We start from the raw sequence: 108,457 nt of genomic DNA, 5'->3' as shown, positions 1-108,457 counted from the left end.
CCCGCCTGTCGATAGCTCACCCGCCGCAAACCGCACGCGCTTACTACCGTCTTGGATTTCGTACTGCCACATCCTATGCAACTGCTTTGGGTAGGAAGGATGAGGAAGCTCGACTGCCTCCTCCGCAAGCCTAGACCACTTGTGCTTCCAGACATTGAGGCCACCAAGCCTAAGGGGTTGGCCGTCCATTGTGATGCCCGCAGATTTCCAATGGCTCATGATGCCTAACGCGTGAGTTGAGCGGCGGAGCCGTCCGCCTTGAAGGAGGCGTTAGGCAGCGACCAACGGCTGCCACCAGAACCACAGTTGAAGATTGCCACGGCTTGGTTTGCCAATAGAATAGTCTCCCTCACCGCGCGGAATGCCCGAAATGACTCGCTGCAGCTCAGGTAGCCAGTCGGAACCAAACGTAAGTGCCGCTGGCTCCAACGATTCGGGGAAGCTCCACTCCGAAGGAATTGCCGAGAGGGATAGACGAAGTTTGGAAGGCGACAACCAAGCAGATGAGCGGTTGTTTGGCACAGAGAGGATTGCCGGTGTTGGTGCTTTGACCGTGAGCGTCCGAGAACTGTTGCCACCGTCAGAAGCAAGTGCATCAAGTAGCGTAAGTAGAGAGGCAGAGCCGACAGCATCTGTAGTGACGTGCCAGCCAGGGAAATTGCTCCGATGCTCCTTGTAGCGCCAAAGCGCAACTGAGCCTGCCTGGTTCCATGTGTGAGATTTAAGCATCACAAGCTGCCTAACGCTGGAGTTAAGCGGCGGCGAAGCCGTCCGCCTCGAACGAATTGTTAGCTGCCTGCCTTGAGGTTTGGAGACTGGTGAGAAAAATACTGGCCGTAAGCGCCGCGAGACACGAACTCAGATGGCGTCAAACCCTGCGGCGCAATCGCCTCAGCGCGCAGGGTGAGTCTTTGACCTACATGACGCCAGTGTGTTTGATTTTTTGCACAGATGGCCCAAGGGAACATTTTTGCCATAAGACCTAACGTATAGCAGACCTCGGGATCACTGGAGAGCTCGCCACCAAGAGCAGCCAAGGCATTTGCAAAAATTTCTGAGGTGAGTTCTTGGTCGTTCGGAAGCCCGGTATAGCCGTTTGGCTCTGCGCACGAATACCATGAAAGAAACGCCAGCCGTAAACAAGTTTCTCGATCTCGGGCACCGGAAGCCCAGCGAGCTTGAAGCATAATGAATGCTTCGCCAAGCGAAGGCTGGCCTTGTGGGCCAGAATACAGATCCTCAACTTTCGTAATGGCTTCAAGTGAGTGCATGAGCTGCTTGTAGAAGCTAGCGCTGGAGTTAAGCGGCGGCGAAGCCGTCCGCCTCGAACGAATTGTTAGCCGAGCTTTTCCAGTTACGAATTGTCCGCTCTAGCTGGGACTCATTGTGAAAGGAAATGGCAGTGGATGACCACTCAAGGAATGCTGCGACAACCTGTTGCTGATATGGGGAGCAGAGATAGCGAAAATTTAGGTAAGCATTATCGCGGCTCTTACAGCGCCCATATTCTGCCAAAGCACCTAGCGTGTAAGTCGTTGCCAACCCCACGTCTTGAGAATTTTTAGCGCACCAGAGCATGTACACCGGAACAACCTCGAACAAGTCAGTTGGGCCAGATAGCTCCATCACGTTCGGGTTAGCCAAAATAAAGGCGTCATCTATGGATCCGACCAAGGATGCTTGTGGGAAGGCACTAACCAGCTGTTCGATGATGTTCATGGTTTACGGCTAACGCTTATTAGACCCCACATCGGGGCATATGCAGCGGATGTTCAGCGGTCGCCGGCTCTCCGTCAAGCGAGCGATTCCTGCCTGGTTACAGGGAGTTGCCGGATTGCGGCGCGGCATGCCGGGTGGCAGCAAGGCCCTTGCATATCGTGCTGCATGAGGCGCTATGTCTTATGCCCGCGAAAGCGGGGAAATAAACCGTATGGAAGTCAGTCGACGGCGCGGGAAAGATGGCAGGTGGGCGCGGTATCCCACGGCCAGCCCACGCTCACGACTTTCGATCTTTCCCTTCTCTCCGCCGATGCTCGCCTTCGGCGAGCACTTTGTAACGGTTCAGCGATTGCAGCCACAGCGCGTTGTGGCTGGCGTCGCCTTCGGCGGTGGCTTCGTTTTCGCTCTTGGCATCGGGCACGCGGTTGAACGGGATGCGCATGGGCGCGGCGTCGTGTTCGAGGGCGAGTTGCATGCTGCCGAAGTAGACCTTGTTGTAGCCGAACTTGCTGTTGATGTGATCGACGAGCGCGTCGACGCGGCGCGTGTCTTGCACGGGTGCAAACAGCGAGCCGCTGCTTTGCACGCGTGGCACGAGTCGCATCAGGGTGACGCTGACGGAGAGCGGCATCGCGCCGATCGGTCCGGGGAGGGCGCGCTGGTGGTGCGCGCTTTCGAGCATGCCATTGAGCAGGCGCAGCAGTTCGCGGCTGTCGTCGGTGGGGTCGAACGTGAGGTCGCGCTCCCAGCGCTGATCGTGGCCGATGAAGCGGATGCGTACGGCCAGCGCGCCGCCGAGCATTTCCTCGCGACGCATGCGCATCGCCGCTTTGACCAGCAGTTTTTTCAGCACGGCGCGTGCACCGACGGCAGTACGCAATTCCGGGCCAAGCACGTGCGAGTGGCCGATCGATCCGCGTTCGGTCGGCGCGGTCGGCAGCCACGCGCCGCGCAGCAATCCCCACATGCGTTCGCCTTCGATGCCGCCCCAGACGTGTCGCAGCCGATGCTTGTCGACGGCGGTGAGTTGCGCGACGGTGGTGATGCCGGCGTCGTGCAGCCGCGCTTCCATCGAGCGCCCGATGCCGCAGAGATCGCGCAACGCAAGCGCGTGCAACATGTGCGGCAGATCGGTTTGCTCGATCACGGTGAGGCCGTCGGGCTTGCGCATGTCCGACGCGGTTTTGGCAAGGAAGTCGTTGGGCGCGATGCCGATCGAGCAACGGATCGCGCCGCCGGGTGCGGCGATTGCGACTTCGCGTTTCACCTGCGCGGCGATGTCTTCGGCGACGTGGCGTTGGCGTTGCCGGCCGACGAGTTCGCAGGCCACTTCATCGATGGAACCGACGCGCGCGATGGGAATCGCATGGTCGATCGCTTCGATCAGCTTGTGATGCCAGTACACGTAGCGCTCCGGTCGCGCGACGCGAATCTGGATGTCCGGACACATGCGTCGTGCGTCGCGTACTTGCGTACCGGTGCCGACACCGAAGGCTTTTGCTTCATAGCTGGCGGCGATCAGGCTGGTGGTTTCGGCGGCGACAGGCACCACGCCGACCGGCCGTCCGCGCAGCGTTTCGTCCTCGTGTTGTTCGACCGAGGCGAAGTAACTGTTGAAGTCGACGAAGAGGCTGCGCAGGCTCATGCGATATCTCAAGCGAGCGGGTGTTGTAGCTTGCCCGCGTCTCGCAAAAGGAGACAGTGCCGTGGCGCCGGTGAATGCGGAATGAGCTAGGCTGGCGTACCCGCCGGCACGCGATCTGGGGAGCGCGGCGGATCTTCTGACTACGTTTGGGGGTTCTATGAATACGTTGGGACTTTTGGCCGGCATGGGCCTGTTCGCCATGCTGATCATGTTCGTGGTGAGCATCCTGGTCGGCGGCCTGGTGTTGTGTCTGGCGTTTCGCATGGTGGTCGGCTTCATGCCGTCGTATCTGCGCGCGCTGGGCGCGGTGCTGCTGACGCTCGTGATCGGCTTCGTCGTTTCGTTCGTGTTGCGCATGGTGTTGCCGATGGGCTTGAGCGGTTTCCTGTCGCTGGTGGTGAACCTGCTGGTGGGCGGTGCCGTCATCAACTACCTGCTGCCCGCGCAGGATGGCCAGCAGATCGGTTACGGCAAGGCCGTGCTGGTGCAGCTGATCAACCTGGTGATCTTCATCCTGCTCGCGGTGATCATCGGCGTGCTGTTTGCCATCTTCTTCGGCAGCATGCTCGCCGCATCGCACTGATATTTTTCTGCGATGAAGTAAAGAAAAAAGGACGGAGCGATCCGTCCTTTTTTCATGCAGATTTTTCTCCGCTGCGCCGGTGCACCACGGTTGGCCAGCGCGGCGGGCATTGCCTATAGTCTGAAGCTCTGGCTATCGGTTACGGAAATCGCTCATGCGCTCGCTGCCTCCGCTCAATCCACTGCTGGCTTTCGAAGCAGCGTCGCGCCATCTGAATTTCACCAGGGCAGCGCGCGAGCTCAATGTGACGCAGGGCGCAGTGAGTCATCAGATCGCGGTGCTCGAGGAATACTTCAGCACGCGCTTGTTCGAGCGTCGCAGCAACCAGCTCGAACTCACGCCGAGTGCCGCTGCCTACGCCGATGCGCTGCATGGTGCGTTCGAGGACATGCGTCGCGCCACGGCAAGTTTTTCTTCTGCGGCCTCGCTGCGCACCACGCTCACCATCAAGGGATATCCGCTGTTGCTGAGCCGTTGGCTGACGCCGCGGCTGCCGGCGTTCAGCCGTCTGTTTCCCGATATCGATGTGCGGCTGGTATCGGTGTCCGGCGCGAGCCTGGTGGATTTCGAGAATCAGGATATCGACGTCGGCATCCGTTACGGCCGCGGACACTGGCGCGGTCTCACCAGCCACCTGCTGTTTCGCGACGAACTCGTGCCGGTGTGCACGAAGGCATTCGCCAGGCAATTTCATCTGCGCAAGCCGCAGGACCTCGTCGGCAAGACGCTCCTGCAGACGCACGCGCGTGCCGACGACTGGCCGGACTGGTTCGACAACGCCGGCGTGGCCGACGCCGATGCGCTGAGCAAGGTCATGTCGTTCGAAGATCTTGGCCTGGTGCATCGTTTCGCACTCGAAGGCAGCGGCGTCGCCATCGTGCAGAAAGCCTATGTCGACGACGACATCCGCGAGGGCCGGCTGATGATTCCTTGCCCGCAAATCCTGCATCGCGAGCTGGGCTACTACCTGGTGAATCCGGTGAGCAGCGGTAAGGAGCCGAAAATCCGCGCGTTCTGCGACTGGATACGCAGCGGCGATTGAACGGTCCGCTGCGTCGGGTCGCTTGTCAGGCGAGATGCTCGTGGAAAAACTCCACCGTGCGTGATTGCGCCAGTTCGTACGATGCCGGATCGAACGTGGGCCGCTCCTCGCAGCCGAAACCGTGTGCGGCGCCTTTGTACACGAAGATTTCCACGCCGGGCTGCGCGGTGCGAATGGCTTCGACGTCATCCATCGAAATAGAGTGATCGATTTCGCCGAAGTGCATCTGCACCGGACAGCGCGGTAGTTCGTTGCGATCCGCAGCGATGCCGCCGCCGTACCACGCCACCGATGCGGCAAATGCATCGCTGCGCGTTGCACCCCACCAGGCCACGCGACCGCCCCAGCAGTAACCGATGATGCCGACCTTGCGGGCGCCGAACACCGCGCGGGTGGCTTCGATGTCCATCACCGTGGCGGATTCCGGCACGCGCGCGCGCAGCGCGAAGCCGTGCTGCAAGTCTTCGGCGCTGTAACCCAGTTCCAGTTTGCGTTCGGCACGATCGAGCAGGGCCGGCGCGATCACCGCGAAGCCCGCAGCGGCAAGTTGCGCGCAGGCATAACGCATGTGGGGGTTGACGCCGAAAATCTCCTGCGCGACGACCAGACAATATGCCGCGTCGTCGGGGCCGTCGCGATAGGCGTCGAATGCGTGGCCGTCTGCGGCCGTGATGGTGATCCAGTGAGCCACGGAAACCTCCTACATTTTTTAGGTGTGCTTGAACGCACCGAGCGATTCGGCGCGCGGAAAGCGATGATCGTCGAACGTCAGAACTTGAACGCCAGTTCGCCGCCGATCACCTTGGCGTTGGGGTAACGCGCGCCAGTGAAAACGCCGGGGTGAATCAGGTACTGGAAATCCGGTGTGAGGAACAGCCACGGCGTCAGCTGGATCTTGTACGACAGGTCGATGTAACGCTCCGCACCGATGTAACCGAAGGTCGGCCGCTTCTGGATTTCCGACGCCAGCTTGCGATGGTTCAAGTTCGATTTTGCAAAACCCAGGCTGAGCACGTCATCAGGCCGGCTCGCGAGCGGGCCGAGGAAAACGAAGCCGGCCGAGTCGTAGCTCTGGATCTGCGAGTTATCGCGATTGGCCTGCGTGAGGTTGCCGAACACGTACAGGCCGCGAGTCGTATCGTCACCGAGATTGAACAGCATCTGGTCGACCGACAGCCATGCGCTCTTGCGTCCGTTGTGCATGATTTTCGGGTTGACCACGTCGGGCGCGGCGCTGGTGTCGTAGTACGTGCCGATCTTGTAGTGGCCGGGCAGGTTGTCCGGACCGAGGCTCGCGTTCCAGCCCAGTTCGCTCAGGTAGATCGTGCCGGTGTCGCCATGCCGGTCCAGCCGGAAGCCTTCGTCGGGGTTGGTGAAGCGCGTGGGATTGACGTCGAACACGCCGACCTTGATGTACAGGTCCGGCAACACGAATCCGGTGACGCGTGCACCGAGTTGCGCGCCGGGCGGATTCTGGAATCCACTGGAATCCGCCGCCAGCGAATTGGGATGCCCGCAGAAACCCTGGTTGAGAAAGCTGCACAGCAGCGGGTTGTAATCGAACTCCGCGGCGGCTGGAAAGTAACCGAGCTGATAACTCAGCCGGCCTTTCAGCAGGCTCTGCTTGAAGCTCATGTTGGCGAGCCGGAAATTTTCGCCTTCACCGTAGTTGCTGTTGATGGTGACGCGCACGCCGGCGATGGTGGAGGCGTTGGCGCCGTAGCGATCCGACACCGCCAGCGTGAATGCGCCGCCGGGAATATCCATCAATTTGCTCAGGTCGAAATTGGCGCCGAGGATCACCTGATTGTTCGTCTCGGTACCTTTGCGCACGCCACCCTTGATGATGTCGGCGGTCTGCACCTGATAGCTGGAAAAAATGTCGATGCCTTCGTGCGACAGCTTCGTGCGTTCGCCGCCCCAGTCGCCCGTCATGCCCGGCTGGTGCAGCCAGTCCTTGCTCGGATTCGCCACTTGCCCCTGGATGTCGTCGATCGGTGGCGGCGCGTCTGCGGCGTGAACGCGGGCCGCGTGACTCATCGCGGTTAGCGTCAGGCATGCAGTAAGCGCGAGTTTCAGCGCGGTGTGGCGAAACGGCGGATCGTTGTTCTTGCGCATTGGTTTCTCTCCCGTGATTTGATGTCGGCGTCGCTGGCTTCACCCCGTGTCCCGATATCGAATTCCGCGACTTCATGTCACGCCAGTGGGAGGTAGCCAATCGCATTTTTTTGCACGCACGTTCCCCGACGGCCCACATGGCCGCCGCTTTCTCTGAAGCTTCGTTGCCGGCGTCAGGCCGACCGTTGCGAGAGCGGTGTCGCGTCTAGTTCGTCATCCGTGGCACCTGATTGGCGAGCTCCTGCTCCGCCTTACGCTGGTAGTAATTCCACAACAGCCGGAGCAGTCGCGGGTTGAACGTGCCGCGCGCGCAATCCGCGGCTTCCTCGGGCCGCAACGGCAGCGCGCCACCGAGGATTTCCGCTTCCACCTGCTTGCGCGCGTTCTCCTCCAGGAATGTGCTGCGGAAGAAGGCGATCTCCGCCGTTTCGCCCACCACCACGCTGCCGTGTCCACGCTGTTGTATGGCGACGTGGTCGCCCAGCGCGGCCGACAGCGATGCCGCCTGCGCGTCGTTGACGACCAGTCGCGGGTCATCCCAGGTCGGCACGCCGGTGTGCAGAAACGCGCCGTGCAAAAACACCGGCACGATCTCGCGACCGGCAATGCCCAGCAGCGTGGAGTGCTGCGCATGCAGGTGCGTGATGCTCATGATCTCGGGGCGGTCGCGGTGGATTTGCGTGTGGATGCGCCACTCCAGCGGAACTTCGCCGCCGGGATGTTCGAGGATGTCGCCGTTGAGGTGGAACACGAACACCTGCTCCGGCGTGACTGCACCTTTCTCCGAACCCGCGCCCGGGCTGAGCAGAATCCGCTCGGTGCCGGGCACGCGGATCGACACGTGACCGAACATGCCGACCGAACCTTGCAGGTTCAGCATCATGCACATCGTCGCGACCTTCTGGCGCAGTTCGCTTTCGGTCTCGACGTGTTCGAGGTCGGCGTTCGTTTCGTGCATGGATCAGTTCCTCGAAGTGATGGGTTGGGCAGCGTTCGACGCGAGCGGGTCGCCCGCGGCCGTCTCGCTGAGGCGCCAGCTGCGGAAGCGGCGGAAGCACAGATACAGCAGCGCAAACGCGCCGATCGATCCGGCCACCAGCGGCACCAGCGGCGCCAGGAAAAGTTTCGGCAGCGGCGTGTGTTTCGCGATGAGCCAGCCACCGGCGATCGGCCCGGCCGTGGATACCGCACGACCGATCGCGCTGGCCCAGCCCGCGCCCTTCGAACGGATGCTGGTCGGGTAGATCATGCCGGTCACCGCGTTCATGCCCAGCTGGCTGCCGAGCACGCACGCGCCGGTGAGAAACACCACACCCATCAACGCGACATGCGACAGGCCAGGCGTGCCGATCGACGCCACCACCGGACAACCGATGACAAAGAACGCGGCGATCGCGGCGATGCCCCAGCGGTCGATCAAGCGGCTGATGATCAGGCCGCCGACGATGCCGCCGACGTAGTAGCACGCCTGCGTGATGGCCGTCTGATCGCTCGACAAACCGCTCGCGCGAAATAGCGTCGGCATCCAGCTGTTGACGAAAAAGTTGACCACCAGCGCGGCGGAAAAAAGCAGCCACACCAGCAGCGTGATCCACGCCAGGCCGTTCGAAAAAAGCAGCGCCGGCGAAAAACTGTCGGTGCCCTTGCGCGCCGTGGCGATCAATACGCGTGTCTGTTCGGTGATCCGCAGATCGGGGCGCAGCTTCGTCGCCAGTCGCGTGGCGTGTGCCTGATCACCTTCGCGGTTGCGATTGACCAGAAACTTGATCGACTCCGGCAGCATCGCGAACAGCACGATGGAAAGCAGCAGTGGCGCGATGCCGCCGACGATGAAGAACGCATGCCAGCCGAAGCGCGCCTGCAACGTGGTGGCCACCACCGACGGAAGAATGCCGCCGACCGCCAGCCCCATGAACATCACGATGATCAGCGTGGCGCGCAATCGTTTGGGCGCGAACTCCGCATTCAGCGCGACCGTGTTCGGCAGCAAGCCGCCGAGCCCCACGCCGGAAATGAAACGCAGGATCAGCATCGTGTGCAGATCGTGCGAGGTCACGATCAGCAGGCTGAAAAGACCATAGATGATCGTGGAAAGCAGTATGGCGATGCGCCGGCCGAAGCGGTCGCCCACGTATCCAAGCAAAGGACCGCCGAGTGCCATGCCGACGATGCCGGCGCTGAACACCGGCCCGAGCGACGCCGCCGGAAAATGCCACGAGCGGATCAGTTCCGGCGCGGCGTACGACATCGCCGCAAGATCGAAGCCGTCCGCGCATTGCACCAGCAGCGAAAGGATCACCACGCGGATCACCAGTCGACCGATCTTCTGTCCGTCAACGAGACGATCGATGTCGATCGACGGCAGCGGCATGGCGGTAGCGCCGAAGTCGTCGGGTCGATCGGGGTTGCGCATGGGAATGCTCATGACGTGATCACCTTCCGTCGCTCATGAATTTCCAGACGTTCTCTTCGAGGATCGCGCGTGTCACGTCGTCCGGGAGATTCGCGGCCTGCACGCCCGCGACCGGATCGGAATCGCCGAGCAGGAACGGATAATCGCTGCCCATCAGCACGCGATCGGCGCCGTGCTTTTCGACCACCAGCCGCAGGCTCGATGGATCGAACGTCATCGCATCGACGTAGATCATGCGGGCGTAATCGCTGGGCGGTCGCTCGATGTGTTCGTGCATTTCGCTGCGCACCGCGAAGCCCTTGTCCACGCGGCCGAGCACATGCGAAAACGCGCCGCCGCCATGTGCGAAACAGATGCGCAGATCGGGCAGGCGTTCCATCACGCCGCCAACGATGAAGCGCGTCATCGCCAGCGCGGTCTCCAGCGGATTGCCCACGATGTTCGGCAGGTAATAGGAGTCCAGGCGCTCGCCGCCGATCAGCGGCTGCATCGGATGCACGAACACCGACATGTCCATGTCGCGACACGCTTCGAAAAACGGAAACAGAAACGGATCGTCGAGGTCGCGATTCGCCGGACACGTGCCGATCTGCACGGCATGAATTTTCAGCGTGTCCTTGAGCAAGCGCAGCTCGGCGATGGCGAGATCGGCGTCATGCAATGGCACGGTGCCCATGCCGGTGAAACGCGCGGGATGTCCCGCAACCACTTCGGCGATGTATTCGTTGAGATGGCGCGCGACTGCCTGCCCACCGGCGGGCGGCGCCCAGTAGCAACTCAGCATCGGGATCGGCGAGAGCACCTGCATGTCCACGCCGAGTCGATCCATGTCGACCAGCCGACGCTCGGGCGACCAGAAGCGGTCATCGAGTTTCATCACCGACGCCTGACCCATCATCAGCATCGCCGAGGTGTCGTCCTGCGGAACCAGCTTGGGCCAGCGGTTCGGTCCGAACGTGGCGGCCCAGTCGGGAATCCGCGACGGTGGCGGCATGATGTGGGTATGGAAATCGACGCGCATGTGGACGGCCTTTGCTGCGTGGGAATCGATCAGCGTCGTGCGTGCTGAGTCAGGTATGCCAGTGACCGTTCCCTGGCCAGCGCCGCGGCCTTCGGTTCGTAGAATTTCCGGTCGTTGCAGCTGAAGCCGTGCTCGGTGCCGGGATACATGTGAATCTCGATGTCGGGATGCGCGTGGCGTATGCGTTCGACATCCGAAAGCGGAATGTATTCGTCGTGTTCGGCGAAGTGCAGCAACACCGGCGCGCGCAATGTTTCATCCGCATGGCCGGCGATCTGCGCGCCGTAGTAACCGACCGCGCACACCACGTGGTTCAAGCGCGCCGCCGCGAGATAGGCGAGCGAACCGCCCCAGCAATAGCCGAGCGCCGCGACCGCGCCGAACGATGCAACGGCGTCGATCGCCGCCTGCACGTCGAGCATGGTTTCGTCGAGGTCGAGTTTCGCGCGCAACTCGCGACCCTTCTGCATGCCTGCAGGGTCGTAGCCGAGTTCGACGCTGCGCTCCACCCGGTCGAAGATCGCCGGCGCGATGGTGTGAAAACCATCTTTTGCGTATTGATCGGCCATCTCGCGGATGTGCGCATTCACGCCGAAGAATTCCTGCAGCATCACCAGCGCGCCGATGGCGCGACCTTCCGGTTCGGCCACATACGCAGACAGCGCGTGGCCGTCACTCGCGATGATGTCGATGGTCTTGCTCATGCCTGTCGTTTCCGATGCGTCATGACTGTGATGCCTCACGAAAAGGACAAGCCGGAGATGCCGGACTTCTCGTCGAAGTTGCCCGTCACGCGCTTGCCGATCAGGTCGCGCAGCGTTTCGGATGTGCCGCCGCCCAACGTGCCGTAACGCGCGCCGCGATACAGCCGCGAGACCACGCTGTCGTCGGTGAAGCCGTAGCCGCCGTGAATCTGCAAAGCCTCGCTGGTGACTTCCAGCGACATTTCGTTGCAGCGAATTTTTGCCGTCGCGGCCAGCAGCGGATCGGGAAACGGATTGCCGGAGAGACACGCGCGATAGAGCAGTCCGCGCGCTGCCTCGATGGCGATATACATGTCGGCCAGTTTCCAGCGAATGCCCTGGAAGTCGCCGATCGATCGGCCGAATGCCTGGCGCTTGCCGGCGTAGGACACCGCTTCATCGAACGCGCCTTCGGCGAGACCAAGCGAGATGCTCGGGTTGAGGCAGCGTTGCGTGTTGAACGCCGACAGCAGGGACTTCAGGCCCGATTGCCGCACCACCAGCTGGTCGATCGGAATCACGCAATCGGTGAACGTGACTTCGTGCAGATTCTCGCCGCCGAGCGTGTGGACCTTGGACGTGATGGCGAGTCCGGGCGTATCTTTTTCCACCAGCGCGCAGCCGATGCCGTCGAGGCCGCTTTGCCCGTCGATGCGCGTGAACACCACGAACAACCCGGCTTCCTCGGCGCGGCTGATCAGTGACTTGGTACCGTTGAGCACGACCTTGTCGCCGCGGATTTCCGCGTTGGTCGTGTAGCTCGCCATGTCGGTGCCGGCGTGCGGCTCGGTCAGGCAGATCGACAGCACGCAATCGCAACTGCACACCTCGGGCAGCACCTTGCGCTTGATGTGTTCGGGCGCGAAGGCGGAGATCACGCGCGTCTGCGTGCCGACTTCGCCGAGCACGGCCATCGCGGTGATGTAGCAACCCTTGGCGATTTCCTCCAGCACCAGCGCGGTATCGAACACGCCGAGTTCGGAACCGCCGTATTGCCTGGCCACGGCCATGCCGAGCACGCCGATATCGGCCAGCTTGCGCATGTTTTCCCATGGAAAAGAGCCGTCAAGCAGGTCCTTTCCGCGGCCCTTGAATTCGCCTTGCACGAGTTCGCGCACGAGGCCGATGCGGTGGCGTTGCTCCTTGCTGAGCACAATGCCGTGCGGCGAGGTCGTCTGACGCTGGGTCGTGATGCTAGACATCGCTGCGGGTCACTCCGTCCACAAGACTTTCAATGCTGGTGAAGACCGCCGCGCCTGCTTCGCGCAGGGCGGACATCTTGGAATGGATGCTTCCGCGGCCGCCCTGTACCAGCGCGCCGGCGTGTCCCATGGTCACGCCCTCCGGTGCTGAGGCGCCGGCGAGCAGGACGAACACGGGTTTGGAAAAAGACAGCCGGATCATTTCGGCGGCGAGTTCTTCTTCCTCGCTGCCGCCGATTTCGCCGAGCACCAGAACCGCGCGCGTCGCTGCATCCTGCTGGAAATACGGCAGCAACTCGGCGAAGCGCAGACCCTTGACCGGATCGCCGCCGACGCCGATCCACGTCGACTGTCCGACGCCGCGTCGCGCAAGACGGAAACACACCTCGTAGGAAAGCGTGCCGCTCTTGGACATCACGCCGAGCGGTCCGGGCGACAGCGAAACATCGGGAATGAAACCGAGCTTCATCCGGTTCGGAATCGCGAGGCCCGGTGTCGATGGACCGACCCAGATCGCGCCGTGCTCCTTGACACGCGCGTAGGCGATCAGCGCGTCGCGCACGGGCATGCCCTCGGATGGTGACACGATGCAGCGGATGCCGGCGTCGAGCGCTTCGGTCACGGCAGCGAGCACATCCATCGGCGGCACCAGCGTGATCGACACCGTTGCGTCGGTTGCGGCGACGGCGTCGGCGCAGTGATCGAACAAGGTGACGTCCGAATCTTCGCGACGCGCACTGGCACCAGCGATGCCGCCGACGATGCGCGTGCCGTACTGCTTCATCAATTCGCTGTGGCGACGACCCATGCGCCCGGTGGCGCCCTGCACGATCACCTTCGCCTGCGCGTCAAGCTGGAAGGCCGTCATGCGACGACTCCCGCGCGATCGATGGCCAGCTTCAGTGCCTTGTCCAGATCCATCTCCACGGTGATCGGTCGACCGCTTTGTGCGATCAATGTTTTTGCTGCATCGACGTTGTTGCCGATCAGACGCGCGACCACCGGCACCGTGATTTCCGGCACTGCATCGAGCGCCTGCAGCAGCAACTGCGCGAATTCGCCGAGATCGGTGATGCCGGCGAAGATGTTCACCAGCACGACCGATATCTCCGGGCCGTTCTTGAATTGCTTGAGCACTTCGATCAATCGCGTGGGGCTGCCGCGCAGCAGCCCGGTTCGCACATCGCAGAAGTTGAAGGGGCGACGATTCGCCTGCAGCATTTCGTCGATCAGCATCATGCTCAGGCCGGCGCCGGTGGTGAGCAGGCCGACCTGGCCGCGACGGTCGATCTCCACGTAATCGAAATCGTGATCGAGCTTGAAGTTGGCTTCGCGATAGACGTCCGGACGGGCGCGCACCACGCGTTCGAGTTCGGGCTGGCGCGGAAAGGCGTTTTCGTCGGGCGCGAGTTTCATGTCGCCGGCGATCCACGAACCGTCGGCGAGCACGAACAAGGGATTCACTTCTAGCAGCGTCGCATCGAACGCCACGAAGGCGGACGCGAGTGCGGCAATCGCTGGCGCCAGCGGCCCATGAAACGACGACGGCAATTGGGCGAGCAGTTGCGAAGCCGCTGCGATCAGCGAGGCCTCGTCCGGCGCGGCAATCGCCGTGAGCATGGCGTCGTGCTGCTGCGCGTTCTCCTCGACATCCACGCCGCCCTGAGCGCACAACAACACGCGAACACCGCGACGCTCAGCGTCGACCATGAAACCGAGATACACCTCATGCACGAAAAACACTTTGCGTTCGACGCGAAAGCCGGCGATCCGCTGGCCCTTGATCGACGCATCGGCATGCGTGCGGACGAAGTCGACGACTTCCCGCGTGGAGTTCGCAAAGCCCACGCCGCCCGCCTTGCCACGGCCGCCAACACCGACCTGCGCCTTCACCACCCAGGCGACGTCGTTTTCCAGCTGCATGCTTTCGACGGATTGCGAATCGACGAAGATGCCTGCCGGAACCGGGATTCCCCGTTGGCGGGCGAGTTCTTTTGCGTCGTGCTCAAGCAGAAGCAAGGTTGGACCTTCCTGATGTTTCGATGCTGCGTGGATAGCGCTTCATGCTTCGGGTTGCTGCCCGAATCGTTCGGCGCATGACGCGGTTGGCGGTGAAACTTAGACAAAGGTCCGTGCCTTGCACACGGACGATTTGGCATCGAATCATTAGCAAATCTCATCGATACGGTGGGTTGCCACAGGGCGATGAAAGCTGCAAGAGCGAGCGCACCAAACGCATCGGAATGCGGCTCGCGCACCGGATCGACGCCATGCCTGGGCGCAGGCAAGTATGGGCGCGTTCGCCCCCGTCGAAATCAGCTGTCGCTGGTGCGATGCAATGCGCGGTGCGAGTGACATGCATGCGGAAAAGTGAATCGGTTCCGCCGGATTTATTTTGGCGAATTCGGATCAAGCCAGACTGGTGGCGATGCCGAAGGCGATCGCCATGATCGCGGCCACCGCCATGCAGGCGCTGCCGGGACGGATGCGATGCGCATCGATGCGCGGCGTGAGCCGCCAGAGCAGGAGGCTGCCGACGATCATGTCCAGCACCAGTGCGAGTCGCAGCAGTCCGGAAGTCATCAGCGCCGCATAGGGCGGATGCAGATGACCTTCATACACAGCGACGAGCACCACCAGCAAGATGCCGACCAGGTTCCACAACAGGCAAGCGAGATACAAACGGTTGAACACGACTGGCGTGCGTTCGGTCCAGCGCAGCACCGACCAGCCGATCAAGGCGAAGAACAGCGCGCCGATGCTGCTGTAAAGCACCCACCAGAGCAGGCTGCTGATGAGCGTGAGCAAGGTCGTCATACGGCGTGTTTGAATCCCATCCTGCGAAGAAGCTTGGCCATCAACCATGCCGGGCCGATCAGCAGATACGCCAGGTCGGTGAGGAAGCTCGGCTTGCGACCTTCGAACTTGTGGCCGATGAACTGGCCGATCCACGCCACGACGAAAACGCCCAGCGCGAGCCAGCGCAGATTCGCCGGGCCCAACGTGTAGAACAGCATGTTGGTGATGACGCCAAGTACGGCGAAGGCGATGAGCAGCGCAATCGCCAGTCGATGCGAGTGTTTCCAGTACCAGTAGAACGCCAGCACCATCACCAGCACCGACCATGCGCCGGGGCGCAGGAAACTCGCCGGCACCGGGATCGTCCACAGCAACGCGATCACCGACCACACGATCGGCGGCACGCACAGCCAGTGCATCGTCTGGTTGGTCGGGTTGCGATGATCGCCGCTGTAGCTGTCGAGCCAGTCCTGCATGCTGCGCATGGCGTTGCTCCTCTCAATCAGTCGATGCGGATGCCGGCGAGCCGTTGTAGTGCTTCGGCGTACTTGCTGGCGGTGCGGGCGATGACATCATCCGGAATCGCCGGGCCGGGTGCGGTCTTGTTCCAGTCCAGCGTTTCGAGATAGTCGCGCACGAACTGCTTGTCGTAACTGGGCGGACTGATGCCGACGCGATATTCGTCGGCCGGCCAGAAACGCGAGGAATCCGGCGTCAGCATTTCGTCCATCACGTAGAGCGTGCCGTTCGCGTCGGTGCCGAACTCGAACTTGGTGTCGGCGATGACGATGCCGCGTTCCGCTGCATAGGCGGCCGCCCAGTTGTAGATCGCGAGCGTGGCATCGCGCACCTGGCCGGCAAGTTCCGCGCCGACTTGATCGACGACCACGTCGTAGCTCACGTTCTGATCATGATCGCCCACCGCGGCCTTGGTCGATGGCGTGAAGATCGGTGCGGGCAACTGTTGCGCCTGCTGCAAGCCTGTCGGCAACGCAATGCCGCATAGCGAACCGCTGGCCTTGTAATCCTTCCAGCCCGAGCCGATCAGGTAACCGCGCGCGATCGCTTCCACCGGCACCGGCTTGAGCCGGCGGGTTACCACCGCGCGCTTTTCGTACAACGCCAGATCGGTGCCCGGGGGCAACACGTCGGCGAGCGGCGCATCGAGCAAGTGGTTGGGAATCAGGTGCGCGGTCTTGTCGAACCAGAAGTTGGAAATCTGCGTGAGCATCTCGCCCTTGCCGGGAATCGGACTGGGCAGCACCACATCGAACGCGGACAACCGATCGGTCGCGACCATCAGCAGGCGATCGTCGGACAGCGCGTAGACATCGCGCACCTTGCCGCGATGGATCAGTTCGAGGCCGGGCAGGTTCGATTGCGACAGGGTGGTGGGCACGACGGTGCATTCCGCGAAAAGGTCCGCCTATTCTAGCGGCCCGGGGCGATTCCGGGCCGGCTGCTAGAATTGGCGACCTTCAGCCCCATCTCTCGCCGATGCGCATCCTATCCACCGCAGCGTCATGCCTCGCCGTTCTCGCGTCCGCTCTTGTGCCGGCCCAGACCACGTCGCCATCACGGCCCGTGCGGCTCGGCTTGTGCGCTGCCTGCCATGGCGAAACCGGTCACGCGACGTTGCCGGGTGCGCCCAATCTAGCGGGGCAATCGCTGGAATATCTGCGCAGCGCGCTCGCTCAGTATCGCGACGGCCATCGCGATGCGCCGGTGATGCGCGCGGCGATCGGGCCGCTCAGCGAAGCCGATCTCGATGCGCTGGCCCATTGGTATAGCGCGCAATCACCGCAGGCCGCGCCATGAGTTTTTCGTACACGCTGTGGTTTGCATTCTTCGGCCTCATTCTCGGACGCGGGCCGGGCGCCGTCACCGGCGCGATCATCGGTTTCATCCTCGACAACCTGCGCCATAGCCAGCGCAAAAACGCCACGCCGGAAGCCGGCGGATATGTCGGCCCGCTGTTCACGCTGCTTGGCGCGGTGGCGAAATCGGATGGCCGCGTTTCCGAAGCGGAAATTGCCGTGGCCGAGCGACTGATGACGCGCATCGGGCTGGACGCCGAGCAGCGCAAGCAGGCCGCGGTGAGTTTCAACGTCGGCAAGCAGCCGGAGTTCGACGTCACGCAGACGATCAACGCCTTGCGTCACTGGGTCGGTATGCGTCGCGACCATGCGTTTCCCGTGCTCGACGTGGTCATAGAAACCGTGCTGGCCGAAGGTAATCCGCCGCCGGAAAAAATGGCTATCCTGCGGCAGCTCGCGTTCGCATTGCGCATCAGTGAAATGGAATTGATGGCGCTGATGGCGATGAAGGGCTACGCATGGAATGGCGGTGGTGGAGGTCAGCGCGGTTATCAGTACGGACAAGGCCGCGGCCCCGCCGGCGGCAGTTACATACCACCGCAACGCACGCCGCAAGGTCCCGATCCGTACGCGGTGCTGGGCATCGATCGCAGCGCCGACGAACGCGCGGTGAAACGCGCCTACCGCAAGCTGATTTCCGAACACCATCCGGATCGCCTCGGCGATCTTCCCGAAGACATGCGCAAGCGCGCCGAATCCCGCGCAAGCGACATCAACGCCGCGTACGACAGGATCAAGGAAGCGCGCGGGTTCAAGTAGGAGCGCACCCTGTGCGCGAAAAGCCAACCAGGCGCTGACGCCGTAAACTCCATCGCGCACAAGGTGCGCTCCTACCAAGAGTCGAAGGTCATGACCAAGCAAACCGCCATCATCGCTCCGTCCATTCTTGCCGCCGATTTTGCGCGACTGGGCGAGGACACCGCCGCTGCGCTCGACGCGGGTGCCGACTGGGTGCATTTCGATGTGATGGACAACCATTACGTGCCGAATCTCACCATCGGCCCGATGGTGCTGCAGTCGTTGCGCGGTTACGGCATCACGGCGCCGATCGACGTGCATCTGATGATCAAGCCGGTGGATCGCATCGTGCCCGATTTCGCCAAGGCCGGCGCAACGCTGATCAGTTTTCATCCGGAAGCCAGCGAACACGTCGACCGCACGATCGGCCTCATCAAGGAATCGGGTTGTCAGGCGGGGCTGGTGTTCAATCCGGCCACGCCGCTGGATTATCTCGACTACGTGATGGACAAGCTCGACCTGATCCTGATCATGTCGGTGAACCCCGGATTCGGCGGACAGAAATTCATTCCAGGCACGTTGGAAAAACTGCGTCAGGCACGTCGTCGCATTGAAGAGAGCGGCCGCGCGATCCGGCTGGAAGTGGATGGCGGCGTCACCGCCGACAACATGGGCGCCATTGCCGCAGCCGGTGCCGATACGTTCGTGGCCGGCTCGGCGATTTTCCACGCGAAGGATTACCGCGCCGAAATCGCGGCGATGCGCAAGGCCATCGGCTGAACATCAACCAGGTTCGATGCCGCGCATAAAAATCCCGGCGCGACTTGCATTGCGCCGGGATAAAACGTCGTCGGACGTGAGAGGAAACACCATGACTGGCTGTGCCGATGCGGCGGCGTCGGAGGGAGAGCCTGCCGTCGCATCGACACGTTCCACGGCAATGGAACTTTGCCAATCACAGATTCTGACCGGGCGTTGCCGATTTGGTTCCCGGCGAATTGCCGCGCTGCCTGAGCCCTTGCCCAGCAACGCTCCAGCCAAAAAAATCCCTTCACGCGGAAGGGATAACAACCACCATGTCGGACGGAACGGGTTGTCGGTGAGCCACTAAAGCGGCAGCCAGTCGGGATCGGTTTTCTCGAGCCTCGCATCCGACGCGATTCCGTTCGCGCCGAATGCACGCATGCCTTCCACGGGAAAAAAATTCGGATTGCGCATGGTCGTCATTTCAGTGAAAGCCAAGAATCACGCCAAGCAGCAGTGCGCCCAGCGCGAGCGTCACGCGCAGCGGTTCAAAGCTGCGCAATTCGGCATTCGGATCGGTATCGGCTGCTGGCTTGTTCGGCATGACTGGATCACTCACGGTGCGTTGGATCACATGACACATCTGCGGGCGGCGCGAGCGCGGACGCAATCGGGCCGGCTTGCCGCTGGCTTGTGGCAAAACGCGGGCGCCTGCATCAGGCGCCTTGCGCCGCGACGGCGCGCATAGCACGCTGCGCGCATCTCAAAGGGAGCGCGCCATGGGCCGCAGCATTGCCATTGTCGAAGACGAACCGCTGATCCGTGCCAACTACGTCGAGGCGTTGAATCGGTTCGGCTACGACGCGCGCGGCTACGGCTCGCGACAGGAGGCATCCAGTGCGTTTGCAATGCGCCTGCCCGAACTGGTGATTATCGACATCGGCCTTGGTGACGAGCCCGAGGGCGGCTTCGACCTGTGCCGCGAATTGCGCGCAAAGTCTTCGACGTTGCCACTGATTTTTCTTACCGCGCGCGATTCGGATTTCGACGTGATCTCCGGTTTGCGCCTGGGCGCGGATGACTACCTCAGCAAGGACACCAGCCTGCATCAGCTCGCCGCGCGCATCGCGGCATTGTTCCGTCGCATCGAATCGCTGAAGGCGCCGGCATTGAGTGAAACGGTGATCGAACACGGTCCGCTGAAAATGGAAGCGGAACGCATGCGCATCACCTGGAAAGGCGAAGAAGTGCCGCTCACCGTGACGGAATTCTGGATGGTGCACACGCTGATCCGATTCCCCGGCCACGTGAAGAATCGCGATCAATTGATGCGCGAGGCAGAGCTCGTGGTTGATGACGCCACCATCACTTCGCACATCAAGCGCATCCGCAAGAAGTTCATTGCGGTGGCGCCGGATTTCGACGCGATCGAAACCGTGCACGGCGTGGGCTATCGCTGGAAACCCGCATGATTCTTGCTCGCGGGGCGACCATTTTGCTCGCGACGCTGCTGGCGTTTTCCGCGATGGCCGCAACGCCAGGAAAACCGGCGTCGGTCAGCGCACCGCGCGACGGCATCACGCCGGGCTGGAAGGTTTCCACCAGCGCGCCCAGCGGATGGACGGCCGATTGCTGCACGTATGCCAAGGCGATCGGCGTGAACTTCGTGATCTATCAGGGCGAATGGACCGGCGAACCCAATCGCGTGATGGTGCTCAATGTGTGGCCGCGAAAACTTCCGTCGCTGACGGCTGAGTGGCAGGCCGACCAGAAACATTATCTGCAGCACGACCCATTAGCCAAGGTCGTGACAGTTGCATTGCCGCATACGCCGATGCCGTGCCACGGTTTGCTCTATCAGGGCACCGATCACATCGACGACATCGTGGTGTTCTGCGATCCGGGCAAGCGCAGTGGTGTGCGCCTGAGCTGGTCGATGACAGTGGCAGCGAACGATCCACGGCGGCAGGAAGTCACCGCGTTGTTCCAGCAGGTGGTCGAGGCGTCTTCGTATCAGGCATTGCCGGATAAACCCGTTGCGACAGCACCGGCGCCGGCGCATTAAGCTCGCGACGTTGCTGGCATCGTTGCTTGTCCGTCGAATCGATCCGCCATGACCCTGCGTCGAAAATTGCTGCTCGTCGCGTTGTGCACGCTGGCCTTGCCGATCGCGGGCTGGCTTTACGTGCGCCAGATGGAAACGCTGTTGCGCGACGGGCAGGCCCAGGCGTTGCTTGCATCGGCACATGCGGTGGCGCGCAGTCTCGATGTGATCGGCGCGGTACAGCCGCGCGACGATGGCGGTTGGTACGTGCAGCGCACCCCCGGGCCGATCACCGTGGACGGCTATGGCGACGATTGGGCGCCGCTCACGCCGTGGAGTCAGTTGCTCGGGCCGGCGGATAAATCGCGCGGCAAGTTGTTGCTCGCCGAAGACGCCGGCGGCCTGTACCTGTATGCCGATGTGTCCGACACACATCGCACGCGCGCCGACACCGGCGATGCAAATGCGCTGGCCGCCGATCATCTGATTCTCAGCCTTGGCAATGCCGTCGGGCGGCGCCGTTATCTGCTGGCCAGCGCCGCGCCGGGTTCACTCATCGCGCGGCCGCTCGATTCATCCGTTGATGGCTTGCCCGAACAACTCACCGCGCAATGGCAGGAAGACGGCAGCGGTTATCAAGTCGAACTTCAGCTGCCGCGATCCCTGGCGCTGCGTTCGATCGGCATGAGCGTTTACGACGCGTCGCTTGGCGGCGATCCGACGGCCGTCGATGCGCGTCCGCTGTTGATGTTTTCCCCGGCACTGTCGAACGAACTCGCGCAGCTCGCGCCTGAACGCGTGCAGGCGCGCGTGTTGAATCCGCAAGGCTGGCTGCTCGCGCGAAGCGGACGGTTGATCACCGCGCCGGGCGCAGACGGCCAACCGGGGTGGTTCGCATCGATGGTCTATCGCTCGTTTCTGGCCACGCATCTGGAAGACGCCAACCTCTGGTCGCAGGACGTGCCGCGACTGGATACATCCGAAGTCGTGCAGGCGCGCAACGGCAAGCCGGTGAGCGTATGGCGCAGCGGCGAAGAGCGCGGCAGCGTGGTGCTCACTGCTGCGGTGCCGATCGAGCATGCGGGCAAAGTCGATGGCGTGCTGTTGCTGGAACAGGCGAGCCGTGCCGTGCCGCTGCTCGCGAATCGAGCGTTGCTCGGCCTGATGCTCACCAGTTTCGGCGTGCTGCTGGTGGCTGGCGGTATTTTGCTGGCGTTCGCCACGCGACTCAGCTTGCGGCTGGGCCGTTTGCGCAATGCGGCCGAACGCGCGCAACTCAACGATGGACGTCTGGATGGCGTATTCGAACAGGGTCGTTTTCCCATGACCGACGCAACCGACGAGATCGGCGATCTCGCGCGCAGTTTCGAGCGGCTGTTCGAAGTGGTCGGTGGCTACACCGATTATCTGCGCACGCTGGCGTCAAAACTCTCGCACGAACTCAACACACCGCTGGCGATCGTCAAGTCGTCGCTGGATAACCTCGAGCACGCAGCGCTGCCCGCCGAAGCCCAGCCGTATCTCGCGCGTGCGCGCGATGGCGTCGCGCGACTGGGCACACTGGTGCGCGCGATGAGTGAATCGAGCCGCATGGAACGCTCCATCACCGCGGCCGAGCCCGAAGACATCGATCTGCGAGATGTCGTGCGCGGCTGCGCCGATGCGTATCGCTCGCTCGTCGGCACGCGCCAGCTCGGTTGTGTTCTGCCGGCCTCGCCGCTGATCATGCATTGCGCACCCGAACTGATCGCGCAGGCGCTGGACAAGCTGCTCGACAATGCGCTTTCGTTTACACCGGAAAACGGCTGGCTGCGGCTGACTCTGCAAACGCTCGACGATGGCGCCGATATCGAACTTGCCAATCAGGGGCCGCTATTGCCCGAAGCGATGCAAGGCCGGCTGTTCGATTCGCTGGTGAGCTTGCGCGACAAAGCCACGCCGGGCGACGCACCGCATCTTGGGCTCGGCCTCTACGTCGTGCGTCTGGTCGCCGAACGCCATGAAGGCATCGCGTCGGCGCGCAATCTCGAAGACGGCAGTGGCGTCGCGTTCTCACTGCGGCTACGCGGTATGCCGCGTCAGCGATTGAGTGGTTGATGAGGACCAAAAGCCACCATGCTGCCAAGCGGCCACGTCGCATCTACGAATGTCGAAAAGCTTTTGCATGACATCGCTGCGGCTCTACTTGCGACAGGATGTCGGTAGATACTTCGCGCCAACCGTGCTGTATGTACTGCAATCCCAAACGATCCGGCCGTTCGTGACCACAGGTAGCAGCACAAGTGATTGCTGCCGTATCGTTTGATCCGCGTTTTCGGTATCAAACGTGATAGTCACAACTCCTCCTGCGACATTCACTCCGGACACATATCTGCCTGATATCGAGGTGGACTGGGCGAGGCCCGCTGCGACGTTATCGGCAGGAAAGACATGATGAGTGCCATAGTAATCGTTCATGGCCTTCTGGGTAGCCGCAGCTTGCATTATCCTGCCGCTACTTCCGAGCGGATCACAGCAGCTCTCGAGCGCAGATTGATGTCCTGGAGTGATGGTATGGCTATGGCCAACAGCACACCAAGGACGAAGGGGAGCGCGAGGAAAATTGCCCAGAAGATTCCCTTCGATGCAGGCGGCGATGTCTGCCCTGTACGTTGCACGCGAGCGAGCCAGCTCAACTGTGCCTGCATGTAATACATGTTGAAGAAAAACAGAGTGACGCCACCGATTTTCAGTGGCAGCGTGCGACTCGCGAGCCTGTTTCGCATTGAGCCGGCCATCGAGAAATAGGCCACCAGGAACAGTACGCAGTAGCCAAGCAGAAGCAGGCTACCCAGACCGGTCAGGCCGTCACCTCCGTGGGCCATGGATGAGAGGCCAGCGATATAAAGCGAATAGCCGATCACCACGCAGCCCATCGCGAAACCAAGCAGCAACGTGGCCTTGCTTCGCGGATCGATCTTGCGCACCCAGCTTGCCTGGATGAACGGCCAGATGAGGCCGAAGATGCCGAGCGTCAGGCCCGTGAACAACCAGACCAGGCCCCAGTGCAACGAAGGCGGCTCGGGAAAGTTCACATGCTCTGCGCGTGTCGCGTGTGGGGAATCGTCGCCTTGTGCTGCAAACGATTCGGGCGCGTAGCCTGCCTGCGTGTCGGCAAATGGTGAAACGACAGCGCTCGCCATCGGCGGCGGCAGCGAGCCTTCGACGGCCGTCGGCGGAAACAAGCTGGCGAGAGAAACCCAGTCGGCCATGCCGTTACGCCACGCGAGCGCGTCCGACTGAAGTTTCCCTTCCTTCAACCACTGGCGAACGTTCTCCCCGGAATACGGACCGTACCTTTCGCCATTCTGGCCAATCCAAATCCGGTCATCGCTGGTCATGCCGATCTCCCGTGGCTCTTCGTCTGTCGCCTGCGTTTCGGCAGGTATCCGCGAGGTCTCCATGACACGTCGATGGCAAACAATGGGTCTGGAATGTGCCTCACGCACGCGGGCACCGCGTTTTGCGAGCTGCAAAATCGCCGAAACAAAAGCCATGCCCTGCCTTGACCTGATTCCCCGGAAATCAGGGTAATGAGATGGTCGTGACGGGACAAGCGGATGCCGTGGAACGTGCTCGTTGCGGCGGCGACTGCTATCTTGATGCGCCCCGATGTCTTGGATCTGCAACGTGATCTCCCGAGAAGAATTCGACGCGCTGGTTGCCAAGGGCCACACGCGCATACCGCTGGTGCGCGAGGTGTTCTCCGACCTCGACACGCCGTTGTCGGTGTATCTGAAACTGGCCGATGGCCCATATACCTTCCTGCTCGAATCCGTCGAAGGCGGCGCGACATGGGGTCGCTATTCGATGATCGGGTTGCCGGCGAAGCGCGTGTATCGATTGCGAGGCCATGCACTCGAAGTGGAGGACGCAGGTGAGGTCACCGAGCGTCGCCACCTCGACGATCCACTCGCCGAAATCGAAAAGCTTCGCAAGCAATATGACGTGCCGCATCTGGAAGGCCTGCCCGCTTTCACTGGCGGACTGGTCGGCTATTTCGGTTTCGAGACCATCGGCTACATCGAGCCGCGACTCGCGCAATGGAATCGCGCCGACGAGCTGGGCACGCCCGACGTGCTGCTGATGCTCGCCGAAGAAGTGGCCGTGTTCGACAATCTCAAAGGCCGGCTCTACCTCATCGTGCACGCCGATCCGTCGCAGCCGCAGGCGTACGCCGCGGCGGAGCGTCGGCTCGATGCGCTGGTCTATCGACTGCGTCAGGGCGGCGCGTCGTATCCGCAGCTCACGCAATCGATCTCGCTTGATGAAGGCGATTTCAAATCCTCGTTCAGCCGTGCCGAGTTCGAGGCGATGGTCGAGCGCGCGAAGGAATACATTCGCGCCGGCGACATCTTCCAGGTGGTACCTTCGCAGCGCCTCAGCGTCAGTTTCAACGCGCGCCCGGTGGACGTCTATCGCGCGTTGCGCGCCTTGAATCCATCGCCGTACATGTACTTCTTCGATCTCGGCGACACGCAGATCGTCGGCTCGTCGCCGGAAATTCTCGCGCGCCTGAAAGACGGCAAGGTCGTCGTGCGTCCGCTCGCCGGCACGCGCAAGCGCGGCGCCACGGAAGAAGAAGACCAGGCGCTCGAAGCCGAACTGCTCGCCGATCCGAAAGAGCGCGCCGAGCACGTCATGCTCATCGACCTCGGCCGCAACGACATCGGTCGCATCAGCGAAACCGGCAGCGTCGAAGTCAGCGAATCGTTCGCGGTCGAACGCTATTCGCACGTCATGCACATCGTGTCGCAAGTCCAGGGCACCGCGAAGGCCGACCTCAACTACATGGACGTGCTCAAGGCCACATTCCCCGCCGGCACGCTCAGTGGCGCACCGAAAATCCGCGCACTGGAAATCATCCAGGAGCTGGAGCCGTACAAGCGCAACATCTACGCCGGCGCCATCGGCTGGATCGGCTGGTGGGGCGACGCGGACACCGCCATCGCCATCCGCACCGCCGTCATCCAGGATGGACGTCTACACGTCCAGGCCGGCGCCGGCATCGTCTACGATTCCGATCCCGCAACCGAATGGGAAGAGACGATGAGCAAGGGCCGCGCATTGTTCCGCGCGGTGGCGCAGGCAGCGAAAGGGTTGTGAGCTAGCGCGACTGGGCGCGTCGCATCAGCGCGACGCAGAGCCCTACGTCAAATGGCATCAGTTTTAATCGCGTCATTCCGGCGAAGGCCAGAATCCATCTTCGTCGTTCCCGAAGGCTAAAGGTCTTCTCACTCCTTGGGTGCGCGAGTCGCTTCTCTCTGTCGTCTCGAAATCTTTGCCGTTTGCCAAGTGCGCGACTTCACCACTGCCTAAACACCACGCACACCGTCGTCGAATCCAGTACGGCGAACTCCTGCGCGCCCCATGGTCTGCGCTTAATGGCCGGCATGTTGGGGTGAAGAACCTCTGGCGCGCGCGCTTTGATCTCCTCATAGATCGCGGTGATGTCATCCGTCTCGATCGCCAGCTCCGGACGATCCAGCGCCGCCAGTTCGGCGTTCTGCATCAGGTAGACCTTCGCGCCGTCTCTTCCGAGAACGGAGATGGATTCATCCTGGTGAAGAATCTCGAAGCCGAGGCATCTCACGAAGAGATCGAGGCCGACATTGATGTCGGCGTAGAAGACTTTGGGGATCAGGCGAAGCAGCATGACTGGGCTCCTTTGTAGTCACTATGATTATGAAAAAAAAGGTAACAGCGATGCCGCATATCGGCCGTCACGATGATCGTCAACAACCCAATTGCGATGCAAATTCGAACACGGCTTGCGCACATGCTTGCGGTACAGCCTGTAGCAACAAATGAGGTCCCGAAATGTTCACCGTGGTGCAGTGTGCAATGGCAGAGCTGATCTTCTTGCCGGCACGCCGCGAAAGCAACCTGTCGCTGGATGCGGACAGGTTAAGAACGGGCAGGGAAATTTCCTTGCAACGAGCAAGCGCATTGGCTCGTAGGGCAGCCATTGCTCGAAATCTCAAGACATCTGGCGATACCATTTTCAGCGCGCTCCGCAATTCAGTCTTGAGTTCGGGTGTAGCCCAGCGACCCAGCAAAAACCATGACAGCAGGTGCAATGGCAAAGTGCGCACTGGTGCGAACCGCGCGAGCGCGGCAAAAGGCGCAGGAAGCAGGATTGGCGAAGTCGCGAACGTAGTTGACAAAACGAGACCCATGAGATTTTTCGGTGGGTTCGCGGCGATGGAAATTGCGACCGGGCCAGAAAAGGATTCGCCCAGCAGTACGAATGGCTTCGAAGAAGGCATGCTGGTTCTGACCAGTCGCTCAAGCGCGAGGTAATCGAGCTGCTGGTCTACCGGGTAGGAAACGACTTCAACGGAATCGAAAACAGAGCTGAGCACGTCCACAAAAGCGGAGTGCATGGTGGCTGTTCCGTCAAGCCCGGGAAGTATGAGAAGTACAGTCATGTTGCTTCGTGAGGATGCCTGATCGAATAAACGGTGACGATAGTTTGTGCGCGCTGTTTGCACGCCAGCATAAACGCATCGTCAATGTTCGAGATCTGCCAAGTCTGCGAAGCAGATAGTGCGCAGACAAACCAAATTTTCGGCGCGGTTATCATGATGGTTTGCTGGACAACGACCGAGGTCGCATGAAGGTTTTCGCCCGTCGCCTACGCGTCATGCTGCTGTCGACCATGCTTTGCTCCGTATCGGCAATCGCGGACGATGCGCCGAACTCATGGCCCGACACGCCACTCGCGCGCACCCAAGTGCTCGCTCTGCTGCAAACCCTCAACGTCGATCTGCTCAGTCATGACAGTGCGACGTTGACGCTGGAGCGGTGGTGCGATGTGCATCGGATGGCTTCACCGGCGCGGGTGGTGGCGAAACGCGTGCATGGTACGGACAAGCCGCTTCCGCCGGAGTTGCGCGTGCAGCTTGCGATCGATGCGAACGAGTCGGTGAAGTATCGGCGCGTGCAGCTGGCGTGTGGCGATCATGTGTTGTCGGAGGCGGACAACTGGTATCTGCCGAATCGTTTGACGGCGGCGATGAACCGGCAGCTCGACAGTTCCGATGTGCCGTTTGGCAAAGTCGTTCTGCCGCTGCATTTTCGGCGCAAGACGCTGAGTGCGGATCTGCTCTGGGCGCCCTTGCCGGAAGGCTGGGAAATGCACGGTGGCGCCGCTTCGGCGGCTACGACATTGACGACGGCAGCACCACTGACGATGCCGCATTTTCTCCTGCAACATCGTGCGCTGCTTTATGCGCCCGACGATCGTCCGTTCAGTGCGCTGATCGAGACGTATACCGATCAGGTGCTGGCGTTCGATCGCACGCGCTCCGTTGGAACGGCGCTGGCATTGGATGGCAACGCGTCGATGTATCTGCCGGACGTGGTATCGACGAAATATTCCGAAGTGCGCGTTGCGGTGAGCCCGGACGGGAACACCGTGCTGTGGGGAAGCGTGGATCGTCCCGGTGGCCCGGGCGGTTGGGATATCTGGATGATCCGACGTCATCACGACACGTGGAGTCAGCCGAAACCGGTGTCGTTCGACACCGCGGCACACGAGTTCGATCCGGCGTTCAGTGCCGACGGAAAGACCGTATGGTTTTTCTCCAGCCGCGCGGGCGGACTGGGTGGCGACGACATCTGGAGCGCGAGCTTTGATGCGCGCAGCGGCCGCTTCGGCACACCGACGAATGCAGGACCTGCGATCAATTCCGCTGGCGATGAGTGGGCGCCGTCCCCTTCGCCGGACGGAACGCAGTTGCTGTTCGCCACGAACGGACGCGGCGGTCGTGGTCGGCACGACCTCTTCATCAGCACGCGCAAAAATGGCCTGTGGCAAATGGCAGCGCCGTTGCCCGGCGACGTGAATACGCGAGACGACGAGTTCGATGCGACGTTCGTTGACGGTGGTCGCGGCCTGGTCTATTCGCATTCCACCGATGCGGACAACGATCCGGTGGAACTGTGGTTCGCCGCGCGTGGTGCGGATGGTGGCTATCACGCGCCACGCAAACTGGATGATCGCGTCAACGTCGCGGATGGTTTTGCGATGGGTCCGGCGATCGATTCATCGCACCCAGGCGTGCTGCTGTTTTCGAGCAAGCGAGCGGGCATGAATCGCGGCCGTTCCGACATCTATGCGATTCCATTCCATCTCGAAGCGCAGTGAATTGCTCACCGATCAACGCGTGTTGTCGCCGCTCTCGATGATCTGTGACAGGTTGTAGAGAATCCGCAGATCCTGCGCATCGAATGTGTCGCCGTCGATACCGCGAAAGTGATTGTGGAACGCCTTCACCGCGGCGGGGCGATCCTCCAGCGGGTAGCCGATCATGGCCATCGCCATCCATGGATCGAAGCCGGTTGGCGGATCGGCAAGCTCGCCTCGCGGCCATAGTCCGAAGCCGGCATCGGCGAGCTGCTTCCACGGAAACAGTTTGCCGGGATCGGGCTTGCGCGAAGGCGCGAGATCCTGATGACCGATGATCTGCGCGTGCGGAATGCGCAGGCGCGTGGTGAGGTCGCCGAGCAGTTGCAGCAGGCTCGTGATCTGCGCTGACGCGAACGGCGACTGTCCGTCGTTGTCCAGCTCGATGCCGATCGATGCGGAGTTGACATCGGTGATGGTGCCCCAGTGGCCGGAGCCTGCATGCCATGCGCGGCGCTCGTCGGACACGAGTTGATAAATGTGGCCATCGCTGCCGATCAGGTACGTGGCGCTCACCGGGCCACCACTGTTTCTGGTGCGCAACGTTTCCAGACTCTCCTGCGCGGAGTGCTGTTCAGTGAAATGCACCACGATCAGCACGGGACGACGCATGTCCTGGTTCGGCGAACGCATCCACGTCGCCATGGGGTTGTGCGGCGGCATGTGCGCGCACGCGGCGAGCATCAACACGCATGTCATCAGCGCGATGCGAACCGTCGACACGGGAATTTTCGAGAGGGAGCGAACCATCATGGATGTCTCTTGCTTGGATCGGCCGCGCGGATCACGGCGCAAGGAATGATTCGGCAATCGCCAGCACCGTGCGATACGGTTCCGGCGCGTTGCGGTTGCTGAGCAGGATGATCGTGAAGTGCTGTTTCGGCCAGCGCACGATGACGTTGCGGAAACCGATGCTCTCGCCCGAATGCCACACCGTGTCGCCGGTGATGCGCCAGCCGAAACCGTAATTCGCCTCGTAAGGCTCGCCGACGACTTTCGCGTGCGCACTGTAGGCGAGCTTGCGTGAGGCGTCGCTGAGCAGGCGGTGGTCGTAGGACGCGGCATCCCATTTCGCGAGGTCGTCGACCGACGAATAGATGCCGCCATCGCCACGCGTCGCGCTGGTGAGATCCTGGTCGGTTCGCTTCCAGGTTCCATGCTCCTCGCTGTAGCCGTAGGCGCGATGGCTGATCTCCGGTCCGCCACGCACATACATCAGCGTGTGATCCATGTGCAGCGGTTTGAAGATGCGCTGCCGCATGAAGGCGGGCAGGCTTTCGCCCGACGCCTTTTCCACCACAAGCCCGAGCAATACGTAACCAGAGTTGCTGTAGCGATACGCGCTGCCTGGCGGGAAATAATTTTTTGATGTGGCCGACAGCATGTGCAGCACATCCTGGTCGTTGAGCTGCTCGGTGGTGGTCGGCGGCATCAGGTCTTCGTAGTCGATCAGGCCGCCGGTGTGGCTCAGCAATTCGCGCAGAGTCACCTTGTCGGTACTGGCGGGCAACGACGGCAGCCAGTGGCGGATCGAATCGTCCAGCGTCAGCTTGCCGTCTTCCGACAGCAGCAGGATCGATGCGGCGGTGAACTGCTTGCTCACCGAGGCGAGCCGGTAATCCGTCGCGGGCGTGGCGGCGATGTGCTGCTCGAGATCGGCCATGCCGTAGCCGCGACGAATCAGTGGCTTGCCATCCTTGATCACCAGCAACGACGCGCCAGGCACATCGCCGTCGTACTTCCGCATCAGTGCATCGGCACTCGGCGCGACAGACTTCGGCGGTGCTGACGTGTGCGCGGAAAGCATCAACATCGCGGTCAGTGCGAACACGGATGGGAACATGGGACAACCTCAGGAATGATGTGCGTTCATTGCACGATGACGTCGTAGATGGTGTGCGGTGTCGGTTCCGGTTCCAGCGTGTAGTGCCACCATTCCATCGGGTAATTGTGAAAGCCGCCGCGTGCCATCGCCTTCAGCAGAAGGTCGCGATTCGCCCGTTGCGCAGGCGAGATGTCCGGCGCGTCGGTGTGTGCGCGCACGTCGAAGAAATCGAAATCGGTCGCCATGTCGAGTGCTGCGCAGTGGCGGCCATTCGCATCGCATCGTTCCAATGTGAGGTCGACGGTTCCGCCGCGGCTGTGGCCGGAAATTGGCGCGATGTAATCGCCGAGCAATACGCTTTTGTCGAGCCGCGGATAGTGCTGCGCCTTGGTGCGTATATCGGTGAGGTCGTGCGCCCAGTGCACGAAATCCGCCACCGCGCGTGCCGGGCGATAGCAGTCCCAGATCATCAGGCGAAGATTCTGTTTGTGCATTTCACGTTCGACACGCGCCAGCGCTTCGGCCGCTGGACGCTGCAGAAAACATTTCGCCACGCGGTAACCATCGACCGGTCGACCGACGAAATTGTCGTTGCCCGCGTAGTGAATGTCTTCGGCAATGTGCGGCACCAGCGTGCGGATATCGACCAACCCCGCGGCTTTCATGGTGCGCGCGGTCGATAGTTGCGGTGCCTGATCTGCGCTTGCCACAAACGGCATCGCAACGAAAAAAAGCAGCAGCGTGATGGCAAGGCTTCGCATGGTTCAGTGGCATCCTCGTACGCGGCTGAAGTGCAGGTCTTCGTAGTCGGAACTGAAATCGCCCTGCGCATCGACCTTCGCCATGTCCAGCGTGATCGCCGCCGCGCCTTGCACAGGATGAAAATTCAGCCACGCGTCCGGCGCAACGCTGCGGTTATCCCAGTGCACCAGGTAGCGCGAGCCCAGCTGCATGACGGCGCCGGCAAGCTGCGGCGACTTCGCTGCGGTGAAATGCACGGCGCCGTCGCGTTCGCACACGGTCACGTCACCGAACCACGGGTCGCGATATGTGCCTGTCCACGCTTTCATCCGCGCGATGGTCGCCGGGCGTTGCGCTGACATATCCGGCGCTGAGGATTTGCCCGAGCTTTTACCGGCGGCCTGTTCCAGCGCGTTCGCATACCAGTTCACATTGCGATGTTCGTCTGGCGCGGTGAAGTGCTTGGTCAGCATTTCGATCAGCACGGTGCGTGCGTCCTCCGCCTCGCCGTTGATCATGAACACGAAACCCGATTTGCGATCCGGCAACAGCGTCAAAGCGGAATACATGCCGCTGAGCGTGCCGGTGTGCGACACCGTCCACTCGCCATCGACATCCGCCAGACGCCAGCCATAACCGTAGGCGTAGACGTGCGTTCTGTCCCACGCGCGGCGCTGCGCGGAAACCGGTATCAGCATGTGCGGCGACTGCAATATTTCGCGTTGCGTCGACGACAGCCACGCCTGTTGTGGAAGCGTGGGATCGAGCCAGTTGCGCGCCCACACCAGCATATCGTCGAGATCGCAACGAATGCCGCCGGCCGCATCGGACGTGATCGCCGGCACGACGGCGCCGTCTTCGCGTATCGCGATATTGCGATCGTTCTCCTGTCGATGCGGTTGCGCAACGTTGCCCACGGCATCGCGGTTCCATTCGCCCACCTGGCAACGCGAAAGCTTGAGTGGCTCGAATACTTCGCGATGCATCAGCGTTTCGTAGGGCGCGCCACCGGCCGCAGCAGCCACTTCGCCGGCCACCACGTAAAGCAGGTTGTCGTACTGATACTGCGATCGAAAACTGTAGCCGGGCCTGATGTACGCAAGGCCGTGGATGATGTCCGCGCGCGTGAACGTGTTCGGTTCCGGCCACAGCATCAAATCGCCGCCGCCTTCGGGCAAGCCGCTGGAATGCGTGAGCAGATCCGCTACGCGCATTTGCTGCGTCACCCATGGATCGTGCATGCGGAACTGCGGCAGATACTTCGTTACCGGATCGTCCCAGCGCAGCTTGCGCTGATCAACCAGCCGCCCGAGCAACGCGGTCGTCATCGCCTTGCTGTTGGAGGCGATCTTGAACAGCGTCTGCGCGGTGATCTTCTGTCCCGAACCCGTGATGGTTTCACCCCGCGTGCCGACGTAAACCACGTTGCCGTTCTCGATCACGCCGACGGCAATGCCGGGCAGGTGGTAACGCGCGACGACGGCGTCGACGATGCGGTCGTAGTCGTTTCGTGGTTTGTTGGCAGAGTGCGCGCTGCCGAGGAGCGTGATTGCAAACAGCAGCGTCATGACGCCAGTGACGGTCACGCGCGATCGTCTCCTTTCCCTGCCTTGCAAGGGTGGCGGCAAAAGCTCAGTGCTGCGCATCGCGCTCCACCTCGCGCCACACGCGCAGCAGATTGCCGCCCCACAGCTTGGCGATGTCGGTATCGCTGAAACCGCGCTTGCGCAAAGCGGTCGTGACGTTGCGGGTTTCGCTGGCGTTGGCCCAGCCGGTGATGCCACCACCGCCGTCGAAGTCGGATGCGATACCGACGTGATCGATGCCGGCGACCTTCACCATGTGCTGAATCTGGTTCATGTAATCGTCGAGCGTGGCCAGCGGATATTTTTTCTGAATCTCCGCCATGCCGGCGTCCATCGCTGGCGTGTAATCGTCGCGATCGCTGTCGTATTCCTTGTAGCCGGATTGTTTCGCGATGGCGTTCTGCAAGGTCTTCTCGACCTTCGCGCGCGCGGGATCGTTCTTCAGGAATTCCTTGTACGCCACGGCATCGACCACGCCGCCTTTATCGGCGATCGCGCGCAGCAGGTCGTCGGGCAGGTTGCGTGGATGATCGAGCACGGCGCGCGCGCCGGAGTGCGTGGCATAAACGGGTGCGGTGGAAAGCCCGAGCGCTTCGCGCACGCACGCGTCGGACGAATGCGAGACATCGACAAGCATGCCGAGCTGGTTTGCGCGCTTGACCACCGCGCGGCCGAAGTCGCTCATGCCGGTGTCGCCCTTGCTGTTCATCGCCGGCTCGCCGTGTTCGGTATCGGGCAGCGAGCTGGTGCACAGGTCGTTGTTGCCGACGTGCGCAAGGCCGACCGAGCGCGCGCCGCGATCGTACGCGGCGTCGAGGCGATGGATGTCGTGACCAAGCGAGTAACCGTTCTCGATCTCGATCGTGGCAGACAACAAACCAGCCTTGTGATTGGCCAGCAATTGATCCGGCGTGGTGGCCAGGCGAATGCGATCGGGATACTGCATCAACAGATGGCCGATCGCTTCGTATTTCTCTTCGGCCTGGTCCACCGCTTTCGCATAGCCGGCCGCGTCGAGCTTGTGCTGCGGCACCCACACCACGAAGAACGCAGCGTTCAATCCGCCGTGTTCCATCTTGCCCAGATCGACCAGCAACCGCGTGGGCTTGCCGGCATCGAAACGTGCTTCGCGCATGTACGCGAAAGGGATATCGACATGGGTATCGATGGTGACCGGCGGATCCTGCGCGTAGGCAGGCAGCGTACCGACGAAGGAGAGCGTGGCGAGTGCGGCGATACGTGCGATCGGTGTCATGGAGTTTCCCGGGTCATGTCGTTTGCCAGTGTCGCGCGGGTTGTTCGCCGGCCATCATTTCCTCGATGTTCTGACGGCGACGGATCACCGCATAGCGTCCCTTGTCCAGCATGACTTCGGCTGCCAGCGGGCGCGAGTTGTATGTGGATGCCATGGATGCGCCGTACGCACCGGTGGTCTTGATCATCAGCAAGTCACGGGCCACGCATTCGCGCATCTCGCGCGAGCGGGCAAAAGTATCGCCGGTTTCGCAGACCGGCCCGACGATGTCGTAACGCGTCATGCGGCGCGAGGGATCGTCCACCACCGGCACGATGTCGTGCCACGCATCGTAGAGACTCGGCCGCTGCAGGTCGTTCATCGCCGAATCGAGCACGAGAAACTGTCGCTCATCTCCCTGCTTGATGCGCAGCGCCCGCGTCAGCAACACGCCGGCTTCGGCGACCAGGTAGCGACCCGGTTCCAGCAGCAAGCTGCCGCGATATCCGTTGAGTGCGACGCGGATGGCAGCCACGTAATCGGCGGCGGCGATCGGCGGATCGTCCTCGGCGCGATAGCGCACGCCCAGACCACCGCCGACGTCGATGCTGTTGATCGGATGCCCGTTCGCTTCCAGTTCGCGCCAGAAGTCGGCGACGCGCGCCAGCGCGAGCCGGTACGGTTGCAGCGAGAGAATCTGCGAGCCGATATGCACGTGCAATCCATCCAGCTGCACATGCGAAAGCTGCGCGCGATCGGCGAACCAGCGACGCGCCTCGGCGATGCTCACGCCGAACTTGTTCTCCGATTTCCCGGTGGAGATTTTTGCGTGCGTTTGCGCATCGACATCGGGGTTGATGCGCACGGCCACGCGCGCGATCAACTGCTTCGCCTTGGCCACGCGTTGCAGCGTGAGCAGTTCGTCGTGCGATTCCACGTTGAAGCGCCGTATGCCGACGTCGAGCGCACCAGCCATTTCGTCTTCGCTTTTGCCGACACCCGAAAAAATGATCCGCTTCGAAGGTATGCCCGCGTGCAGGCATCGATGCAGCTCACCGGCGGAGACGATATCCGCGCCTACGCCCGCACTCGCCATCAACTGCAGGATCGCAATGTTGGAATTGGCCTTGGCCGCGTAGCAGATGGTCGCGTCGAGGCCGCTCAGCGCAGTCTGCAATTCATCGATGCGTGAACGGATCGCGCTGGCGGAATAGGCGTGAAGCGGTGTGCCGAGTTTTTCGGCGAGTGCCACGAGATCGACGCCATCGATGCTGGTGCCGGGTAACGATGCGTGGCGAGTGGATGCGACCGTCGAGATCATGGCGTCCGATATACGTGGTTAGATGAATCCAGTCGGCTGGCAGAAGCATGTTGCGCCGTCGCGGAGTGGTTCGCCCTGTCTGGAAATGACCATTCAAAGTCGTAGCTCAACTGATCGAAGTAGATATTTCCGCCGCGCCATTCCGCTTCGCCGCGCTGCGAGTCCACGTCGTCGGAGCGGAAGAACGTTTTCGATGGTTCGAAGTCGCGGCCGAAGTCGTCGTTGAAGGCGATGCGGTCGTTATCGAGTCCGCCGAGGTAGAACCATTCCAGCGAGTTGTCGTCGCCAGCAGCAGGTTGAAGTCGCCCGGTGGTCACGTCCATCGGCACCCAGCCATACGGTGCAAAGTAAAGATACGCCCAGTCGTGGATGTCGCTGTACTTGCCGTCGTCCGCGAACACCATGCCTGACTGCCAGCGCGTGGGGATGCCGTTGAGTCGCAACAAGGTCATCAACAGCAAGGTCTGCTGGCCGCAATCGGCATGGCCTGCGTGCAGCGCGTAATCGCTGATGTCGGAGATGGTGGAATATTCGCGCGCACCGGCCCATGGGATGCGATCGACCGCAGCGAAAAGTTTCTGCGCGATGCGATACGGATTCTTCTCGTCGCCCACGATCTTGTGCGAGAACGCGCGCACGGCATCGGTGAACACGATGTGCGGCGCACGCTCGGCGACGAAAGGTGCAAGTTGCGGCTTGATCGATTCTGCCGTGACCTTGTTCGCGTCGATATCGTGGTACTGCGCCAACAAGGTGACTTCGTAGGTGACTGAAAATCTTGTTTCGCGTCCGTGTTGCGCGGGTTTTTCCAGATACACCGTGCGCTGCATCGCCGATGCGGAAGCAATGTCGTGTTGCGTCGGATCGCTGGCGACATAGACGATGTTTTCCTGCTGGCCGGGGATCGCGCGCGGGTAGGGAATCCACGCGCGCACCATTTGGCCGTCCGGAACGGCATCGGCTTTCACCGAAAGAATCTGGGTCATGCGGATGCGTCGTGGCATCACGCTGGTTCGGTGCTGCGACAAAGACGTGCGGCGGATCGCGCGCTGATAGTCGTTCAGCGTTTCCATCGGGCCGCCGGTGATCGGCGTCTGCACCGCGCGACGGGCCAGCGCTTCGGGGCTGATGCGGAACAGATTGCTGGGCGAACGCTTGAAATACAGCGTGCGACCGTCAATGACCTGGTGTTCGAACAGCCCCGCCGCATCCCAGCGAGCGAACTCGGCATCGGAAAGGTCGGGAATGTCCTTGCGCACGCGTCCCTTGACGTCGTCCGCGCTCAAGGTGAAGTCGATCAGGATGCGGCGCATCCGTTCGCGCTGAAACAACAGGGCGTTTCGCTGCTCGGCGGAAAGGTTCGGTCGCTGGAGTGACGTGTCGATGGCTGCATCGGCAGCCTTGAATTGACCGGCATCGATCTGCGCAACGATGGCGGGCGGAGCTGCCGTTGAATCGGTCGCGAACACCGGCGCGGAAACGAGCCATAGCGACAGCAGCATCGTGCGCAAGCCAACACGTCGACGTCGTATTCCGGTTGCGATCGGATGCAGCGTGTCCACCGTCAAACGTCCCGCGTCGAGCCCCTTGAAACCGTTGTGTAACATGCTTGCAAATCGCGGTCAATAATTTATGCTTCGATGGAATCAAGAAAGAATTACCTATTCTTTCATCTGAAACCATCGCCCGGCCGCGCCGGTGGGCGACCCAAAAAAGGGGACGCGGGTGATCCATACGGTCTGGCCTTATCTGGCGGTGATGTTGCTGGCCGCCGGGCTGTTTCCCGCCGTGGAACGCCGCTTCAACTGGCGGATTTTCAATGTGCTGCCGCCGATCGTGCTGACCTATCTCTTCGTTACCGCGATGGCGGTGTCGGGCGTGTGGAAAGTCGACGATGAAATACGCGCGGCGCAATCGATGCTCACCACGCACATGGTGCCGGCGCTGCTGTTTCTGCTGATGATCAATTGCGACTTGCGTGCGATCTGGCGATTGGGGCCACGCGTGCTGGCCGTGTTCGTCTGCGCGACCATCGCCTTGTTCGTCGCCTTCATCGCGACCTTTCTGCTCTATCACCGCTGGCTGCCCGGAGACGCCTGGCAACCGCTGGCGGCGTTGTCCGGAAGCTGGATGGGTGGTACCGCCAACATGATCGCGGTGAAGCAGGCGATCGGCATGTCCGATCACTATCTGGCGATGTCGCTGCTCACCGATGCGCTGTGTTACTCCATGTGGGTCGTGGTGCTGTTCTCGGTGGCGCGGCTCGCCGTGGGGTTCAATCGCTGGACCAAGGCAAAGTCCAGTGGCGACATGGAAGTGGCCGAGACGCCGGTGACTGGCCCGACCACGTACGACAGCGTGCTGCTATGGCTGGGCATGGCGCTCGGTGTAGCGGCGTTGTCGGGCTGGCTGTCGAGCTGGTTGCCGATCGGCGCCATGGTCAGCGACACCACCTGGACCATCCTGCTCGCCACCGCGGCCGGACTGGTGGTGGCGCATACGCCGCTGGCGCGGTTTCCCGGCGCGGGCACGATTTCCAGCGCGATGCTGATCAGCGTGGTCGCCGTGCTCGCTTCGCAAAGCAACTTCCAGGGCATCGCCGCTGCGCCGCTCTATCTGCTGTGCGGCGTCACCATCATCGCGATCCACGCGGTGCTGCTGATCGGCTTTGCCAAACTTTTTCGTTTCGATCTTTATCTGTGCGGCATTTCTTCGCTGGCGCTGGTCGGCGGTGTCGCCGCCACGCCGGTACTGGCCGCGAGTTACTCGCGTGCGCTGGTGCCGGTCGGCGTGCTGCTCGCCTTGCTCGGTTACATCCTCGGCACCGGCTTCGGCTTGCTGGTGGCGACCGTGATGTCGGCGTTGGCCGCGCCGTGAGCGCACTCACTACAGGAGCATGATCATGCGACTTCCGCTCATTGCCGCGCTGCTCGCGATCGGTCTCGCATCGAACGTTCACGCGCGTGCAGACGTATCGACGACGGCCATTCCGCCATCGGGTGTGATGGGCGTTGGCGATGCGCAGCTCACGCCGGAATACTGGATCGGCCTGCAGCCGCAACCCGATCGCGAGATTCTTTCTCGCGCAGATATCGACGCTGAAAACGCGCAGCTGCTGAAGATCGATCCGTCGATGCACGATCTGCGCGCGCTGCCATCGACACTGACGCGCGCACAGGTCACCGGCTGGATCGACGACATCTCCGAGCGTCCGAAGAAAGCGTTGTACGACGTCGATAGCCGGCCCGTGACGAAGGCCGCAATGGATGCGATGGTCACCAACCTCGCGCTTTCCAGCGTGCCCGCGCAGCAGGCGACGCGTTACGGGTTGGTGGTGCAGCGTGCGTCGTTGCGTACGTTCCCCAGCAATCTGCGCGTGTTCACCAGCAAAGGCGACACCGACATCGATCGCTTTCAGGAGACCGCCGAGTTTCCCGGCGTGCCGGTGGTGATCGCGCACGCAAGTCGCGATGGCAAGTGGCTGTTCGTGGTGAGCCCGCGCTATGCGGCGTGGACCGAAAAGCAGAACATCGCCGAAGGCAGTGCCGAACAGGTCTTCGGTTACGCCGACAAGAAACCGTATCGCGTGATCACCGGCGCGACCGAACGCACCGTGTTCACCCGCGAGGTGCCGGGCGTGTCGCGACTGCAACTCGACATGAGCACACGCGTGCCGCTGCGCACGGACCTACCGCCGGATCAACCGGTGAACGGGCAGACGCCGTATGCCACCTACACGCTGGAACTGCCGTTGCGCGATGCCGACGGCAAGTTGCAGTTCACGCCTGCGCTGCTGCAGAAGAACACCGATTCCGCCGTGGATTACCTGCCGCTGACGCCGGCCAACGTCATCCGCCAGGCGTTCAAGTTTCTCGGCGAGCGCTACGGCTGGGGCCACGGTTACAACGGCCGCGATTGCAGCGGCTTCGTGTCCGACGTGTATCGCAGCATGGGCGTGGAAATGCCACGCAACACCAGCAAGCAGGCGATCAGTCCGGCTTTGCGGCATCGCGTGTTCACCGACGCCGACAGCCACGATGCGCGCCTCAAGGCAGCGCATGAGCTGCAGGTCGGCGACCTCGTCTACATCCCCGGCCACGTGATGATGGTGATCGGCCAGCGCGACGGCGAGCCGTACGTGATCCACGACGTGCTCGGCATGACCTATCGCAAACCCGGCGGCGGCTTCGGCCACGTCGTGCTCAACGCGGTATCGGTTACGCCGTTGTTGCCGAACCAGTTCAACGACCACCAGACCTACGTCGATCGCATGACCAGCATCGTGCGCATTCGCCACTGAATCCAAGTGACGCCGATAGCGCCAAGGACATGGACTCCATGACACACAGCCTCAAGAAAATCGCCTCATGAAAATCACCGAGATCACGTTCGGCATGTTGCGCGTGCCACTGAAGACGCCGTTCAAGACGGCCCTGCGCAGCATCACCACCATCGAGGACATCGTGGTGATGGTGCATACCGATGAAGGCAACATCGGGTACGGCGAAGCGCCGGCCACGGCGGTGATCACCGGCGACACGCACGGTTCGATCGTCGATGCGATTCGCCATTACATCGCGCCCCGGCTGATCGGGCAGGACATCGCCGATCTCAATCGGCTGACCCAGCTGATCCAGGGTGCGATGGAAAAAAACACCAGCGCCAAGGCGGCGATGGAGATCGCGATCTACGACCTGTGGGGCCAGCTTTACAAGGCACCGCTGTACAAGATGCTCGGCGGCGGCGATCCGGCGATTACCACCGACATCACCATCAGCGTCGACTATATCGACAAGATGGTGGCCGATTCGGTAGCCGCGGTGGAGCGCGGATTTGCATCGCTGAAAATCAAAGTCGGCAAGGACATCGGCGTGGACATCGAACGTGTTCGCGCGATCTACGCCGCGGTCGAAGGTCGTGCCCTGCTGCGGCTCGACGCCAACCAGGGATGGACGGCCAAACAGGCGGTGTTCGCGTTGCGTACGCTGGAGGACGCGGGCATCAAGCTGGAGCTGATCGAGCAGCCGGTGAAGGCGCGCGATCTCGAAGGCATGCGCTACGTCACCGAGCGCGTGCACACGCCGGTGATGGCCGACGAAAGCGTGTTCGGCCCGATGGAAGTGATCGAGCTGATCCGCATGCGTGCGGCCGACATCATCAACATCAAGCTGATGAAAACCGGCGGCATCTCCAACGCGATACGCATTGCCGACATCGCAGCGATGCACGGCATCGACTGCATGATCGGCTGCATGATCGAAACCAGCATCAGCGTGGCCGCGGCCGTGCACGTGGCGGTTGCCAAGGCCGACGTGATCACCAAGGTCGATCTCGATGGCCCATCGCTGTCGAAATTCAATCCGGTCGACGGCGGCGTCATCTTCAACGAGTCGGAAATCTCCGTCACCGATGCGCCAGGCCTCGGCATTCGCGAAATTCGTGGACTGGAAAGGATCGACTGATGTCGCCACTGGTCAAAATACGCTCGGAGCGTGACCAGATGTCGGCGGTGGAGCGGCGCATCGCCGACTTCATCCTCGAGAACGCGCAGCTGCTGCGCGACTACTCCTCGCAGCAGCTCGCCAACGCGCTGGGTATCAGCCAGTCCAGCGTGGTCAAGTTCACGCAGAAGCTCGGCTTCAAGGGTTATCCCGATCTGAAATATTCCGTCGGCGAAGCGAATGCGCGCGCCGACAACGGCGATGCACCGCAGGTCCATGCAGACGGCAACGGCGAACGCAGCGGATCGATCGCCGAAAACCTGTGGCGACAGAAATCCGAAGCGGAGGAAACCACGCGGCTGATCAACAAGCCTGCGGTCATACAGAAAGTGGCGGACACCATCGAGCACGCGGGCCGTGCCGGCAAGGTCTTCATCATCGGGCTGGGCGAGGACGACATCTACGCGCGCAACTTTGCGCTGCGGCTGTCGCTGCTCGGATTCCTCACCGTGCACAACTTCGACACCGCGCGGATGACCGCCAACGTTTCCGCGGCCGGCCCCGGCGATGTGCTGCTGGTGTTTTCGGAACATGGCAACCATCCCGCGCTGTGCAAGATCAGTCGCTACTTTCGCGAGCATCGCGGCAAGGTGATTTCGGTGACGCGGCACACCGCGAATCCGTTACGCACGCTGGCCGATCTTTCGCTGTTGGTATCGGCGCACGACGAGCTGCCGTACATCCAGCCGCTGCTCTATCAATCGGCGCTGCAGCACATGCTGGATCACGTGTTCGTGCTGCTGTGCGAAGGGCACGACGACCGGCGCACGCAATTGCTGACCAACCTCGATCGCATCCAGACGATGCTCGAACCCTAATCTCTTCACCTTCAAGGCGAGTTCGCATGTCGCTTCCACGATTCCATCCTTCGCGTATCGCGTCCGCCGTCGCTTCGGTCGTGCTCTGCGCTGCGTTTAGCGGCGGCGATCTGCACGCGAATGAAACCGGCGCATGGCAATCGTCGCGCCAGCTGGTGCTGGTCACGGTAGCGGGCTGGAACACGAATCACGGTACGTTGCGCACCTTCTCCCTTGGCCCGCATGGCTGGATTCCGGCGGGCATCGATGCGCCGGTGACGATCGGCAAGAACGGCGCGGGTTGGGGACTCGGGCTCAACACACCACGCAGCGACGGACCGGTGAAACATGAGGGCGACAACCGCAGTCCGGCCGGCGTGTTCCGCATCGGCACCATCTTCGGTTATGCAGACAAGGCCGATACCGCGATGCCATATCGCGCGTTGACTGCCACCGATTACTGCGTGGATGTGAGCGGTGCCGCGCAATACAACCGCGTCGTCGATGCGAAGGTGGTCGGCGACGCGGCGGTAAAAGGTTCCACCGAGCCCATGCGGCGCGATATCCACGCCAACGGCGATCAACGCTATCGCCTCGGTTTCAATATCGAGCAGAACCCGGAGGCGAAACCGCTGGCCGGAAGCTGCATCTTCGGTCACCTGTGGAAATCGCCGACCGACGCCACCGCCGGCTGCACCGCGATGACACCGACGACGATGCAGTCGCTGGTCGCCTGGCTCAAGCCGCGGGACAAACCGGTGTTCGTGCTGCTGCCGCAAAACGCTTACCTGAAACTGCGCGCGCAGTGGAAGCTGCCGACCATCGCGAAGGATTCCACCCGATGAGCCCGACCGCGCGCGTGCTCGTGGGCTTGGTGGCCGGCGCGGCCATCGGCCTGGTGCTGGCCGCATGGCATCCATCCCTGGCTTTGCAGGTCGGCAACATCGCGCAGCCGATCGGCAAGCTGTGGTTGAACGCTTTGCAGATGACCGTGGTGCCGCTCGTTCTGGCGCTGGTGGTGATCGGCGTCAACACGGCGAGTGATGCAGCAGCATCCGGTCGCATTGCGCGACGCGCGATCGTGGTGTTCATCGTGCTGCTGACGCTCGGCGCGTTGTTCACCGCGCTGGCGGCGCCGTGGGCGCTCAAGGTGTTTCCGCACAACCCGGCACTGGCAGCGGCGCTCGATCACGCCGCAGTGTTGCCGGCTGCGCAAACGGTACCCGTGGGATGGATCGATTCGCTGGTGGCGATCGTGCCGAGCAACGCGGTGAACGCCGCCGCGCAGAGTGCGATGTTGCCGCTGGTGGTGTTTGCGTTGTTCCTCGGATTTGCGCTGACCCAGATCATGCCGGCGCGACGCACGATGCTGGTGGAATTTTTCCAGGCGATCGCCGACGCGATGATCGTGATCGTGCGCTGGGTGTTGTGGGCTGCGCCACTCGGCGTGTTCGCGCTCATTCTTTCCGTGTGTGCGCGCGCGGGTCTCGGCATGCTCAGCGCGCTGGGTGTGTACGTGCTGACAGAATGCGTGATGTACATCTCGGTGGCGCTGATGATGCTGCCGGTGGCGATGTTCTTCGGTGGCGAACGCATTCGTCGTTTCGTGGCCGCGTTGTTGCCGGCACAAGTCGTCGCGGTGAGCACGCAGTCGTCGCTGGCATCGTTGCCGGCGATGCTCGAAAGCGCGGATCAAAAGCTTGGTTATCCCGCACCGGTCACAGCGCTGGTGTTGCCGATGGCAGTGTCATTGTTCCGCCTCACCAGCCCGGTGCAATACATGACGTCGGCGGCGTTCATCGCGTGGGCGTACGGCGTCGACCTCACCGCTGCGCAATTGATCACCGGCGCGTTGCTCGCGGTGGTCATCAGCCTGGGTTCGGTCGGGTTGCCGGGCGCAGTGACGTTCATCGCCACCAATCTGCCGGTGGCACAGGCGATGGGTCTGCCGCTGAGTCCACTCGGTCTGATGCTCGCGGTCGACACGCTGCCGGACACGCTGGCAACGCTGGGCAATGTCACTGCCGATCTCACTGCCACGAGCGTGGTAGCGCGACAATCGAGGGACGATACCGCGTGAACGCAGACACCACCGACTTCGATGCCATCGTGATCGGTGCCGGCATTGCCGGCGCATCGGTCGCGTATTTCATGGCGCCGCATGCGCGCGTGCTGGTGCTGGAACGCGAAGCCTATGCGGGCATGCATTCCACCGGCCGATCGGCGGCGCTGTTCAGTGAAACCTACGGCTCGCCGCAAGTGCGCACGTTGAGTCGCGCGTCGCGCCGGTTTCTGGTGAATCCGCCGGAAGGTTTCGCCACTCAGCCGATTCTCTCGACGCGGGGCAACACGATCATTGGCGCCGCCGAACACGTTGACGAGATACTTGCGTTGCACGACGCGATGGTGACGTTCACGCCGAGTCTCGAATTGCGCGACGCGCGAAAAATTCGCGACACCGTGCCGGTGCTCAAACCCGAATTCGCGCAGATCGGATTACACGAGCCGGGCGCCGCGGACATCGACGTCAACGAACTGCATCAAGGTTTTCTGCGCGGCTTGCGTTCGCGCGGCGGGCAACTGCGTTTGAATGTGCATATTCGTGCGATCGATCACGGCGCGAGCGGCTGGCAGGTCGACACTGGCGAGCGCGCATTCAGCGCACCATTGCTGTTGAACGCCGCCGGCGCGTGGGTGGATCAAGTGGCGACGATGGCTGGCGTCGCGCCGATCGGCATCACGCCGAAACGTCGTTCGGCTTTCGTGTTCGATGCGCCGGACGACGTGGATATCTCGCACTGGCCGTTCATCACCGCGTTCGACGAAAGCTTCTATTTCAAGCCCGACGCCGGCCTGTTGCTCGGCTCCTGCGCGAATGCCGATCCGGTGTCGCCGCACGATGTGCAACCCGAGGAATACGACATCGCGCTTGGCATCCACCACATCGAGGAAGCCACCACGATGACGATTCGCCGACCGCGCAGAACCTGGGCAGGTCTGCGCTCGTTCGTCGCCGATGGCGATCTGGTCGGCGGTTTTGCGCCCGATGCGCAGAATTTTTTCTGGGTCGCGGCGCAAGGCGGCTACGGCATCCAGACCTGCGCAGCGATGGGCGAAGCCTGCGCGAATCTCGCGTTGGGAAGAGAGCTGCCTTCGGCACTGGTCGATGGCGGCGTGACCGCGGCGCTGCTTGCTCCGCGAGCTGCGCTCTATGCGCACAGGAGTGCGATGCCATGAAACGAACCCGAATCGGTTTGCTGATCGCCAGCAATCCGCGCACGCATTACCGAAGTTGACTTCATGTTTGTCTGTTGGGGAATTCATTAACTGGCAATGGCCATTGATCGAACGGGGTGTACGTCAATGAAGAATCAAGAATCACGCGCGTCGCGAAACAAAAACTATCAGCGCAAGGCACTGGCGCTTGCGATCGGCTCCGTCACCATGGGTTTTGCCGGTGCTGCGTGGTCGCAGGCGACTACTGGAACCATCTATGGCACGGTGCCGGCGGCGGCCAATGAAGCGATCCAGGTGACGGGTGGCTCCGGTTTCAATCGCACCGTGCCAGTTGGATCGACAGGCAAGTTTTCGATCACGCTTCCAGTCGGCACGTATACGGTATCGCTGCTGCGGGACGGGCAGGTTGTGCAGAGTCGCAGCGATGTCAGCCCGGTCGCGGCCGGTGCCGTGTCGGTCGACTTTGCCAATGGCGCTAGCACCGTCAATGCGCAGAATCTCAATGCGGTCAACGTGTCGGCCAATGCGATTCCGCCGATCGACGTGACCACGACCAATCAGGTAACGACGATCACCGCCAAGCAATTGCAGCAGCTGCCGCTGGCGCGCACGGCGGAGGACATCGCCATGCTGGCGCCGGGCGTGGGCATGGCCTCGCCGCAATTGGGCAGCGGCCCGCTAGGTACGCCGATCAATGTGTTCGGCGGTGCGTCGGCGGCCGAGAACGCGTACTACGTCGACGGTATGAACGTCACCGAGGCGCTCAACAGCATGGGCGGCGTCACGCTGCCGTATGGCGCCATTGAGCAACAGCAGACGTTCACCAGCGGCTATGGCGCGCAGTACGGACGTTCCATCGGCGGCGTGATCAACCAGATCGGCAAGAGCGGCGACAACGACGTGCATTTTGGTGCGCGCGTGTTGTGGCAGCCGGCGAGCCTGCAGTCCAATCCGGTCAATTACTACTACGCCAATCCGCTGTACACAGAACCGGGCGGCCAGCCTGGCGACATTGCGCTTTATCGCAATCGGGACAAGGGCACCGAGAAAATATACGACGCTTACATGAGCTTTCCGATCATCAAGGACAAGCTGTTTCTCTTCATCAGCGCCGAACAGGACGACACCGATTCCAGATCAACCGATGAGTTCGCCGGCGCCGGCGGCACGACCAACCTGACGACCATTCACGCGCCAAAGCTCTATGGCAAGTTGAACTGGAACATCAACGACAGCAACACCCTGACGGTGACCGGTTTGAGGAACGCGTACAAGACCTGGACGAATTCCTACGGCTTCGACTACAACACGTTGCAACGCGATAACGAGGCCACGCAGGATCCGACGTACAAGAACGTCTTCAACATGTGGACGGTCAACTACACCTCGTATCTCACTGACAGCCTGACGCTCAACGCGATGTTCGGAAAAATGCACGGCGAGTATCAATCGCAGCAGCCGACCTATGCGGGCTACGATCCGAGTTTGCCGCATATCTCCAGCGCGTCGCAGCAGGATCCGGCGTTTGTACCGCCGGGTGGCATCGAGAATTCGCAACGCTCATCGGAAATTTCCGACCCCAAGCATGCCGAGTCGATCAGCAACTACCGCCTGAGTCTCGACTGGAAACTGGGTGACCACGATATCTCGTTCGGTATCGACAACATCAACTCCTACGATCTGGATGATGGTTCGCAGAACCCTGGCCCGGGCTATGAATGGATCTACGGGGAAAATGCTCCGGGCGTACCGTCTTTCGGCGTCGACCCCGCGGTTCCACCGTATGCAGCTCCGTCGAACCAATGCGGTCCGCCAGACGCCGCCGGCAACGTGAAATGCTATTACGTGTCGAAGCACGTCGACCTCAGCGTCGCCTCGGTCCATGTGGCTCAGCGTGCGCAGTACATCGAGGATAACTGGCAGATCACGCCGACCCTGCTGCTGAACATCGGCCTGCGCAACGACCAGTTCACCAACTACGACGGCTCGGGCGTGCCGTATATCCGCGAGACCAAACCTCAGTGGGCGCCTCGCCTGGGCTTCAGCTGGGACGTGCATGGTGATTCCACGCTGAAGGTGTTCGGCAATGCAGGTCGCTACTACCTGGCGCTGCCGGATAACGTGGCGTTGTCCATCGCCGCACCGGTGATCAATGCCGGTCAGTACGGAACCTACACCGGCATCGATCCGAATACGGGTGTGCCGATCGGATTCACGCCGCTGCCGCAGAATCCGTCGACCGGCGTATCCGTCGACAGCGAATATGGTCAGGAGAAAGATCCGCGCATTTCGGCCGCGCAGAACATTAAGGCCGAGTTCTCGGACAACTACGTGCTGGGCATGCAGCAGCAATTCCAGATGCTGGGTACGTCGTGGGTGTTCGGCGCCACCGGCACCTATCAGCGCATGAATCGCATCATCGACGACTACGATGATGAGCAGCAGGAGTGCGCCGCGGGCGTAAGGCAGGGCTACGCGTGGATGACGCCGGCCGACTGCACTATGTACGCCCAAAGCCTGGTCTTGATCAATCCTGGCGTGACCAACGACATCCTGATGAAAGCACCGGATGGTTCCTTGGTGCCCGTCAAGTTCACCAGGCAAGATCAGGGTTTCGTCAAGGGACCGGAACGCAAGTACTACTCGCTGGATCTGTCGCTGGAACATGCCTGGGACGGCAAGTGGTTCGGCAAGTTCGACTACGTGTTCTCACGTACGTGGGGCAATGACGAAGGCCCGGTGAGCACGTATTCGCAGCAAGGTGGATCGTACGAGTCGATCACCACCGCGTGGGATTTCCCGGAGCGCATGGAGTATTCCAGCGGCATCCTGCCAAACAGTCGCCAGCACCAGTTCAAGATATTCGGTGCCTATGCGCTCACGCCGGACCTGACGGTCGGCGCGAACCTGTACATCACCTCGGGCACGCCGAAACTGTGTCGCGGTGCGTACGGGCCGACTCAGGTGGCGTTGAACGGTTCGCACACTTATTTCTGGTGCGGTGGAAAACCGGTACCGCCGGGTTCGCAGGGCTTTACACCCTGGACGCACGATGTCGGTGTGAGCCTGGATTACAAACCGGGTTGGGCGCAGCACAAGCTTGACTTCAATTTCGCGGTGTTCAATCTGTTCAACCAGCAGACACCGATTTTCTACAACGACTCGTTCGGCACCACCAGCAGTCCGAATGTCGACTTCGGAAGGGTCGAGAACACCCGGTCACCGCGCTATGGAAGGTTGTCCGTCGCGTACGATTTTTGATCGCTGCGGCGAACCAACGGACGCCGGGCGCGTGCCCGGCGTCTTTTTTTGCGACCGCCATCCTTGGCAGTCGCCCTTCGGGCTATCGCTCGCGCGATGTCAAATCGTTCCAACGATTTTTTGCAGCGACTACATGACTTGTGTAGCCTCCCTCGTTGAAACCCCATGGAGTTTTCATCGATGCAGGGTCCGATTCGATCGCCGCTTTCGCCGCACGCTGCCGACATGTTGGCGCGCGCGCGACAGGCATGGGCGCAGCGACAGTTCGATGTCGCCGAACGATTGATCCTGCAGGTGCTGGCAGCGGCACCGAACGATGCGGAGGCGACGCGCATGCTGGGCACGGCCGCGCAGCGGCGTGGCGATCACGCCAAGGCGATCGACTGTTTTCGTCGCGTGTTGCCGGTGTGGCCGGACGACTCGGATTTGCGCATCGGGCTCGGCATTGCGTTGCACGAACGTGGCGAGATCGAAGAAGCACTCATGCAAATGCGCCATGCCTGCAAACTTGCGCCGGACTCCGGTTCGGCCTGGTTCAATCTCGGTGAGGCGCTGTGGCGACAGACGCAGACGGAAGAATCCATCGTCGCGCTACGGCGCGCGCTCGAACTCGTGCCCAACTACATTCCCGCGATGCTTTCGCTGGCCCGCGCACATGCGAGCCTCGGCCGGATCGATGCCGCGGTGAACGGATTCCGCAGCATGCTGAAAGTCGATCCGGGCAACGCCGAAGGATGGTTCGGTTTGTCGAACCTCAATACGGTGCGCTTCGACGCCGCCGATGAGGCGTCACTGCGCCAAGCGCTCGCGCGGCCGAACATGCCCGATCGTGATCGCGAGTTGCTCGGCTTTACCCTGGCCAAGGCGCTGGAAGATCAGCCCGATTATGCGCAGGCCTTCGACATGTTTCAGGTCGCGAATACATCGCGGCGCAAGCGGGTGAAGTGGGACGCCGCAGGAGAGCATCGGCGCGTCGAGGCGATTCAGCGCATCTTTGCGAACGACATGCCGCAGCCGATTGATTCCGATCTCGGTCGCGAAGTCATCTTCATCGTCAGTATTCCGCGTTCCGGTTCGACGCTGGTCGAACACATCCTCGCTTCGCATTCCGAGGTCGAGGGCGCGAACGAGATCAAGGACATGTCGCAGGTGGTCGATGCGGAAACGCATCGTCGTCATTCGGCGTTTCCGTTGTGGGCGCCGGACGCGACATCGCAGGACTGGCAGCGTCTCGGCCGCGAATACCTCGCGCGTACCGCGAGCTGGCGCAGGAGCAAGCCGCGCTTCACCGACAAAAGCCTGGTGACCTGGTATCTGGTGGGCGCGGCGTTGGCGATGTTGCCTGCGGCGCGCGTGGTGATCGTACGGCGCGATCCGCTGGAAACATGTCTGGCGTGCTATCGCCAATGCTTCACCGAAAAAGTCGGCTTCACCTGCGACCTCGACGAGATGGCGGATTACTGCATCGACTTTTTGCACCTGACGCGTTTCTGGCTGGAGAAATTTCCGGGTCGTGTGTTCGATCTTCCATACGAGTCGCTGGTGGCCGAGCCGGAAAGCATGACGCGCCAATTGCTGGATTTCTGCGACCTGCCGTTCGATGCCGCGTGTCTCGATTTTCACCAGACGACGCGCGCGGTGCTCAGCTCGCCCAGCGCGGCGCAGGTACGGCAACCATTGCGCAGCGACACGGCGCGCAGCGCGCTTTATGGCAGCAAGCTCAATCATTTGCGTCAGCGCTTGCGTGACGCGGGCATTTCCGTGGATTGATCGGGTAACAGATCCAGGGTCGCTGGTCGTCATGAGCCGCCGACTCGCGGGTAAATGGAAGGCTATAATGTGAAACCCGCGGCGCGCTTCATGTCGCCTTTCCGCAAGGCCCGTCATGCTTTTGATGATCGACAACTACGACAGCTTCACCTTCAATCTCGTGCAGTATCTGGGCGAGCTGGGGCAGGAAGTGAAAGTGGTGCGTAATGATGCGCTGGACGTTGGCGGCATCCGCGCGCTGAAGCCGTCGCACATCATGATTTCGCCGGGGCCGGGTACGCCGGATGATGCGGGCGTGTCGCTGGATGTATTGCGCGAACTGGGCGGCGAGATTCCGGTGTTCGGTGTGTGTCTCGGGCATCAGGCGATCGGCCAGGCATTCGGCGGCAAGGTCATTCGCGCCAAGCAGATCATGCACGGCAAGACATCGCCGGTGCGCCATCGCGGGCTCGGTGTATTTTCCGGGCTCCCCAATCCATTCGAGGCCACGCGTTATCACTCGCTGGTGGTTGAGCAAGGTTCGCTGCCGGATTGTCTCGAGGTCACTGCGTGGACCGAAAACGCAGACGGCTCGATCGACGAGATCATGGGTTTGCGTCATCGCACGCTGCCGGTTGAAGGTGTGCAGTTTCACCCCGAGTCGATCCTGACTCAGCACGGCCACGACCTGCTGCGCAATTTTCTTGGTCAACCGCTGCGGCTCGCGGCATGAGCGGTATCACGATCACGCCGCAGGAAGCGCTGCAGCGAACGATCGAACACCGCGAGATTTTCCACGACGAGATGATCGCGTTGATGCGCCAGATCATGCACGGCCAAGTCAGCCCGCTGATGACAGCGGCGATCATCACCGGCCTGCGCGTGAAAAAGGAAACCATCGGCGAGATCACCGGCGCGGCGCGTGTGATGCGCGAGCTGTCGGCCAAGGTGCCGCACATCGACGGCGACAACCGGCACTTGCTGGACATCGTCGGCACCGGCGGTGATGGCGCGTCGAGTTTCAATATTTCCACCGCGTCGATGTTCGTGGCGGCAGCGGCCGGTGCACGCGTTGCCAAGCACGGCGGTCGCAGCGTGTCATCGAAATCCGGCAGCGCCGATGTGCTGGAAGCGCTTGGCGCATCGATCGACCTGGCGCCGGCGCAGGTTGCTGCGTGCATGGCGGAAACGGGCATCGGTTTCATGTTTGCGCCGAACCATCATCCGGCGATGAAAGTGGTGGCGCCGGTGCGCAAGGAAATGGGCGTGCGCACGCTGTTCAACATTCTGGGCCCGCTGACCAACCCGGCCGATGCGCCGAACGTTCTGATGGGCGTGTTCCATCCCGATCTCGTCGGCATCCAGGTGCGCGTGCTGCAAGCGCTGGGCGCGAAACACGCGCTGGTGGTCTGGGGGCGCGACGGCATGGACGAGATGTCGCTCGGCGCGACCACGCTGGTCGGCGAACTTCGCGATGGCATCGTGCGCGAGTACGAGGTGGAACCGGAGCAGTTCGGTTTGGCGATGGCATCAAGCCGCAACCTGCGCGTGGACAACGTGGACGAATCGAAAGCCATGCTGCTCGATGCGCTCGCCGGCAAGCCCTGCGTACCCCATGAGATTGTCTGCCTCAACGCAGGTGCTGCACTCTACGCGGCCGATCTGGTCGACTCCATCGACGGCGGCATCGAACGCGCGCGAGCGACGATTGCGAGCGGCGCGGCGCAGGCGAAAATGCAGGCCTTCGTGGCGACCACGCGACGGCTCGCCAAAACCGGCTGAACTATGTCGTGAGGATGGTTGAGCGCCGATGCGGAGTCCGTCATCATCGCCTCATCCCCACGAACATCGACGCCCCATGACCGACATCCTCAATCGCATTCTTGCCCGCAAGGCGGAAGAGATTGCCGAACGCCGGACCAAGCTTCCGCTGACCGAGCTCACCGCACGCATCGCCGATCTGCCCGACACGCGTGGTTTTGCCGCGGCGATCGAATCGAAGATCGCCGCGGGGTTGCCGGCGGTGATCGCCGAGGTGAAAAAGGCCAGTCCGAGCAAGGGCGTGATCCGGCCGAATTTCGATCCGGTCGCGATCGCCCGCAGTTACGAAGCCGGTGGCGCGGCCTGTCTTTCGGTGCTGACCGACAGCGATTTTTTCCAGGGCAGCGAAGCGTTTCTGCAGCAGGCGCGCGCTGCGTGTTCATTGCCGCTGCTGCGCAAGGATTTCATCATCGATCCGTACCAGGTGCACGAAGCGCGCGCGATCGGTGCCGACTGCGTGCTGCTGATCGTCGCTGCGCTGGATGACGACGTACTGATGCAATTGTCGCTGCTCGCCGCCGAACTCGATCTTGATGTGTTGTGCGAAGTGCATGACGAAGAAGAAATGGAGCGCGCGATGGCGCTGCCGGTGCCATTGATCGGCGTCAACAACCGCAACCTGCGCAGCTTCGAGACATCGCTGGAAACTTCGCTGTCATTGCAGTCGATGATCGAATACGACCGCGTGCTGGTGGCCGAGTCGGGTATCCACACGCTGGAAGATGTGCAGCTTCTGCGCGAAGGCGGCATTCAGGCCTTCCTGGTGGGCGAGGCGTTCATGCGCGCCGAGGATCCGGGCAGCGAATTGCGGCGATTGTTTGGCACGCCGTGACTGACGCATTGGAAGAGAAGACATCGCCGGGCGTATGGGGCGACGCAATCGCTGCGCCGCGCGTGGTGTTGTTCGATTTCGATGGCGTGCTGATCCACGGTGATTCGTTCTATCTGTTCATGCGCGAACGCTATCGCCGCTCGTTGCTGCGCAAGTTGCTGGCCTTTCTCTCGCTGCCATGGCTGCTTTTGCGATGGCCGTTTTCAAGGTGGCTGCCGACGTTGAGCCTGGTGCACATTGCGCTGCTCGGCGTGGGGCAGAAGCGTTATGACGCCGCTGCGCAAAGCTTTGCTGCGGCGTTGGCGCGCAAGCCGCGACAGTTCTGTCGCGATGGTCTGCAGGCATTGCGTCGTCACCAGGCGGCGGGTGATCGGGTGATCGTGGTGACAGGTTGCGAACATGCACTGGTCAGCGGCATTTTGCACGAGCTTGGATTGGGCGAGCTGGAACTATTGGCCTCGCAGCTTCGGCCGAGCGGGCTGGGCATGCGGATGAAATGGCACAACGTCGGGCGGCGCAAGACAGCGCAATTGTCCGCATACGGTGTCACTGCGTGGCAAGTCGCCTACGGTGATTCGATAAACGACGCGGCGATGCTGAAAGGCGCCGACGAGGCCGTACTGGTCAACGCCACGCCCAAGCTTTGCAAGAAAATCGAGCGTGCGCTGGGGCGAAGCGTGACACGCGTGGAATGGTTCTGAGCTGCAGTTCGTGACGTGTCCGATTTTGTCGAAACGACTTGCACAGAGTTGCATGAGCTGGTTATGTTAGTGCTTACATAATTTTCAAAGCACGATCATGTATTTGTCATCTCTCACCGAACTAGCGCTGGCAAGTCGCCTGAAGTCGCTCAGCGATCGCTTCTACAACGCCGGCGACGAGGTGTATCGCAACGCCGGCGCGCGAATCGAGTCACGCTGGTTTCCGGTCATGCGTTTTCTCTGGGAACAGGGCCCGGCAACGGTGAACGACGTCGCCGCCGCCATCGGGCAGACCCATTCTGCAGTCAGCCAGCTGACCGACAAGCTGGTGCGTGCCGGCATGGCCAAACGTCAAGGCGATGCTGCCGACGGACGACGCAGCCTGTTGACCTTGACCACCAAGGGAAGTCGCGCGCTGGCCGAGCTCGGAATCGTTTGGGCGGCTATTCGACAAGGCGTGAAGGATTCGCTCGGTGCGGAAGGCACGCAGCTGCTTGCGGCCATCGAAGCGTGCGAACGCGCGCTGGACGAGCAACCCATTGTTCCGAATATCTTGAATCGACATGCCGCACTGGCAGCATCGAAAGTCGTCATCGTGCCTTTTCGCACAGAGCTGCGCGAACATTTCCACGCATTGAACGCGGCATGGCTCAGGAAGTATTTCGTCATCGAGCCGATCGACGAAAAAGTGTTGCGCCATCCGGAGGAATTCGTGCTGAAGCCTGGCGGCGCGGTTTTCTTCGCCATGCTGGGCGATGAGGTGATCGGCACGTGTGCCTTGTTGCGCGACGCGCCCGGCGTGTACGAACTCACCAAGATGGCGGTGGACGAATCATTTCGCGGACTGGGCGCAGGCAGGCAATTACTGGACGCGGCCATCGACGAATTTCGTCGGGGCAAGGGCACGATGCTTTTTCTCGAGTCCAGCAAGAAACTCAAGCCCGCGCTGCACATGTATCAACGCGCGGGATTCGTTCTGCAATCGGCCAATCGTCCGGACTCGCATTACGCGCGTGCGGACGTGTACATGATTTATGCGCCGCCGAAAAAATCGGCAGCAAAGCCGCGCAAACGGATAGCGGGAAAGGCTTAGCGCGTGCCGCGAACCACGATGGTCTTGCCCGAGACGTCGATCATGCGCTGCTCTTCGAGTTGCTTGAGCACGCGACCAACCATCTCGCGCGAGCAGCCTACGATGCGGCTGACTTCCTGGCGCGAGATGCGAATCTGCGTGCCGTCCGGATGCGTCATCGAATCGGGTTCCTGGCAAAGGTCCAGCAACGTGCGCGAAATGCGGTTCGTCACATCCATGAAGGCCATGCGGCTGACCTGGCGCGATGTGCGCAGCAGACGGTTGGTGAGCTGCGCGCCGATCGAGAAGAGGATTTTCGGGCACTCCTCGCGCAGCGGTCCTTCCATCAACTGGAACAGGCGCTCGTAGCTGACCTCGGCCATTTCGCAAGGCGTGCGCGTGCGCACCATCGATTCGCGCTGCGCCTGTTCGACAAACAGACCCATCTCGCCGATGAACTGCCCGCGGCTGATGTAGGCGAGGATGAGCTCGCGACCTTGCTCGTCTTCGGTGCAGACCGCGAGCGAACCGTCGATTACGTAATAAAGCGTATTGGCGGGATCGCCCGGGCGGATGATCGCGGTCTTGCCCGGATAGCGCCGGCGGTGGCAGAGCGCCAGAAAACGTTCCATCGAAGCAGGGTCGGGTGCGAAGCCCAAAGGTGCCTGTGAACGTTCGAAGGCCTGTTGAAGCTGATATTTGAGTTGCGCCACGCTAGCTCCCGATCCACGTTATTCCGGGCGGCTACCGCGATCGCAACATGCGTGCCCGCACCACCCCAAGTCCTGCATTATGGCAAACCTTGACGGCCTGCCGCAGGTTCAGTTTTTATACCTTTTGCTTCATACTTGATGGTCTTCCGACGTCGAGTTGTCGCACGCCGGTCACAAGGGTCGCGGAAGGTTGCTACCTGCGCGTCACACCATCCAGCGGGGACCCTTGTCGCTAACCCGCCTCTATTGCTGATCGTCACCGGTCATGGAGAGCCGTCTTGGTCAAACCACTTCCCCGTCTGCGCCTGCAGGGTTTCAACAACCTGACCAAGGCCTTGAGCTTCAACATTTACGACATCTGCTATGCGGTGTCCGAAGACCAGCGCCGCAACTACATCGAGTACATCGATGACCAGTACGACGCCGACCGCCTGACGCAGATTCTCACTGACGTGGCCGAGATCATCGGCGCGAACATCCTCAACATCGCACGCCAGGATTACGACCCGCAGGGCGCGTCGGTGACGATGCTGATCTCTGAGGAACCCGTGCTGGAGAAGCTCGGCCGCGACACGATTTCCGGTGCGGTCGTGGCGCACATGGACAAGAGCCACATCACCGTCCATACCTACCCGGAAACCCATCCGCACAATGGCATCGCGACGTTCCGCGCGGATATCGACGTGGCGACCTGTGGCGTGATCTCGCCGTTGAAGGCGCTGAACTATCTGATCGACAGTTTCGAATCGGACATCGTAGTCTGCGATTACCGCGTGCGCGGTTTCACGCGCGACGTGAAGGGCAAGAAGCACTTCATCGATCACAAGATCAATTCGGTGCAGGATTATCTGGCCAAGCACATCCGCCAGAAATACGAGATGTTCGACGTCAACGTGTATCAGGAAAACATGTTCCACACGAAGATGCACATCAAGGACTTCGACCTCGACACTTACCTGTTCGATTCGCATGCCGACGATCTTTCGTTCAAGGAGCGCCAGCGCATCGAGTCGCTGCTGCGACGGGAAATCGAGGAGCTGTTCCACGGCCGCAACCTGATGTGAAAAAAAGCCCGCCGAAAGGCGGGCTTTTTTTATGGCTTTTGTAGGAGCGCACCCTGTGCGCGCAGTCCCTCTTCGTGCCACGAAGGATCGCGCACAGGGTGCGCTCCTACAGCCGATAGGCGACGGTCTTCATCACCATCGAGCTGAGGTGCATCAGTTTCGGCAACGGAAATGGCAGGTCGACACCGCCTCGTTGCTGCGCCGCCTGCGCATGCCGGATTTCGTCGGCCTGCATCTGTTCCAGCACGACGCGTGAGCGTTCGTCCTGCGCAGGCAATTGCTCCAGGTGTTCGGCGAGATGCGCTTCGACCTGGCGCTCGGTTTCCACCACGAAGCCCAGGCTGACCGGATCGCCAGCCAACGCTGCCGCTGCACCGATCACGTAGCTGCCGAAATACCACAGCGGATTGAGCAAGCTTGGGCGGCTTTCCAGTTGTTCGAGACGTTGCGCGCACCATGCGAGGTGATCGGTTTCCTCGGCAGCGGCATGCAACAAGTGATCGCGGTTCTCCTCGCTGCGAGCCAGCGCGGCCTGCCCGAAGTAAAGCGCCTGCGCGCAGACCTCGCCGGTGTGGTTGATACGCATCAGGCCGGCGGCGTGCCGACGCTCGGCGTCCTCCATGTCTGCCTCGTTCACTGCGGCGGCGGGGGACGGGCGCGTTGACTGCGGAGAACCGGCGATGGCTTCGAGCGCGCGCTCGCATTTGCTCAGCAGATGATCGAAGGAGGTCAGATTCCGCACACTCATGGGATGTTCGGTTCCAGTTGTTGCGCCAGAAGGCTTAATGGATGTTGCTGCAAGAGTGTATGGCCGTGTTCGTCGAGGCCCGCAGCCAGATGCAGCCGGCAACCGATATTGGACGACAACAACTGCTGTGGCGCCAACGCCGTGATCCGTTCGAGTGTGCCTTCGCGCAGCCGGGCGGCGCGCTCGGGGAATTCCAGCATGTGCGTTCCGGCGGCACCGCAACAATAAGGTGGCCGCGGCAGGGGCATGACTTCAAGATCGGGAATACGCCGAAGCAGGGTAATGAGTGCGGCGTCACTGCGCGCGACATTGACCTGAGTACACGGCAAATGCAGCGCGATGCGTTGAGCCAGCGGACGAAAGCGCAATGCGTCGGCGCGGTCGGCCAGCAATTCCACGGGGTCGGCGACCGCGACGTCAGGCAAAGCGCGGCGGAGCGTGCCGATACAGCCGGGCGTGACCGAAACCAGGAGAGTCGCGCCGCTTTTCGCCCAGGCTTCCCGGACCTGTGTCGCCGATTGCTCCGCAGCCGCGCTCGCACCACCGTGCAGATCCATCGCGCCACAGCAGAAAGCTGGCAAGACGCTGACCCGATAACCAACGTGTTGCAACAACTCGATGGCCGACTGCTGGGCCTGCGCGTCCATCACGCTGGCCACGCAGCCGGGAAACAGCGCAACGATCCGGCCTTCGATATTATTTGTGGTCTGGGCGGCGCGCGCGCGTGCTGACGATGGGGAAGACGGCAAGGCCATCAATGCGCTTCGCAACATCGATGCAGTCGGCAGCCATGCTGCCAGTGACCCCTTCCAGCGAGGAAGGGAGGTCGCCCCACCTAGTTGCTGCAAACAGCGCAACAGACCAGGTCGCCGGAGCATCCCAAGCAACCATTTTGGTCGCTCCTTGTCGGGACCGAGCATTGAACGGGTCTGGATCAGCAGCTCATCGTACTGAACATGCGCGGGGCAAACTTTTTCGCAGTTGAGGCAGCCCAGACAGTGATCCAGATGCGATCTCAGCTCCGATGTCGGGTCGACCAGGCCGCGCGCGAGTGCCGACGCGATGGCGATTCGCCCACGCGGAGACTCGGCTTCGCTCCGGTCGAGCGCATAGGTCGGGCAGACGGGCAGACAAAGCCCACATTGCACGCATTGGTCCGCCAGTTCGGCGATCCGGCCCGCAGGCGTGCGCATGGGGGACTTTTCAAGCGGCATGCGGCTCATGCTATCATTGCCAGCTCACAGCCCGCCGGTCGGCGGACTTGCGCCATAGATGACGGCTCCGCTATCATCTCGCGCCTTTGATCTACCGATTACGCGTACCGCCTCACGGCGGCAGAACAGGTATTCTGAAATGAAAACGTTTAGCGCCAACGCAGACAACATCAAGCGCGACTGGTTCGTGGTGGACGCCACGAACAAGACGCTCGGTCGCCTGTCGACCGAGATCGCCCGTCGTCTGCGCGGCAAGCACAAGCCGGAATACACCCCGCATTGCGACACCGGCGATTATATCGTCGTCATCAATGCGCAAAAGGTGCATGTCACGGGTGCCAAGCTCGACGACAAGAAATACCACCGCTTCACCGGCTACATCGGCAACCTGAAGACGACCAGTCTGAAGGACTTGTTGGCCACCTATCCCGAGCGTGTGATCGAGATCGCCGTCAAGGGCATGCTGCCGAAGAACCCGCTGGGCCGCGAGATGTATCGCAAGCTCAAGGTCTACGGCGGTGCCGAACATCCGCATATCGCACAGCAGCCGCAGGCGCTGGAAATCTAAGGAATCATCATGACGACCCAGCAGAATTACGGCACTGGCCGCCGCAAGACCTCCGCCGCCCGCGTGTTTCTGCGCAAGGGCAAGGGCGACATCGTGGTCAACGGCAAGACGCTCGAACAGTTTTTCGGCCGCGAGACCTCGTGCATGATCGTGCGCCAGCCGCTTGAGCTGACCGACAACATCAGCAAGTTCGACATCATGGTGACGGTCGCCGGCGGTGGCATTACCGGTCAGGCCGGTGCGATCCGTCTGGGCATCGCCCGCGCGCTGATCGAGTATGACGAGACGTTGAAGTCGCCGCTGCGCAAGGCCGGTTTCGTGACTCGTGACGCCCGTGAAGTCGAACGCAAGAAGGTCGGCCTGCACAAGGCACGCCGCGCCACGCAGTTCTCCAAGCGCTAATCCAGCTTCCAACATAGCCCCGTCGCCAAGCGGTAAGGCACCTGACTCTGACTCAGGCATCGGTGGTTCGAATCCATCCGGGGCTGCCAAATACAGATCCCGACCGCCTGCAGACTTGCACGCAAGGGTTCAAGAAGATCCCGCCTCCCGGCGGGATTTTTTTTGCTGTCGAAAACCGCTGAGCGACTGCATGGTTCGGGCACAAGACGACAACTCTGAGCCGCCCTCGTCTGCGCGCACGCCGTGGCTTGGTGGCTAGCCGCCAACGCCGCCCTGCACGTCATCAAGCGATTTGCACCGCGAAAGTTCGGCTGGATTCCGGTCTGCGCCGCAATGACATGCGGGGAATGACACCATCTCGATACGCACTGAAACTTCGGAACATCCCTGTTTCGAGTTTCGCCGCTTCCGACATCATCGAATGGCTTCATGGCAGATCCTGAATGTGAGGAGGCCGCGGTGTGCCCGAAGTGTTTCGATTCGTACCTGCGCGGTCATATGCCCGGATGGCATAAGCATATGCATTAAGACGCTGAGCAATTCCGCAACCTCCATGATAATTTGCTGCACAGCGACAATTAATGTTTGGACGTCTTTACGTCCAAACGATTGTCATCCGGCAATCGGTCTGTCGACCGAGCGGCATATCAGCAGGGGGAGCAGTGAAAGAAGCAAAGAGTCATCGATCCAGATCAGACACATCGAGTCACTGGAAACGCAACCTTCTATTCTCGGCGCTATTGCTTGGCCCGGTTGCCACAAAAGCCCAGGACGTCAGTGCCGACGCTTCTGTTGCCGATCACACCAAGGCCAGGGCATTGGCAACGGTGGTGGTCACTGGCGAGCGAGGCACCGATACCACCGCTGGCAATAGCGCGGTGCCGATCACAGTGATTACCAGCGCAGACTTGCAGCGAACCGGCAAGGCCGGCCTCAAGCACATCCTGTCCACGCTTGATTCGTCCTTCAACCTGGCTGAAAACGCCTATGGCACGTCCGCATCGGTACGGCCTTTCACGATGCGCGGTTTCAGCGGGGACGAGGTGCTGGTGCTGATCAATGGCAAACGGCGCCACACATCGTCCTTCGTCAACAACGTCTCGACCTTCGCTGGCGGCAGCGCTCCGGTGGATCTGGATCTGATCCCGATCAGCGCGATCGACCATATCGAGATTCTGCACGACGGCGCTGCCGCGCAATACGGTTCCGATGCCATTGCCGGTGTCATCAACATCATCCTCAAGCGCGACAGCGATGGCGGCGAAGCGGATAGCACGTTCGGCAGCAACTACCACGACGGCGGCGCCACGGTGCAGCAGGAGCTCAACAAGGGTTTCAAGCTGGGCGACGGCGGTTTCATCAATGTGTCGCTGGACGCGCGCAGGCAGAATGCGGCGCCATTGCCGGTCTATCCGACGCTGTATCCGTCCAATCCTTTTTACACGCCATTGCCGGACGGATCACCGGATCCGCGCGAGGCCGCCGTGGATCGGCGTCATTTCGACAAGGGTTACGGACAGTCGACCAAGGATCACCTGCTGAATCTTGGCTACAACCTGGAGCTGCCGCTGAGCGATCAGTTGACGTTGTATTCGAATGCCACGCTGAGCTATCGCGATGTCGTCGCAGCGAGTACCGAGTACAACCCCAGCAGTGTGTATGACCTTACGGAAATCTATCCTGATGGGTTCCAGGCATATCGCCATATCTATGAGACCGACTATCAGTTCATCGGCGGCCTCAAGGGGCTGCTTGCGGGCTGGAACTGGGACCTGAGCAGCAGCTACGGTCGCGACCACGCTCGCCTGCATGGACAGAACACGCTCAATCCGTCCCTGGGTCCCGATAGTCCAACCAGCTTCTATCTCGGCGAACAGGACTTCGATCAGCTGACCACCAACCTCGACTTCACGCGCGCCTTCGATGCGGGACTGCATGGACCGTTGCAGGTCTCCTGGGGACTGGAGCAGCGTTGGGAGAAATATGCGCTTGGTGCCGGCGAACCCGATTCGTACATCAATGGCGGATACGTAAGCCCCGATGGTCCGTTTGCTGGCGTGCTGCGACGCGGCGGATTGCAGGCTTTCAACGGCTACACGCCGGATAACGCGACCACCCTGCAGCGTGATGTGTATGCCGGATACGCGGAAGCCGCGACGGACCTGACCGATCGTTGGCACGTCGATCTTGCCGGCCGCTACGAGCATTACAGCGACACGGCGCATGTACTCTCCGGACAACTCAGCACGCGCTTTGCGATCACTCCGCAGCTCGCCTTGCGCGGTTCGTTCGGGAACGGCTTTCGTGCGCCGTCACTGCAACAAGAGGGTTTCGCGACCACCGGTTTCAATACGGCCAATCTCGGCAACGGCTACCAGAGCATCGAGTCGTTGTGGCTGCGCGCGAACACGCCGGTCGCGGCGGCTCTGGGCGCCACGCCGCTGAAGCCCGAACGCTCGCGCAACCTCAGTGTCGGGCTGGTCTACAACCCGACCGATGCGTTGCATTTCAGCGTGGATGCTTACCAGGTGCGGATCGACGACTTCATCAGCGCCACGGGCTACATCTCGGGCGCAGCTGTGGCTTCGGTGCTGACGGGTTACGGCTACTCCGGCCTGGACAGCGTGAAGTTTTTCACCAACGCGGCGGACATCCGTAGTCGAGGCATCGATGCCTCGGCGTCGTGGCATCAGGAACTCGGCCGCTACGGTACTGTTGACTGGAGTTTCAGCGGCAACGTCAACCACCTTCATGTGCTGAAAACGGTTGCCACACCACCGCAGCTCAGCGCGCTGGGGCCAACCTATCAACTGCTCAACGCCGAAGCACAAGCCGAGATCACGCAAAGTAGCCCCAACAGAAAGCTGATCTTCGGCGGCGACTGGCAAATCGGCAAATTCGCTCTGCAGCTGCACGAGTCCCAGTACGGCAAATATCGCGAAGCCTACGGTGCGTGGTTCGACGCGCGCTGGATCACCGATCTGGAAGCGGATTATCAGCTCACGCCAGCGATCAACCTTGCGGTCGGCGCCAACAACTTGTTCGATGTGCGGCCCTTCAAGTCGGCCGTTGCGTTCTATCCGTCGCTGGGAGAAAGCTACTACGGCAACGTCTCGCCCTACGGTCTGAACGGTGGTTACTGGTATGCGCGCGTCGCCATCACGTTCTGAGGAAATTTCCATGACCCAATCACGCATTGATCGCCGGCTTTTTCTGAAAAGCGCGGGCGCCGCGGCGGGCGCTGCACTGTTGGCGCCCGGCTGGCTGGAGCCGGCACTGGCGGCGCCGCTCGGCTCGTTGGATTCAAAAGAGGCAACGATCCGCCTGTGCTTCAACGAGAATCCGTATGGCCCCTCGCCGCTCGCTGTGCAGGCCATCCAGCGCGAACTGGGAAAGGTAGTGCGATACGGGGACGAGAGCGCGGCGCATGCATTGGTCGAGCAACTCGCGGCATACGAACGACTGCCTTCGGATCATGTTTTGCCAGGCGAAGTGCTGGACGGGCTGGGACTGTATCTGGGGACCGAAGGCGGCGCGGGTGGCGAATTCATCTACTCGACGCCGGGTTACCTGGCTTTGGTGGATGCCACTTCGCGCGTGGGTGGCGTGAGCGTGCCGGTACCGCTGGACGCTTCGCAGCGGAACGATTTGCGTGCACTGGCGGCGAAGATCAACGCAAAGACACGTGCGATCTACCTGGTCAATCCGCACAACCCGAGCGGCACCGTCTGCGACAGCGCCGCGTTCAAAAGCTTTCTGCGCGAGGTGTCGCAGAAAGTACTGGTGATCGTCGATGAGGCTTACCTCGAGTACACCGACGACTTCGCCACGCGCAGCGCGGTGGACCTGGTGAGGGAAGGGGCCAACGTGGCCGTGTTTCGCACCTTTGCCAAGATCCATGGACTTGCCGGATTGCCCTTCGGCTATCTGCTTGCACCACCGCCGCTGGTATCGGCATTGCGCAAGGAAGGTGCGGGCACCGCGGAAGGTCTAGGTCGGCTTGCGATCGTTGCCGCCGGTGCGGCCCTGCAGGACAAGGCGTTACTTGATCGCAGTCGTCGTGCGGTCGCCGACGAACGGCGCATCTGGCTGTCGACGCTGAAGGATCTGAAATTGCCGCACAGCGAGACGGTAGCCAACTTCATTTTCTTCGATGCTGGTCGGCCACAGCCCGAACTGGCAGCTGCATTTTTGCAGCGAGGCATCGATATCGGCCGCAGCTTTCCGCCTCTGGCGCACTGGGCGCGCATCACCATCGGACTGCCTCGTGAAAACGCCAGGGCGCAGGCTGCATTGCGCGACATTCTCGCCGTGCGTTGAGCCGTGGCGTTCCATCACATCTCGCGATCGCCGATCAGCACCACGTCCGCAGGCCGGCGCGCGAAGAGTCCCACGGTGACGATGCCGGGCAATTGATTGAGTTCGCTTTCCAGCGCAGCCGGATCGGCAATCTGCCAGCCATGCACGTCGATGATCCAGTTGCCGTTGTCCGTGACCACACCATCGCGCCACACCGGCTGGCCGCCGCGCTTCACGATCTCGCGGCCGATCAGGCTGCGCGCCATCGGGATCACTTCAATCGGCACGGGAAACTTGCCGAGCAGATCGACGCGTTTGCTCGAGTCGATGATGCAGACGAACTTCTCGCTCGCGGCGGCGACGACCTTTTCGCGCGTCAGCGCCGCACCGCCACCCTTGATCAACCGTTTGTACGGATCGCACTCATCGGCGCCGTCGATGTAGATCGTCAGCGGGCCGGCCGAATTGAGATCGAGCACCGGAATGCCGAGCTTTTTCAAATGCGCGGTGGATTGATCCGAACTGGAGATGGCGCCCTGAATTCGGTCCTTGAGGTCGGCTAGCGCGTCGATGAAAAACGCGACCGTCGTGCCCGTGCCGACACCGACGATGGCGCCATCCTCGACGTAGCGGATCGCCGCTTCACCGGCCTGGCGTTTCTCGTTGGCGTTGCTCATGACATCGGTTCCGGAAAGGTTGGGAATAACGGAGAAGAGCGCGAGGCCGCGCTCATTCGAGTGTGAGGATGTAACGCCATTCGGCCGCGGCAACCGGCATCACCGACAGTCGGTTGCCTTTGCGCAGCAGCAGCATCTCGTCGAGTGCAGCGTGGCCCTTCAGTTCATCGAGGGTGATCACGCGCTTGAGCTTCTTCACGAATTCCACGTCGACCAGCATCCAGCGCGGATCCTCGCGCGAGCTTTTCGGATCGAAGTAGTGGCTCTTGGCATCGAACTGGCTGGGATCGGGATACGAATCGCTCGCCACTTCGGCGAGCCCGGCGATGCCCGGTTCGGCGCAGTTGGAATGATAGAAGAACACCTTGTCGCCAGGCTTCATGACGTCGCGCATGAAGTTGCGCGCCTGGTAATTACGCACGCCGTCCCACGCCTCCACGCGCTTGCGTTTGAGGTCGTCGATGGAAAATGTTTCAGGCTCCGATTTCATCAGCCAGTGTTTCATGCGTTTGCCTCATTGCCCGGGCTGTTGCAGTCGATGAGTTCGAGTTCGGTGGCGATAAAGTCGAGCGGAACGTCCCAGCTGGCGTCCTCGATCCGCGGCAGCTCCTGGAACGCGTACGCGATGCCGACAAGCAGGGGTTCGGTCGGCCGGACCTGTTCGTTGAGGAACGCGAAGCTGCGATCGTAATAGCCGCCGCCATAACCGAGCCGATGGCCGCGTCGGTCAAAACCGAGCAGCGGCACCAGCACCAGATCAAGCTGAAAAGGTTCGAGCAGTTCGCGCGGCTGCGCGGGTTCGGGAATGCCATGCTGATTCGGAAGCACATCTTCGCCGGATTGCCATGGCGCGAAACGCAGCCGCTTCCCGTCGCCGATCACCGGCAGCAAAAACTGCTGTCCGCGCGATGCCAACGGTGGAATCACCAGATTCAGCGGCAACTCGCCGTTGGTCGCCCAGTAGCCCGCGACGCGTGCGTCGGTGAGGTACTCGGGAAGTTGTTCGAGACTGCGGCGCAAACCCTGTGCCGCGGCAATGCGCTCGGCAGGTGACAACGCGCGCCGACGCTCGGATATGCTCTGGCGCTGTTCGCGGCGTTGGGCGATGGCGTCCACGTGTCGCGTCTCCGATCGAACCTCGCCTGGCAGCCGATCCCGGCCATCGTCGAGCGACGATGGCCGGGCCGGAAAGAAGTGGCGTCAACCGCGATGCCGCTGCCCACCAAACGACCTTGATCCAAAGTGGATCAGGTGGGAGGGCTACATGGCCTCAAGGCTTTCCGCACGCGGCGGACATGCACAACAGCCGATGTTAAGCCGACCCGGGGCCGTAATTAGGAACAAGGCAAATGTAAGAGTGTGCTGGCGCACATCGCAGAAAACGCCGAGGTCCATTTTAGGCGCTCGTTCCGGAATGTGCCACTGACCGCAGTCCGCCGAAGTTCATGCAGGGCGGCGTTCGCCCCGAATCAATCAGCGCCTGGCGGCTTCACTTTCAAGCGCGGCGTCGAGTTTCTGACGCAAGGTCGCGAGCCCGTCGCTGAGGCGTTGCCCCTGTCCATCGTGTTGCTTGCGCAGGGTCAGAAAATCGTGGGTGACGCTGATGGCGGTCAGCACAGCCAAGCGTTCAAAGCTTGGCGCTTTCGCGTTCGCGCGCAATTCGCGCATCTTGCGATCGAGAAAACTTGCAGCCTCAAGCAGGCCCTCGCGCTCTTCCGGCGAGCAGGCAATCAGAAATTCGCGATCGATCAGGCGCAGCGTTACCGGATCACTGACGGGCGTATTCATCAGCTATTGCTCTCGAGTGATTTGAGGCGCTGGATCATCGCCTCGACGCGACTGCGCGCTTGTTCGTTGCGCGCCAGCAAGCCGGCACGTTCGCCCGACAACTGCTCCTGGCTGTGCCGCAGACTGCGGTTTTCTTCGGTGAGCCGTCGCACGGTGTCGAGCAGCCGGTCGAGCTTCTGGCTCAAGGCTGCAAGCTCCTCGCGGACAGGGTCGGACGAAGCAAGATCGGGCGTGGTCATGCGCGAAACTATAACAGGACGCTGACGGAAATCTGTGCGCCACAGGGCTACATCGGATGGCAGATATCGCCAGTGCATTAAACTGTGGAACACACCTTATCGGAGCGCTGACATGACCATTGCCGAACCCGTTGGCCATGACGAAATCGATGCCCTGGTCGTGCGGCTGCGGCTGGGCACGGATGCGAGCGAGCTGCATGGATCGCTGTGCGGTTATATCGCCGGTGGCGGATCATTGCGCGGCACCTCGGTGCTGGCTGCGTTGCAGCTCGACGGCGAAGTCACCGACGTTGCACCCAACGACATAGCGTTGCTCGATCGTCTCGCTCGTCAGTGCGAATCGGAACTCGCCGATCCGGAACTGGGCTTCGAACCGCTGTTGCCCGAAGACGATCGGCCGCTGGCCGAACGCGCCGAAGCCACCGTCGAATGGTGTCGCGGTTTTCTCGGCGGCTTTGGTCTCGCGGGAACATCGGCGCACGCGAACTTGTCGGACGAGGCACAGGAAGTGTTGCGCGATCTGGGTGTCATCGCCGCCTCGTCGTTCGATTTCGACAATCAGGAAGAGGACGAAGACGCGCTGATCGAAGTGCATGAATTCGTGCGCATCGGCGCCATGCTTCTGCATGCGGAATGTGCCGCGCACGATTCGTCCAGCGGCACCGTGCATTGAATTCCAGCGCTTCAGTTATTGGGGCGCCAGCTATTGCGCCCGATGAATTCGCACGTCGCCGTCGTCAGCTGATGCAGATGGCCGGCGAGGACGCGGTGCTGCTTGTGGCCGCCGCGCCGGAACGCATGCGAAATGCTGATGCGGCATGGCCGTATCGGCAGGATTCGGATTTCCATTATCTCGCGGGCTTTCCGGAATCAGACGCCATCCTCGCGCTGCTTCCCGGCCGACGGCATGGCGAAGTGGTGATGTTCTGCCGCGAGCGCGATCCCGAACGCGAGCGTTGGCACGGCCCGTCGATCGGCACCGAGCGAGCGGTTTCCGACTACGGCATGGACGACGCGTTTCCGATCGACGATATCGACGACATCCTGCCGGGGATGATCGAAGGCCGTGGCCGTGTGTACTGTCATTTCGGCCGCGAACCGGATTTCGACGCGCAGCTGCTCGGCTGGATGCGCCGCCTGCGCCAGCTGCGCGGCGGCGGTGTGGTGCCGAAGGAATTCGTCGCGCTCGGTCATCTGCTGCACGACCTGCGTCTGTACAAATCGCGCGCCGAGCTGAAACTCATGCGCGCCTCCGCGTCGATCGCCGTCGAGGCTCATCTCGCAGCGCTGAGTGTTGCCACGCCCGGACGACGCGAATACGAAGTCGAAGCCGAATTGTTGCGCGTCGTGCGCGGCCGCGGCGCGGTTCCTGCGTTCGCTCCGATCGTGGCCGGTGGTCCCAACGCCTGCGTCATGCACTATCAAAGCCGTCGCGCGACGCTTCGCGATGGCGAGCTGTTGCTGATCGATGCCGGTGCGGAGCTCGATTGCTACGCGTCGGATATCAGTCGTACATTTCCGGTCAACGGTCGCTACAACCGCGAGCAGCGCGCGCTGTATGAAGTAGTGCTGGCAGCGCAACTGGCAGCGATTGACGAAGTGCGTCCTGGCCGATCTTTCAGTGCCGCGCACAACGCAGCGGTTCGCGTGCTCACGGAAGGTCTATGCGCACTCGGCCTGCTCAAGGTTGATGCCGATGCCGCCATCGCGTCGGGCAGCTACCAGCGTTTTTATCCCGCCAAGACGGGCCACTGGCTGGGTCTGGACGTCCACGACGTCGGCGACTACCGCGTCAACGACGAATCGCGATTGCTCGAACCGGACATGGTGCTGACAGTGGAACCCGGCCTCTACATCGCACCCGACGATCGCACCGTCGCCGAACGCTGGCGCGGCATCGGCATCCGCATCGAGGACGACGTGGCGGTGACACGCGACGGTTGCGAGGTGCTTACCGCGGCGATGCCAAAATCGGCCGACGAGATTGAAGCCTTGCTGGCTTCCCGCTAACTCAACTCATCAGGTAAGCCCGCGTCATCATCGCGCACGCGATTGGCTTCGTCGGTGGCGTGGATTTCGTACCACATCGCATTGAGGATCGCGAAGGCGCACGCCAGTCCGAGCCCGAGGATCCATGAGAAATACCACATGCCGCCGTACTCCTTTCAATAGCCGCCGTGCGCCTTGCGCACCTGTTCGAGAGTGACGCGTCCGCGCATCACGCGGTACACCCAGCTCGTGTAAAGCATGACGATCGGCAACAACACGGCGGTGACGACAAGCATCGTCTGCAGCGTGCCGCGGCTTGACGACGCGTCCCATACGGTGAGGCTGGAACCCGGATCGAGGCTGGACGGAAGCAGGAACGGAAACAACGCAAATCCGGCCGACGCGATCGTGCTGCCCACCATCAAGCTGCTTGCGATGAAACCCGTCGCGTTGCGGCGGCCGATCAGTACCTGCACGGCGACTGCCGACACCAGTGCCAGCAATGGCGCGAACCAGAACCATGGATATTGCAGATAACCGGCGAACCACGTGCCACCGACGGCCACCTGCTTGTACAAAGGATTGGACGCGCCGTCGGTGATCGCATTGCCGGCGATGGCATAACCGGGAATGCCGTAGGCGAGCCACACGCCGGCGAGCACATAAAACACGGCGTACAGCAGCGTCATCCACCGCGCGATTTTTACCGCACGCGCGGCAATCGCGTGATCGGCTTTCAGCGCGGCCCAGCACGCGCCGTGCGCCAGCAGCATGCTCAACGACACCAACCCGGCCAGCAGTGCAAACGGATGCAGCAGATCGAAGAATCCACCCTGCCAAGTCATGCGCAGGTCGCCATCGAATCGAAACGGCACGCCGAGAAACAGATTGCCGAAAGCCACGCCGGCCACCAGCATCACCACTAGGCCTGACGCAGTCAGTACCCAATCCCACAGCGATACCCAGCGCGGATCGTGAATCTTGCCGCGAAAATTGAAACCCACCGGACGCAGGATGAAAGCCAGCAGCACGAGTGCGATCGCAAAGTACATGCCGGAAAAAGACACCGCATAAAGCATCGGCCACGCGGCGAAGGTCGCGCCGCCGGCCAGAATGAACCACACCTGGTTGCCCTCCCACGTCGGCTCGATGCCTTCGAGCAGCACATGGCGTTCCTCGTTGTCGCGGCCGAGCACTTTCAGCAGGCCGGCGACGCCGAAGTCGAAGCCGTCCATGATCGCGAAGCCGATCAGCAGCGTGCCGAGCAGGGCCCACCAGATCACTCGCAGCGTGGCGTAGTCGAACATGGCCTGCTCCTAGTCTTGCATGGACGGACGATGCGACGGGTCGGCGCCGGCCAACGGCCAGATGCCCAACCCATCGGGACCCTTGCGGGTGAATTTCAGCATCAGCGTGACATCGACGATCGCCAGCGCGGTGTAGAACAGCAGGAATCCGCCGAGTGACGTGAGCACTTGTCCGGCACTCACCGACGACACGCCGAGCGCGGTGGGAAGCACGCCCTCGATCGCCCAGGGCTGGCGCCCGTATTCGGCAACGATCCACCCCAGCTCGATCGCCAACCACGGCAGCGGCAGACTCCACAGCGCCAGCCGCAGATACCAGCGCTGTGTATCGAGCCGCCGCCTGCTGGCTTTCCAGAACGAGAGCGCAAACAGCGCGATGAAATAGAAACCGCAACCGACCATGATGCGGAACGACCAGAACAGCACCGGCACATTCGGGATCGTGCTGTCGGCTGCTTTCTGGATATCCGCCGGCGTGGCCTTGCGCGGATCGTCGACATATTTTTTCAGCAGCAGCGCGTAACCCAGGTCCTTGTCGTGTGCAGCCAGCGTGGCCTTGGCCTGCGTGTTGTTGCGGTCCTGCCGCAACACCAGCATGGCGTCGTACGCCTGGATGCCGGTGCCGATGCGGCCCTTGGCAGTGTCCACGAGCTCGGCGATACCGGGCATCGTTTCGTCCGTGGAATGCGTGCCGATCAAACCCATCACCCAGGGAATCTTCACCGCGAAATGCGTCGTGTGATTCGCGACGTCAGGCAGGCCGATGAGGGTGAACGGCGCGGGCGCCGGTTCGGTTTTCCACATCGCCTCGATCGAGGCCATTTTCATTTTCTGGTTCAGCGATACGGTGTAACCAGAAGCATCGCCGAGCACCACCACCGACAACGCCGCCGCCAGACCGAAGCTCGCCGCCACCGTCATCGAACGCTTGGCGAAATCCACGTTGCGCCCCCGCAGCAGATACCACGCGCTGATCGACAGCACGAACATCGAACCCATCACGTAGCCAGCGCTCACCGTGTGCACGAACTTGTCCTGCGCCACCGGGTTGAACACCACGTCGGCAAACGACGTCACTTCCATGCGCATCGTCTGCGGGTTGAACGCCGCGCCGACCGGGTGCTGCATCCACGCGTTGGCGATCAGGATCCACAACGCCGACAAGCTTGTCGCCAACGCGAGGAACCACGTCACCAGCAGATGCTTGATGCGCGAGATGCGATCCCAGCCCATGAAGAACACGCCGATCAACGTGGCTTCGAGAAAGAATGCCATCATCCCTTCGATCGCCAGTGGCGCGCCAAAGATGTCGCCGACGTAATGCGAGTAATACGCCCAGTTCATGCCGAACTGGAATTCCATCGTGACGCCGGTGGCCACGCCCATCGCGAAATTGATGCCGAACAGCACGCCCCAAAACTGCACCATGCGCTTCCATACTTCGCGCCCGGTCATCACGTAGACGCTTTCCATCACGGCCAGAATCCACACCAGCCCCAGCGTGAGCGGCACGAACAGGAAGTGGTACATCGCCGTCAGCGCGAACTGCAGGCGCGACAACGTGACGACATCGGAGTCGATGATCATGGGTGGCCTGCGTTGGCATGTTGCGAGGAAGGTGCGAGCCGTTGCGCAATCGCATCGGCACTGGCGTCGGGTTTCGGATGCGGCGCAAACGCCACCCACCAGATCACCATCAGCACGGTGATCTTCAGCACGACGATGCCCAACAATTCGAGCGTCAGCCTGCGCAGCGGTCGCCGCGCAATGCTGGTCTTTGCCGACGAGGAAACGGGTGCCGTGTAGCTGGACATGCTAGGTATCCGTGCTTTGGCTGAGTGCAGCATACGCTGGTGGGGCGTGGGGCTGATGTGGAGAAATGTCGCAGAGGACGAGTGATGTGGACACACGGTTCTTGTGCCATGTCGGAAGGCCAGTATCGCTGCGCGATTTCGACCTTCGCCGGAATGACCAAAGTGAGTGTTCTGAAACAACGTGGAGCTTTCTCAGTGCAACACCCAGCAAGAACAATAAGCAGCTATGCCGTTGCGACGATCTCCGTACCAATTGTCTGTTCAAATCTCTCGCAAAGATCTATTCAACCAACGCAAACGCATCCCGTGTCAGATTCTCCGGCCCACCCTCGGTACAAACCACGTCATCCTCGATGCGGATGCCGCCGTATTGGCGGAAGGCGTCAACCCGGGCCCAGTCGATATCGCGTGACACCGGCTTGTCGCGCAGGTCCGCCAGCAACATGTCGATGAAATAGAGCCCCGGTTCGATGGTGACGACCATGCCGGGTTCGAGCACGCGGGTCATGCGCAAATACGGATGTCCGTCCGGACGCGCGATGCTGCCGCCGCTCTCGCTCTGCTGGAAACCGGCGACGTCATGCACCTGCAGGCCGATCGGATGACCGAGACCGTGTGGGAAAAATGCACTGCTCACGCCGGACTCGACTGCGCTTTCCGCACTCATGCGGATGAAGCCATGCTCGCGCAACACGCCGGCAAGCACGTGATGCGCGTGGATGTGCAGGTCGGGGTAACTCTGCCCTGCGAGCACCGTAGCGGCAAAACCCTGTTGCGCATTTTCCACGCTGTTGATCAGCGCCTGGAATTCCGCTGCCTGCGGCGATGCGTAAGTTCGCGTGATGTCGCTGGCGTAACCGGCGGCACTCGCGCCGGCATCGATCAGGAACGAGCGGCTTTGCTTCGGTGGCGTGCGATCGAAATGCGTGTAGTGAAGTACGGCGCCGTGTTCGTTCAGCGCGACAATGCTGGCGTAGGGCAGCTCGGCATCGATCTGTCGCGCGGCGGCGAGATACGCCAGGTGGATCTCCAGTTCGCTCTTGCCCGCGCGAAACGCCTGTTCCGCCGCGCGATGCGCGCACGCACCGATGCGACTGGCTTCGCGCATCAAGGCAAGTTCGTAAGGTGTCTTGTAACTGCGATGCCAGTGCAGGTAGTCGATCACCGCCGGTGGATTGTTGGCATCGGGCATCGCTTCGATCGGCGCGATCACCGCGCGCTTGCCGCCGGATAATTCGGTCAGGGCATCGGCTGCGCTGCGCACGATGATGATGTCGAAATGTTCCACCCAGTAGCCGCTCGGCGCCTGCGGTACCACGTGCCAGTAGTCGCGCGGCTGCACGAACACCAGCTTCGGTTTCCCGCCGGGCGTGTAGATGATCCAGCTGCCCGGTGCATCGGTCAGCGGCAACCAGTGCTTGAAGTGCGGGCTGACCGTGAACGGATAATCCTGGTCGTCGAGAAATTTGCGCAGCGGCGAACCGGCGGCGATCAGCAGGCTGTCGAAACCACCGATGGCCAGCGCGTGGTCGGCACGTTCGCACAGCGTGGACAGATGCGCGGGATAGAGCGAAGCGAATGATTCGGGCATGGACATTCCTGCGAAGCGGAAGAATCCGGCCCTGCTGTCCCACGCATCGAACACTCTTGATCGGTCGCGATGGCATGGCGCGAAGGGCGGATGCCCATGATCGCGCGCCAACGTCGCGCGTGCCAGCCAATCATCGCCGGCACTACGCCTGGGTGAGCCAGCTTTCCAGCCGTGCCGCGTCAGCGTCGCTGATCGCCACGATGCGATATCCGGCCCAGATTTGTCCGGGCGTCGCGGCGGGTTCGTTCCATTGTTCCTGGATGCCCAGTTCGATCGGCTGCGATTGAGTCAGCAGACGGCCGGATTCCGCCAGCGCCATGCTCACCTGATAGATGGCTTCGCTGCGCGGTGCCTTCGAGCTGATCAGCAGCATGCCGGTGCTGGAGAGATTGCCCAACTGGCCCATGGGCAGGCCGGTGATCACGTCGGTGACCAGCGCGGTGAAGGTGGCGCGCTTGCGTTCGGCGCGGCGTTGATTGCTGGGATGCGCACTCATCAGCGATCGAACTCCTGCTGCGGATGGGCACGTCGCGACACCGGCGTCAGGCTGCCGGTGAGTCCACGCCACGCGCGATCGAGCAAGCCTTCGCGCTGCTCCAGGACCTCACTGGCGCGACCGCTCGCAATTTCGTGGGCGAGCTGGGTCAGCGTCATTTCGTCGCCACGCTGACCGCGTCGGCTGATCATCAGGCAACGGCCGGACATCGGCGAATACCAGGCAAGTTTGCGTCGAGCGATTTGCTTGGTGAGCGGATCGACGAATTCGAACCAGCTTCCGAACGGCAGCTCGCGCAGGTGCTGCTCGATCTTCTGCGCGCGTGCGTCGGCGACGGGAGCAGTCGCAGCGATCGGCGTAGACGGCGCTGGTGTTTCAACAGCGGGCGCGGCATTCGTGACCAGTGGCGTCGGCTGTTTGGGTTGTTCTGATCGCGAGGGCTGCGCCGGTTGCGAGGGCGGCGCTGGTTGTGGCAATGGCGTCGCGACCGGCGCCTTCGCAACAGGTTCCTGGGTGGATTGCTGCTCGCCCAGTCGCTGATGCTGCTTGAGCTTCATCGCCAGATCGGTAGCGCTGGGCAGATCGACCGCTGGGTCCGGTACGCCCGAACCGAGCAGACGTTGCGCGACTTGTTCGGCTTCTTCCGCGTGCATGCCGATCTGCTGCAGGCCAGCTTCCACTTCCTGCTGCAACTGCTTTGCGTCTGTGACCGGAAGCCTTCCGAGCAACTGATCAGTAATGGTCAGTTGCGCGTCGAACGCGTCGCTGTTTTCGCCGTGACGCAACAGCGTCAGTGCCAGCACGTCGGACCAGGCGCGATCGAGCAGGGCGCGCAGCAATCCGCGTGGCGACGACTGCGCAAATCGCTCGGCCATGAATTCGGCGGCGCGACGACGCGCCTGATCCAGCCGCTCGCGACCTTGCGCTGCTTCCACGTGACGGCGTTCGGCGGCCTGCGCCTTGCGCGTGAGCAGTGCGAGGTGGTGCTCGATATCGGCCAGCAGTGCGGTGTACAAACCGGCACTCGGCGGTTCCTGGCTCGCGCGCTGGACCAGTTGCTCAAGTTTGGCGGCGAGCGGCCGATTGCTCTCGTCGTCGCTGCCGTCCAGCCAGTCGTTCGCGGTCGCGGTGACGGTGTCGAGCAGGCGACGCGCGGGATGCTCTTTCTTCTCGAAGAATTCGCGATCGGTGACCGCAACGCGCAGCACCGGCAATTGCAGGTCGCTGAGCAATGCACGCGCATTGCCGCCCTTCTGCAACTGCTCGCCGAGTTGCTCGAACAGCATCGCTACCAGTTCTACCGTGTCGCCCTGTTCGCCGCTCAACTGCGTGCGCGGCGCACCGACGGGATTGTTGACGTTGAGCTGGGTGAGCAGTTCCTCGCGCAATCGTTGTGCGCTGCGCAGTTCGCGGCTGGCGTGGTCGGTGACTTGCGCGAGATGCTGCTGCAGCGCGCCGAGTGCAAGCTGCAATTCGTCGGCGCTGGCTGCACGCCCCGGTGCCTGGCCATCGCTGGCCTGCGCACCACGCTGTTGCGCGAGCAGGTTGCGCAGTGATTCCAGTACCTCGATGGAGCCACCGGCGTGCTGCGGGGCCGAACCGGCGGCAGCCGGCGCAGGTTGACTCGCGACCGCGGCGGTTTCTTCCACTCCGCTGCGGGCGCGCTTGGTGAGGTTGCGCGGGATCGACATGCTGCGCAGTTTCGGCAGGATGCCGTCGCCCTGCAGCTGCGCGTTGATCGCCTCGTATACCGGCGCGAGTTTCTGCACCAGCGATTCGAAATGCTGCAGCATCATCACGTGATGCGCGAGCGGCAGCTTGAGCTCGCCGATGGCTTCATGGAACGCCTTGGCCAGCGCGTGCGGGCCGATCGGCAATGCCTCCGATTCCAGCGGCGGCGCGCCAACCAGTACGGCGAAGCGATAACCCAGTTCGTACAGCACCGGACCATGGCGTACATCGCCACGTGCTCCGAGCTGCTCGACCGTCATGCTCAATTCCTGCTCGACCGGATCGAGCAGTTCCAGCGAATCCCACGCCGGGGCGTCGGCAGATGCGTCGGCCTTGCCGGCGGGTGTACCGAGAGCATTGATGGCCTCGCCGAGGTTTTCCATGAAATGCTGCTCGAACGCCGCGCGCTCCTGCAGCACGCGCTGACGGCTGGCGAAGCAATCCTGCTGTTCGGCGGGATGCCGTGCACGTTCGGCGAGCGCGAACAGTTCCTGCTCGAACTCGCCCAGGCAATGGCGCAACGGTTCGTGCATGCCTTCCACGCACAGCGCGTAGCTCGACTCCAGCAGACGTTGCGCACGCGCAGGCCAGCGTCCGCCGCGCAGACGAACGGGCTGATGGGACGCGGGCGGCCGCCTGTCCTGACCTGCTTCCATGAACGAACCTGATTTCCCCGGGATGCCGGCAGTTTAAGCCGGATGCCGCGGGTTCGCCATCGGCCGGAAAGCCTGCTCAGTCGAGGAAGCTGGCGATCACGTCGTTGAGGAATCGCTGGCCGAGGGCGGTGGTCTGCAACTGCTCGCCGTTCTCGATCAGCCACCCGCGTGCGCATGCGGTGGCGAGCGCGGGCCCGATGCGTTCGAGCGGCAGGCCGGTGCGTTCGGCGAATTCACGCATCGGCACACCGTCGATCAATCGCAGCGCGTTCAACATGTACTCGAACGGTCGTTCGGATGCTTCGACCGTGCTGTCGCCGCCGATCCTCGACACAGCGCCGGCAGCTTCCATATAGGCGCGCGGGTGGCGGGTCTTCCAGCGACGATGAATCTGCCCGTTTCCCGCGTCGCTCAGCTTGCCGTGCGCACCGGCCCCGATGCCGAGATAGTCGCCGAAGTGCCAGTAGTTCAGATTATGTGTGCAGCGCCGGCCGGGCTGGGCGTAGGCGGAAATTTCGTACTGGCCGTAGCCGGCGTCGGCGAGCCGCTGCTCGCAGGCCTCCTGCATCGCCCATGCGTGATCGTCGTCGGGAAGCGGCGGCGGATTCGCGGCAAACGCCGTGTTCGGTTCCAGCGTGAGTTGATAGTGGGAAATGTGCGTGGGCTGCAGCAACGCCGCGTGATCGACATCGGCCAGCGCGCCCTGCAGCGTCTGCTGCGGCAGCGCATACATCAGGTCGAGGTTGATGTTGCGATAGCCGGCGTCCTGCGCGGATTTCACCGCGGCTTCGGCTTCGTTCGACGAGTGGATGCGACCCAGCCGCTTCAGCTTGTCGTCGTCGAAACTCTGCACGCCGAATGACATGCGATTGATGCCGGCCGCGAGATAGCCATCGAAGTTTCCGTGTTCGACCGTGCCCGGGTTGGTCTCGAGCGTGACCTCGGCGTCGTCGACGAACGGCAGCCGCTCGCGAACGCCATCGAGCAGTCGCTCGATCAGTTCCGGCGCGAACAGGCTCGGCGTGCCGCCGCCGAAAAAAATGCTGACGATAGGCCGGCCAACCAGCGCCTGCGCGAAATCAACGCGATCGGCATCCAGGTCGGCGAGCAGGTGATCGATGTAGTCGGCATACGGTGGCGGTTCGCTGCGCAGTCCGTGCGAGTTGAAATCGCAGTACGGACACTTCTTCACGCACCAGGGCATGTGGATGTACAGCGACAGCGGTGGAGCAAGCAGGCTCATGCCGAGGCGTGCAGTTCCGCCAGCCGCGCGTGGAGTTTCGCCAGTGCCTGGCCGCGATGACTGAGCCGGTTTTTCAGCGCGACATCCATTTCGGCCACGCTCTGTTCGCAGCCCTCGGGGAGAAACACCGGGTTGTAACCGAAGCCGCCGTCGCCGCGACCGGCGTGGAGAATGCGCCCGTACCAGCGACCTTCCGCGATCAATGGCGCTGGATCATCCGCGTGCTGCAACAGCACCAGCACGCAGATGAAGAACGCGCCGCGTCGCTCTGCCGGCACGCCTTCCAGTTCGCGCAACAGTTTGGCGTTGTTGGCCGCGTCGTCTCCGTGGCCACCGCTGTAACGCGCGGAGTACAGGCCTGGCGCGTTGTGCAGATATTCCACGCACAGGCCGGAATCGTCGGCCAGCGCCGGCAGGCCGGTGGCTTGCGCAGCGTTGCGTGCTTTCAGCAGCGCGTTCTCGACGAAGGTGAGGCCGGTTTCATCGGCGTCTTGCACACCGAGGCTGGCCTGCGGCACAACGTCGAAGCCGCTGCCCGCAAACAGCTCACCGAATTCGGTGAGCTTGCCGCGATTGCTGCTGGCGAGTACCACGCGTTGAAGCATTTCGATATCCAATCCCGATGATCGGTTTACGGCGCCAGCGCCGCGCGCTGGGCAAGCACCAGTTCGCCGATGCCTTTCTCGGCGAGCGCGAGCAGGGCGTCCATTTCGTCGCGACGGAACGCATGACCTTCGGCCGTGCCTTGCACTTCGATGAAACCGCCGCCGTCGTTCATCACCACATTCATGTCGGTGTCGCAGTTCGAGTCTTCGGCGTAATCCAGATCAAGCACCGGCATGCCCTGATAGATGCCGACCGAGATCGCAGCCACCGCGCCGACGATCGGATTGCGCTTGAGATTTTCGCGCTTCATCAGCAAATTCACCGCATCGACCAGTGCGACATACGCGCCGGTGATTGCTGCAGTGCGCGTGCCGCCATCGGCCTGCAGTACGTCGCAATCGAGAGTGATGACGCGTTCGCCCAGTGCCTGGCGATTTACGCAAGCGCGCAGCGAGCGGCCGATCAGGCGCTGGATTTCCATAGTGCGCCCACCCTGGCCGCCGCGTGCGGCTTCGCGCTGCATGCGTGTGTTGGTAGCGCGCGGCAGCATGCCGTATTCGGCAGTGACCCAGCCTTCGCCCTTGCCGCGCAACCATGCCGGCGCGCGATCCTCGACGCTCGCTGTGCACAGCACGCGCGTATCGCCGAAGCTCACCAGCACCGAACCTTCGGCGTGGCGCGTGTAGTGACGTTCGATGCTGACGGCGCGCAACTGATCGCTGGCGCGGCCACTGGGGCGAGTAACGGAATTCATGGATGGTTCCTGGCGTCGCCATGCCGAATTGGGCAAGGCGTGACCGGAGAGTTTACCATTGCGCTCTTTCCCAACGTCCGGGCGCACCGATGATCCGCAGCATGACGGCTTACGCCAGCGCCGAAACCACGAGCCCCGCCGGTACGCTCAGCTGCGAATTGCGCACAGTCAATCATCGTTATCTGGAACTGAGCCCGCGCTTGCCGGAAGACCTGCGCAATGTCGAATCGCAATTGCGCGAGCGCATCGCGGCGAAACTTTCGCGCGGCAAGCTGGATATCACGGTGCGACGGACGGGTGGCGATTCGCAGCGCGAATCGCCACAAATCAACAACGCGCTCTTGCTCGAACTGTCCGAACTGCATCTGGATATGGCGTCGCGTTTCCCGGGATTGACCGTCGACTTCACCGAACTGCTGCGTTTCCCTGGAGTCATGCGCCAGGCCGAAACAGATCCTGAAACTCAGCAAGCCGCCCTGTTCGACGTACTCGATCGCGCACTCGACGCACTTACCGCCACGCGCGAGCGCGAGGGCGAAAAACTTGGCGAAATCCTGCGCGACAAACTCGACGGCATCGAACGCGTGGTGGCCGACGTGCGCAGCTGGATGCCGGACATTAGAGCAGCGCTGCGCACGCGACTGGAAACGCGTCTGGCCGATCTCAAGCAGCCAGTTGAGCCGGGCCGGCTGGAACAGGAACTCGTGCTTCAGATCACGCGCACCGACGTCGACGAAGAACTCGATCGCCTCAGCACGCACATCGGCGAAACTCGCCGCGTGCTGGGTTTGAAAGAGCCGGTCGGTCGTCGGCTGGATTTCCTGATGCAGGAGTTCAACCGCGAAGCAAACACGCTCGGTTCCAAGTCGGTCGACGCACGCAGCACCAACGCCGCCGTGGAATTGAAAGTGCTGATCGAGCAGATGCGCGAACAGGTGCAGAACATCGAATGACGCCGAAAGATCTGCAAAGAGCCGACCGGGAAACCCGATATTGAAGGCATGAAACGATTGCCTGTGTCGGCAACGTGGAAACAAGTGCAATGAATGCGCAAACCAGGAATATCCCGGTACTCAACGGAATTCGGGCGCTGGCGATAGCCATCGTGTTTGCGTCGCACGCCTCGAACATTTTCTTCAATGGCGCCCTGACCGGCTTCGGCGGTGGACAACTCGGCGTGATGCTGTTCTTCGTTCTGAGCGGATTCCTGATGGCCTGTCTATACATGGAGAGGCCGGCGACGGTCAGCGCGCAGCGCGACTTCGTCGTCAATCGATTGGCGCGCATCTACCCGATGTTTTTCGTCGTTGTCGCGGGATGTTTCATCATCCGCGTGTCGGCCGCGGCGCTCTGGGTATATCCGATAGACACGTGGCACGAGTTGTTCGAGCACCTCGGATTTGTTCGTGGCTATGAAGTGCTCTGGACGATCGGTGCGGAAGTGATCTTCTACGTGCTGTTTCTGGTCTTGTGGAAAACGCGTAATGCGGGGCCGACATCACTTTTCATCGGCATGGTTGCTGCCATGGTCTTTGCCGCATGGGTACCACTGGATATCAAGGGCAACAATTCGGTAATCAATCTCCACGACAAGCTTCCGTATTTCATTCTGGGATGCCTGCTCGGAATGCGCTCCGAGCTTATTCTGTCTGTCGATCCGGTTGGCCATAAAGCCGCTGCAACTGCAGCGTTCTGGATCAGTCTGTTGGCGTACGTAGCCAGCCTCCCGCAGATTCTCCGGCTAGCAATTCCCTTGCCCCGAGAATTTCTTGCCCATCCGGATGTGATGGCATGGGCCAGCCCGTTCTACCTTGTGGCAACGACGGCGCTGTTCGTCACGGCTGTACGCGCGCGGCCCTGGATATTGACGAACAAGGCAGCAGTTTTCATCGGGAAAATTTCCTTCTCGTTTTATCTGCTGCACTACATGGTCCTGGAGAACGTGCGCACGGTAATGCCAACCCATCCCCTGCGTTCCATCGCTCTGGCACTCATGGTGACAATGGTCCTGTCCGCGCTTTCTTATGCAACCGTTGAAGTGCCGATGCGAAATTGGATCAGGCGAATTGGAAGCGGTCGCAGAAAGGAAAAGGGAATCCCGAAGCAGTCTCTCCCGGACGACCATCCCATGCCGGTTTCCCCCGCCATATCCGATAACCGTTAGTGCCGTTGGACAAGCGGACAATAGGCGGATCGTCCCGGGGGAAGTGAACGGGTGGGCGCGGAATCGCAGGCAGTCACCGGCAATCATGGCGATCCGCACGCGGAGGCCGCCCTGCCTATCGCTATACTTGCAACGATGAATCAAAGTTTGATTTTCCGAACCGTGGGCTTTGCGAGAACGTCTGAGCTTTCTGGCAAATCTTCACGCGGCGCGGGACCAGGCAAAATCGAATGAACATGAATGTCGAACCGATCGAAGGCACCCTGTTCGTGGTGGCCGCGCCATCCGGCGCAGGCAAGTCGACGTTGGTCAACGCGCTGCTCGAACGCGAGCCGGCGATCTCGTTGTCGGTGTCGCATACCACGCGTCCGCCGCGAGCCGGTGAGTTGTACGGTCGTCATTATTATTTCGTCGAGCGCGCCGAATTCGAGCGCGAGATTGCCGAGGGCATTTTTCTCGAACACGCCGAAGTGCACGGCAATCTCTATGGCACGTCGCGCATCACCGTGCAGGGTCTGTTGTCGCAAGGTCGCGATGTATTACTTGAAATCGACTGGCAGGGCGCGGAACAGATTCGTCGCGCCAAGCCCGATTGCGTGAGCGTGTTCATTCTGCCGCCGTCGCGCACCGAGCTCGAGCGACGGCTGCGCGGACGCGGATCGGACAGCGTCGAGGTGATCGAGCGCCGGTTGCGCAATTCGCGCGGTGAAATCGCGCATGCGCACGAGTTCGACTACATCCTGATCAACGACGTGTTCGATCAGGCGCTGGCTGATCTGCAGGCCATCGTGCGGGCCGTGCGCCAGCGCAGTGCCCCGCAATGGCGCCGGCATGAAGGCCTGATCGCGGAACTGCTGGCCGACGACGCCTGAACCTTGTCGTCCGGCGCTTGTCGCATGGTCTTCCGGCCCCGCTTGGGCTACCTTGAATGCTTCCCATCGAACCCTTCCGCCCATGACCGATCCCGTTCGCGCCGCGCCCGAAGACAGCACGCTGGTGCGCGTCCGTGGCCTGACCACGGTTCTCAACGGCAAGACCATCTTCGACGCGCTGGATCTGGATATTCCGCGTGGCAAGGTCACCGCGATCATGGGCCCAAGCGGTACCGGCAAGACCACGCTGCTCAAGCACATCACCGGGCAGATGCGCGCCGATGCGGGCGAGGTGCTCGTCGATGGACAAAACGTGGCGCAGCTGTCGCGCGAACGTCTGTACAAGATGCGCGAAGGCATCGGCTACCTGTTCCAGAATTCCGCGTTGCTCACCGACTTCGATGTCTTCGAGAACGTGGCGTTTCCGTTGCGCCAGCACACCGCCTTGCCGGAAGTCCTGATCCGGAATCTGGTGTTGCTGAAGTTGCAGGCGGTCGGCTTGCGCGGTGCCGCGCGGTTGATGCCGAACGAACTGTCCGGCGGCATGGCACGTCGTGTCGCGCTGGCGCGGGCGATCGTCTTTGATCCGATGCTTATTCTTTACGACGAGCCGTTCGTCGGCCTCGATCCGGTGGCGTTGAACCAGGTATTGAAACTGATCCGCACGCTCAACCAGACGCTGGGCATTACCAGCGTGCTGGTGGCGCACGAGTTGGAAGCGATCAAGCAAGTGGCCGATCATGTTTTCCTGATCGCCAATGGCAAGGTGGTGGCGCAGGGCGATCCGAAAACCATTGCCAACGACGGCTCGCCGTGGACGAGGCAGTTCTTCGGTGGCGATGCGGACGGGCCGGTGCCGTTCCAGTATCCCGCTGGCGACTACGCGCAGGCGCTGGGTTTTGCGGGAGCTGCGAAATGAACGCACGCGCGCCGCAAGGCAACAATGTCGTGACGCAATCGCTGGCGCAGATCGGCAACTGTGGCCTGTTTCTGCTCACCTTGCTGGCGGCAATCCCGCGCAGCCTGCGCTACTTCCGCGAGACCGTTCGGCAACTGTGGTTTGTCGGCGCGATGAGCCTGACCATCATCATGGTCTGCGGACTGTTCGTCGGCATGGTGCTGATGCTGCAGCTGTACAGCGTGCTTTCGACCTTCGGCGGCACGTCCGCCAGCGGCATGGTGGTGGCGGTGGCGGTGTATCGCGAACTCGGTCCGGTGGTCACGGCGCTGTTGTTCGCCGGTCGTGCCGGCACGTCGATCACTGCCGAGATCGGGCTGATGCGCGCGACCGACCAGATCGATGCGATGGAGATGATGGCGGTCGATCCGATCGCCTACGTCGCCACGCCGCGCTTCCTGGCCGGGCTGATCGCCATGCCGCTGCTTTGCACGGTGTTCTGCGCGATGGCCGTGCTTGGTGGGCATCTGGTCGGCGTGACCTGGCTGGGCATCGACAACGGCACGTTCTGGTCGAACATGACGGCGGTGGTGGAAGTGCACAGCGACATCGTCAACGGCGTGCTGTTCAAGAGCCTCGCTTTCGGCGCAGTAGTTGCGTTGATCGCCGTGTATCAAGGTTTCACCACGCCACCGACGAGCGAAGGTGTGGCCTATGCCACGACGCGCACGGTGGTGGCATCGTCGATCGCCATCCTGGCGCTGGATTTCGTGCTCACCGCGTTTCTCATGTGAGCTGCCGGATCGTGACCGCCAAGATCAATTGTTTTTCGCTGAGGATTCTGCCGTGAGCCAACAGAGAAGTTCCTACGCCATCGGCACCGGCCTGTTCATCGTGCTGGGTTTTGCCACGCTGGTTTACCTCGCGACGCAGACCACGTCGGTCGCGAACGTGCACCAGGGCGCCAGCTACACGGTCGATGCCCACTTCGCCAACATCGGCCAGCTCAAGGAGCGGGCGCCGGTGAAGATTGCGGGCGTGCGGGTGGGCCAGGTGCGCTCGATCACGCTCGATCCGTCCAGCGAGCAGGCCGACGTGAAGTTCGCCATCGACCAGCGCTACAGCAGGATTCCGGACGATTCGGTCGCGACCATTTTCACCAGTGGCCTGCTCGGCGACCAGTACGTGGGTATCCAGTACGGCACGTCGAAAAAACTGGTGGCCGACGGCGGCACGCTGACCATGACCAAGCCGGCCCAGCAGCTGGAGGAAATGCTCGGCAAGTTTTTTGGTGCCGGCGGTGTGGCCGACAATCTCGGTGGCACCTATAGCGTGAAGGCGCGCTTCACCAACGTGGGTTCACTCTCCGTCGGTGCGCCGGTCAAGATGGCCGGCGTGGCCATCGGCAGCGTGCAGACCGTGCATGCCGATCCGGTGAAGCTGGATGCGGAGGTGATCATGGCGATCGACAAGCGCTACAACGCGATTCCTGATGATTCGTCGGCGGCGGTGTTCACCAGCGGTTTGATCGGCACGCAGTATGTTGCGATCCAGCCCGGCGGCTCGCCCGATGCGCTCAAGAATGGCGACGAGATGGTGCTGACGCAGTCCGCCATGCAGCTCGAAGATTTGATCGGCAAATTCCTCGTCAATGGTTCGCCCAGCGACAAGAAAGATGCCGGCAACGCAAAGCCCACCGATACCCCCGCCGGCAAACAGTGAGCCGGTATTTGCAAAAGGAGTTACCCATGTTGCGCAGACTGGCCCTTGCCACCGCGATCGCTTTCGGCATCGTTGTTGCCGCCCCCGCATTTGCACAGAACGATGTACCTGCCGCCGCCGACAGCGCTCAGCAGCAGCCAGCACAAGTCGTGCAGACCATCGCCGATCAGCTGGCCACGGCGATCGAGGGTCATCGTGACGAGCTGAAGCAGAATCAGGAAAAGCTGATCAGCGTGATCGACGAGGTATTCCTGCCGCACTTCGACCTCGACTACGCGTCGATCCTAGTGCTGGGCCAGCACGCACGCGAAGCCACGCCCGAACAGCGAGAGCGTTTCGCCAAAGCGTTCTACAACTCGATCACCCATCGCTACGCCGAGGGCTTGCTCAACTACACGCGCGGCCGCGTCAAGGTGCTGCCGTTCAATGGCGATCTCAACGACAAGCGCACCGTGGTGCGCACGCAGGTCGTGCTCGATGACGGCAAACTCGTGTCGATCGACTACGCGTTTCGGAAGAGCCGTTCGGGCGACTGGAAAGCCTACGACGTGATCATCGAAGGCATTTCCTACGTGACCAATTACCGTAATCAGGTGGACGCGGAAATTCGCAAGGTCGGCATCGACAAGTTGATTTCCAATCTCGAAACCCGCGGCGAGCAGGCGCTGGAGACGATGGACAAGGACGCCAAGGGTTCCAAATGAGCGAGACCACAGGCACGCGGGATTTCAAACTCGCATCCGGTGCGCCGGGTACGCTGACTTTGTCTGGCGTACTCAGTTTCGATACCGCTGCGAATGCCTTGCAGGAACTGCGCGCAGCGGTTGCGCGCGACGGCATCAAGCAATTGGACCTCGCAGGCATCCGGCGCAGTGACAGCGCTGGCTTGTCGTGCATTGTCGCGGTGATGGCCGAGTCGGCGCAGGGCAGACGTCCGCTTCAGGTCGTGAACATGCCCGTTGGTCTGCAGGCGCTGGCGCAGGTCTGTGGTGTGGACGGGTTGATCGGCTGATCAGTTCGAATGGATCGGCGAAATAGAAAAAGGGCATCGCGGCCCTTTTTTTGGGCGCTCCAACGCAACTACTGCTTGGTGGCCGCTTGATCCGGGTGCTTGTTTTCCCACTTATGCTGTTGATCGAGCAGTTCGTCGGGATCAAAATTCTTGTCGTCCAGACCCTGCATCTGCTGGATGAGCGCACTCGGCGGGTTGCCGTCGTAAAGCTGATAGAGGCGTTGCTGGCGATACGCGTCACGCAGGAAGACGTACGGATCGTAAGCAGATTGCAGGAAGCTCTCCGCATCAATACCGCGCGAACGCAATGTCACCAGGTACATCGCCTGCGGCAGATATTGAAGACCGTTGTCGTGGCGATTGGCGGCATACAGGCTGAGCGGATCAAAGAAGTAGCTATCGACTGGCAGGCGCCATACATCGCGTACCGTGGAAGGCCCGACGAACGGCACCATCATGAAGTCACCGTCAGGCACGCCCCAGCGAGCAAGCGTGATACCGAAATCACTTTCTTCGAGCGGCAAGCCGATCTGGCTGGCTGGATCGAAGAAGCCGCCGAGGCCAAGCGTCAGGTTCAACAGAAAACGGCCGCTGTTCTGCAGCGCCTGCTTCGGGCGCGCCTGCAACAGGTCGTTGGCGACCGTGATGGGCATGCGGATGTTGGTGAAGAAGTCGCTGAAGGACCGTCGCACCGGTGGGTTGGTGACCTTGCGATACGCCACGGCAACAGGCCGAATGGCGGCCTTATCCAGCGTATCGTTGAATTTGTAGACCTTGCGGTTGTAATGCTCGAGCGGGTCGTCGGTGCGCGGCTTGGCGATAGTGCAGCCCGCCAGAAAGACAACCGCGAGCAACGCCAGGCAGCGACTCACGTCAAGAGAGCGGAGCGAAGGAAACATGCGATGCAGGGATTCGCGCAAGGGGAATGGCATAATTGTACTGTCTGGTTTTATATCTTGCACGGCTTTCGGTGTCCTTTCCGTGATGTTCGGCAGCCGGCCATCATACGCCCCCCAAGATTGCCAGCAAAGCATGCGCTGGATACACTGATAGACCATAAGTTATTTATTCTTTGAGGATTTCGCATGGCACGCATTACCGTGGAGGACTGCCTTGAGGTGGTCGACAACCGTTTCGAGCTGGTGTTGATGGCAACCAAGCGCGCACGTCAGCTGGAAAAGGGTGCCGAGCCGGCAGTGAATCCGGAACACGACAAGCCAACCGTGCTCGCGTTGCGTGAAATTGCCGATCGCCGCATCGATCAGGCCACCATCGACCAGATCGACAAAGCCGAGCGTGAGCGCGCCGAGCGCGAGGCGCTGGAATGGGCTGCGGCCGAGGTTGACGACGATCTCTCCAAGGGCGGCGACGATTGATGGATGACGGCTGCAGTAGCGCGTCCCGCCTATCCGGCGTGTCCGGAGCGCGGCGCCGTGCATTTCTGGCAGTCGTCTCGTCCACGTGTTGCGAGGTAGGCGCCTGAGCCGGCGCCTTGATCGATGACCGCGGTCACGAAATCCGCATCCATCGATTCGTCCAAATTGCCGCCCTATGTGCTGGCACTGAAAGAACGTATTGCCTACCTGCCGGACGCGCAGATTGAACGCGTGCTGCGCGCCTTCCATATCGGCGCAGAGGCGCATGCGGGGCAGGAACGCAAGAGCGGCGAGCCGTACATCACGCATCCCGTTGCTGTCGCCGGCATCCTGGCCGAGCTTGGGCTGGATGCCGAGACGATCATCGCGGCTATCCTGCACGATACGCTGGAAGACACCGAACTCAGCCGCGAATCGCTTTCCAGCGAATTCGGCGAAGTAGTGGCCGATCTCGTCGACGGCGTGACCAAGCTCGACAAGATGCGTTTCAGCAGCCGTCAGGAAGCCGACGCGGAGAGCTTCCGCAAGATGCTGCTGGCGATGGCGCGCGATCTGCGTGTGATTCTTATCAAGCTCGCCGACCGGCTGCACAACATGCGTACCTTGGGCGCCAAGGATGCTGTGTCGCGCCGGCGCATCGCTCGAGAAACGCTGGAAATCTACGCGCCGATCGCCCAACGCCTGGGCATGAATAAATTCAAGGCCGAGTTGCAGGATCTCGGATTCCACGCGCTCTATCCGGATCGCTATCGCGTGATCAGCGAACGCATTCGCGCGGCGATCGGCAATCGTCGTGAGGCGATGGGTCGGATCGAAGCGGCGCTCTCCGCGCGCCTCACGGCAGACCATTTGCAAAACCACGTGGTCGGGCGCATCAAGTCGCCCTGGAGCATTTATTCGAAGATGCATGGCGAGCACAAGAGCTTTGCGCAGCTGATGGACGTCTATGGTTTTCGCGTGGTCGTCGACAACGCCACGAGTTGTTACATGGCGCTCGGCGCGGTGCATTCGCTGTACAAACCCGTTGACCGTCGCTTCAAGGATTTCATCGCGATCCCCAAGGCCAACGGTTACCAGTCGCTGCATACCGTGCTGCTGGGGCCTTTTGGTGCGCCGATCGAGGTGCAGATTCGCACCGCCGAAATGGAATCGGTCGCCGAGCGCGGCGTCGCCGCTCACTGGGCTTACAAGACGGATAGCGGTCCCGCGAACAGCGCGCAGGCGCGTGCGCGCGAGTGGCTTTCGTCGCTGGCCGATAGCTCGGTTCATACGGCGTCGTCCGCGGAGTTCATCGAAAACGTCAAAATCGATCTGTTCCCCGACGAGGTGTACCTGTTCACGCCGCGTGGAGACATTCTCTCATTGCCGCGTCATGCGACCGCGCTGGACTTTGCCTACGCCGTGCACACCGACGTCGGCGATCATGCAGTTGCCGCGCGCGTCGACAAGAAGCTTTTGCCGCTGCGCACGAAGCTGGAATCGGGACAGCTGGTCGAGATCATCACGGCGCCGTCGGCGGTTCCGAATCCCGCGTGGCTCGAAGTGGTGGTGACGGGCAAGGCGCGCACGGCGATTCGACAGTACCTGAAACATCTGCAGCACGAAGACGCTGTCGATTTCGGCCATCGCATGCTCGATCGCGCACTCGATGCGCGCGGAAGCAGTCTGGATGGCATTCCCGCCGCTGTGCTGGATCGTTTCCTCGAAGCCTCCAAGCTCAAGCGGCTGGAAGAACTGCTGTCCGACATTGCGCTCGGCAATCGCATGCCCGATGTGGTGGCCGGCCAACTGTTGGCGTCGCGTGGAAAGCGCGCGGGCGAAGTACCGCAATCGCCATCGTATGTGCACGAGAAGATTCGCATCACCGGCGCGGAACGTGGCGTGCTGAGTTTCGCCAACTGCTGCCATCCCTTGCCAGGCGACGACATCATCGGCTACCTCTCGTCGGGCAAGGGCATCGTGGTCCATCGCGAGGAATGCCCGAACGTGGTGGAGTTGCGCAAGTCGCCGGAGCGTTGTGTGGCGATCGAGTGGGATCGCGATGTCCAGGGCGACTATCGTGCCGAGTTGCGCATCGAGGTCATCAATCGCCCCGGCGTCCTGGCCACGGTCGCCGCCGCGATCGCGGCGGCCGATTCGAATATCGAGAATGTCGAATATGTCGAACGCGATGAGTCCGCCGCGACATTGCTGTTCACGATGGAAGTGAAGAGCCGCAAGCATCTGGCGGATGTCATTCGGCGCGTGCGCCGTACCGGCGTGGTCAGCAGCGCGCATCGGTATCCGCTTTAACCGGAAGTCGTCTCATCTTCGTTGCGTTGGGGATCATTGCGGCCGTGCTTGCTATCCGCTGTCGAGTGCTCGCCTTACACTCCCGTTTTTGAAACGCGAGGTTTCCCCATGTCACGCAGCACCATCAGCACGGAACAGGCGCCGGCCGCGATCGGCCCGTATTCGCAGGCCGTGCGCGCAGGAAATACGGTTTATTTCTCCGGACAGATTCCACTCGATCCGGCGACGGGTGTGCTTGTCGATGGCGATATCAACACGCAGACCCGAAGGGTCTTCGACAATCTCGACGCCGTAGCCAAAGCGGCGGGCGGTTCTCTGGCGCACATCGCGCGTGTCGGCATCTACGTCACCGATCTGGCGAATTTTGCCGCGGTGAACGCGGTAATGGCCGAATATTTCCAGCAACCTTATCCCGCGCGCTCCACCATCGAAGTTGCCGGTTTGCCGAAAAGTGCACAGGTCGAGATCGACGCCGTGATGGTACTGGAGTGAGTGATCAGGGCTGATCGAATCGGCGATCTGCGCCCACAGTCATCATCGACATCTCGCTCGCGACGGTCGAGCGTGCTCGGTTAGGCTTGGACGTCATGGCTACCCGCATCTCTCGCTCTGCTTCGCTGCCTGTCGCCGACTCCGGTCTCGCGCCGGTCGGCACACTGCCCGGCGTGAGTGCAGCACTCGCCGCTTCGCTCGCACGGCTCGGGTTGGAGCGCGTGCAGGATCTCTGGTTTCACTTGCCGCTCCGCTATGAAGACAAGACGCAGCTCACCGCCATTGCTGACTTGCGCGTCGGCGAACGGGCGCAGGTCGAAGCCGTGGTGGAAGGCAGCGAACGAGGTTTCCGTTTTCGACCGCAATTGAAAGTGGCGGTGGGCGACGACAGCGGACAAACCCTGCTGCTGCGCTTCTTTCATTTCAACCGCGCGCAGGCCGAACAACTTCTGCCGGGCACGCGGTTGCTTTGCTATGGCGAAGTACGGCACGGCGCGCAAGGCCTGGAGATGGTGCATCCGCAATACCAGCGCCTGAGTGGCAGCGACGCCGTTGCGGTCGATGCGTTGCTCAGCCCGGTCTATCCCACGACGGAAGGTCTTGGACAAAAACGCCTCGCCGGCGTGATCGGAAAAGCGCTCGCCTTGCTGCCCGCAGCAACGCAACTGGAACTGATTCCCGCCGAGTTATGTGCACAGCATGGCCTCGCCTCGTTGCGTGATGCGTTGCTCTACGTGCATCGACCACCGGCCGACGCGCATCTGGGACAACTCACGCTCGGCCGTCATCCCGCGCAACAGCGACTCGCGTTCGAGGAGCTGTTGAGTCAGCACCTGAGCCTCAAGCGCATGCGCGCGGCTGTGCGCGTGCGGCATGCGCCCAGGCTCGGAAAAGGCGAGCTTTTGCGTCGAAGGTTTCTCGAAGAACTGCCTTTCCGTTTGACGGCCGCGCAGGAGCGCGTGGGTCGAGAAGTCGCACAGGATCTGGCCCAGGAACAACCGATGCTGCGCCTCGTGCAGGGCGATGTCGGAAGCGGAAAAACGGTGGTCGCCGCGTTGGCGGCACTGGCTGCGGTGGAGTCGGGCTATCAGGTCGCGTTGATGGCGCCGACTGAACTGCTGGCCGAGCAACACCTGCGTAATTTCCGCCAATGGTTGAATCCGCTTGGCATCGAGGTCGAGTGGCTGGCGGGAAAAGTTACCGGCAAGGCGCGGCAATCGGCCCTCGCACGCGTGGCCGGAGGTGCGTCGGTGGTGATCGGTACGCATGCGCTGATGCAGGAAGGCGTGACATTCGCGAAGCTCGGTCTGGTCATCGTCGACGAGCAGCACCGTTTCGGCGTGCAGCAACGGCTCGCGTTACGCGATAAGGGCCTCGAAGGCGAGCAGGTACCGCATCAACTCGTGCTAACCGCCACGCCGATTCCGCGCACGCTTGCCATGAGTGCGTATGCCGACCTGGACGTGTCATCGATCGACGAGTTGCCGCCCGGCCGCACGCCGGTGCAAACCATTGCGATCTCGAACGCGCGCCGCATCGACGTGATCGAACGCATCCACGCGGCATGTGGAGAAGGTCGCCAGGTCTATTGGGTGTGCACGCTCATCGAGGAGTCCGAACAGCTGCGTGCGCAGGCTGCGGAAGTGGCGCATGCCGAACTATCCGCAGCGCTGCAGGGTTTTCGCATCGGCTTGATCCACGGCCGCATGAAACCGAAAGAAAAGCAGTCGGTGATGGACGCGTTCAAGGCGGGCGATCTTTCGGTACTGGTGGCAACCACCGTCATCGAAGTCGGCGTCGATGTTCCCAACGCCAGCCTGATGGTGATCGAGAACAGCGAGCGACTGGGCCTGGCACAGTTGCATCAGTTGCGCGGCAGGGTGGGTCGAGGCGCGCTCGCGTCCAATTGCGTGCTGCTCTATCAACCGCCGCTGGGACAACTGGCGCGCGAACGTCTGCAGGTGATGCGCGAAACCAACGACGGGTTCGCCATCGCGGAAAAGGATCTCCAGTTGCGTGGCCCGGGTGAAGTTCTTGGCACGCGGCAGACAGGCCAGCTCACTTTCCGCATTGCGGATCTGGCGCGCGACGCACATCTGCTTCCGGCCGTGCAGCAGGTCGGCGAAATCATGCTTGTCGAACAGCTGCTGCAAACCGATCGGTTGATCGAGCGATGGATCGGTGGCGCAGCGCGTTACGCGCACGCCTGATGGACGATCGAATCGGTGCTTTTTCCATCGGCCTGTTCCATCTAAGCTTGTCGATTGAAGAGGCCCGTTCGCACACATGAAACCGCCATTGTTGATCGACACCGACCCGGGCGTGGATGACGCGCTGGCCATCCTGATGGCGCACGCGCACGCCGACATCGTCGGGCTGAGCATTGCCGCCGGCAACGTGGGCCTTGCGCATACCGTGCGCAACGCCTGCACGCTGGCCGATCTGCTGAATGCGGATATTCCAGTCTTCGCCGGTTGTCCGACACCCTTGGTGCGCATGCCCGAAGAAGATGCCGGCCACGTGCATGGCGTTGACGGTCTGGGTGACGTGGGTTTTCCTGCGCCGAACGCACAAGCGTCCGATGAACACGCAGCACATGCATTGCTGCGGTTGACTCGCGAGCGGCCCGGCGAACTGACCCTGGTCGCCTTGGCGCCGTTGACGAACCTGGCGCTTGCTCTGCGCCTCGATCCCACCTTGCCGCAGCGTGTGGCGCGACTGGTGGTGATGGGCGGGGCAGTCACCGGTCACGGCAACACCGGCAAGATTCCGGCGGAATTCAATATCGGGTTCGATCCGGAGGCGGCGCATGTCGTGTTCGAAGCATTCCCGTCATTCGATCTGGTCGATTGGGAGGCGACGTTGCGGCACGCTTTCGACGACAACGAATTCGACACATGGCTGGCGGCGGGTGACAAACGTGCGGAGTTCTTCGGAAAAGTTGTCGCCACGGCTCGCCGCTACAACGCCACGCACGATCGGCGTGGCGTGATCGCCGCCGATGCCCTGGCCATGGCCGTTGCGATCGAGCCGTCCATCGTCACGCGCAGCGAGAAACGTGTCGTGGCTGTGGAACTGGATGGCCGCCTGACCCGTGGCGCCACGGTGGTCGACTGGACCAACCGGCTCGGGCAGCCTGCTCAGGCGAACATCGTGCTCGAAGTCGACCACGCGCGTTTTTCGGCCATGGTGCGCCATGCGCTGGGCGTATCTGACTGAATCGATCGGGTGACAGCGTGGTGTTGAAAGTGGTCGCGGGTTGCGATGCTTCACGAATCGCCGTTACAATGCCGCTCTTTTCACCCCAGCTTTGAGCCCGTCATGAAGCCCGATATCCATCCGAACAACAAGCCGGTGGTATTCCAGGACCTGTCGTCCGACTTTGCGTTTTTGACCAAGTCGACCATGTCCAGCAAGGAAACCATCAAGTGGGAAGACGGCAACGAGTACCCGCTGATCAAGGTGGATATCTCGAGCCATTCGCACCCGTTCTACACCGGCAAGCAGAAGACGCTTGACGTGGGCGGTCGCGTGGACAAGTTCCGTCGCCGCTATGCGGGTACGACCAAGGAATAAGTGTTTGCGTGGTTATCGCTTGCGCGACGACCGGATTCGACCAGGCAAGTTTTCAATGAAACACGGGGCGAGTCATCTCGCCCCGTGTTTTTTTGCGTCCGCATTTCAACCATGCGCTGTCGAAGGTTCGTTGGACCTTGTGCGATAATGATGAGTGACAGACGCCCACGGCGTCCGATGCATCGCATGTTTTCCCCGGCATGCCATGTCGAGCATTCCCCTCGCCGGACGGCGCCGTCATGCGGTCGCCGCCGGTGGTGACCCACATGAAGGAGGTTTTCGTGTCTGATTCCAAGATCGTCAAGCTGGTGGACGAGTCGAGCCAGCGCAGCAGCGAATTGCCATTGATCAGCGGCACACTCGGCCCCGCGTGCATCGACATCGGCACGTTGTACAAGGACACCGGTCACTTCACCTACGACCCGGGCTATGGCAGTACGGCCAGTACCAAGAGCGCGATCACCTACATCGATGGCGACGAAGGCGTGCTGCTTTACCGCGGTTATCCGATCGAGCAGCTCGCCGAGAAATCCAGCTTCCTCGAAGTGGCGTATCTGTTGCTCAACGGTGAGCTTCCCAGCAAGACCGAGTTCGACAGCTTCGATCACGAGATCACGCATCACACGATGATGCACGAGGCGCAGAAGAATTTTTTCCAAGGCTTCCATCACGACGCACATCCGATGGCCATGCTGGCCGCTGCGGTGGCCTCGCTGTCGGCGTTCTATCACGACGATCTGGACGTCGACGATTCGGCCGATCGCAAACTTGCCGCAATCCGCCTGATTGCCAAGATGCCGACGATCGCCGCCGCGTGTTATCGCTATTCGATCGGCTGGCCGTTCCGCTATCCGCGCAACAACCTGTCCTACGTCGACCGTTTTCTGCACATGATGTTTGAAGTGCCGAGCGAGCCGCTGGAGTTGAAGCCGGTGGTGGCGAAGGCGCTGGATTTGCTGTTCATCCTGCACGCCGACCACGAACAGAATGCGTCGACTTCGACCGTTCGCCTGGTCGGTTCCACCGGTGCCAATCCGTACGCATCGGTCGCCGCGGGCATCACTGCGCTGTGGGGTCCCGCGCATGGTGGGGCCAACGAAGCCGTGCTCAAGCAGTTGAACGAAATCGGTACGGCCGATCAGGTCGAGAAGGCCGTGCTGCGCGCCAAGGACAAGAACGACAGTTTTCGTCTGATGGGTTTCGGTCATCGCGTTTACAAGAACTTCGATCCGCGCGCCAAGATCATTCGCGAGATGTGCCACAAGGTGCTGGACGAACTGGGCGTCAACGATCCGCTGCTTGAAGTGGCGCTCAAGCTGGAAGAGGCTGCGCTCAAGGACGACTATTTCGTCGAGCGCAAGCTCTATCCGAATGTCGATTTCTACTCGGGCCTGATCTACAAGGCGCTGGGCATCCCGACCGAGATGTTCACCGTGATGTTCGCCATCGCGCGTACGTCGGGCTGGATCGCACATTGGATCGAGCAGCACGAAACACCGGGATCGCGGATCGGTCGTCCGCGGCAGATCTACACCGGCGCCGACGTGCGCGATTACAAGCCGGCGGACGAGCGCTGAGTTATCGAGTCACATTGCCGGTCTGCGGATTAGCGATTCTGGAATAAAGAAAAAAAGCCCGGCATGCCGGGCTTTTTTTGTCTGGCGCACGTGGCTCACCGTCAGCGTGTCAACGCAATGCCCGATTCAGTTGCTGCTCGAAGGCATCGTCGTCGTTTTGCGCCAGCATGATTTCAACTTGCGCCAACGAAGCGCGTCGCATGGGCCGCTCGTCGACGCGATCGAGTGGCGCCTGACGCAAGGCGTCGCGGGGCAGCACGGTGAGATCGAAAGGCAAATTGCCGGCGGCGAACAACAGCACGGGATACTCCGGCTGTTCCTCGCGACTGTTGCGAAGCCTGCGCGTCTGCGTTTCGATCGGCACACCCTGATCGCGAAGATAACGCGCAACGGCATCCGGGTCGTCGCTGAAAACATGCAGGCAAACGGCCGAGTGCGCATCGGCCGTGCCTTCGAGAACGGCGCCAACGAGCCGGGGTTCGAAGTCCGCTAGAAAACGCATCGCCTCTACGGCCGCCTCGCGTCGTTGCTGCAGCAGTTCCGGTTGGCTGTCGGCGAGAAACAGGCGCTGGTGTTCACGCAATGCCTGTTCGATTTCCAGATTGCGCGGCAGCGCCTGCGTATCGAGAATGCCCAGCCGTTCGGCGGCTTTCAGTTTGGCATGGTGGAAATCGCGGATGCCGTGCTCGCTCATCAGGCGGGCGGCTTCCTGGGCTATTCGGACGCGGTTGCGTTGCAGGCGGTCGTGCGCGTGAATGCGGTGATGTTCGCCTCGGGTCATGGCGTGATCCTCGTCGTTCGGTGATCGGCGACAGGTGACGTCCTGCCGCCGATCAATCAGAAGATATCGTAGGCGTGTTGCTGATCCTGGTCCTTCTGCTGGGTGGCCTGAGTACGCAGGCGATCGACGTCCTCCACTTTGAATATTTCATTCATGCTGTTGGGATCATCGGCGGAAGTGGGCAGCCCACTGTCGCGGTTGATCTGTACCGTACTGATGCCGGGCGGCATCGGCAAGGTGTTCAACGGCATGCCCTTCAGCGCCGTACCCATGAAATCCATCCAGATCGGCAGCGCCGCCTTGGCGCCGAACTCGCCGTGGCCGAGCGAGCTGTAGTCGTCGAACCCGACCCAGACGGCCGTGGACAGATCGCCATTGAACCCGACGAACCAGGCATCGCGATGGTCGTTGGTGGACCCGGTTTTTCCCGCCAGGTCGGGACGATTGAGTGCTTTCGCAGCGAAACCCGTACCGCGGAGAATCACGTCTTTCATCAGGGACGTGACCAGGAAGTCGTTGCGCGTGTCGATGACTCGCGGCGCAAGTACTGGCGGATGCGCGCTGTTGCCATGGACGTCGGCCGGCAGCACAGCTTCGCCCACGCCGTCCACGCTGCTGGTCGTCGCCGGCGTCGCTGTGGCGACGTTATTGGCAGGTGTCTTGATCATGTCGGCAGGTGGCGGACCCGGCTGACTGTTGTCCAGCAGGCGCTCCTGGCAATTGCGGCACGCACGCGCCGGATTGGCCTGATAGATCGGCTTGCCGTTTCGGTCATCGATCTCGCTGATGAAGTACGGCGTGACGAGAAAACCACCGTTGGCGAAGACCGCGTAGCCGCGAGCCATGCCCATCGGTGAAACCGACGCGGTGCCGAGCGCCATCGACAAATTCGCCGGCAGCGAATCGAGCGGAAGACCGAAGCGGGTGACGTAGTCGCGGGCGTAGCGCACGCCGATGGCGTCGAGCAGACGCACTGAAACCAGGTTCTTCGACTGCACCAGCGCTTCGCGTAGACGCATCGGGCCGGCGAACTTGTCGTCATCGTTCGACGGTGTCCACACGCCGCCGGGCCGCGATGGATCGGGCAGGGCAATCGGTGCGTCGTTGATGATCGACGATGGCGTGAACCCTCGCTCGAAAGCAGCCGAATAAAGATACGGCTTGAAACTCGAGCCTGGCTGGCGCGCGGCCATCACCGCGCGATTGAATTTGCTGCGCCCGAAATTGAAGCCGCCGACCAGTGCCTGGATCGAACCGTCTTCGGGGTTCACCGAGGTCAAGGCGACCTGCGCCTTGGGTATCTGATCCAGTTGCCACTCGCCCTTGTCATTGTGCGACAGCCTGACAATATCGCCACGCTTGAGCACGCTGGATACGTTGGTCGGCGCCGCTCCGACACGGTCGTCGTTGATGTGCGGACGCGCCCAACTCATCGCCGCCAGATCCAGCGTCACGCTCTGCTGGCTCGACAGATAAACTGTCGCCTGTTTCGTGTCGCTTGCCATCACCAGTCCTGGCTTCAGGCCGGATATCTCGGCGTAGCCGGAAAGCAGGCGATCGTTATCCGCATCGCCAGCGCTTTCGGGCAAATCTTCGTGCGCCTCGGGTCCGCGCCAGCCGTGGCGATGGTCGTAGATCGACAATCCGTCCCGCACGGCTTCCAGAGCCGCTTGTTGCCGCGCGCTCGGAACCGTGGTTTTCACCACGTAACCTTCAGTCAATGCTTCGTTGCCGAGTCTGTCGAGCACCTGACGACGAACCATCTCCGCCAGATATGGCGCGTCGACTTCGATCGGCTGCTCGTGCGGAAACGCATGGTTCGGTTCGGCGACTGCCTGATCGAATACCGGCTTGGTGATGTACTGATGCCGCAGCATCTCACCCAAGACCCAATTGCGCCGTGCGATGGCGCGGGTTGGACTGTTGAGCGGGTTCACGACCGAGGGCAGCTGGAATGTCGATGCAATCAGCGCGCATTCGGCCGGCGTGAGCTGATCGATCGTCTTGCCGAAGTAGTAGGCAGCAGCGGCACCGACACCGTAGGCACGATGCCCGAGAAACATCTTGTTGAGATAGAGCTCCAGAATCTGGTCCTTGCTCAACTCGTGCTCGATTCGCAGCGCGATGAAGATTTCCGCGAGCTTGCGCGAATAGAGTTTTTCCGGGCTGAGGTAAAAGTTTCGCGCGACTTGCTGCGTGATGGTCGAGCCGCCCGGTCCCTTGTCGCCGCCCGTCACGATGACATGCCAACCCGCGCGTGCGATGCCGTGCCAGTCAACGCCAGGATGGTGATAGAAATCCGCGTCCTCCGCCGACAACACGGCGTGTTTCAGCAGATCAGGGACATTCGCAATGGCGACGGGGATGCGCCGCGTTTCGCCAAAGGTCGCGATCAATTTTCCATCCGCGCTCAACACACGCAATGGCAACTGCATGCGCGTGTCCTTGAGTCCCGCCACGGATGGCAGGTTCGGTGCGATCAACCAATAAGCCACACCGACGGCAACGACTGTCAGGAGCAACCCGCTAAAAGCCAGGATCAAAGCCCAGCGCAACAAACGCTTGAAAATTCGCATGGTGTGGAATAGCGAGACCTGAGTCAAAACATGCCAGAGTATAGATGTTGCAGTATTCCTGACATGAGGCGCGGTCGACTCAAGCAAGGGTTGCGCCACCTTGAGGCGATGATCCAAATGTGTTGGGCATCACGCGAATCACATGAGAAAGTTTCCGTAGACCGTTGCCATTGCGTTAATTTTTCGATTTAATGCCACTGCGCATCCCGCCAGGACTCTGGCCAGGGGCGTTAGTGGCAAGGGGGAAACACCGTGGGGCTCTTTACACCCAAGAAGCCGGCGCTGATTGGTGTCGACATCAGTTCGACTGCCGTCAAGTTGCTGCAGCTAAGCCAGGCGGGCGGCCGCTTCCGCGTGGAACACTACGCCGTCGAGCCGTTGCCACCCAATGCCGTGGTCGAAAAAAATATCGTGGAAGTCGAGGCGGTCGGCGACGCCATTCGACGCGCGCTGGCGCGATCGGGCTCCAAGCTCAAGCACGCAGCGGCGGCTGTCGCGGGTTCGGCGGTGATCACGCGCATCATCCCGATGTCGAGCGACCTCTCCGAAGACGACCTCGAAGGCCAGATCCAGGTCGAGGCCAATCAGTACATCCCTTATCCGATCGACGAAGTCAGCCTCGATTACGAAGTGCTGGGTCCGGTTCGCGACAACCCCGACATGAATAATGTGCTGCTGGCGGCATCGCGCACGGAAAACGTCGACATGCGCGTAGCTGCGCTTGACTTGGGCGGCCTCACCGCCAGTGCCATCGACGTCGAAGCCTTCGCGATGGAGAACGCCTTCGCGATGGTGGCCGATCAGCTCAACGTCAGCCGCGATGCACTGGTCGCGGTGGTCGATATCGGCGCCACGATGACCACGCTTTCGGTGCTGCGCAATCAGCGCACGATCTACTCCCGCGAACAGGTTTTCGGCGGCAAGCAGTTGACCGACGAGATCATGCGTCGCTTTGGCTTGTCCTACGAGGAAGCAGGACGTGCCAAGCGCAAGGGTGGTTTGCCCGAATCCTACGAAAGCGAAGCGCTGGAGCCGTTCAAGGAATCGTTGATCCAGCAGATCAGCCGCCTGCTGCAGTTCTTCTTCGCAGGTAGCGAATACAGCAAGGTCGATCAGGTTGTGCTGGCTGGTGGTTGCGCATCGATCGAAGGCCTGGGCCCCATGCTGGAGGAACAGCTTGGCGTGCCTTGCATCGTCGCCAATCCGCTCGCGCGCATGTCGCTGTCGCCGCGCGTCCAGGCACAGGCTCTCGCGCAGGATGCTCCGGCGCTGATGATCGCGGTCGGCCTCGCGCTGAGGAGTTTCGACTGATGGCACACGTCAACCTACTCCCGTGGCGAGCCGCGCGACGCAAGCAGCGCGAGCGCGAGTTCTACATGCAGCTGGGGGCCGCCTTCGTAGTGGCACTTGGTGTGCTGCTGCTGTGGGTTTTCTGGATGGATCAGCGCATCGACAACCAGAATGACCGCAATGGATATCTGCAGACCGAAATAAAAAGTCTCGACGCACGGATCGCCAAGATCAAGGATCTGGAAACAGTTCGCAGTCACCTGCTGGCGCGCAAGCAGATCATCGAGCAACTGCAGGCGGATCGTTCGCAGATGGTTCACCTGTTCGACGAACTGGTGAAAACGATCCCCTCGAACGCACGCCTGGACGCGCTCAAGCAGAACGGCCAGTCCATGTCGCTGGACGGCGTGGCGTCGTCGAACGCCAGTGTCGCCGAGTACATGCGCAACATCGAATCATCGCCGTGGATGGGTCACGCTGATCTGCGCAAAACCGAAAACAGTCACGATTCCACCCGTATGCCTTATACGTTCGGGCTGGACGTTGCACTCAGCCGTCCCAAGGCGGATCAGCCTGATGGTGGTGACGGTTCAGCGGTGCCGGGTGCCAGCAGCACCACGGCAGCTCCTGCGGTTCCTGCGGTATTGGGTTCCATGGCGAAGGCGATGGCAGGCATGCCCGCCAAATCTGCGAGCGTTGCGCCTGCGACGGTACCGGCGAAACCAACGAGCGCGGCTGCCACGGGGGGAGCCAAGCCATGAGTTTGTTCAACGATATTCGCAACCTCGATCGCAACAATGTCGGTGGCTGGCCGCAATCGGTAAAGATTTTCTTCACCGGATTACTGTTTGCCATCGTGGTTCTTGCTGGCTGGTACCTACACGTCAGCGATCAGCAGGACAATCTGGCCTCGCTGGTAGGCAAGGAGGATCAACTCAAGCAGGAGTTTTCCACCAAGCAGGCCAAGGCGGTCAATCTCGAAGCGCTGCAACAGCAGCTCGACGAAATGCAGGACATGCTGCGTCAGTTGCTGCGTCAGCTTCCCAGCAGAACGGAAATGCCCGAATTGCTGGTCGATATCTCTCAGACCGCGCTGTCGGCAGGTCTGGAGAGCGACCTCTTCCAGCCAGGCCCGGAAACTCCGAAGGATTTCTACGCCGAGAAGCCCATCACGCTGCGTCTCACTGGCACCTATCATCAGTTCGGCACCTTCATCAGCGGCGTCGCATCGCTGCCGCGAGTCGTGATTCTCACCCTGCACGATGTTTCGCTGACGCCCAAGACGCCAACCAAGGGCGATGCGCCGGGCGACGGCAGACTTGTGCTCGAAGGAACCGTGAAGACTTACCGCTATCTCGACGATGAAGAAAGCGCCGCCGCTGACAAGGCCAAGGCGGGGGTGAAGAAATGAACATTTTCTCCGCCATCAAACCGTCCCACGCAGTACGCGCGCTAGTGACCCTATGCGTCGCTCTGATCCTCAGCGGTTGCACCCGCGGCATGTCGGATCTGCATGACTGGGTTGCGCAAGAGAAAGCCAAGAAAGGTGCGCCGATCCAGCCGCTGCCGGTTATCAAGACATTCGAAACGTTCAAGTACGAAGATCAGGACAAACGTGACCCGTTCAGTCCGAGTACCACCGAATTGCAGAGCAACGCTTCGACCAGCGGTCCCAGGCCGGATGCCAACCGGGCGCAGCAGCCGTTGGAAAAGTTCGCACTGGACAGTTTGAAGATGGTTGGCACGCTTGGTGCTGGGTCTTCCATGGAGGTGCTGGTCAAGGATCCGGGCGGCGTCATCCATCGCGTGCATACCGGCGAGTACATGGGTCAGAACTACGGCCACGTGACCGCCATCAGTGAAAGCAGCATCGATCTGGTCGAGCTTGTATCCAACGGTAATGGTGGCTGGATGGAACGTCCGGCCAGCATCGCGCTCGACGAGAAATGAGAAATTCAGGGGCTGATGCAATGACCAATCAAATCCAATCCGTCCGGGGCCGTGTCATGCGCCATGCAAGCCGTTACATCCTGATCGGCCTGCTGGTGGCCGGCGCCACCTGGGCCCAGGCCGCAGCGGCAGCCGGCACGACGCTGAAGAATGTCAGCTACGAGGCACTGCCTGGCGGCGCCGTCGAGCTGCACATGGACTTCGGCGGCGGCCCGGTGCCCCAGCCAAAAATCTTCACGACGGGAAATCCGCCGCGCATCGCCGTCGACTTTGCCGATACGGACAACGCCGCGCCGCGCCATCTCGATGTCGGAAAGGGCTCGACCTCGGGGGTTTCCTCGGTGGAAGCCGGCGGTCGTACACGCGTCGTGGTCGAGTTGATGCGCGAATCGACCTATCGCTCGCGAGTCGTTGGTAACAGCCTCATATTGACGGTCAATAACGGTACGTCCGATCAAACCATCACGACCGTGGCGACGATCGATCCGTCCAAGGCCCTGCCCTCCTCGATGGATGGCCCGGCGATTTCGAACATCGATTTCCGTCGCGGGCCCAATGGCGAAGGTCGCGTGCTGATCAGTTTCAGCGGCGGCGGTTCCAACGCGCAGATGACGCACAAGGGTGACAAGGTGCTGGTGAGCATCGATCACGCGAACCTGCCCGCCAATCTTGCGCAACGCCTGGATACGTTGGACTTCGCCACGCCCGTTCAATCGATCGTCACGCGCGCCGGCATGGGTGGTGGCGCGAAGATGGAAATCACGGTCAAGGGAAATGTCGATACATCGGCTTACCAGACCGCCGACCAGTACGTGGTCGAGGTTGCGCCGAAAAAGATGGATGCCAAAGCTGCTGCTGCAGCAAGACCGGGCCAGGAGCCGGGTTACAGCGGATCGCGGGTCACCTTCAACTTCCAGGACATCCCGGTACGCTCCGCATTGCAGCTGATTGCCGACGTGTCGAAACTCAACCTCGTCGCCTCCGACAGCGTCGGCGGCAGCGTGACATTGCGTTTGGACAACGTGCCGTGGGATCAGGCCCTGGACGTGATTCTCCGCGCCAAGAGTCTCGACAAGCGTCGCAACGGAAACGTCATCTGGGTCGCGCCGCAAGGCGAACTCGCCAAGTATGAGCAGGACGTTGCGGACGCCAAGCTCAAGGCACAGGACACTGCCGAGCTGGTCACCGACTATGTGCCAATCAGCTATGGCAAGGCCAAAGACATCGCCACGTTGCTCACAACCGGCAGCATGCAAAGCCAGGGCGGCGGCGGCAGTACCAGCTCCAACACTTCCCGCGGCTTTCTTTCCACGCGAGGCAGCGTGTCCTTCGATGAACGCACCAATACGCTGCTGATCAACGATACGCCGGACAAGATCAAGCAACTGCGCGATCTCATCGCCGTACTCGACAAGCCGGTACAACAGGTGCTGATCGAATCGCGCATCGTGGTGGCCACTGAAAGCTTCACCCGCGACCTCGGTGCAAAGTTCGGCATCGGTGGTCGGCAAAGCAACACAGGTGCCGGTTCCAATCTCGCAAACGGCCTTGGCGGTGGTAACGTCATCTCGATAGGCAGCAGCGCGGCGGGCGGCAGCGCTACCAGTGGTTTCAACGTAAGCCTGCCGGCGAGTCCCGCACAGGGGACGGCCAGCACGCTGGGTCTGGCGATTCTGGGTGCCAACTATTCCGTCGATCTGGAGCTGTCGGCTGCACAGTCCGAAGGTCGTGGCGAAGTGATTTCAAGCCCACGCGTCATCACGGCCAATCAGCAGGAGGCGGTGATTCGCCAAGGCCAGGAGATTGGCTACGTCACGTATCAGAACAGTGCTGGCAGCGCACCGGGCAGCGGTACCGCCACGGTGCAGTTCAAGGATGCCGTGCTGGAGCTGAAGGTGACGCCGACGATTACTGCCGACAATCGCGTCTATTTGGCGATCAACGTCAAGAAGGATGCATTGAACAGCTACATCACCGTGCCAGGCAGCGGCCAGGTGCCGATCATCGATACGCGCGAGCTCAACACGTCCGTGCTGGTCGACAACGGTCAAACGGTGGTTCTGGGCGGCATCTACGAAGTCAACAAGAGCAACACGATTTCCAAGGTTCCCGGCTTGGGTGACATCCCCGGCCTCGGCGTTCTTTTCCGCAGCACGGATCGTTCCGCCACCAAGGCCGAGCTGCTGATCTTCGTGACACCGCGTATTCTGAGCGACACGTTGCAGTAAGTTCTTTGATACGCACACGAAAGAGGCGGCTCCGGCCGCCTCTTTTTTTGTGAGCGCTACATGAGCCTCAAGCCGATTAAACTTCTGGCAATCATGATGGTCAGTAGCATACCGCCGGATTCGCGAAATTCACGCCGCGGCGTTCGACGATCAAGCAACGGAACCCACGATGGATATCCCCGAAACCCAAGCCCCAAGCCGTCTTCAGCAGGCTTTCGCAGAGCTTCGAGATGATCTGCAGCGATGCATCATCGGCCAGCCGCACCTGATCGATTGCCTGCTGATCGCGCTGCTTGCCGATGGACATCTATTGGTCGAAGGTGCGCCCGGTCTGGCCAAGACCACGGCGGTGAAAGCGATGGCAGCGCGCATCGAGGCAGATTTCCACCGCGTGCAGTTCACGCCGGATCTGCTGCCGGCCGATCTCACCGGTACCGATGTCTTTCGCCCTCAAAGCGGCAGTTTCGAGTTCGAGCGCGGCCCGCTGTTCCATAACATCGTGCTGGCCGACGAGATCAATCGCGCTCCCGCGAAAGTGCAATCGGCGCTGCTGGAAGCGATGGCAGAGCAGCAGATCACGGTTGGACGAAACACTTGGCATTTGCCCGAACTCTTCATGGTGATGGCGACGCAAAATCCGATCGAGCAGGAGGGCACGTTCGCCTTGCCGGAGGCGCAGCTCGATCGTTTTTTGATGCACGTGACGATCGGCTACCCGGATGCTGCAGCGGAGCTTGCGATCCTGCGGCTCGCTCGCGAGCAGGCCAGTCGCCGCGCGCATGATGCGACACCTGCACTAGCCTTGCTGAGTCAGGCGGATGTGTTCGCGGCGCGCGACGCTGCGATGTCCGTGCACATGTCGCCGGCGCTTGAGGAGTACCTGACCCAACTCGTGTTGGCTACGCGTGACGCGGGCCGCTACGGCCTGGAGTTGAAGCGCTGGATCGCCTGGGGCGGCAGTCCGCGCGCGACCATCGCGCTCGATCGCTGTTCACGCGCGCATGCGTGGCTCGCGGGTCGCGATTACGTTTTGCCCGACGACGTCCACGTGATCGTGCACGAAGTGCTGCGGCATCGCGTGCTGTTGAGCTACGAGGCCGAGGCCGAAGGCGTGCGGCCGGACCAAGTCATCGATCGCCTGCTGGATCTCGTGCCGCTGCCGTGAGCGTCGTCGCCACACAACGTGTCGATGGCGACGGCCGCACGCGAGTCTCGCTGTCCGAGCTGATCGCCTTGCGCGCGCGCGCCGTGCGCGTGCGCGTCTCGCCGATGCAAAGCCGCGTGGCGCGCAGCGGCCAGCAGTCGAGTCGCCTGCATGGTCGCGGCATGGATTACGCCGAGTCACGCGTCTATCAGGCGGGCGACGACGTTCGTCGCCTCGACTGGCGACTGACCGCACGCAGCGGCAAGTTGCACACGAAGTTGTTTCAGGAAGACCGCGAAGGCTGCCTGCTCATCTTGCTGGACACGCACGACAGCATGCATTTTGGTACGCGCGTGCGTTTCAAATCCGTGCAGGCCGCGCGCGCCGCGGCGAGTGCCGCATGGTATGCATCTCGCGCTGGCGAGCGCGTCGGCATCATGGCCTTCGGCGCGGTTGAACATCTGCTTCGGCCACAGGCGGGCGCACGTGGCGCGCTGTCTATTTGCGGCGCGCTTTCCGATTGGGATGCGTCGCATGAACCGAACAACGCGGAGACGAATGGCTCCGAACCATTGAGCGCCGCGCTGACGCGCGCCGGTCGCTTGCTGCATGGCGCGAGCCGCGTGCTGGTCATCAGCGACGGCATCAGTTGCGACGACGCTTCACGACAACGCTTGATCGATCTTCATCGTCGCGCGTCGGTCAATGTGCTGGTGGTGGCCGATGCACTCGAACTCGCGTTGGCACCACCAGGTCGCTATCCGATGGAACATGCGGGCGAGCGCAGCGATGTCGTGCTGCACTCCGATCGGCAACGAAGCGATTTTCAGCAGGTGCTCGGCGCAGGTCCGGCGCGATTGAGTGGGCTTGCGAAATCGCTTGGCTTGCGTTGCAGCAATATCGACACCACGGTCGATGCTTTCGACGCAGTCACCACGTTGCTGCGTGCGACGGGGCCATCGCGATGATGGGCGCTGCGCTGCCGGCGCAGGGCGCCGCTCCTCAAGGTCCGGTCCTGCGCGACATCCACATGCCGCCCGATCCACCGTGGTGGCCTCCGGCGCCCGGCTGGTGGATGCTTGCAGCGCTGTTTGTCGTCGCGGTTCTGTGCGCTATCGCCTGGTGGCGGCGACATCGACGAAAGCTGGAAGGCCGGGAGCGTGTGCTGGCGGAGCTCGATCGTCTCGTGGATCAGCACGCGCAAAGTGGCGACCATGTCGCGCTCGCCAGCGGGATGCATCAGTTGTTGCGGCGTGTGGCGCGGCGACACGATGCGGCTTCGACACAGCAACGCGGCGCATCGTGGCGTCGCACGCTCGCTCGCATGCCGGTCGACACCGCCACGCTGGATCGCCTGCTCGAACTGGAACAGGTCATCTATCGTCCATCGCATTCGTTCGATGCGGCTGCCGCGGTAAATGCAGTACGACGGTGGATGATCCTTGCGTTGAAACCGTCCGCATGGAAGCAACGCACGGAGCACGCGCATGCTTGAATTTGCATGGCCGTGGATCGCTTTGCTGCTGCCCTTGCCGTGGTTGCTGCGTCGATGGCTACGCCCGGTAGCGCCCGGCGAAGCGCTGTACCTTCCGCATCCCGGTCTGCGCCTGAGCGTGATGGAAGGCAATGCTGCGCATGGCATGACGCCGTGGTTGCTGGCGCTTGCGTGGCTGAGTCTGCTGGCTGCCGCCGCACGCCCGCAGTGGGTCGGCCCGCCACAGGCGCAGCAACGCACCGGTCGTGCATTGATGCTGGCCGTGGATCTTTCCGGCAGCATGCAGACCGGCGACATGCAGCTGGCGGGACAACAGGTCAGTCGCTTCGGTGCGGTCGAAGCGATCGCCGGTGATTTCATCGCGCGACGCAGCGGTGACGAAATCGGACTGATCCTGTTCGGCAGCCAGGCATTTCTGGTGACGCCGCTTACCTATGATTTGTCTGCGGTGCGCGCGCAATTGCAGGGCGCGGCCGTGGGTCTTGCCGGGAGCGAAACGGCGATCGGCGATGCGATCGCGGTGGCGGTGAAGCGTCTGTCGGCGCTGCCGCAACCGGCGCGCGTACTCGTGCTTCTCACCGACGGCGTCAACAATGCCGGCACCATTGTGCCGCGCGATGCAGCCAGGGCAGCCAAGGCGGCCGGCGTACGCATCTACACCATTGGCATCGGTGCCAACCGCATGAGCGTGCCGGGATTCTTCGGCAGCCAAGTAGTCAATCCGTCGGCAGAACTCGATGCCGACATGCTCACCGAAATCGCCACGCAGACCGGCGGCAAATTTTTCCGCGCGGCGGACAGCGATCAACTGGTCGCAGCCTATCGCGCCATCGATGCGCTGGAGCCGATGCAACAACATGGCCCGACGTTGCGACCGCGGCATGAGTTGTTTCGCTGGCCGTTGCTGCTGTCGATCGCGCTGCTGTTGCTGACCATCGTGCCGCGGCAATGGCGCGTGGCAGGTCGACGAGCATGAACGAAGCCCTGCAGCAATTTCATTTCCTGCGCGCGGCGTGGCTGTTCGCGCTGCTGCTGTTGCCGCTTATCGGCTGGTTCGCCATGCGCCGCAGCGCACCGCAACTCGAACTCTCGCGACTCGTCGATGCCGAGCTGCTGCCGCATCTGCTGCGCGGAAAATCCAGTCATCGACACACGCCGGCGTGGCTGTTTACCGCGGGCTGGACGCTGGCTGCGCTGGCTTTGGCCGGGCCGACGTGGAGCCGCGTAGTACAACCGCTGTATGCGAGTCGCGCCGCGCAAGTCGTGGCGATCTCGTTATCGCAACACATGCTCTCTCGCGACGTGGCGCCAAGCCGCATCGATCGTGCGCGTTACAAGGCGCGCGATCTGCTCGGCAGCAATCGCGACGGGCTGAACGCATTGATCGGCTACGCCGGTGAAGCCTTCGTGGTCGCGCCGCTGACCAGCGATGCGGACAGCCTTGGTGATCTGCTCGACGCGATGGCGCCGGACACGATGCCGGTCGATGGCGACAACGCAGCCGCCGCGATCGATCGTGCCGTGTCATTGATCCACGATGCGAACGCGAACAACGGTTCGCTCGTGCTGATCACCGACCAGGCCGACGCGGCCGCCATCGCCGCTGCAGGCAAGGCGAACGCAGCAGGCGTCCACGTCTCGGTGCTCGGTACGGGCACGCCGCAAGGCGGGCCGATACCGGTGGACGGCGGCGGATTTCTGCATGATGCGCAGGACCACATGACGCTCGCGCAGCGCGACGACGCCGCGCTTTCCAGGCTGGCCTCTGCGGGTGGCGGCAGCTATGTGACGATGACTTCGGATCACGCCGATATCGACGCGCTGCACGCGCAGCTGCGCACCGGCAACGCGACAGCCGCGGTCGGGCAGCAAGGCGACGAATGGCAGGATCGCGGTCCCTGGTTGCTGTTGCCGCTGCTGTTGATCGTGGCGCTCGCGTTCCGTCGTGGCTGGCTGCTGCTGTTGCCACTGGTCGTTCTTCCGATGCTGCCCGCCACCGCAGAGGCAACCACCTGGCAGGACTTGTGGAAACGTCCCGACCAGCAGGCCGCACAGGCGCTTCGGGAAGGCCACACGCAAGAGGCGCAGAAGTTGGCGCGCGATCCCTCGTGGCGTGGCACGGCGGCGTATCGCGCCGGAGATTTCGATGGCGCCGTGCAATCGTGGCAGCCAATGTCCGGCAGCGACGCGGCATACAACCTCGGCAATGCGCTGGCGAAGCAGGGGCAGTATCAGCAGGCCGTCGCCGCGTACGACAAGGCGTTGAAGATCGATCCGAATCACGCGGATGCCAAAGCCAATCGCAAGGCCGTGCAGGACTGGCTCGACCAGCAGAAAAAGAAAAAGTCGCCGCAGGATCAACAACAGGATTCGAAGCAGCACGAAGGCGGCAAGGGTGGCTCGAATCAGTCGTCGTCCGATGGACAAGGCAAGGACGGCAAGTCGGATTCGCAACAGCAGGACGACAAGCAGAATCCATCGTCGAAGCCATCGGACAAGCCGGATCAGGATTCAAAG

At 61.8% G+C, this 108,457-nt stretch carries 102 protein-coding genes, 1 tRNA gene and 1 other RNA gene (1 of these 104 running past the window's edge); 57 read left to right on the top strand and 47 right to left on the bottom strand.

Annotated features, from left to right (window positions below; genetic code table 11):
- Window positions 1-788: 788 nt before the first annotated feature.
- The 3 genes from GSQ73_RS01715 to GSQ73_RS01705 form a co-directional block, all read right to left on the bottom strand.
- Complete coding sequence (locus GSQ73_RS01715) at window positions 789-1,271, bottom strand: hypothetical protein (RefSeq protein ID WP_158880377.1); 483 nt, start codon at window positions 1,269-1,271, stop codon at window positions 789-791.
- Window positions 1,272-1,299: 28 nt separating this feature from the next.
- Window positions 1,300-1,719 (bottom strand): hypothetical protein, encoded by a 420-nt coding sequence (locus GSQ73_RS01710; RefSeq protein ID WP_158880375.1) that lies wholly within the window; start codon window positions 1,717-1,719, stop codon window positions 1,300-1,302.
- A 277-nt stretch (window positions 1,720-1,996) separates the two neighbouring features.
- Window positions 1,997-3,364 (bottom strand): DNA polymerase, encoded by a 1,368-nt coding sequence (locus GSQ73_RS01705; protein ID WP_158880374.1) that lies wholly within the window; start codon window positions 3,362-3,364, stop codon window positions 1,997-1,999.
- Between the two features lie 157 nt (window positions 3,365-3,521).
- On the opposite strand from GSQ73_RS01705, the gene GSQ73_RS01700 reads away from it, so the two are divergent.
- Both GSQ73_RS01700 and GSQ73_RS01695 read left to right on the top strand, forming a co-directional pair.
- Window positions 3,522-3,947, top strand: coding sequence for a hypothetical protein (locus GSQ73_RS01700; RefSeq protein ID WP_158880372.1), 426 nt, complete (start codon window positions 3,522-3,524; stop codon window positions 3,945-3,947).
- Between the two features lie 154 nt (window positions 3,948-4,101).
- Complete coding sequence (locus GSQ73_RS01695) at window positions 4,102-4,989, top strand: LysR substrate-binding domain-containing protein (RefSeq protein ID WP_158880370.1); 888 nt, start codon at window positions 4,102-4,104, stop codon at window positions 4,987-4,989.
- 25 nt (window positions 4,990-5,014) lie between these two features.
- Here GSQ73_RS01695 and GSQ73_RS01690 read toward each other — a convergent pair whose 3' ends face one another.
- The 12 genes from GSQ73_RS01690 to GSQ73_RS01635 all read right to left on the bottom strand — a co-directional run bounded on the left by GSQ73_RS01690 (window position 5,015) and on the right by GSQ73_RS01635 (window position 16,684).
- On the bottom strand, window positions 5,015-5,680 hold the full coding sequence (locus GSQ73_RS01690) for a dienelactone hydrolase family protein (protein WP_158880368.1): 666 nt from the start codon (window positions 5,678-5,680) through the stop codon (window positions 5,015-5,017).
- A gap of 77 nt (window positions 5,681-5,757) precedes the next feature.
- Window positions 5,758-7,107: a carbohydrate porin gene (locus tag GSQ73_RS01685; protein ID WP_158880366.1), complete on the bottom strand. Its 1,350-nt coding sequence runs from the start codon at window positions 7,105-7,107 to the stop codon at window positions 5,758-5,760.
- 205 nt (window positions 7,108-7,312) lie between these two features.
- Window positions 7,313-8,065: a class II aldolase/adducin family protein gene (locus GSQ73_RS01680; RefSeq protein WP_158880364.1), complete on the bottom strand. Its 753-nt coding sequence runs from the start codon at window positions 8,063-8,065 to the stop codon at window positions 7,313-7,315.
- Between the two features lie 3 nt (window positions 8,066-8,068).
- The gene (locus GSQ73_RS01675; protein ID WP_158880362.1) at window positions 8,069-9,532 is read right to left on the bottom strand and encodes an MFS transporter; all 1,464 of its coding nucleotides are present in this window, start codon (window positions 9,530-9,532) and stop codon (window positions 8,069-8,071) included.
- Between the two features lie 7 nt (window positions 9,533-9,539).
- On the bottom strand, window positions 9,540-10,541 hold the full coding sequence (locus GSQ73_RS01670; protein WP_158880360.1) for an amidohydrolase family protein: 1,002 nt from the start codon (window positions 10,539-10,541) through the stop codon (window positions 9,540-9,542).
- Between the two features lie 29 nt (window positions 10,542-10,570).
- Window positions 10,571-11,245, bottom strand: a complete 675-nt coding sequence (locus tag GSQ73_RS01665; protein ID WP_158880358.1) for a dienelactone hydrolase family protein — start codon at window positions 11,243-11,245, stop codon at window positions 10,571-10,573.
- 35 nt (window positions 11,246-11,280) lie between these two features.
- Window positions 11,281-12,486 (bottom strand): acyl-CoA dehydrogenase family protein, encoded by a 1,206-nt coding sequence (locus GSQ73_RS01660; RefSeq protein ID WP_158880356.1) that lies wholly within the window; start codon window positions 12,484-12,486, stop codon window positions 11,281-11,283.
- On the bottom strand, window positions 12,479-13,354 hold the full coding sequence (locus tag GSQ73_RS01655; protein WP_158880354.1) for a succinate--CoA ligase subunit alpha: 876 nt from the start codon (window positions 13,352-13,354) through the stop codon (window positions 12,479-12,481). Before GSQ73_RS01655 ends, GSQ73_RS01660 begins: the two co-directional genes overlap by 8 nt.
- On the bottom strand, window positions 13,351-14,505 hold the full coding sequence (locus GSQ73_RS01650) for an ATP-grasp domain-containing protein (protein ID WP_158880353.1): 1,155 nt from the start codon (window positions 14,503-14,505) through the stop codon (window positions 13,351-13,353). The genes GSQ73_RS01655 and GSQ73_RS01650 overlap by 4 nt, the downstream gene beginning before the upstream one ends.
- A gap of 390 nt (window positions 14,506-14,895) precedes the next feature.
- Window positions 14,896-15,303: a hypothetical protein gene (locus GSQ73_RS01645; RefSeq protein WP_158880351.1), complete on the bottom strand. Its 408-nt coding sequence runs from the start codon at window positions 15,301-15,303 to the stop codon at window positions 14,896-14,898.
- Window positions 15,300-15,770, bottom strand: coding sequence for an Mpo1-like protein (locus GSQ73_RS01640; RefSeq protein ID WP_158880349.1), 471 nt, complete (start codon window positions 15,768-15,770; stop codon window positions 15,300-15,302). The genes GSQ73_RS01645 and GSQ73_RS01640 overlap by 4 nt, the downstream gene beginning before the upstream one ends.
- A 17-nt stretch (window positions 15,771-15,787) precedes the next feature.
- Entirely contained in the window at window positions 15,788-16,684 is an 897-nt protein-coding gene (locus tag GSQ73_RS01635; RefSeq protein WP_158880347.1) for a phosphoribosylaminoimidazolesuccinocarboxamide synthase, read from the bottom strand.
- A gap of 98 nt (window positions 16,685-16,782) precedes the next feature.
- Here GSQ73_RS01635 and GSQ73_RS01630 point away from each other — a divergent pair, with 98 nt between their 5' ends.
- The 6 genes from GSQ73_RS01630 (at window position 16,783) to GSQ73_RS01605 (ending at window position 22,785) form a co-directional block, all read left to right on the top strand.
- A complete protein-coding gene (locus GSQ73_RS01630) occupies window positions 16,783-17,103 on the top strand; it encodes a c-type cytochrome (RefSeq protein ID WP_158880345.1) in 321 nt (106 codons plus the stop codon).
- Window positions 17,100-17,921 (top strand): co-chaperone DjlA, encoded by an 822-nt coding sequence (gene djlA / locus GSQ73_RS01625; RefSeq protein ID WP_158880343.1) that lies wholly within the window; start codon window positions 17,100-17,102, stop codon window positions 17,919-17,921. Before GSQ73_RS01630 ends, djlA begins: the two co-directional genes overlap by 4 nt.
- 90 nt (window positions 17,922-18,011) lie before the next feature.
- Complete coding sequence (rpe, locus tag GSQ73_RS01620; protein ID WP_158880341.1) at window positions 18,012-18,680, top strand: ribulose-phosphate 3-epimerase; 669 nt, start codon at window positions 18,012-18,014, stop codon at window positions 18,678-18,680.
- A 743-nt stretch (window positions 18,681-19,423) separates the two neighbouring features.
- Window positions 19,424-20,116, top strand: a complete 693-nt coding sequence (gene pdsR, locus GSQ73_RS01615) for a proteobacterial dedicated sortase system response regulator (protein WP_158880339.1) — start codon at window positions 19,424-19,426, stop codon at window positions 20,114-20,116.
- Window positions 20,113-20,709: a hypothetical protein gene (locus GSQ73_RS01610; RefSeq protein WP_158880337.1), complete on the top strand. Its 597-nt coding sequence runs from the start codon at window positions 20,113-20,115 to the stop codon at window positions 20,707-20,709. The genes pdsR and GSQ73_RS01610 overlap by 4 nt, the downstream gene beginning before the upstream one ends.
- Window positions 20,710-20,757: 48 nt before the next feature.
- Window positions 20,758-22,785, top strand: a complete 2,028-nt coding sequence (locus tag GSQ73_RS01605; RefSeq protein WP_158880335.1) for an ATP-binding protein — start codon at window positions 20,758-20,760, stop codon at window positions 22,783-22,785.
- A 386-nt stretch (window positions 22,786-23,171) separates the two neighbouring features.
- Here the strand turns inward: GSQ73_RS01605 and GSQ73_RS01595 are convergent, their stop codons facing one another.
- On the bottom strand, window positions 23,172-24,224 hold the full coding sequence (locus tag GSQ73_RS01595; RefSeq protein WP_254063235.1) for a DUF4339 domain-containing protein: 1,053 nt from the start codon (window positions 24,222-24,224) through the stop codon (window positions 23,172-23,174).
- A 133-nt stretch (window positions 24,225-24,357) separates the two neighbouring features.
- On the opposite strand from GSQ73_RS01595, the gene trpE reads away from it, so the two are divergent.
- Complete coding sequence (gene trpE / locus GSQ73_RS01590) at window positions 24,358-25,833, top strand: anthranilate synthase component I (protein ID WP_158880331.1); 1,476 nt, start codon at window positions 24,358-24,360, stop codon at window positions 25,831-25,833.
- 199 nt (window positions 25,834-26,032) lie between these two features.
- Here the strand turns inward: trpE and GSQ73_RS01585 are convergent, their stop codons facing one another.
- Together GSQ73_RS01585 and GSQ73_RS01580 are read right to left on the bottom strand one after the other, a co-directional pair.
- On the bottom strand, window positions 26,033-26,383 hold the full coding sequence (locus tag GSQ73_RS01585; RefSeq protein ID WP_158880329.1) for a hypothetical protein: 351 nt from the start codon (window positions 26,381-26,383) through the stop codon (window positions 26,033-26,035).
- 79 nt (window positions 26,384-26,462) lie between these two features.
- Window positions 26,463-27,158, bottom strand: coding sequence for an alpha/beta hydrolase (locus GSQ73_RS01580; RefSeq protein ID WP_158880327.1), 696 nt, complete (start codon window positions 27,156-27,158; stop codon window positions 26,463-26,465).
- A gap of 185 nt (window positions 27,159-27,343) precedes the next feature.
- On the opposite strand from GSQ73_RS01580, the gene GSQ73_RS17970 reads away from it, so the two are divergent.
- Window positions 27,344-28,879, top strand: a complete 1,536-nt coding sequence (locus tag GSQ73_RS17970) for a PD40 domain-containing protein (protein WP_158880325.1) — start codon at window positions 27,344-27,346, stop codon at window positions 28,877-28,879.
- Window positions 28,880-28,891: 12 nt separating this feature from the next.
- On the opposite strand, the gene GSQ73_RS01570 is transcribed toward GSQ73_RS17970, so the two are convergent.
- From GSQ73_RS01570 to GSQ73_RS01540, 7 genes are read right to left on the bottom strand one after another with little or no spacing between them, the layout of a single operon-like run.
- Window positions 28,892-29,668 (bottom strand): N-acetylmuramoyl-L-alanine amidase, encoded by a 777-nt coding sequence (locus GSQ73_RS01570; RefSeq protein WP_158881657.1) that lies wholly within the window; start codon window positions 29,666-29,668, stop codon window positions 28,892-28,894.
- Between the two features lie 34 nt (window positions 29,669-29,702).
- Window positions 29,703-30,761, bottom strand: coding sequence for a serine hydrolase domain-containing protein (locus GSQ73_RS01565; RefSeq protein ID WP_158880323.1), 1,059 nt, complete (start codon window positions 30,759-30,761; stop codon window positions 29,703-29,705).
- A 26-nt stretch (window positions 30,762-30,787) separates the two neighbouring features.
- On the bottom strand, window positions 30,788-31,504 hold the full coding sequence (locus GSQ73_RS01560; protein WP_158880321.1) for a M15 family metallopeptidase: 717 nt from the start codon (window positions 31,502-31,504) through the stop codon (window positions 30,788-30,790).
- 3 nt (window positions 31,505-31,507) lie between these two features.
- Window positions 31,508-33,070 carry a serine hydrolase gene (locus tag GSQ73_RS01555; protein WP_254063234.1) on the bottom strand — a complete coding sequence of 521 codons (1,563 nt, stop codon included), beginning with the start codon at window positions 33,068-33,070 and terminating at the stop codon, window positions 31,508-31,510.
- 46 nt (window positions 33,071-33,116) lie between these two features.
- Window positions 33,117-34,325 carry a dipeptidase gene (locus tag GSQ73_RS01550; protein WP_158880319.1) on the bottom strand — a complete coding sequence of 403 codons (1,209 nt, stop codon included), beginning with the start codon at window positions 34,323-34,325 and terminating at the stop codon, window positions 33,117-33,119.
- A 13-nt stretch (window positions 34,326-34,338) separates the two neighbouring features.
- Window positions 34,339-35,625: a diaminopimelate decarboxylase gene (gene lysA, locus GSQ73_RS01545; RefSeq protein WP_158880317.1), complete on the bottom strand. Its 1,287-nt coding sequence runs from the start codon at window positions 35,623-35,625 to the stop codon at window positions 34,339-34,341.
- Window positions 35,622-37,232 (bottom strand): transglutaminase domain-containing protein, encoded by a 1,611-nt coding sequence (locus tag GSQ73_RS01540; protein WP_254063233.1) that lies wholly within the window; start codon window positions 37,230-37,232, stop codon window positions 35,622-35,624. The genes lysA and GSQ73_RS01540 overlap by 4 nt, the downstream gene beginning before the upstream one ends.
- Before the next feature lie 118 nt (window positions 37,233-37,350).
- On the opposite strand from GSQ73_RS01540, the gene GSQ73_RS01535 reads away from it, so the two are divergent.
- From GSQ73_RS01535 to GSQ73_RS01470, 14 genes are all read left to right on the top strand, one after another.
- The gene (locus GSQ73_RS01535) at window positions 37,351-38,502 is read left to right on the top strand and encodes a DUF819 family protein (protein ID WP_158880315.1); all 1,152 of its coding nucleotides are present in this window, start codon (window positions 37,351-37,353) and stop codon (window positions 38,500-38,502) included.
- A gap of 25 nt (window positions 38,503-38,527) precedes the next feature.
- Window positions 38,528-39,925 (top strand): SH3 domain-containing protein, encoded by a 1,398-nt coding sequence (locus GSQ73_RS01530; RefSeq protein ID WP_158880313.1) that lies wholly within the window; start codon window positions 38,528-38,530, stop codon window positions 39,923-39,925.
- A gap of 67 nt (window positions 39,926-39,992) precedes the next feature.
- Entirely contained in the window at window positions 39,993-41,087 is a 1,095-nt protein-coding gene (locus tag GSQ73_RS01525) for a dipeptide epimerase (RefSeq protein WP_158880311.1), read from the top strand.
- On the top strand, window positions 41,087-41,944 hold the full coding sequence (locus GSQ73_RS01520) for a MurR/RpiR family transcriptional regulator (RefSeq protein ID WP_158880309.1): 858 nt from the start codon (window positions 41,087-41,089) through the stop codon (window positions 41,942-41,944). Before GSQ73_RS01525 ends, GSQ73_RS01520 begins: the two co-directional genes overlap by 1 nt.
- Window positions 41,945-41,970: 26 nt before the next feature.
- Window positions 41,971-42,768, top strand: a complete 798-nt coding sequence (locus GSQ73_RS01515) for a L,D-transpeptidase family protein (protein ID WP_158880307.1) — start codon at window positions 41,971-41,973, stop codon at window positions 42,766-42,768.
- Window positions 42,765-44,003 (top strand): dicarboxylate/amino acid:cation symporter, encoded by a 1,239-nt coding sequence (locus GSQ73_RS01510; protein ID WP_158880305.1) that lies wholly within the window; start codon window positions 42,765-42,767, stop codon window positions 44,001-44,003. Before GSQ73_RS01515 ends, GSQ73_RS01510 begins: the two co-directional genes overlap by 4 nt.
- A complete protein-coding gene (locus tag GSQ73_RS01505; protein WP_158880303.1) occupies window positions 44,000-45,160 on the top strand; it encodes an FAD-binding oxidoreductase in 1,161 nt (386 codons plus the stop codon). The genes GSQ73_RS01510 and GSQ73_RS01505 overlap by 4 nt, the downstream gene beginning before the upstream one ends.
- A gap of 126 nt (window positions 45,161-45,286) precedes the next feature.
- Complete coding sequence (locus GSQ73_RS01500) at window positions 45,287-48,421, top strand: TonB-dependent receptor (protein WP_158880301.1); 3,135 nt, start codon at window positions 45,287-45,289, stop codon at window positions 48,419-48,421.
- A 180-nt stretch (window positions 48,422-48,601) separates the two neighbouring features.
- Window positions 48,602-50,191: a sulfotransferase gene (locus GSQ73_RS01495; RefSeq protein ID WP_158880299.1), complete on the top strand. Its 1,590-nt coding sequence runs from the start codon at window positions 48,602-48,604 to the stop codon at window positions 50,189-50,191.
- Between the two features lie 115 nt (window positions 50,192-50,306).
- The gene (locus GSQ73_RS01490; protein WP_158880297.1) at window positions 50,307-50,903 is read left to right on the top strand and encodes an aminodeoxychorismate/anthranilate synthase component II; all 597 of its coding nucleotides are present in this window, start codon (window positions 50,307-50,309) and stop codon (window positions 50,901-50,903) included.
- Entirely contained in the window at window positions 50,900-51,952 is a 1,053-nt protein-coding gene (gene trpD / locus GSQ73_RS01485; protein WP_158880295.1) for an anthranilate phosphoribosyltransferase, read from the top strand. Before GSQ73_RS01490 ends, trpD begins: the two co-directional genes overlap by 4 nt.
- Before the next feature lie 76 nt (window positions 51,953-52,028).
- On the top strand, window positions 52,029-52,823 hold the full coding sequence (gene trpC / locus GSQ73_RS01480) for an indole-3-glycerol phosphate synthase TrpC (protein WP_158880293.1): 795 nt from the start codon (window positions 52,029-52,031) through the stop codon (window positions 52,821-52,823).
- Window positions 52,820-53,524, top strand: coding sequence for an HAD family hydrolase (locus GSQ73_RS01475; RefSeq protein WP_254063232.1), 705 nt, complete (start codon window positions 52,820-52,822; stop codon window positions 53,522-53,524). Before trpC ends, GSQ73_RS01475 begins: the two co-directional genes overlap by 4 nt.
- A gap of 97 nt (window positions 53,525-53,621) precedes the next feature.
- On the top strand, window positions 53,622-54,617 hold the full coding sequence (locus GSQ73_RS01470; RefSeq protein WP_158880291.1) for a helix-turn-helix domain-containing GNAT family N-acetyltransferase: 996 nt from the start codon (window positions 53,622-53,624) through the stop codon (window positions 54,615-54,617).
- On the opposite strand, the gene crp is transcribed toward GSQ73_RS01470, so the two are convergent.
- On the bottom strand, window positions 54,614-55,309 hold the full coding sequence (crp, locus tag GSQ73_RS01465; protein ID WP_158880289.1) for a cAMP-activated global transcriptional regulator CRP: 696 nt from the start codon (window positions 55,307-55,309) through the stop codon (window positions 54,614-54,616). The two genes, GSQ73_RS01470 and crp, sit on opposite strands and share 4 nt — an antisense overlap.
- 278 nt (window positions 55,310-55,587) lie before the next feature.
- On the opposite strand from crp, the gene speD reads away from it, so the two are divergent.
- A complete protein-coding gene (gene speD / locus GSQ73_RS01460; protein WP_077440970.1) occupies window positions 55,588-56,373 on the top strand; it encodes an adenosylmethionine decarboxylase in 786 nt (261 codons plus the stop codon).
- A 106-nt stretch (window positions 56,374-56,479) separates the two neighbouring features.
- Here the strand turns inward: speD and coq7 are convergent, their stop codons facing one another.
- Entirely contained in the window at window positions 56,480-57,121 is a 642-nt protein-coding gene (gene coq7, locus GSQ73_RS01455; RefSeq protein WP_158880287.1) for a 2-polyprenyl-3-methyl-6-methoxy-1,4-benzoquinone monooxygenase, read from the bottom strand.
- Window positions 57,118-58,344 (bottom strand): (Fe-S)-binding protein, encoded by a 1,227-nt coding sequence (locus GSQ73_RS01450; RefSeq protein ID WP_158880285.1) that lies wholly within the window; start codon window positions 58,342-58,344, stop codon window positions 57,118-57,120. Before GSQ73_RS01450 ends, coq7 begins: the two co-directional genes overlap by 4 nt.
- A 130-nt stretch (window positions 58,345-58,474) precedes the next feature.
- On the opposite strand from GSQ73_RS01450, the gene rplM reads away from it, so the two are divergent.
- The 5 genes from rplM (at window position 58,475) to GSQ73_RS01425 (ending at window position 63,625) form a co-directional block, all read left to right on the top strand.
- Window positions 58,475-58,903, top strand: coding sequence for a 50S ribosomal protein L13 (gene rplM / locus GSQ73_RS01445; RefSeq protein ID WP_158880283.1), 429 nt, complete (start codon window positions 58,475-58,477; stop codon window positions 58,901-58,903).
- A 9-nt stretch (window positions 58,904-58,912) separates the two neighbouring features.
- On the top strand, window positions 58,913-59,305 hold the full coding sequence (gene rpsI / locus GSQ73_RS01440) for a 30S ribosomal protein S9 (protein WP_158880281.1): 393 nt from the start codon (window positions 58,913-58,915) through the stop codon (window positions 59,303-59,305).
- 15 nt (window positions 59,306-59,320) lie between these two features.
- A tRNA-Gln gene (locus GSQ73_RS01435) sits at window positions 59,321-59,394 on the top strand.
- Between the two features lie 573 nt (window positions 59,395-59,967).
- On the top strand, window positions 59,968-62,475 hold the full coding sequence (locus GSQ73_RS01430) for a TonB-dependent receptor (RefSeq protein ID WP_158880279.1): 2,508 nt from the start codon (window positions 59,968-59,970) through the stop codon (window positions 62,473-62,475).
- A gap of 10 nt (window positions 62,476-62,485) precedes the next feature.
- Window positions 62,486-63,625: a histidinol-phosphate transaminase gene (locus GSQ73_RS01425; RefSeq protein WP_158880276.1), complete on the top strand. Its 1,140-nt coding sequence runs from the start codon at window positions 62,486-62,488 to the stop codon at window positions 63,623-63,625.
- Window positions 63,626-63,639: 14 nt separating this feature from the next.
- Here GSQ73_RS01425 and rpiA read toward each other — a convergent pair whose 3' ends face one another.
- The 6 genes from rpiA to GSQ73_RS01395 all read right to left on the bottom strand — a co-directional run bounded on the left by rpiA (window position 63,640) and on the right by GSQ73_RS01395 (window position 66,308).
- Window positions 63,640-64,281 carry a ribose-5-phosphate isomerase RpiA gene (rpiA, locus tag GSQ73_RS01420; protein ID WP_158880273.1) on the bottom strand — a complete coding sequence of 214 codons (642 nt, stop codon included), beginning with the start codon at window positions 64,279-64,281 and terminating at the stop codon, window positions 63,640-63,642.
- 52 nt (window positions 64,282-64,333) lie between these two features.
- Window positions 64,334-64,786 carry an EVE domain-containing protein gene (locus GSQ73_RS01415; protein ID WP_158880270.1) on the bottom strand — a complete coding sequence of 151 codons (453 nt, stop codon included), beginning with the start codon at window positions 64,784-64,786 and terminating at the stop codon, window positions 64,334-64,336.
- Window positions 64,783-65,397 (bottom strand): 5-formyltetrahydrofolate cyclo-ligase, encoded by a 615-nt coding sequence (locus GSQ73_RS01410; protein ID WP_158880267.1) that lies wholly within the window; start codon window positions 65,395-65,397, stop codon window positions 64,783-64,785. The genes GSQ73_RS01415 and GSQ73_RS01410 overlap by 4 nt, the downstream gene beginning before the upstream one ends.
- 81 nt (window positions 65,398-65,478) lie before the next feature.
- Window positions 65,479-65,665: non-coding RNA, 6S RNA (gene ssrS / locus GSQ73_RS01405), on the bottom strand.
- Window positions 65,666-65,754: 89 nt separating this feature from the next.
- On the bottom strand, window positions 65,755-66,069 hold the full coding sequence (locus GSQ73_RS01400) for a cell division protein ZapA (protein ID WP_158880264.1): 315 nt from the start codon (window positions 66,067-66,069) through the stop codon (window positions 65,755-65,757).
- Window positions 66,069-66,308, bottom strand: coding sequence for a TIGR02449 family protein (locus tag GSQ73_RS01395; protein ID WP_158880261.1), 240 nt, complete (start codon window positions 66,306-66,308; stop codon window positions 66,069-66,071). The genes GSQ73_RS01400 and GSQ73_RS01395 overlap by 1 nt, the downstream gene beginning before the upstream one ends.
- Window positions 66,309-66,420: 112 nt before the next feature.
- Between GSQ73_RS01395 and GSQ73_RS01390 the strand changes: the two genes are divergently transcribed.
- The gene (locus GSQ73_RS01390; RefSeq protein WP_158880258.1) at window positions 66,421-66,981 is read left to right on the top strand and encodes a UPF0149 family protein; all 561 of its coding nucleotides are present in this window, start codon (window positions 66,421-66,423) and stop codon (window positions 66,979-66,981) included.
- Window positions 66,942-68,318 (top strand): aminopeptidase P N-terminal domain-containing protein, encoded by a 1,377-nt coding sequence (locus GSQ73_RS01385; protein ID WP_158880255.1) that lies wholly within the window; start codon window positions 66,942-66,944, stop codon window positions 68,316-68,318. Before GSQ73_RS01390 ends, GSQ73_RS01385 begins: the two co-directional genes overlap by 40 nt.
- On the opposite strand, the gene cydX is transcribed toward GSQ73_RS01385, so the two are convergent.
- From cydX to rph, 10 genes are all read right to left on the bottom strand, one after another.
- Window positions 68,315-68,458, bottom strand: coding sequence for a cytochrome bd-I oxidase subunit CydX (gene cydX / locus GSQ73_RS01380; protein ID WP_158880252.1), 144 nt, complete (start codon window positions 68,456-68,458; stop codon window positions 68,315-68,317). The genes GSQ73_RS01385 and cydX overlap by 4 nt on opposite strands.
- 15 nt (window positions 68,459-68,473) lie before the next feature.
- Complete coding sequence (gene cydB / locus GSQ73_RS01375) at window positions 68,474-69,604, bottom strand: cytochrome d ubiquinol oxidase subunit II (protein WP_158880249.1); 1,131 nt, start codon at window positions 69,602-69,604, stop codon at window positions 68,474-68,476.
- A gap of 9 nt (window positions 69,605-69,613) precedes the next feature.
- Window positions 69,614-71,191 (bottom strand): cytochrome ubiquinol oxidase subunit I, encoded by a 1,578-nt coding sequence (locus GSQ73_RS01370; RefSeq protein WP_158880247.1) that lies wholly within the window; start codon window positions 71,189-71,191, stop codon window positions 69,614-69,616.
- Complete coding sequence (gene cydP / locus GSQ73_RS01365; protein WP_158880244.1) at window positions 71,188-71,418, bottom strand: cytochrome oxidase putative small subunit CydP; 231 nt, start codon at window positions 71,416-71,418, stop codon at window positions 71,188-71,190. The genes GSQ73_RS01370 and cydP overlap by 4 nt, the downstream gene beginning before the upstream one ends.
- 280 nt (window positions 71,419-71,698) lie before the next feature.
- Complete coding sequence (gene pepQ / locus GSQ73_RS01360) at window positions 71,699-73,009, bottom strand: Xaa-Pro dipeptidase (protein ID WP_158880241.1); 1,311 nt, start codon at window positions 73,007-73,009, stop codon at window positions 71,699-71,701.
- A 142-nt stretch (window positions 73,010-73,151) separates the two neighbouring features.
- A complete protein-coding gene (locus GSQ73_RS01355) occupies window positions 73,152-73,505 on the bottom strand; it encodes a PilZ domain-containing protein (protein ID WP_158880238.1) in 354 nt (117 codons plus the stop codon).
- Window positions 73,505-75,892 carry a DUF1631 family protein gene (locus GSQ73_RS01350; protein WP_158880235.1) on the bottom strand — a complete coding sequence of 796 codons (2,388 nt, stop codon included), beginning with the start codon at window positions 75,890-75,892 and terminating at the stop codon, window positions 73,505-73,507. The genes GSQ73_RS01355 and GSQ73_RS01350 overlap by 1 nt, the downstream gene beginning before the upstream one ends.
- Before the next feature lie 76 nt (window positions 75,893-75,968).
- The gene (hemW, locus tag GSQ73_RS01345; protein WP_158880232.1) at window positions 75,969-77,135 is read right to left on the bottom strand and encodes a radical SAM family heme chaperone HemW; all 1,167 of its coding nucleotides are present in this window, start codon (window positions 77,133-77,135) and stop codon (window positions 75,969-75,971) included.
- A complete protein-coding gene (rdgB, locus tag GSQ73_RS01340; RefSeq protein ID WP_158880229.1) occupies window positions 77,132-77,740 on the bottom strand; it encodes an RdgB/HAM1 family non-canonical purine NTP pyrophosphatase in 609 nt (202 codons plus the stop codon). The genes hemW and rdgB overlap by 4 nt, the downstream gene beginning before the upstream one ends.
- Window positions 77,741-77,766: 26 nt before the next feature.
- Window positions 77,767-78,495 (bottom strand): ribonuclease PH, encoded by a 729-nt coding sequence (gene rph / locus GSQ73_RS01335; RefSeq protein WP_158880226.1) that lies wholly within the window; start codon window positions 78,493-78,495, stop codon window positions 77,767-77,769.
- An 89-nt stretch (window positions 78,496-78,584) separates the two neighbouring features.
- Between rph and GSQ73_RS01330 the strand changes: the two genes are divergently transcribed.
- The 8 genes from GSQ73_RS01330 to GSQ73_RS01295 all read left to right on the top strand — a co-directional run bounded on the left by GSQ73_RS01330 (window position 78,585) and on the right by GSQ73_RS01295 (window position 85,163).
- Window positions 78,585-79,448, top strand: coding sequence for a YicC/YloC family endoribonuclease (locus GSQ73_RS01330; protein ID WP_158880223.1), 864 nt, complete (start codon window positions 78,585-78,587; stop codon window positions 79,446-79,448).
- 89 nt (window positions 79,449-79,537) lie between these two features.
- On the top strand, window positions 79,538-80,659 hold the full coding sequence (locus GSQ73_RS01325) for an acyltransferase (RefSeq protein ID WP_158880220.1): 1,122 nt from the start codon (window positions 79,538-79,540) through the stop codon (window positions 80,657-80,659).
- Between the two features lie 236 nt (window positions 80,660-80,895).
- The gene (gene gmk, locus GSQ73_RS01320) at window positions 80,896-81,531 is read left to right on the top strand and encodes a guanylate kinase (RefSeq protein WP_158880217.1); all 636 of its coding nucleotides are present in this window, start codon (window positions 80,896-80,898) and stop codon (window positions 81,529-81,531) included.
- Window positions 81,532-81,613: 82 nt separating this feature from the next.
- Window positions 81,614-82,450, top strand: a complete 837-nt coding sequence (locus tag GSQ73_RS01315) for an ATP-binding cassette domain-containing protein (protein WP_158880214.1) — start codon at window positions 81,614-81,616, stop codon at window positions 82,448-82,450.
- Window positions 82,447-83,223 (top strand): lipid asymmetry maintenance ABC transporter permease subunit MlaE, encoded by a 777-nt coding sequence (gene mlaE / locus GSQ73_RS01310; protein WP_158880211.1) that lies wholly within the window; start codon window positions 82,447-82,449, stop codon window positions 83,221-83,223. Before GSQ73_RS01315 ends, mlaE begins: the two co-directional genes overlap by 4 nt.
- A 52-nt stretch (window positions 83,224-83,275) precedes the next feature.
- The gene (mlaD, locus tag GSQ73_RS01305; RefSeq protein ID WP_158880208.1) at window positions 83,276-84,151 is read left to right on the top strand and encodes an outer membrane lipid asymmetry maintenance protein MlaD; all 876 of its coding nucleotides are present in this window, start codon (window positions 83,276-83,278) and stop codon (window positions 84,149-84,151) included.
- 26 nt (window positions 84,152-84,177) lie between these two features.
- Window positions 84,178-84,855: an ABC transporter substrate-binding protein gene (locus tag GSQ73_RS01300; RefSeq protein WP_158880205.1), complete on the top strand. Its 678-nt coding sequence runs from the start codon at window positions 84,178-84,180 to the stop codon at window positions 84,853-84,855.
- Complete coding sequence (locus tag GSQ73_RS01295) at window positions 84,852-85,163, top strand: STAS domain-containing protein (RefSeq protein ID WP_158880202.1); 312 nt, start codon at window positions 84,852-84,854, stop codon at window positions 85,161-85,163. Before GSQ73_RS01300 ends, GSQ73_RS01295 begins: the two co-directional genes overlap by 4 nt.
- 68 nt (window positions 85,164-85,231) lie before the next feature.
- On the opposite strand, the gene GSQ73_RS01290 is transcribed toward GSQ73_RS01295, so the two are convergent.
- A complete protein-coding gene (locus tag GSQ73_RS01290) occupies window positions 85,232-86,062 on the bottom strand; it encodes a VacJ family lipoprotein (protein WP_158881652.1) in 831 nt (276 codons plus the stop codon).
- A 186-nt stretch (window positions 86,063-86,248) separates the two neighbouring features.
- Between GSQ73_RS01290 and rpoZ the strand changes: the two genes are divergently transcribed.
- The 7 genes from rpoZ to GSQ73_RS01255 all read left to right on the top strand — a co-directional run bounded on the left by rpoZ (window position 86,249) and on the right by GSQ73_RS01255 (window position 94,476).
- On the top strand, window positions 86,249-86,539 hold the full coding sequence (rpoZ, locus tag GSQ73_RS01285) for a DNA-directed RNA polymerase subunit omega (protein WP_158880199.1): 291 nt from the start codon (window positions 86,249-86,251) through the stop codon (window positions 86,537-86,539).
- 123 nt (window positions 86,540-86,662) lie between these two features.
- Window positions 86,663-88,831 carry a bifunctional (p)ppGpp synthetase/guanosine-3',5'-bis(diphosphate) 3'-pyrophosphohydrolase gene (locus GSQ73_RS01280; protein WP_158880197.1) on the top strand — a complete coding sequence of 723 codons (2,169 nt, stop codon included), beginning with the start codon at window positions 86,663-86,665 and terminating at the stop codon, window positions 88,829-88,831.
- A 108-nt stretch (window positions 88,832-88,939) separates the two neighbouring features.
- The gene (locus GSQ73_RS01275) at window positions 88,940-89,323 is read left to right on the top strand and encodes a RidA family protein (RefSeq protein WP_158880194.1); all 384 of its coding nucleotides are present in this window, start codon (window positions 88,940-88,942) and stop codon (window positions 89,321-89,323) included.
- A gap of 95 nt (window positions 89,324-89,418) precedes the next feature.
- Window positions 89,419-91,533: an ATP-dependent DNA helicase RecG gene (gene recG, locus GSQ73_RS01270; protein WP_158880191.1), complete on the top strand. Its 2,115-nt coding sequence runs from the start codon at window positions 89,419-89,421 to the stop codon at window positions 91,531-91,533.
- A gap of 76 nt (window positions 91,534-91,609) precedes the next feature.
- The gene (locus tag GSQ73_RS01265) at window positions 91,610-92,542 is read left to right on the top strand and encodes a nucleoside hydrolase (RefSeq protein ID WP_158880189.1); all 933 of its coding nucleotides are present in this window, start codon (window positions 91,610-91,612) and stop codon (window positions 92,540-92,542) included.
- A gap of 102 nt (window positions 92,543-92,644) precedes the next feature.
- Window positions 92,645-92,899, top strand: a complete 255-nt coding sequence (locus GSQ73_RS01260; protein ID WP_158880186.1) for a type B 50S ribosomal protein L31 — start codon at window positions 92,645-92,647, stop codon at window positions 92,897-92,899.
- Window positions 92,900-93,180: 281 nt separating this feature from the next.
- Window positions 93,181-94,476 (top strand): citrate synthase, encoded by a 1,296-nt coding sequence (locus GSQ73_RS01255; protein ID WP_158880183.1) that lies wholly within the window; start codon window positions 93,181-93,183, stop codon window positions 94,474-94,476.
- A gap of 109 nt (window positions 94,477-94,585) precedes the next feature.
- Here GSQ73_RS01255 and GSQ73_RS01250 read toward each other — a convergent pair whose 3' ends face one another.
- Entirely contained in the window at window positions 94,586-95,257 is a 672-nt protein-coding gene (locus GSQ73_RS01250) for a hypothetical protein (RefSeq protein WP_158880180.1), read from the bottom strand.
- A 56-nt stretch (window positions 95,258-95,313) separates the two neighbouring features.
- Window positions 95,314-97,833, bottom strand: a complete 2,520-nt coding sequence (locus tag GSQ73_RS01245; RefSeq protein ID WP_158880177.1) for a penicillin-binding protein 1A — start codon at window positions 97,831-97,833, stop codon at window positions 95,314-95,316.
- A 252-nt stretch (window positions 97,834-98,085) separates the two neighbouring features.
- On the opposite strand from GSQ73_RS01245, the gene GSQ73_RS01240 reads away from it, so the two are divergent.
- From GSQ73_RS01240 to GSQ73_RS01195, 10 genes are all read left to right on the top strand, one after another.
- Entirely contained in the window at window positions 98,086-99,144 is a 1,059-nt protein-coding gene (locus GSQ73_RS01240; protein WP_158880175.1) for a pilus assembly protein PilM, read from the top strand.
- Window positions 99,144-99,884 (top strand): PilN domain-containing protein, encoded by a 741-nt coding sequence (locus GSQ73_RS01235; protein WP_158880172.1) that lies wholly within the window; start codon window positions 99,144-99,146, stop codon window positions 99,882-99,884. The genes GSQ73_RS01240 and GSQ73_RS01235 overlap by 1 nt, the downstream gene beginning before the upstream one ends.
- On the top strand, window positions 99,881-100,534 hold the full coding sequence (gene pilO, locus GSQ73_RS01230) for a type 4a pilus biogenesis protein PilO (RefSeq protein ID WP_158880169.1): 654 nt from the start codon (window positions 99,881-99,883) through the stop codon (window positions 100,532-100,534). The genes GSQ73_RS01235 and pilO overlap by 4 nt, the downstream gene beginning before the upstream one ends.
- Window positions 100,531-101,073 (top strand): pilus assembly protein PilP, encoded by a 543-nt coding sequence (locus GSQ73_RS01225; RefSeq protein ID WP_158880166.1) that lies wholly within the window; start codon window positions 100,531-100,533, stop codon window positions 101,071-101,073. Before pilO ends, GSQ73_RS01225 begins: the two co-directional genes overlap by 4 nt.
- Window positions 101,074-101,129: 56 nt before the next feature.
- Window positions 101,130-103,301, top strand: a complete 2,172-nt coding sequence (locus tag GSQ73_RS01220) for a type IV pilus secretin PilQ (RefSeq protein WP_158880163.1) — start codon at window positions 101,130-101,132, stop codon at window positions 103,299-103,301.
- 169 nt (window positions 103,302-103,470) lie between these two features.
- Window positions 103,471-104,466 carry a MoxR family ATPase gene (locus GSQ73_RS01215; RefSeq protein ID WP_158880160.1) on the top strand — a complete coding sequence of 332 codons (996 nt, stop codon included), beginning with the start codon at window positions 103,471-103,473 and terminating at the stop codon, window positions 104,464-104,466.
- Entirely contained in the window at window positions 104,463-105,413 is a 951-nt protein-coding gene (locus tag GSQ73_RS01210) for a DUF58 domain-containing protein (RefSeq protein ID WP_158880157.1), read from the top strand. The genes GSQ73_RS01215 and GSQ73_RS01210 overlap by 4 nt, the downstream gene beginning before the upstream one ends.
- The gene (locus GSQ73_RS01205; protein WP_158880154.1) at window positions 105,410-105,940 is read left to right on the top strand and encodes a DUF4381 family protein; all 531 of its coding nucleotides are present in this window, start codon (window positions 105,410-105,412) and stop codon (window positions 105,938-105,940) included. The genes GSQ73_RS01210 and GSQ73_RS01205 overlap by 4 nt, the downstream gene beginning before the upstream one ends.
- Window positions 105,933-106,916, top strand: coding sequence for a VWA domain-containing protein (locus tag GSQ73_RS01200; protein WP_158880151.1), 984 nt, complete (start codon window positions 105,933-105,935; stop codon window positions 106,914-106,916). Before GSQ73_RS01205 ends, GSQ73_RS01200 begins: the two co-directional genes overlap by 8 nt.
- A protein-coding gene (locus GSQ73_RS01195; protein WP_158880148.1) for a tetratricopeptide repeat protein crosses the window boundary here: on the top strand, window positions 106,913-108,457 show its 5' portion. The gene runs 366 nt beyond the window's last position; only the first 1,545 of its 1,911 coding nucleotides appear in the window; the start codon lies at window positions 106,913-106,915; its stop codon lies beyond the right edge, outside the window. Before GSQ73_RS01200 ends, GSQ73_RS01195 begins: the two co-directional genes overlap by 4 nt.

Source organism: Rhodanobacter sp. L36 (genome assembly GCF_009765755.1).
Lineage (GTDB): Bacteria > Pseudomonadota > Gammaproteobacteria > Xanthomonadales > Rhodanobacteraceae > Rhodanobacter.
Note: the sequence above shows the minus strand (reverse complement) of the source record. Positions and strands in the feature narration are given on the sequence as shown.

What these genes read in the sequence shown, in the direction of transcription:
- GSQ73_RS01520 (WP_158880309.1), top strand. Translation starts at nt 41,087, where the DNA reads ATGTCGCCACTGGTCAAAATACGCTCGGAGCGTGACCAGATGTCGGCG.
- GSQ73_RS01265 (WP_158880189.1), top strand. Translation starts at nt 91,610, where the DNA reads ATGAAACCGCCATTGTTGATCGACACCGACCCGGGCGTGGATGACGCG.
- GSQ73_RS01295 (WP_158880202.1), top strand. Translation starts at nt 84,852, where the DNA reads ATGAGCGAGACCACAGGCACGCGGGATTTCAAACTCGCATCCGGTGCG.
- rpe (WP_158880341.1), top strand. Translation starts at nt 18,012, where the DNA reads ATGACCAAGCAAACCGCCATCATCGCTCCGTCCATTCTTGCCGCCGAT.
- GSQ73_RS01515 (WP_158880307.1), top strand. Translation starts at nt 41,971, where the DNA reads ATGTCGCTTCCACGATTCCATCCTTCGCGTATCGCGTCCGCCGTCGCT.
- rpoZ (WP_158880199.1), top strand. Translation starts at nt 86,249, where the DNA reads ATGGCACGCATTACCGTGGAGGACTGCCTTGAGGTGGTCGACAACCGT.
- lysA (WP_158880317.1), bottom strand. Translation starts at nt 35,625, where the DNA reads ATGATCTCGACGGTCGCATCCACTCGCCACGCATCGTTACCCGGCACC.
- cydX (WP_158880252.1), bottom strand. Translation starts at nt 68,458, where the DNA reads ATGTGGTATTTCTCATGGATCCTCGGGCTCGGACTGGCGTGCGCCTTC.
- cydP (WP_158880244.1), bottom strand. Translation starts at nt 71,418, where the DNA reads ATGTCCAGCTACACGGCACCCGTTTCCTCGTCGGCAAAGACCAGCATT.
- GSQ73_RS01700 (WP_158880372.1), top strand. Translation starts at nt 3,522, where the DNA reads ATGAATACGTTGGGACTTTTGGCCGGCATGGGCCTGTTCGCCATGCTG.
- GSQ73_RS01525 (WP_158880311.1), top strand. Translation starts at nt 39,993, where the DNA reads ATGAAAATCACCGAGATCACGTTCGGCATGTTGCGCGTGCCACTGAAG.
- GSQ73_RS01425 (WP_158880276.1), top strand. Translation starts at nt 62,486, where the DNA reads ATGACCCAATCACGCATTGATCGCCGGCTTTTTCTGAAAAGCGCGGGC.
- GSQ73_RS01415 (WP_158880270.1), bottom strand. Translation starts at nt 64,786, where the DNA reads ATGAAACACTGGCTGATGAAATCGGAGCCTGAAACATTTTCCATCGAC.
- GSQ73_RS01280 (WP_158880197.1), top strand. Translation starts at nt 86,663, where the DNA reads ATGACCGCGGTCACGAAATCCGCATCCATCGATTCGTCCAAATTGCCG.
- cydB (WP_158880249.1), bottom strand. Translation starts at nt 69,604, where the DNA reads ATGTTCGACTACGCCACGCTGCGAGTGATCTGGTGGGCCCTGCTCGGC.
- pilO (WP_158880169.1), top strand. Translation starts at nt 99,881, where the DNA reads ATGAGTTTGTTCAACGATATTCGCAACCTCGATCGCAACAATGTCGGT.
- GSQ73_RS01215 (WP_158880160.1), top strand. Translation starts at nt 103,471, where the DNA reads ATGGATATCCCCGAAACCCAAGCCCCAAGCCGTCTTCAGCAGGCTTTC.
- GSQ73_RS01235 (WP_158880172.1), top strand. Translation starts at nt 99,144, where the DNA reads ATGGCACACGTCAACCTACTCCCGTGGCGAGCCGCGCGACGCAAGCAG.
- rdgB (WP_158880229.1), bottom strand. Translation starts at nt 77,740, where the DNA reads ATGCTTCAACGCGTGGTACTCGCCAGCAGCAATCGCGGCAAGCTCACC.
- gmk (WP_158880217.1), top strand. Translation starts at nt 80,896, where the DNA reads ATGAATGTCGAACCGATCGAAGGCACCCTGTTCGTGGTGGCCGCGCCA.
- mlaE (WP_158880211.1), top strand. Translation starts at nt 82,447, where the DNA reads ATGAACGCACGCGCGCCGCAAGGCAACAATGTCGTGACGCAATCGCTG.
- GSQ73_RS01660 (WP_158880356.1), bottom strand. Translation starts at nt 12,486, where the DNA reads ATGTCTAGCATCACGACCCAGCGTCAGACGACCTCGCCGCACGGCATT.
- GSQ73_RS01570 (WP_158881657.1), bottom strand. Translation starts at nt 29,668, where the DNA reads ATGGTTCGCTCCCTCTCGAAAATTCCCGTGTCGACGGTTCGCATCGCG.
- GSQ73_RS01250 (WP_158880180.1), bottom strand. Translation starts at nt 95,257, where the DNA reads ATGACCCGAGGCGAACATCACCGCATTCACGCGCACGACCGCCTGCAA.
- GSQ73_RS01640 (WP_158880349.1), bottom strand. Translation starts at nt 15,770, where the DNA reads ATGCGCAGCATGCAGGACTGGCTCGACAGCTACAGCGGCGATCATCGC.
- GSQ73_RS01605 (WP_158880335.1), top strand. Translation starts at nt 20,758, where the DNA reads ATGACCCTGCGTCGAAAATTGCTGCTCGTCGCGTTGTGCACGCTGGCC.
- GSQ73_RS01560 (WP_158880321.1), bottom strand. Translation starts at nt 31,504, where the DNA reads ATGCGAAGCCTTGCCATCACGCTGCTGCTTTTTTTCGTTGCGATGCCG.
- rplM (WP_158880283.1), top strand. Translation starts at nt 58,475, where the DNA reads ATGAAAACGTTTAGCGCCAACGCAGACAACATCAAGCGCGACTGGTTC.
- GSQ73_RS01530 (WP_158880313.1), top strand. Translation starts at nt 38,528, where the DNA reads ATGCGACTTCCGCTCATTGCCGCGCTGCTCGCGATCGGTCTCGCATCG.
- GSQ73_RS01565 (WP_158880323.1), bottom strand. Translation starts at nt 30,761, where the DNA reads ATGTTCCCATCCGTGTTCGCACTGACCGCGATGTTGATGCTTTCCGCG.
- rpiA (WP_158880273.1), bottom strand. Translation starts at nt 64,281, where the DNA reads ATGAGCAACGCCAACGAGAAACGCCAGGCCGGTGAAGCGGCGATCCGC.
- GSQ73_RS01390 (WP_158880258.1), top strand. Translation starts at nt 66,421, where the DNA reads ATGACCATTGCCGAACCCGTTGGCCATGACGAAATCGATGCCCTGGTC.
- rph (WP_158880226.1), bottom strand. Translation starts at nt 78,495, where the DNA reads ATGAATTCCGTTACTCGCCCCAGTGGCCGCGCCAGCGATCAGTTGCGC.
- GSQ73_RS01395 (WP_158880261.1), bottom strand. Translation starts at nt 66,308, where the DNA reads ATGACCACGCCCGATCTTGCTTCGTCCGACCCTGTCCGCGAGGAGCTT.
- recG (WP_158880191.1), top strand. Translation starts at nt 89,419, where the DNA reads ATGGCTACCCGCATCTCTCGCTCTGCTTCGCTGCCTGTCGCCGACTCC.
- GSQ73_RS01665 (WP_158880358.1), bottom strand. Translation starts at nt 11,245, where the DNA reads ATGAGCAAGACCATCGACATCATCGCGAGTGACGGCCACGCGCTGTCT.
- GSQ73_RS01260 (WP_158880186.1), top strand. Translation starts at nt 92,645, where the DNA reads ATGAAGCCCGATATCCATCCGAACAACAAGCCGGTGGTATTCCAGGAC.
- GSQ73_RS01695 (WP_158880370.1), top strand. Translation starts at nt 4,102, where the DNA reads ATGCGCTCGCTGCCTCCGCTCAATCCACTGCTGGCTTTCGAAGCAGCG.
- GSQ73_RS01275 (WP_158880194.1), top strand. Translation starts at nt 88,940, where the DNA reads ATGTCACGCAGCACCATCAGCACGGAACAGGCGCCGGCCGCGATCGGC.
- GSQ73_RS01645 (WP_158880351.1), bottom strand. Translation starts at nt 15,303, where the DNA reads ATGACGACCTTGCTCACGCTCATCAGCAGCCTGCTCTGGTGGGTGCTT.
- GSQ73_RS01290 (WP_158881652.1), bottom strand. Translation starts at nt 86,062, where the DNA reads ATGTTTCCTTCGCTCCGCTCTCTTGACGTGAGTCGCTGCCTGGCGTTG.
- GSQ73_RS01630 (WP_158880345.1), top strand. Translation starts at nt 16,783, where the DNA reads ATGCGCATCCTATCCACCGCAGCGTCATGCCTCGCCGTTCTCGCGTCC.
- GSQ73_RS01225 (WP_158880166.1), top strand. Translation starts at nt 100,531, where the DNA reads ATGAACATTTTCTCCGCCATCAAACCGTCCCACGCAGTACGCGCGCTA.
- GSQ73_RS01205 (WP_158880154.1), top strand. Translation starts at nt 105,410, where the DNA reads ATGATGGGCGCTGCGCTGCCGGCGCAGGGCGCCGCTCCTCAAGGTCCG.
- GSQ73_RS01710 (WP_158880375.1), bottom strand. Translation starts at nt 1,719, where the DNA reads ATGAACATCATCGAACAGCTGGTTAGTGCCTTCCCACAAGCATCCTTG.
- GSQ73_RS01550 (WP_158880319.1), bottom strand. Translation starts at nt 34,325, where the DNA reads ATGACACCGATCGCACGTATCGCCGCACTCGCCACGCTCTCCTTCGTC.
- GSQ73_RS01580 (WP_158880327.1), bottom strand. Translation starts at nt 27,158, where the DNA reads ATGACTGTACTTCTCATACTTCCCGGGCTTGACGGAACAGCCACCATG.
- GSQ73_RS01370 (WP_158880247.1), bottom strand. Translation starts at nt 71,191, where the DNA reads ATGATCATCGACTCCGATGTCGTCACGTTGTCGCGCCTGCAGTTCGCG.
- GSQ73_RS01685 (WP_158880366.1), bottom strand. Translation starts at nt 7,107, where the DNA reads ATGCGCAAGAACAACGATCCGCCGTTTCGCCACACCGCGCTGAAACTC.
- GSQ73_RS01355 (WP_158880238.1), bottom strand. Translation starts at nt 73,505, where the DNA reads ATGAGTGCGCATCCCAGCAATCAACGCCGCGCCGAACGCAAGCGCGCC.
- GSQ73_RS01680 (WP_158880364.1), bottom strand. Translation starts at nt 8,065, where the DNA reads ATGCACGAAACGAACGCCGACCTCGAACACGTCGAGACCGAAAGCGAA.
- GSQ73_RS01300 (WP_158880205.1), top strand. Translation starts at nt 84,178, where the DNA reads ATGTTGCGCAGACTGGCCCTTGCCACCGCGATCGCTTTCGGCATCGTT.
- pepQ (WP_158880241.1), bottom strand. Translation starts at nt 73,009, where the DNA reads ATGCCCGAATCATTCGCTTCGCTCTATCCCGCGCATCTGTCCACGCTG.
- GSQ73_RS17970 (WP_158880325.1), top strand. Translation starts at nt 27,344, where the DNA reads ATGAAGGTTTTCGCCCGTCGCCTACGCGTCATGCTGCTGTCGACCATG.
- pdsR (WP_158880339.1), top strand. Translation starts at nt 19,424, where the DNA reads ATGGGCCGCAGCATTGCCATTGTCGAAGACGAACCGCTGATCCGTGCC.
- GSQ73_RS01245 (WP_158880177.1), bottom strand. Translation starts at nt 97,833, where the DNA reads ATGCGAATTTTCAAGCGTTTGTTGCGCTGGGCTTTGATCCTGGCTTTT.
- GSQ73_RS01315 (WP_158880214.1), top strand. Translation starts at nt 81,614, where the DNA reads ATGACCGATCCCGTTCGCGCCGCGCCCGAAGACAGCACGCTGGTGCGC.
- GSQ73_RS01325 (WP_158880220.1), top strand. Translation starts at nt 79,538, where the DNA reads ATGAATGCGCAAACCAGGAATATCCCGGTACTCAACGGAATTCGGGCG.
- GSQ73_RS01350 (WP_158880235.1), bottom strand. Translation starts at nt 75,892, where the DNA reads ATGGAAGCAGGTCAGGACAGGCGGCCGCCCGCGTCCCATCAGCCCGTT.
- GSQ73_RS01400 (WP_158880264.1), bottom strand. Translation starts at nt 66,069, where the DNA reads ATGAATACGCCCGTCAGTGATCCGGTAACGCTGCGCCTGATCGATCGC.
- GSQ73_RS01385 (WP_158880255.1), top strand. Translation starts at nt 66,942, where the DNA reads ATGTGCCGCGCACGATTCGTCCAGCGGCACCGTGCATTGAATTCCAGC.
- GSQ73_RS01670 (WP_158880360.1), bottom strand. Translation starts at nt 10,541, where the DNA reads ATGCGCGTCGATTTCCATACCCACATCATGCCGCCACCGTCGCGGATT.
- GSQ73_RS01610 (WP_158880337.1), top strand. Translation starts at nt 20,113, where the DNA reads ATGATTCTTGCTCGCGGGGCGACCATTTTGCTCGCGACGCTGCTGGCG.
- GSQ73_RS01500 (WP_158880301.1), top strand. Translation starts at nt 45,287, where the DNA reads ATGAAGAATCAAGAATCACGCGCGTCGCGAAACAAAAACTATCAGCGC.
- hemW (WP_158880232.1), bottom strand. Translation starts at nt 77,135, where the DNA reads ATGAGCCTGCTTGCTCCACCGCTGTCGCTGTACATCCACATGCCCTGG.
- GSQ73_RS01200 (WP_158880151.1), top strand. Translation starts at nt 105,933, where the DNA reads ATGCTTGAATTTGCATGGCCGTGGATCGCTTTGCTGCTGCCCTTGCCG.
- GSQ73_RS01540 (WP_254063233.1), bottom strand. Translation starts at nt 37,232, where the DNA reads ATGTTACACAACGGTTTCAAGGGGCTCGACGCGGGACGTTTGACGGTG.
- trpD (WP_158880295.1), top strand. Translation starts at nt 50,900, where the DNA reads ATGAGCGGTATCACGATCACGCCGCAGGAAGCGCTGCAGCGAACGATC.
- trpC (WP_158880293.1), top strand. Translation starts at nt 52,029, where the DNA reads ATGACCGACATCCTCAATCGCATTCTTGCCCGCAAGGCGGAAGAGATT.
- GSQ73_RS01595 (WP_254063235.1), bottom strand. Translation starts at nt 24,224, where the DNA reads ATGGCTTTTGTTTCGGCGATTTTGCAGCTCGCAAAACGCGGTGCCCGC.
- GSQ73_RS01715 (WP_158880377.1), bottom strand. Translation starts at nt 1,271, where the DNA reads ATGCACTCACTTGAAGCCATTACGAAAGTTGAGGATCTGTATTCTGGC.
- GSQ73_RS01220 (WP_158880163.1), top strand. Translation starts at nt 101,130, where the DNA reads ATGCGCCATGCAAGCCGTTACATCCTGATCGGCCTGCTGGTGGCCGGC.
- GSQ73_RS01705 (WP_158880374.1), bottom strand. Translation starts at nt 3,364, where the DNA reads ATGAGCCTGCGCAGCCTCTTCGTCGACTTCAACAGTTACTTCGCCTCG.
- djlA (WP_158880343.1), top strand. Translation starts at nt 17,100, where the DNA reads ATGAGTTTTTCGTACACGCTGTGGTTTGCATTCTTCGGCCTCATTCTC.
- GSQ73_RS01330 (WP_158880223.1), top strand. Translation starts at nt 78,585, where the DNA reads ATGATCCGCAGCATGACGGCTTACGCCAGCGCCGAAACCACGAGCCCC.
- coq7 (WP_158880287.1), bottom strand. Translation starts at nt 57,121, where the DNA reads ATGAGTGTGCGGAATCTGACCTCCTTCGATCATCTGCTGAGCAAATGC.
- GSQ73_RS01510 (WP_158880305.1), top strand. Translation starts at nt 42,765, where the DNA reads ATGAGCCCGACCGCGCGCGTGCTCGTGGGCTTGGTGGCCGGCGCGGCC.
- GSQ73_RS01655 (WP_158880354.1), bottom strand. Translation starts at nt 13,354, where the DNA reads ATGACGGCCTTCCAGCTTGACGCGCAGGCGAAGGTGATCGTGCAGGGC.
- GSQ73_RS01450 (WP_158880285.1), bottom strand. Translation starts at nt 58,344, where the DNA reads ATGAGCCGCATGCCGCTTGAAAAGTCCCCCATGCGCACGCCTGCGGGC.
- GSQ73_RS01495 (WP_158880299.1), top strand. Translation starts at nt 48,602, where the DNA reads ATGCAGGGTCCGATTCGATCGCCGCTTTCGCCGCACGCTGCCGACATG.
- rpsI (WP_158880281.1), top strand. Translation starts at nt 58,913, where the DNA reads ATGACGACCCAGCAGAATTACGGCACTGGCCGCCGCAAGACCTCCGCC.
- GSQ73_RS01490 (WP_158880297.1), top strand. Translation starts at nt 50,307, where the DNA reads ATGCTTTTGATGATCGACAACTACGACAGCTTCACCTTCAATCTCGTG.
- GSQ73_RS01585 (WP_158880329.1), bottom strand. Translation starts at nt 26,383, where the DNA reads ATGCTGCTTCGCCTGATCCCCAAAGTCTTCTACGCCGACATCAATGTC.
- GSQ73_RS01470 (WP_158880291.1), top strand. Translation starts at nt 53,622, where the DNA reads ATGTATTTGTCATCTCTCACCGAACTAGCGCTGGCAAGTCGCCTGAAG.
- GSQ73_RS01675 (WP_158880362.1), bottom strand. Translation starts at nt 9,532, where the DNA reads ATGAGCATTCCCATGCGCAACCCCGATCGACCCGACGACTTCGGCGCT.